The organism is Mycobacterium sp. AT1, assembly GCF_002043095.1.
Lineage (GTDB): Bacteria > Actinomycetota > Actinomycetes > Mycobacteriales > Mycobacteriaceae > Mycobacterium.
In genome coordinates this window covers 56,359-170,259 of record NZ_MVOC01000005.1, presented here as the reverse complement: position 1 = coordinate 170,259, position 113,901 = coordinate 56,359, and the positions used below count along the sequence as shown (strand labels likewise).

The following is a 113,901-nucleotide window of genomic DNA, read 5'->3' as shown; positions in this document are numbered from 1 at the left end:
CTCGCCGTCCGGACCCTCGAAGACGTAGTCCTTGTCCACCTTGACCATTGGCATTCGCCGCCGCTCGGCGTTGACCGCGTCGCGAAGGTGCGTGACCTCGCGCTCGCGGGCCAACAGACGTCGACGGGCGGTCAGCCACTCGGCACGGGAGGCGACCTCTGGGTAGGCGGTGGGAATAGTCGTGGTCATAGGGTGTCGACCCGCCGAGTCGCGAAGACTCATCGCGGCGCGGGTATCGCGCGATACCTTGTCGGCATGCATCTCTGGCTGGCCGATCCGCCGTTCTTCGGCGGCCCGGGCCAAGGCACCCGTCAGATCGTCGAATTGTTCGTGGCCTTCGGCCTGACCGCGCTGATCGGCCTCGAACGTGAGATCCAGGGCAAAGCCGCGGGACTGCGCACGCAGACCATCGTTGGCACCGCCGCGGCACTCATCCTGCTGGTCAGCAAGTACGGCTTCCAGGACGTCCTGGTCGACGGGTTGGTCGTCGTCGACCCGTCGCGCGTCGCGGCTCAAATCGTCTCGGGCATTGGCTTTCTCGGCGCCGGCATCATCATCTTCCGCCGCGGCTCCGTCCACGGGCTGACTACCGCCGCGGCGGTGTGGGAGTCCGCGGCGATCGGCATGGCCGCCGGATCCGGGCTTTTGCTGCTCGCGTGCACCGTCACGGCCATGCACTTCATCATCATCTTGGGGTTCATGCCGGTGGCCAAACGGTTGGCCGCCCGCCTCAGCGGGTCGATCCGCGTGCACGTCACCTACGAGGAGAACCGTGGCGTCATGTCGGCGCTGTTGCAGGCCTGCGAGCGACGCAACTGGCAGCTCGCGGAGCTGGAGTCGGACCCGACCGGTGGAGTGCTTCTGACGCTGTCGGGCAACGGCATCCTCAACGCGCCGAATCTGCTGGCCCGCATCGACGGCGTGACCGCGCTCCGGCAGCTCGACGACGACCGCGACTAGGACGCGACGCGGCCGCGGCTGGCCCGGTACGACGCGACGCACCCGAACGCCGCGAGCAGCGCCATCACCGCGAAGAGCCACCTGGCCGCGGTCGCGTCACCGCGGTCGGTGAGGTTGACCACGACGCCGGCCAGCCCGGCGCCGAACGAACCGCAGATCAGTTGGACGGTGTTGATCGCAGCGGCCGCGGTGCGGCCCTCCGCCGGGTCGTCGCTGCTGCCCATCGCCCACGCGGAGAGGTGCGGCCAGGCGACGCCGATGCCCGCGCCGGTGATCATCAAGGCGACCACCCACACCGCGACCAAGAGGCCGGAGGCATCCTCGAACTGACTCACCGCGGCGATGCCGAGGCCCGCCGCCATCACCAAAGGCGCACCCGCGACGACCGTCACGATGAGCCGGGTCCTGGTCAGCGACGCACTGGTGATCTCGCTGATGGTCCACCCCACGGCCAGCGACACACTGAGGAAGCCTGCGGCCACCGGCACCAGGTGTGCCAGCCGCTGACCGAACAGCGGCACGTACATGTCCGCCATCGTGGCGGCCATCAGCACGCCGAGAGTCAGGTAGATCCACTTCAGCGGACCGGGCCGAAAAGCCATGGGCGGCAGCACCGAAGCGCTAGTCCTGCGGTCCACGACGAGGAACACCAGCACCAGGGCCACGCCGAGTGCGAGGAGGCCACCCGTCAGCGCGAGGTTGCGCGGGATGCCCGCGACGCTGATCGCCAGGGCCGCCGCACCGAGCAACATCAACGACCACACCGGGATGCGGTCGGCGGCGGGGCGGGTGACGCCGTCCGTGCGGCCCGGCAGCGCGAACGGGACCAACGCCGCCATCACCGCGGTCAGCACCGCCAGCAGGCCGAATGCCCAACGCCACGAACCGAACTGAGCGAACAGTCCACCCGCGGCCGGTCCGAGCAAGGTCCCGACGCCCCACATGGCAGACACCAGAGCCGACGCCTTCGTCCACAACGACTGCGGCAGAGCGGAATTGATGACCGCGTAGCCCAGGCCGGCTAGCAGCCCACCCGCGGCGCCCTGCACCACCCGGCCGAGCAGAAGGAACTCCATGCTGGGTGCGACGGCACACAACACGCTTCCGACGCCGAACACGCCGAGGCCGCCGAGGTAGGCCCATCGCGGGCCGACCTTCGTCAGGACCGCACTGACCGTGGTCGCCGCCACCACCGAGGCGACGAGATAGACGGTCGTGACCCAGGCGTACAGCCGTTGACCACCGATCTCGGCGACGGTGCTCGGCAGCAGGCTGATGGTGAGGAACTCGTTGGTGGCGTAGAGCGCCACGCCACCGGCGAGCACCGTCGCCGCGCCAAGATTCTTCGGCCCGAGCAGTTCGCGCCAGCCTGCGGTCGGGGTGTAGCTCTGGGTGTCGTCGGGGTGGGTCACGCGGACAACCGTATGAGCTCAACCAAGGTTGAGATCAAGTGCTCTCGCACGGCGCTACTTCAGGCCTGCGGCATCCATGCCGCGAAGCTCCTTCTTCAAGTCGGCGATCTCGTCGCGGATGCGACCCGCCAGCTCGAACTGCAGGTCCCGCGCCGCCGACATCATCTGAGCGGTCATCTCCTTGATGAGGTCGGCGAGTTCCGCTCGTGGCATGTTCGACGTGTCGCGTCCCTCGACGATCCCCGAGCTGACGGCACGCCCACGTTCACCCTGCGCGCGCCGCCCACGGGATGCGTTGCGTCCCGAACCGCCGACGTCGACCGTCGCGTCGGTGTCGTCCGCCTCGCGGTACACCTGGTCGAGGATGTCGGCGATCTTCTTCCGAAGTGGTTGCGGGTCGACGCCATGGGCCTCGTTGTAGGCGATCTGCTTGGCCCTGCGGCGATCGGTCTCGTCGATCGCCTGCTTCATCGAGTCGGTCATCTTGTCGGCGTACATGTGGACTTCGCCGGACACGTTGCGCGCCGCGCGGCCGATGGTCTGAATCAGGCTGCGGGCCGATCGGAGGAAGCCCTCCTTGTCGGCGTCGAGGATGGACACCAGCGACACCTCGGGCAGGTCCAGCCCCTCGCGGAGCAGGTTGATGCCGACCAGCACGTCGTATTCGCCGAGGCGCAGCTGACGCAGCAGCTCGACGCGCCGCAACGTGTCCACCTCGGAGTGCAGATAGCGCACCCGGATGCCGAGTTCGAGGAGATAGTCGGTGAGATCCTCGGCCATCTTCTTGGTCAGCGTGGTGACGAGTACGCGCTCGTCCAACTCGGTGCGCTTGCGGATCTCGCTGATCAGGTCGTCGATCTGGCCCTTGGTGGGCTTGACCACCACCTTCGGATCGATCAGACCGGTGGGACGGATGACCTGCTCGACGAACTCGCCGCCGGCCTGGCTGAGCTCGTAGGGGCCCGGGGTCGCCGACAGATACACCGTCTGCCCGACCCGGTCGGCGAACTCCTCCCACGTCAACGGCCGATTGTCGACCGCCGACGGCAGCCGGAAGCCGAAGTCGACGAGGTTGCGCTTGCGCGACATGTCACCCTCGTACATGCCACCGATCTGCGGCACCGTGACGTGGGACTCGTCGATCACCATGAGGAAGTCCTCCGGGAAGTAGTCCAGGAGGGTCGCCGGCGCCGTGCCCGGCCCGCGGCCGTCGATGTGCCGCGAGTAGTTCTCGATGCCCGAACAGAAGCCGACCTGCTTCATCATTTCGACGTCGTAGTTGGTGCGCATCCGAAGCCGTTGTGCCTCAAGCAGTTTGCCCTGACCCTCCAGCTCGGCCAGCCGCTCCTCCAGCTCCTTCTCGATGCTGGCGATCGCGATCGCCATCCGCTCGGGGCCCGCCACGTAGTGGGTTGCCGGGAACACTCGCAGTGAGTCGACCTTGCGCACCACGTCACCCGTCAGCGGGTGCATGTAGTACAGCGCCTCGATCTCGTCACCGAAGAACTCGATGCGGAGGGCCAGTTCCTCGTAGCTCGGGATGATCTCCACGGTGTCGCCGCGCACCCGGAACGACCCGCGGGTGAAGGCCATGTCGTTGCGGGTGTACTGCACGTCGACCAGCAGTCGGAGCAGCCCGTCACGCGGAACCTCGTCGCCGACGTTCAACTCGACCGAACGATCAAGGTACGACTGCGGAGTGCCGAGACCGTAGATGCACGACACCGACGCCACCACGACGACGTCGCGGCGGGACAGCAGATTGTGGGTGGCGGAGTGTCGGAGCCGCTCGACGTCGTCGTTGACGGAGCTGTCCTTCTCGATGTAGGTGTCGGTCTGCGCGATGTACGCCTCGGGCTGGTAGTAGTCGTAGTACGACACGAAGTACTCGACGGCGTTGTTGGGCAACATCTCTCGGAGCTCGTTGGCCAACTGGGCGGCCAGCGTCTTGTTGGGCGCCATGATGAGCGTCGGCCGTTGCAGCTTCTCGATCAGCCACGCCGTCGTCGCGGACTTACCCGTGCCCGTGGCACCCAGCAGGACGACGTCCCGCTCCCCCGCGGTGATGCGGCGTTCCAACTCGGCGATCGCCGCGGGCTGGTCGCCGGCCGGCGAGTACTCGCTGACCACCTGGAACTCGCCGCCCACGCGCACGACGTCATCGACGGCCCGGTACTCCGAGACCGCCACGACTGGATATTCGGTAGCGAAAGCCATGTTCACCAGGTTAGAACCAACCACCGACAAGTTCGATTCCCGACTGGTTAGGCTGACGAGATCCATCCCCCCAAACGCGAGACCTTCGACGTCGCGGCCCGCACCAACACCGATCCCAAGGGCATCGTGCGGGACGTCGACGTGTACGACGTGCATCCCTTTGGCCTGTACATGGCCCGGCCGACACCCGGTCGTGCGCAGTTCCACTACCTGGAATCGTGGCTGCTTCCGGCCCTGAGCGTGCGAATTTCGGTCTTCCACTTCAATCCTGGCTACGAACGCGACCAGGACTTCTACCTCGACGTCGGGCCCATCGTCGTCGACGGTCAGGTGTGGCGCACCGAGGATCACTACCTGGATTTGGTCGTCCGGACGGGCTCAGGAGTCGACCTGCTCGACGTCGACGAGCTGTTCGAGGCCGTCAGCGCGGGCCTGGTCACCACGGAGAATGCCACCGCCGCGGTACGGACGGCCGCGTTCGCGATCGACGGTCTCGCCGCTAACGCCTACGACGTTGACGGCTGGCTGGCGGGCCACGAAATGGTCCTCACCTGGAAGGCAGCGTAAAGTCTCTTTTTATGAGCTTGACTAAGCGTGGGCTGGTGGCTGGTGCAGCGGCGGCCGCCCTGCTCATCGGCGCCCAGGTGCTGCCGGCACTCGCCCAGGCAGACCCCGACGCCACCGAACAATCGGCCGACACTCCCGCCCCACCCCCGGACGCCAAGGTCGACCTGGGGCCCGGCCCCTACAACGTGGTCTACCGGGCACGGGTCGACGGCGTGTCTCGCGGAGCCACCATCAGCTACGCAATAGCCGACGACCAGGTGAACACCGCGGCGCCGACCATGGTGCCCGGCCGCACGTTCGAGACCACCGGCGTCGTGACGCAGACGCAGAAGGCCGGCATGCAGGTCGCCATCCAGTGGCCGTACTCGGCGAGCCTGCACTGCGAGATCCTCGTCAACGACCAGATCATCGCCGAAGCCGACCAGTTCGTCGCGCCCCGGCTCACCCCGCAGCACGACGACCCCGGCTACGGGGTCCTCAGCTGCGGCACGGTGGCCAACTTCCCGACGGGCAACACCGCGCCGATGGACGTTCCCGAACCGGCCCCGGCCGAGCCCGCACCGGCGCCCGCCGCCTGACGTCTCAGGGCTGCCAGCCCGTGGCGTCCGCCCACTCCGACGCTCGGCGGTAGGCGTCGACGAGCCATGGTTCCTTCGCCTCGGCGTAGTCACCGACGGTCTCGTGTCCCTCGGCGGCCACGGCGCGCTTGAGGGCCAGATACCCCGCCCGCTCGTCCGCGTTGGCGACGAGCCAGTCGCGGAACAGCAGGGCGAACCGCTGGTTGGGCCACCCGTCCACCCTCAGATGCACGTTGGTGGGCCGACCCGGATCGGCGGACGCATACAAGCGCTTCTGCCACGACACGACGTCGTCGGAATGTGCGACGTCGTCGGTCTGGCCGTCCACCTTGGGGTAACCGCCCGCCAGTAGGGCCTCGGCGAGTTCGTCGGCGACGTCCAACGACGCAACGGTGACCTGAACGTCGACGACGTCCTTAGCGTCCAACCCGGGCACGGCGGTCGACCCGATGTGGTCGACCCGGATCGCCCGATGTCCACAGGCGGTCCGGAGTCGATTGACGATTCGGCGGGCCTGGTCGGGCCACGTCGGGTCGGCAGGAACCAACCGTGGCACTGCGCGCGCGGGAGTCGAGGTCTCGACGTTGTGCGCGAAGGGCGCGATCCGGTCGTGCCACAGCGCCTTGGCTGCCGCGATTAAATCCGCTGCGGTGCCGGAGTTGTCGAGCCACACGTCGGCCACCGCCCGGCGCTGCTCCTCGCTGGCCTGGGCGGCAATGCGGGCGCGGGCGTCGGCCTCGGAGAAGCCGCGGTGTTCGATCAGTCGACGGAGGCGGACCTCCTCGTCGGCGTCGACGACGATCACCAGCGGGAACAACGGCGCCATCTGCGACTCCACCAGAAGTGGAATGTCCTCGACGATCACGGAGTCGTGCGGGGCCGCCTCGATCAGCTCGGCGCGCCGCTTGCCGACCAACGGGTGCATGATCCCGTTCAGCGTCGCCCGCTTCTCGTCGTCGGGGAAGGCGACGGCAGCCAGGGCCGGGCGGTTCAGCGCGCCGTCGGGCAGCAGGATCTCCGACCCGAAGGCTTCCACCAGTGCGGCCAGCCCCTCGGTTCCTGGTTCGACCACCTCGCGGGCGATCACGTCACCGTCGACGACGATGCCGCCGAGCTCGCTGAACGTCGAGGACACCGTCGACTTGCCGGCACCGATTCCACCAGTGAGCCCAATTCTCAGCATGGCGTCAGTCTGTCAGGACGCGAAGTCGCGGCTGACGGCGGCCACGAACGTGAAGTAGTTCGCGTCGAACGCGCGAAAACTCGCGCACGTCTTCACTTTCGGCGCAGACCCCGCAGACCCCGCAGACCCGCAGACGACGAACGCCCCGGCTCTCGTGAGCCGGGGCGTCCTGTCGTGCTACGTGTTACGCGTTGCCCGCGAGCTTCTCGCGAAGCGCGGCCAGCTGAGCATCGCTGGCCAGCGTTCCGCCGGTGGACTCGGGACCCGTGCTGGACGACGTCGAGGACGAGGAGCTGTTGGCGGTGGCGGGCCTGCTGGCCGCCTCCGCGTCGGCTGCCGCGAACTTCTCCATCTGCGCGGTGTGCATCTTGTGGCGACGCTCGGCCTCGGCGTACCGGGCCTCCCACTCGTCACGCTGCTTCTCGAAGCCTTCGAGCCATTCGTTGGTCTCGGAGTCGAAGCCCTCGGGGAAGATGTAGTTGCCCGCGTCGTCGTAGCTGTCGGCCATGCCGTACTTCGACGGGTCGAACTCCTCGGTGTAGTCCTCGTTGGCCTGCTTGAGGCTCAGCGAGATACGACGACGATCGAGATCGATGTCGATGACCTTCACCATGGCGTCGTCGCCAACCTGGACGACCTGGTCCGGCACCTCGACGTGGCGCTCGGAGAGCTCCGAGATGTGCACCAGGCCCTCGATGCCCTCTTCGACGCGGACGAACGCACCGAACGGAACCAGCTTGGTGACCTTGCCGGGCACGATCTGGCCGATCGCGTGGGTGCGCGCGAAGTGGCGCCACGGATCTTCCTGAGTTGCCTTGAGCGACAACGAAACCCGCTCGCGGTCCATGTCGACGTCGAGCACCTCGACGGTGACCTCGTCGCCAACCGTGACGACCTCGGAGGGGTGGTCGATGTGCTTCCAGGACAGCTCGGAGACGTGCACCAGGCCGTCGACGCCACCCAGGTCCACGAAGGCACCGAAGTTGACGATCGAGGAGACGACGCCCTTGCGGACCGCGCCCTTCTGCAGCTGGTTGAGGAACTCGCTGCGCACCTCGGACTGCGTCTGCTCGAGCCACGCGCGGCGCGAGAGCACCACGTTGTTGCGGTTCTTGTCGAGCTCGATGATCTTGGCCTCGATCTCCTTGCCGATGTACGGCTGCAGATCGCGGACACGACGCATCTCCACCAGCGACGCAGGCAGGAAGCCACGAAGCCCGATGTCGAGGATCAGGCCGCCCTTGACGACCTCGATGACGGTGCCCTTGACGGCCTCGTCCTTTTCCTTGAGCTCCTCGATGGTGCCCCAAGCGCGCTCGTACTGAGCACGCTTCTTGGACAGGATCAGGCGACCTTCCTTGTCCTCCTTGGTGAGGACCAACGCTTCGATCTCGTCGCCGACGGACACAACCTCAGAGGGGTCGACGTCGTGCTTGATCGAAAGTTCGCGAGAAGGAATGACGCCTTCAGTCTTGTAACCGATGTCGAGCAAGACTTCGTCGCGATCGACCTTGACGATGGTGCCTTCGACGATGTCGCCGTCGTTGAAGTACTTGATCGTCTTGTCGATTGCGGCCATGAAATCCTCGGCCGAGCCAATGTCGTTGATGGCTACTTGCGGCGAGGTGATGGAGGGGCTTGGCATTTGGTGGGTGGCTCCGGACAGGTTTTATCGTAGGGACAGGATTTGTTGGTGTGTACTGGTGCTACACGCGTCAAGCGCGCACACGGGTACCCGAAGAGACTACTCGACCGGATACACGCTGGACAAACCTGGGTCTGCACCGACCGTTACGCTGCCACCGTGTCACACCCCGCCGTGCCGTCACCGCGTTCGTTCGGTCCCCCGTTGCCCCGCAAGATCCGTGCCGTCGGAGCGCCTCTGGGTGCCATCATCGCGATGGGCATCGTGGCCGGGTTGTCGGTCATCCTGCTGACCGCCGTAAACCCCGTCGGCACGTCGATCGGGTTCGTGCTGGCCACCGTCGCGGTGATCGTGGTGCTGCTGGCCTACCTGTGGCTGGACCGGTGGGAGCCGGAGCCCCCGCGGCTGCTGGTACTGGCCTTCACCTGGGGCGCGTCGGTCGCAATCGTCGTCTCGGTGATCCTGGAGCTCGTCTTCGGATCGCTGCTCGCGACGGGTGACGCGGCCGCCGACGAGTTCGTCACCCTCGCGATCGTGGCGCCGATCGTCGAGGAGGCCGCCAAGGGCGTCTTCCTGCTGATCATGATGACGGGCCGCCGCCGCAACGAGCTCAACTCGCTGACCGACTGCCTGGTGTACGCCGGCATCGTGGCAGCGGGGTTCGCCTGGCTGGAGAACATCGCCTACATCGGTGGCGGGGAATCCCTCGGCGGGTCGCTGGTGACCGCAGGTCTGCGCCTGATCATGGGACCCTTCGCCCACCCGCTGTTCACCACGATGACCGCCATTGGCGTCTACTTCGCCCTGCAGCGCCGCGGACCCCTCGCCAAGGCGGGGTACATCCTGGCCGGGTACGCCGGCGCGGTGGTGATGCACGCGCTGTGGAACGGCTCGTCGTTCTTCGGCATCGAGACGTACTTCCTGGTCTACCTGCTCTGGATGATGCCGGTCTTCGGGCTGGCGATCGTCCTTGCCGTCACCAGCCGGCGCAGGGAGCAGCGGACCGTCGCCGCGAAACTGCCCGGCATGGTCGCCGCCGGCCTGGTGACCCCCAACGAGGCCACCTGGCTCAGCTCGATCCGCGCCAGGAACCTGGCGGTCGGCGAGGTCACCCGCTTCGCAGGCAAACCAGCGGCCAAGGGCGTCAAGAACTTTGCCGCGCAGGTGATCGAGCTGGCCTTCGTCAGGGACCGCATCGACAGGGGCTTCGGCGACCCGAGGGTGCACGCCCTGCTGAACGAGGAGACCTACCGCGTGTACGAGGCGCGGGAGGCCGCTCCGGTGTTGCACTCCTTCGCGGCCTATCGCGGTGGGGCGCTGCACTAGAGTCGGTCGGCATCGGCCCCCCAGGATCGGATGTCACATGCAGGTCATAGCCTTTGGACCATCGCTGAACGCAGTGCAGGAGCAAACCGGCGGGATCACCGCCACCGGTTTCCCGATGACCAGTTGCTACGTGGACGTCTTCCCCGGCCAGATCAGCATCCCGATCGTGCTGGCTGTCACGACCCAAGGCGGCACCGACTACGACGTGCGCCGCTTCGCAGTCGCCACCGCGCCGGACGGTGAACGGGTCGGCGCCCTGGAGTTCGCGTGGCACTGGCCGGACGATCCGCCCCAGCCGGTGAAGTTCAGGGTGTTCGCGCAGCCCCTGCCGATGCAGGTGACTCAGCCCGGTATCTACACCTTGGGCCTCTACGACACCGTCGACGGTACCGACGGCGAAAACCTGTTTCCGCTGTCGATACTCAAGCTCAACCCGCTCGGCCAACTGTCGAGCGGGTAGGCAACACCCTCAGTGCGCCGCCGCGTCCCAGCTGCGGCCGTATCCCACCGACACCTCGAGCGGCACGTCGAGCGGGTACGCCCCGCCCATCTGGTCGCGGACCAACTGGTCGAGCTGGTCGCGCTCGCCGTCGGCGACCTCGAACAGCAGCTCGTCGTGGACCTGCAGGAGCATGCGGGACTTCAGCCCGGCCTCGCGAATCGCGGCGTCGGTGTTGATCATCGCCACCTTGATGATGTCGGCGGCGCTGCCCTGGATCGGGGCGTTCAACGCCGCCCGCTCGGCGGCCTCCCTGACGTTGCGGTTGCTGCTGTCCAACTCGGGCAGGTAGCGCCGCCTGCCGAGGACCGTCGAGGTGTAGCCGTCCTTGCGGGCCTGGTCGACCACTGATTGCAGGTAGTCGCGCACCCCGCCGAAGCGGGAGAAGTACGCGTCCATCTGCACCTTGGCCTCCTCGGTGGAGATCTTCAGCTGCGACGCCAGCCCGTAGGCGCTCAGCCCGTAGGCCAACCCGTAGGACATGGCCTTGACGCGGCGGCGTAGTTCCGCGGTCACTTCGTCGATCGGAACGCCGAATGCCCGGGAGGCGACGAACGAGTGCAGGTCCTCACCGGTGTTGAACGCTTCGATCAGGCCGTCGTCCTTCGAGAGGTGCGCCATGATCCGCATCTCGATCTGGCTGTAGTCGGCCGTCATCAGCTCGGTGTAGCCGGCGCCGACGACGAAGCCGGTGCGGATCTCGCGGCCGGCTTCGGTGCGGATCGGGATGTTCTGCAGGTTGGGTTCGGTCGACGACAGCCGTCCGGTTGCCGCGATGGTCTGGTTGAACGTGGTGTGAATCCGGCCGTCGGAGCCGACGGCGTTCAGTAGGCCGTCGACGGTGACCTTGAGCCTGGTCGCGTCGCGGTGGGCCAGCAGGTGTTGCAGGAACGGGTGGCCCGTCTTGTCGAAGAGGCCCTGCAGTGCGTCGGCGTCGGTGGTGTAGCCGGTCTTGGTCCGCTTGGTCTTCGGCATCTCCAGCTCGTCGAACAGCACGACCTGCAGCTGCTTGGGCGAGCCGAGGTTGATCTGCTTGCCGATCACCTCGTAGGCGGCCTCGGCGGCGTTGCGGATCAGGTCGGCGAACTGACTCTGCAATTGCCCCAGCAGGTCCGTGTCGATGGCGATGCCGGTGGCCTCCAACTGGGAGAGCACGCGCTGCACGGGAAGCTCCATGTCGCCCAGCAGCGCCGAGGAGTCGATCCTGGCCAACTCCTCGTCCAACGCGTTGGCGAGATCGGCTACGGCAGACGCGCGCAGGAGCAGTGTCTGAACGGCCTGGTCGTCGACCCCGTCCTCGTCGTCGAGAAGCGAGAGTTGTTGCTGCTCGGGGTTATCGGCACGAAGTTCACGCTTGAGGTACCGCACGGCGAGGTCGTCGAGGGCGAAGCTGCGCTGCCCTGGTCGCACCAGGTAGGCCGCCAGGGCGGTGTCGGAGGTGACGCCCTTGAGCTCCCAGCCGCGGCCGGTGAGGTCGTGCATCGCGAGTTTGGCCTCGTGCAGCGACTTGGGTATCGCCGGGTCGGCGAGCCAGGCGGCCAACGCCGTCTCGTCGGCAGGGTCCATGGCGGCGGTGTCGAGGTAGACGCCCTCGCCGTCGGCGGAGACGATCGCCAGTGCGGTCGCGTCGGAGTCGAACGCCAGGTGGTTGCCCACCACGGCGAGGCCGAATCGCTGACCGGTGCCGTGCTCGGCGAGCCAGGTCGCCAACGTGCCGCGCTCCAAGGCTCCACCGCGGACGTCGAACCCCTGCTCGACCTCGGGGTCGGACGAGGCGAGCGTGTCGAACAACCGGTCGCGCAGGACGCGGAACTCCAGGTCGTCGAAGAGTCGATGGATTAGGTCGCGGTCCCACGGCATCATCCGCAGCGTGTCGGGCGTGTGCGGCAGCGGGACGTCCTTGACCAGCTCGGTCAGGTCGCGGTTGAGGATGACGTGAGAGAGGTTGGCGCGCAACGACTCTCCGACCTTCCCCTTCACGGTGTCGACCTTGTCGACGAGCGCCTGGAGTGAGCCGTATTCGACGATCCACTTGGACGCCGTCTTCTCCCCCACGCCGGGAATGCCGGGGAGGTTGTCGCTCGGGTCGCCACGCAGTGCCGCGAAGTCCGGGTACTGGGTGGGCGTCAGGCCGTACTTCTCGACGACGGCCTCCGGGGTGAACCGGGTCAGCTCGGAGACGCCCTTGCGTGGGTAGAGCACCGTGACGTCGTCGCTGACGAGTTGCAGCGCGTCCCGGTCGCCGGTGACGACCAGGACGCGGTAACCCTCGGCCTCGGCCTGGGTGGCCAGCGTTGCGATGATGTCGTCGGCCTCGAAACCCGGCTCGGCCAGGGCGGTGATGCCGAGCGCCAGCAGAACTTCCTTGGTGATGTCGATCTGACCGCGGAACTCGTCGGGAGTCGCCGAACGGCCCGCCTTGTACTCCGGGTACTTCTCGGAGCGGAACGTCTGACGGGAGACGTCGAAGGCCGCCGCGATGTGGGTGGGTTGCTCGTCGCGAAGCAGGTTGATCAGCATGGCCGTGAAGCCGTACACCGCGTTGGTGGTGAGCCCGCTTTGCGTCTTGAAGTTCTCTGCGGGCAACGCGAAGAACGCCCGGAACGCCAGCGAATTGCCGTCCAAAAGCATCAAAGTGGGCTTGGTGTCGGTCTTGGCGGGGCTCACGCCCTCACTCTATTCATCCCCGGTGACACGGATCGACGCCGTGCCCTGGCCCGATAAAACTGCAACACGTTGCAGTTTGGGGCTCGGCATCCATTAGTCTGACCGCGTGCCAGGATCTACCGACGCCCAAGCGCAACTACCGGCCATCGACGGGTGGTTCACCGTCGACGACGACGGGGTGGCCCATCTGATCGCCGGCAAGTGCACGCAGTGCGCCACCTACGTGTTCCCCCCGCGGGAGAACAACTGCCCCAATCCGGCGTGCAGTGGCGAGGATCTCGAGCAGGTGCCGCTGTCCCGGCGAGGAACGCTGTGGAGCTACACCGAGAATCGCTATCCCCCGCCGGCGCCCTATCCGGCCGCGGACCCGTTCGTGCCGTTCGCGATCGCCGCGGTCGAGCTCGCCGCCGAGGGTTTGATCATCCTCGGCAAGGTCGTCGACGGCACCCTGGCCGCCGACCTCGAGGTCGGCATGGAGATGGAGCTGACCACGATGCCGCTCTACACCGACGACGACGGCTTCGTCCGCACCGTGCACGCCTGGAGGATCGCCTCGTGACCACCCCGGATCCGCTCTACATCCTCGGCGCCGGCATGCACCCGTGGGGCAAGTGGGGCCGAGACTTCACCGAGTACGGCGTCGTGGCCGCCCGCGCCGCGCTCGCCGAGGCAGGCCTCGACTGGCAGCAGATTCAGCTCGTCGCCGGCGCCGACACGATTCGCAACGGCTACCCCGGCTTCATCGCCGGGTCGACGTTCGCGCAGAAGCTCGGCTGGAACGGCGTCCCCGTCAGCTCCAGCTACGCCGCCTGCGCGTCGGGCTCGCAAGCCCTGCAGAGCGCACGCGCCCACATCCTGGCCGGCTTCTGCGACGTCGCGCTGGTCATCGGCGCCGACACCACGCCCAAGGGAGCCTTCGCACCGGTCGGCGGCGAACGCCGCAACGACCCGGACTGGCAGCGCTTCCACCTCATCGGCGCGATGAACCCCGTGTACTTCGCCCTGCTGGCGCGACGCCGGATGGATCTGTACGGCGCCACCTCCGAGGACTTCGCCCAGGTGAAGGTCAAGAACTCCCGCCACGGCCTGCAGAACCCAAATGCGCGCTACCGCAAGGAATCCGCGATCGCCGACGTCCTGGCCAGCCCGGTGGTGTCCGATCCGCTGCGCCAGCTCGACATCTGCGCCACCTCCGACGGCGCCGCGGCGTTGATCGTCGCCTCGAAGTCCTTCGCCGAGAAGCACCTTGGCTCCCTGGATGGCGTGCCGTCGGTGCGGGCCGTCAGCACCGTGACGCCGCGCTACCCCCAGCACCTTCCCGAACTGCCCGACATCGCCACCGACTCCACCGCCGTGGTCGCCGCGCCGGATCGGGTGTTCAAGGACCAGATCCTCGACGCCGCGTACGCAGAGGCAGGCATCGGCCCCGAGGACGTGTCGCTGGCCGAGGTCTACGACTTGTCGACTGCGCTGGAGCTGGACTGGTACGAGCACCTCGGATTGTGCGCGAAGGGTGAGGCCGAAGAGTTGCTGCGAAGCGGCGCCACCACCATCGGCGGCCGCGTCCCGGTCAATGCGTCGGGCGGACTGGCGTGCTTCGGCGAGGCCATCCCGGCCCAGGCGATCGCGCAGGTCTGCGAGCTCACCTGGCAGCTGAAGGGTCAGGCCATCGGCCGTCAGGTCGAAGGGGCCACCGTCGGCGTCACCGCCAACCAGGGGCTCTTCGGTCACGGCTCGTCGGTGATCGTCGCGCGCTGAGCGTGGCCACGGACACGACCGTCGTCTCGGTCCGCGTCAAACCGGGCAGCCGCAAAGGACCCCTGGTCGAGGTCGGCGACGACGGGGAGCTGACGGTCTACGTGCCGGAGCGGGCAGTCGACGGCAAGGCCAACGACGCCGTCACGCGGCTGTTGGCCAAGCATCTCGGCGTTCCGCGCAGCCAGGTGTCCCTCGTCGGCGGTGCGACGGCGCGGATCAAGCGCTTCCGCGTCGGCTGAGCCGCGCGGTCGGGCTTACGCGACGCCGAGGTAGGCGGCGCGAATGCTGTCGTCGTCCAACAGGTCCCTGGCGACGCCGGCCCTGGTGACCGAACCCGTCTCGAGGATGTAGGCGCGGTCGGACCGGCTCAGCGCCTGCTGCGCGTTCTGCTCGACCAGCAGCACCGTGGTGCCCTGCTTGTTGATCTCGGAGATGATCTTGAATATCTGCGAGATGATCATCGGCGCCAGGCCCATGGACGGTTCGTCGAGAAGCAAGACCTTGGGCCGCGCCATCAACGCACGCCCGATGGCGAGCATCTGTTGCTCACCGCCGGACAGGGTGCCCCCGACCTGACTGCGGCGTTCGGCCAGCCGCGGGAACGTCTCCATCACCCAGTCGAAGCGCTCCTTGTGCTCTGCCTTCGAGGGGAACTTGCGCCCATAACAACCCATTTCGAGGTTGTCGACCACCGTCATGCCGGGGAACACCCCGCGACCCTCCGGAGCCTGGATGAGCCCGTCGGTGACGCGGCGGTGCGCCTTGACCTTCGTGATGTCCTGACCGTCGAACCACACCGAGCCCGACGTCAGCGGCCGGAGACCGGAAATCGCCCTCATCATCGTGGTCTTGCCGGCACCGTTGGAGCCGAGCAACGTGACGAGCTCGCCCTGGTGCACTGTCAGCGAAACACCGTGCAGCGCTTGGATTCTGCCGTAGTGCACGACGGCGTCGCGCACCTCGAGCAGCACCGGACGCGGATCGGCGTCGGTCGTGTCGTTCGTGTCAGCCGAGCTCGTCATCGGGAACCCCCAGGTAAGCGGCGACGACCTTGGGGTCCTCGCGAATGTCGGCAGGCAGACCGTCGGCGATCTTGCGCCCGAACTCGAGCACCACGATCCGGTCGGTGACGCCCATGACCAGCCGCATGTCGTGTTCGATGAGCAACACCGTGTATCCGTCTTCGCGGATGGCTTGGATCAACTCGATCAGAGCAGACTTCTCGCTCGGGTTGAAGCCGGCCGCCGGCTCGTCCAGGCACAGCAGCTTGGGCTCGGTCGCCAACGCCCGCGCGATCTCCAGACGGCGCTGATCGCCGTAAGGAAGGTTCTTGGCCTTCTCGTCGGCGCGTTGGGAGATGCCGACGAATTGCAGCAGCGCGGCGGCCTTTTCGATCGCCGACTTCTCCTCCCGTCGGTGCCGGGGAGTGCGGATCAGGGCGCCGGGGACCGACGTCTTGTGCCGGGCATCAGTGCCCACGACGACGTTTTCCAGCGCCGTCATCTCGCCCCACAGTCGGATGTTCTGGAACGTTCTTGCGATGCCGCGCCGGGTGATCTCGTGCCGCTTGATCTTGCCAAGCGGTGCTCCGTCGAACATCACCGTGCCCGAGGTCGGCCGGTACACGCCGGTGATGGCGTTGAAGCAGGTCGTCTTACCGGCGCCGTTGGGCCCGATGAGACCGAGGATCTCACCTCGCTTGATGTCGAAGTTCACCGCGTCCAGGGCGGTCAACCCACCGAACTTCACCGTCAAATCAGTTGTCTGGAGCAGGGTTTCGCCCTCGGCGACCTTCACCTCGCGGTGAAGTGCCGCCAGTTCCTCGTCTACCACGGGCTCGCTGTTGGTCATGCCGCCGCCTTCGAGTCGTCGGCCTTGCTCAACAGCTTCTTCGCCGACGAGGCGTAGGCAAGGAGTTGTTGACGCACCGGGAACAGGCCCTGCGGCCGGAAGATCATCATTACCACCAACGCGAGACCGAAGAACAGGTACTTCAGGTCACCGAGGTTGACGCCGAACGCCTCAACGCCGAGCAACCGGTTGGGCAGGTAGACGACGATGAACGCACCGAAGATGACGCCCAACTTGTTGCCTTGGCCGCCGAGCACCACCGCGACGAGGAACAGCATCGAGTTGATGATGTTGAAGTTGGTCGGGGCGACGTACTGCACTTGACCGGCGTACAGCGCTCCGGAGAGGCCACCAATTCCGGCGCCGATCACGAAGGCCCACAGCTTGAACCGGAAGGTGTTGACGCCCATCACCTCCGCCGCGTCCTCGTCCTCCCTGATCGCCACCCAGGCGCGGCCGACGCGGCTTCGCTCCAGATTGCCGACCAGCAGCAGGATTCCGATCATCAGCAGCAGACCGAGCCAGAACCACCACGTGCCGTAGTTGGCGTCGCCGGTCGAGTTGCCTGCGGAGAACACGCCGTTGGGGAGTCGCTCGCTCTCCCCCACCCGCGGGTACGCGATCTGGTTGAGACCGCGCGAGCCGTTGGTGACGTCGGAGAGATTGTCGGCGAGCAGCCGGATGATCTCGCCGAATCCGAGTGTGACGATGGCGAGGTAGTCACCGCGCAGTCGCAGGGTCGGCGTTCCGAGGATCAGTCCCGCGAGCGCCGTGACCGCCATGGCAATGGGTACACACGACAGCCACGCCCAGTCCTTGCTGAAGAATCCGGTGGCGCCCATCTTGTTCCAGGGACTATCGGGGCTGGTGAGCAGCGCCACCGTGTACGCGCCGACGGCGTAGAAGCCGACGTACCCGAGGTCGAGCAGACCGGCCTGACCGACCACCACGTTGAGTCCGATCGCGATGATTGCGATCATCACGAACTGAGCCATGGTGCCGCCGAGACTGATTCCCGTCGTGGCGACCCACGGCGGCGGGAACAGCGGCAGCAGTGCCAGCAGGCCGAAGCCCACGATGCCGAACAGCCACTTTTGCGGCCGTGCGAGGCCGTCCCACCACTGCCTCAGGCCATCGCCCGGGGCCAGAAGCCGCTTTGCCGCAGTGCTCTTCGTCGTTTCCGATCCCGCCTGATGGCTCATGCGCGCGCCTTCCCGAGGCTCTCACCGAGGATGCCGGTCGGACGGATGAGCAGGACGAGCACCAACAGCACGAAGGCGACCACGTCCCGCCACTGGGTTCCGAACAACGCCTGACCGTAGTTCTCCATCACGCCGAGAATGAGACCGCCCAACAATGCGCCGCGAAGGTTTCCGATGCCGCCGAGGACCGCCGCCGAGAACGCCTTGATGCCGAGCAGGAATCCGCCCGAATAGATGATGCCCTGGGGCACCTTCAGTGTGTAGAGCAGTGCGGCCGCACCGGCCAGCAGACCACCGATGAGGAAGGTCGTCATGATGATGCGCTCCCGCGAGACACCCATGAGCGTCGCGGTCGTCGAATCCTGAGCGACCGCGCGGATGCCGCGGCCAAACTTGGTGCGGTTGATCGCGATGTCGGTGGCGAGGGCGAGCACCAGCGCCGAGACGACGATGACAAGCGTCACGTTGGAGACCGTCGCTCCGAAGATGGTGAACTGAGTCTTGGGCTGCACCAAGAGGATTGGCTGTTGTGCGTTGGAGCCGCCGTAGCCCTTGATGAGCTGCGGCAGGATGAAGTGCACGAACTCCTGCAACACGAACGACATACCGATGGCGGTGATGAGGAACGTCAGGGGCCGGGCGTTGCGGCGGCGAAGCGGCCGGTAGGCGATGAACTCCAAACCGACTGCCGCCGAACCGGATACCAGCATCGCGAAGACCATCGCGATTGCCAGGTACACGATCGTGAGCAGGACGCCCTTGTTGTAGGCGTTACCGCTCGGCGTGAAGCCAAGGATGATGTCCAGGCAGAAGTAGGTGCCGAACATGCCGAACATGAAGATCTCGGAGTGGGCGAAGTTGATCAGCCGCAGAACGCCGAACACCAGCGTGTAGCCCACGGCCACTAGCGCGTAGATGGCACCCCAGGACAGACCGTCGATGGTCAACTGCCAGAAGCCGTTTATGAGGCCGTCGACGTTGAAGTTGATGTTGGCAGCCATTAACACCGGCGGCGGCTCCTTGCAGGTAAATGGATACGAGGCGCGCCCGGGCCCGTTGGCCTCGGACGCGCCTCGCGTCGACGACTACTGAACCTTGAAGATCCAGATCAGGTTGGTGGTCAACTCACCAGTCGGCGACCACTGGTAGTTACGCGCCACGCCCTGACCGTTGTAGTTCTTGACGAAGTCCAGCAGCGCCGGCCGGGTGATGGCACCCGAGTCGATGCCCTTCAGCATGATCGTTCCGAGGTCGTAGCCCTCGGTGCTGTAGGTGCCGGGTTCCTGCCCGAACTTCTTCGTGTACTCCTCGGCGAACGTTCCGGTGGCCGGGCCGCACGGGCAGGACAGGATCGAGCCCTTCGAGGACTCACCCGCCTGCTTCACGAACTCCGGATCCTTGGTGCCGTCGGCACTGACGAACGTCGCCTCGACCCCGCCGTCCTTCAACTGCTGGACGAACGGCGCCGCCTCGGAGTAGTAGCCGCTGTAGAAGACGGCGTCCGGGCTGACTCCCTTGATCTGCGTGACCGCCGCAGAGAAGTCCTTGTCGCCCTTCTTGACCTGGATGTTGCAGGCCGAGTCGGCGACGGGCCCGAGGGTCTCGCGCACCGGGATGGCCAAGCCGAGGCCGTAGTCGGTGCTGTCGTCGACCACGCAGATCTTCTTGTAGCCCAGCGTGTTCTTCAGGTAGTTGGCCACTGAGGGCCCCTGCACGCCGTCGTTGGCCAGGCCGCGGAAGAAGGTCTTCCAGCCGTTCTCGCTCAACGTCGGGTTGGTCGCCGACGCCGTCACGGCGACGAGGCCGGCCTGGTCGAAGACCGTGCCGGTGGCCTTGGTCTCGCCGGAGAAGGCGGGACCGACCAAGCCGATCGTGTACTGGTCGTCCACGATTTGAGGTGCGATACCGGTGGCCTTCTGCGGATCGCCTTCGGTGTCGAACGGCTTCAACTGCACCTGGCAGCCGGGGTTGGCGGCGTTGTGCTTGTCGATGGCGAGCTGCACGCCGTTCTTGATGTTGATGCCGAGCGCCGCGTCGGGGCCGTTGAGGGCACCGGCCATGGCGATCGACACCGGCGGGCAGGTCGCCTTTCCGTCACCGGTGGGATCGGCGGGCTTGACGTCGCCCGCCGCCTTCACCTCGGCGCCGTTCTCGTCGATCTGAACCTGTTCGACGATCTTCAGGTCAGCTTGGGAATTGCTCTCCTCGGGTGTCGACTGGTTACAGCCGGCAATACCGAACACGAGCAAGCCCGCGCTCCCGAGAGCAAATGCATTACGTGCCATGCGACTGCGCACGTGTCACCTCCGTGTCAACGTTGTCATTGGCACCGACGACGCAGGTCACGTCACCCGGGGCGCCGATGCTTCGGGTAGAACATAGCCAACACTCGGCGCCGGTGCGTGATGTTGACGAACGCGGGCTGGGTGTCGCCTGTGTGACAGGGCGAAACCCGGTTCTATGACACGCAGTTGTTACGTCTCGGGGGTGTCGAGGGTCTCCAGGACGACCTCCGCGACGCGCCTCATGGTGGTGCGCCGATCCATGGCGGCACGCTGAATCCACTTGAACGCCTCGGGCTCCGACATCTTCTGCTTGGCCTGGAGCAAACCCTTGGCCCGCTCGACCAGTTTGCGGGTCTCGAGCCGGTCGGACAGCGTGGCAACCTCCGACTCGAGTGCGGAGATCTCGCCAAAACGGCTGACGGCCAACTCGATCGCCGGAATCAGGTCGGTGATCGAGAACGGCTTCACCAAGTACGCCATCGCCCCGGCGTCACGGGCGCGCTCGACCAGCTCGCGTTGCGAGAAGGCGGTCAGTATCAAGATCGGCGCGATGCGCTTCGCGGCGATCTCGGCGGCCGCGTCGATGCCGTCCCTGCGGGGCATCTTCACGTCCATGATCACGAGGTCGGGTCGGAGGCTCTCGGCGAGCTCTACGGCCTCCTGGCCGTCGCCGGCCTCGCCCACCACCTCATAGCCCTCCTCGCGAAGCATCTCCGCAAGGTCCATCCGAATGAGTGCTTCGTCCTCGGCAATGAGGACACGGTGCGGTTTGGCGGCGTCCGCCGGTGACCCGGTCATGCGGTCATTGTCGCGTGAGTCGCCCGGATCGGCGACCGCGGGGCCATGACGGACCCTCTGACCGATCCTCTATGGTGGGAAGCCGCAACACGATGCCCTCGTATCCCAATTGGCAGAGGAAACGGATTCAAAACCCGTGCAGTGTGAGTTCGAGTCTCACCGAGGGCACCAGAAAGGCCAGTTCGGAGCATCCGATGAAGCGATGTGGCGCATTGATTCTCGGCACGATACCGCTGGGCACCAGGTCGTTACGGAATCGCCCCGGTGCCGCAGACTTGGTCCGTGGACCCTCAACTCAGGCTTGAACAGTGGGAGCGGCGGGCCGAATGGCCGCTCGCCGCGGTGGCGATCGCGTTCTTGGCTGTCTATTCGGTGCAAGTACTTGGTCGACCACACGGTGTGGAAGCCACCGTTCTGGGGGTGACGAGCTGGATCATCTGGAGTGTGTTCGTCGCGGACTACTTCGCGCGGCTCGCTCTGGCAACCGATCGCCGTCGGTGGTTCGTGAGGCACCTCCTCGACCTGGCCGTGGTAGCGCTTCCTCTTTTGCGCCCGTTGCGGCTGCTGCGGCTGGTCATCTTGGTTGGCGCGCTACAGAAAGCCTTGGGCAACGCGATACGCGGACGCATCGTGATCTACACGGTTGGCGGTGTCGCCCTGTTGATTTACGTGGGGTCGTTGGCGGTACTGGAGCAGGAACGTGATCAGCCCAACGCCCTCATCACGTCGTTCGGCAAGGCCCTGTGGTGGTCGATCACCACGGTCACGACCGTCGGATATGGCGACCTGTACCCGATAACCACCACGGGCAGGATCGTCGCAGTGCTCTTGATGTTGGGCGGGATCAGCCTTATCGGCGTGGTTACCGCTTCGCTCGCGTCATGGATCGTGCAACGCGTCGCCGAAGATGACGCTGCTGCGGGCGCGGCAACAGCTGAGCAAGTCGCCGCATTGCAGATGGAGATTCGAAACCTCGCAGATGAACTCCGCATCATGACGGCGCAGGGCGCGATACCTGGAGGGCGCACGTCGCCGCAAACGGACGGCATGTCCGAGATGGCGTGGCCCGGGTCTGGGTCGTCGGCGTCGTCACGGCCCCCTGGTTCATCATCGGCGCCCTGATCGTGCCCGGCTGTCCGGCGGAAGCATGATCACAAGTCGCACAGCATCTTTCGGTGCCTCGAAGTAGACCCAGCCGTCCACGCGACCGGCCCCTGGACTCCAAACAACCCCGCCCTGGACCACTTCAAGGAGGGCCTGTTGGCCCCTTGGTCTACCGGTACCGGTCGGACAACTTCCACCACACCCACGTCCACAGGGCGGACCATGCGGTCAAGAAGGCGGCTATGTCGTTGTCGGCACCCCCGGTCACGAAGACCAGAAGAAAGAACGCTGTAGGTATCGCAGACAGCACCGCCAATACCAAGAAGAGCGGATTCCTCTTCCTCTCAGTCCTTTCTAGCGGACTCAGAAACTTCGTCGGCGAGGACAACGTCGGTTGCCTGCACACAGGGCCAGCGTTCGGTTGTGCGATCTGGTGCGGCGCGCCCTGCGGAGGCGCGAGGCTGGCCGCTTCCACTTTGGTCGCATAGTGGTCGGTCCACTGCACCCCGTCGAAGAATCGCTGCTGTGGAGCACCCAGTGGGTCCGGATACCAACCAGCCTTCGGCGAAGTCATCGCTCGTCCCCCTCATTCTCAAGATCGCTCGCCGATATTGTGCACAGACAGGTGGCTGCGGTCGTGGGAGCGGGGGTCCTAGGCGACGTGGCGGTTGGCTTCGATCGTCCAGCCCTTCACCACTTCGACCAATCGCCGCGGAAGACGTGCACCGATTGGAAGGACTCGCTGAGCAGTGTTGGTAACGGGTCTCATCCGTGGCAATGCAGCAGCAGTCCAGCATTCCCTGAATACAGATTCCGATGTACTGTCGGCTAATGCAGACACTGGTGCAGCGGGATGCCCTGGCGCGCTTCGGCTATGCCCTCTCCGATGTCACCCGCGCGTCGATCCTGCTGAGCCTTCGAGATGGTGGGCGGTATCCGTCCGATCTTGCCGACGAGATGCGGGTGTCTCGTCAGATCGTGTCGAATCACCTTGCGTGCCTTCGTGGATGCGGGCTGGTCGTCGCCGTCCCGGAGGGCCGGCGGAGCCGCTACGAGCTGGCCGACGGCCGCATCGCGCACGCCCTGAACGATCTGGTCGGCCTGGTGCTCGCGGTCGACCCGGCCTGCTGTCCGGTCGGTGACGAGGGGTGCTGCTGATGGCGCCGGACGTCGGGCTGTCGGCCACCCGCAGCCGCGTGCTGTCCCGTCGCATCAGGTACTTCGTCGCCGCCACGATCACCTACAACGTGATCGAGGCCGTCATCGCCCTCGCCGAGGGAACTCGGGTGTCGTCGGCCGCCCTGCTCGGGTTCGGGCTGGATTCGGTCATCGAAGTGTCCTCGGCCGCCGCGGTGGCATGGCAGTTCGCCGGCCGCGATCCCGAAGCCCGCGAGAAGACCGCGCTTCGGATCATCGCGTTCTCGTTCTTCGGCTTGGCCACCTACGTCACGGTGGACTCCGTTCGCGGCCTCCTCGGGCACGGCGAGGCCGAGCCGTCCACCATCGGCATCGCACTCGCTGGTGTGAGCCTGGGCGTCATGCCCGTCCTGTCGTGGGCGCAGCGGCGGGCAGGCAGGGAGCTTGGCTCGTTGTCGGCGGTCGCAGACTCGAAGCAGACGTTGTTGTGCACCTACATGTCTGCCGTGTTGCTCGTGGGGCTGCTGCTCAACTCACTACTGGGGTGGTCTTGGGCAGATCCTTTGGCGGGCTTGGTGATTGCCGCCATCGCCGTTCGCGAAGGCCTCGAAGCGTGGCGTGGCGAACCGTGTTGCGTCGCGGGGGACGGCTCACCGTGTGAATTTCGGGACGCGTCGGAGTAGCGACCCCCAACACCGCAATAGCCGCCGCTAGCAGCGGCTTTCCTGGCCTCACATCATCGGTCTGTGCGTCACCTTGGCAGTCGCGTAGGGTTCCCTGACTCCGCCAGGGTCCTCCACGCAATCGTGGTAAGCACTTCCCAGTCATCGACTACGGAAGGCATATGCAATGGTCAGGATAGTTTCGTTCGCAGGCACGCTACTCGTCGCCGGGGGGTTGGCGGTTGGCTCAATCGGCTTTGCCGGTGTCGCTGCGGCCAAGCCGATTTGCAACGGCGCGGTCCCCACGGCGTCATCACACAAGGCTTTCGCCAACGGCCCAGCGAGTACGGCCGATTGCGAGGATGCCGACGACACGGGCAAGTCGAGCATGGTCAAGATTGCTACCGCGGGTTCCTATGCGGAGGGTAACGCTGCGTTCACGGCCTCCCCACAGAAAACTACTTAGCCAGTTCGAGTAGCGCGTCTAGCTCCGAAGCCGACAACAGGAGTCGATGGTGGTCTCGGCCGATTCCGACGCCAGGATTATCCGCCGCCAAGCGAGGCGTGGCGAATCATGTTGCGCCGCAGGGTGCAACTGACCGGTCACTCCCCCAACAAGTACGAACCGCCGCGACCCTGCGTGTGCAGGAGCCGCGGCGGTTCGCAGTGGTTCGGGCGGACGGTGGCTACCCCTCGTCTCCGCCGCCGCCCGATCCACTGCCGCTCGGTGAATGCGACGCACGCTTGGCGTCGGATCCCTTGTCGGCACCAGCTCCCGCGGAGCTAGTCTTCTTGTCGCCCTTGTCCTTCGAGGACGACGAGTCCTTGGCGTCAGCCTTGCTGGGCTTGACGCTCTTGTCAGGCTTGGCGGCCTTGTCGGGCTTGACGCTCTTGTCGGGCTTGTCCGCCTTCTCAGGCGTCGTCGACGCGTCGGCCTTGTCGGGCTTGGTCGCGGAGTCGGCCTTGTCGGGCTTGGCCGGCGTGTCCGACGCCCCCGAGTCGGCAGGGCTGGACGCCGCCGGCTCCGTGGAGCTCGACGGGGTCGCCTCGGCGGCCTCGGGGCTCTTGGCGTCCTCCGGGGTCTTGGTGTCCTCGGGAGTCTCGGTGGCCACGGGCTCGACGACCGCGTCGGTCACCGCGGGCGTCGTCACGGCCTCCACCACTTCGGGTTTCGGTGTCGTCTCCGTCTCGGTTGCCGTCGACTTCTCGGGCTCGGCGGCGACCTTGGTGCCGTCGGTTCCCTCGGAGCTCTTGGTGGTCGCGCCTGCCTCGCTGACGTCGTCAACCCCTGCACTTGGCGTGTCGGACGTCGGCACCGAGGCGACCTTCAGCGCCAACGCCGTCGACGTGGTCACTGCGGGAGAACCTCCAATGGAGGCGAGTGCCTTGGCGATCGCTTGGACGAACGCGGCGACGGAGGCCTGAACCTGGGCGGCGATCGCCTGGAACTGCTTGGCGAGGGCTTGGACGATCGCAGCCAACGGGTTGGCCACCGGTGTCGGCTGGCCGGGAGTCGTCGGCGTCGTGGCGTTTTGCGGATGATCCTTGAACCACTGCAGCAGGAAGTCGGTGATGACTTCCTTCGGTTGCCCGAGAAGATTCCAGAGCCCGTAGTTGTCGTTCGGGTTGGTGCTGCCCGTTGCGGTGTCTCGACCGGTGTAGAGGAAGATCGGGCCGGCGTTTGCCCCAAAGGATGCCGCCCAGTTGTTGATCAAGTCGGCGATGTACTTCTCCTGCTGATCCTGTGTGATGGTGTGCACGACGCCGTTGGCGTCGGTGTACGTGTAGGTCGGAACGCCGAATTCCGTGATCCACATCTTCTTGGTGGGGAACAGCTTCACCAAGTCCTTCAACTGGTTGAACGCCGTGTCGGACGCCCACCAGCCGGAGTTGGGATTGATGTTGCCCTGCGAAAAGGGAAGGCTCTCGTCGTACGGGTGGTACGACAGGGCGTCGAAGTAATCGCCGATGGTCGGGTCGGCGGCGATCATCGCCTTGACGAACTCCACGGGGTCCATGGTCACGTTGCCGAAGGTGACGACGTGACCCACTGCACCCGCGATGACAGTGGCCGTCGGGTCGAGTGGCTTGATGGCTTGGTAGGCCGCTTTCACCAACGCCGCATACGCAGCCGGATCGATGGGATTGGACGACAGGATGGCATTCGGCTCGTTCCAAATCTCGTAGGCGGAGACCGTCGAGCCGTACTTGGTGACGAACTTCGTCATGAAGGCGGCGAACTTCGCGGGATCGGGGGTGCCGCTGCCCGGGGTTCCAGCGGTGACGGCGCCCGGCGGGGTGCTGTCGACTTCTGCCAGCACGCCCATGTCGTGTTCCTTGGCCGACTGCATGACCATGTCGAGCAAGTCCCATGACGCGCTGCCCGGCTGCGACGGTCCGAAGTAGTCGACGAGCCCCCAGGGGACGAACACGCGGATGTTCTGGACACCCAGCGCCTGCATCTCGCTGAGCTGCTGGTCGATCTGGGCCTTGGTCTGACCGTATAGAGGGGACGCGGCAACGCCGACCGTGTTGGGCGAGACGGTGATCTCGGCGACCTGTTGATATTCGTAGGAGGCCATTCGAGGCGGCACGGGAACGAATAAGTTGCTCGCATAAGCGCTAGCCATGGCGACGGGTATGGCGGCGATGACTCCCCGCGTCGCGATGGCCTTCAAAAGTCCCTGACTTGCCTTCTTCATTCCTGCTCGCTTTCACGATTTGTAATTTTCTTCGCCGTCAACCCCGGTCAATTTAGCTGCCGCAGGGGCAAACCGCATAACGAATGGGATACCTCATCGCAGGGGCTGGCAGGGCGGCAAACCTACAGGTCCGACCGTGCATCACGGTTCAATTAACGCAAACAGCAATACTGGCGAGCAACCGATCGTGACCTGCTGATTACGGCCATTTAGACCTCTTCAGCGATTGTCGATTGGTTTGTGTCAGGTTTCGTACCAAAGGTCTCATTTTGCGACTAAATCTGACGCACTGGAGCACCTACGAATGGTCCGCTCGCGAATCTCTGTCGTTTGCGCGACAAAAGCACCGTGGCGACTCCATTCGCAATGGAGTCGCCACGATGAACGGGTGCCCAACCCTGCTTGAATTACCCCGCTGTAACTTGTCCTCGGGACGGGGCTGGATGCGGCGGTTCTACGCCTCACCCTCACGGCTGTCTTGCTGCGCGAGCAGCCTGGCGTAGCCGGTTCCCATGCCAAGCAGCACCAGGCCCACTGCGATGAAGACGACAACGCGGAAGATCCCGTCCAGCGTCCCGAGGTCGAAGAGGAACAACTTGGCTACCGCGGCGGCCACCAGTGCCATGCCGCCACCGATCGGCAGTGAGCGCTCGGCGCGAGAGACCTTCGCCGCGTACCGAAGCACGGCCGCGGCCAGCATGATCCAACACAGGGTCGCAGCCACGTGGCCGGCGAGGAATCCCTGCTCCTCGCCACCAAGCAGCACCCCGGCCGTCACCGTGAAGGTGGTGGTCGCGTACAGCGCGACGACGGCCGCAGTGGCCCACGACCAGTCCGCAGGCCACGACCACGCGATCGCCACCGCCCACGCCACCAGCAGCAGGCTGGCGATCAGCGTCGAGGCGGCGATCGGCGCGCTCAACTCGGTGGCTTCGATCAAGAACGACGGCGGCGCGTAGGCAAGGTAGAACAGACCACCTGCGACACCGAAACCAATGGCGCACCAACGCGCCACCCCGCTGCGTCGACCCCCGAGCGCCACCACGACAGCCATCGCGAGGAGGACCGGCCCCGCCACCGGACCGTCGAAGGCGACGATCACCGCGATGAGCGCCGACACCGCCGCCAGGGCTGCCCAGATCGACCGCACGCTGGCGGCTCCCCCGGTCGGGCGGTCGCCGACGAGCACGAGTCCCAACACGGCCGCCGACAGCCCGGCCGCCATCAGCGCCGCGACGGCACCGTCGACGGCCAGCGAGGCGGCCAGCACCGGGGTGGTGCCTGCCGCGCTCACCCACGCCATGGTGGCCGGGTGCTTGGTGTGCGGCAGCAGGACGACCGCACTTCCGATCGCCAGAGCGGCTGCGACGGAACCCGCGACGGCGAGCAACGGCGAATGCTCGGAGTCGAAGCTGGTCAGTATCAACGCGAGCAGCAGCGGCAGCGTGGTCACCGCTGTGCGCGCCGCGTGCAGACCGTTCCAATCCTTGCCAAGCTGCACGGGCACCGACGCAGCGCCCAGCGCCAGCATGAAGCCGACCAGAACGACGGTGATGCCGTCGGCCACCACGGGTCCGAGCCCGATCACCGGGACCAGGACCAAGAGGCCGAGATGTTCGGAGTTCCATCGGCGCGACAGCATGAGCCCGGCGACGGCGACCGCCGCGGCGATGGTGAGCCCGACGGGAGCCGACACCCAGTGGTAGATCGTCGTCACCGCGATGACGTCGATGTATGCCGCCGCAATGCCCGTGGCGGCCAACGCAATTGCGCCGATCCGACCGCCGGGCCGGTCGACCAGCCGCCATGCGACTCCCACCAGCCCGGCCGCCAAGGCGGCGCCGGCGAACACCCGGAACCCGGGCCGCAGGATGCCGGCCTGCGCGGCCAGCACCAGCAGGAGGGCGACGCCCACCAAGGTGACCGCGACTCCGGCGACCGCCAGTGCCTTGCCAATCCACCCGTCCGACCGCGGCGGCCTGGGTGTGGGGGGTACGGGCGCGAGTGGCTGGGGCGCGGGCGTGTATGCGGGCGGCGGCCAGTACGTCGGGGCCACGGGCTGCGCGGGTGCCACGGGCCGCTCCGCCACGATGCGTTCGAGCTGGCGCAGGTCGACCGACGCCCGCGCCAGGTATGCAGCCATGGCGGCGAAGTCGGACGACAGCCTGGCGATGACGGCCTGATCTGGTTCGCTCATTCAGCCATCGTGGCAGCCACGCCAGACGACGGGATGAGTATTACTACTCGTCGAGCCCGTGTTCGATCGCGTAGCGCGCCAGTTCGACACGATTGGCCACCTGCAACTTACGGAAGGTGGCCTGCACGTGGTTCTCCACCGTGCGATGGCTCAAGGACAGTTGTTCGGCAATCTGCTTGGCGGTCAACCCCTTCGCGACGTACCGCAGGATCTCCGTCTCCCGCTCGGTCAAGCTGGGCGTGGAGTCGTGCCCTCCTGGCGAGCGCGCGATGCGCCGATATTCGCCGAGCACCAGACCCGCCAGGCCCGGGGTGAACACCGCACGCCCCTCGCCGGTGGCCCGGACCGCTTCTGCGAGTTCGCCCTTCGACGCACTCTTGACGAGATAGCCCGTCGCCCCGGCCTTCACCGCCTCCAACACGTCGTCGCGTTCGTCCGATGCGGAGAGCACCAGGACCCGTGACGACGGGGACACCGTCAGCACCTCGGCGGTGGCGATGGCGCCGTTGCCGTCAGACAGGCGCATGTCCATCACCACCACGTCGGGTTTGACTACTTCTGCGCGACGACGGGCCGAGCCGACGCCGTCCGCAGTGGCGACGACGGTGAAGCCCTCCTCTGCGAGGTCACGGGCGACGGCGTCGCGCCAGATCGGGTGGTCGTCCACGACCATCACCGTGAACGTGGAATGGTCAGTTCCCACTCGGTCCCCCTTCCTGGCCCCGTGCTCAACCGGGCCGTACCACCGAGCCAATTCAGCCGTCCGACAATCGACTTCGACACTCCGACCCGTCCCTCGCCTGCGGCCTCCTCCAGCCGGCCTGCCGGAATGCCTGCTCCGTCGTCACGGATGCTCACCACGACGGAGTCTTCCAGGTCTTCCAAGAGCACGAAGGCGCGGGCGGCTGCGCCGGCATGCGCGACGACGTTGTCCAACGCGTTCGCCACCGCCGCGTCGACTTCACGTGCGACTTCCGCGGACAACATGACCGGTTCCGGTGGAAGGCTGACCGACACCCGGTCGGCGGCGCGGTCGCGCAGCAGCGTGACCAGATCGATCTCGAGCCCCTCCGGCACCGGCGCACCGGCAGCGCTGACCCAGCGGCGCAACGCGCGTTCCTGCTCGCCCGCCAGCACGGCGAGTTCGGTTGTCGGACCGCCTATCTCACGCCCCCGCCGGGCGACCAGCGCCAGCACCTGGATGGCTCCGTCGTGGACCTCCCTCGAGAGCCGTTCTCGTTCCTCGAGAGAGGCCGCCAACCGCGCGGCTCGCTGCAGTTCGGTATGCGCACGCCGGGCGGTCTGGGCGGCCATCCCGATCGCCAGGCCGACGGCGAGTTCGATCACGACGGTGGCGTTGCGTCCGACGTCGACGCTGACGTACCCCTTCAGAACGGCGTTGGATGCCGTCACCAACAGCCCAATCGTCATGCCCGCGACGGGGCCGAGCAGGATGGCTGCCGAAATCGTTGCGTTGGTGGCCCACAACGTCGTCGGCCACGACTGGTTGTCCAGCGCCCACTGATCGGATGCCACGATCTTGGTCGAGAGCATCAGCGCCACGACCACCACGACCTCGGCGCTCACCCACGCGGTCCGCCTGCCGTAACCGTGAAGGTAGGCCGCTGCGCAGGCGACACTCCACGACACCAGGACCGCGAAGAGTGCCCAGCCGATCGCGGGCCGTTCGAGGTCGTCGTTGATCGCAATCTGAAAACCGAGAGCGTAGAGGCAACTGAGCAAGCGAAACACCTGAGCCGCCCGCCAGAGCGGGGTGGCCGGATCGGGCGAAGCTTGCATGCCCGGCGTCTACATCACCTTGGACAGGAACAGCTTCGTGCGGTCTTGCTGCGGGTTGCTGAGAACGTCTCGCGGCTTGCCGCTTTCGACGATGACCCCGGCGTCCATGAACACCAACTGGTCGGCGACTTCACGGGCGAACCCCATCTCGTGGGTCACCACGACCATCGTCATCCCCTCACTGGCCAGCTTCTTCATGACGCCGAGCACTTCGCCGACCAACTCGGGGTCAAGCGCCGAGGTCGGCTCGTCGAACAGCATCAGCTTGGGATCCATCGCCAATGCCCGGGCGATCGCAACGCGCTGTTGCTGACCGCCCGACAGTTGTGCCGGGTAGGCGGTTGCCTTGTCCGACAAGCCAACCTGGCTGAGCAGGTCCTTGCCGCGCTCGATGGCCGCGGCCTTCTTGACGCCCTTGACCTGGATGGGCGCCTCGATGATGTTGGCCAGCGCGGTGCGGTGCGGGAAGAGGTTGAAGTGCTGGAACACCATCCCGATGTCGCGCCGCTGCCGCGCGGCTTCCCGCGGCGGCATCTCGAGCAGCTTGTCGCCCTTCTCGCGGTAGCCGATCAGCTCGCCGTCGACGTAGAGCCGGCCACCGTTGACCTGCTCCAGGTGGTTGATGCAGCGCAAGAACGTCGACTTGCCCGAGCCGGAGGGGCCGACCAGCACCAACACCTGACCTCGGCCGATCTCCAGGGTCACGCCCTTGAGGACCTTGAGCGCGCCGAAGTTCTTGCAGACGTTCTCGGCCTTGACCATCGGTGTGGCCACGGCAGTCGCGGTCATGTGTGCCCAGCCTCTCCAAGTGTCTGCGCCTCGGCCAGTTTGCCGAGTTGTTTGGCGGTGAGCTTGCGGGACGCACCTCGGGAGAAGTAGCGCTCCAGGTAGAACTGGCCCACCATCAGGATGCTGGTGATGAGTAGGTACCACGCCGCCGCGACGAGCAGCAGCGGGATCGGCTGGAAGAGCACGGCCGAGATGTCACGTTGACGCCCGAAGAGGTCGAACGTGAACGGCACCGCCGCCACCAGCGACGTGGTCTTGAGTTGGCCGATGAACTCGTTGCCGGTCGGCGGGATGATGACCCGCATTGCCTGCGGAAGCACCGTGCGGCGCATCGTCATCAGCCACGACATGCCCAGTGCGGTGGAGGCTTCGGACTGACCCTCCGGGACCGAGCTGATGCCGGCCCTGATGATCTCGGCGAGATAGGCGGCCTCGTTGAGCCCAAGGCCGATGACCGCCAACAGGAAGTACAGCGACAGGTTCTGGATGTTGATGGTGAAGAAGGTCGGGCCGAACGGGATGCCCAGCTGAATGTTCTTGTAGATCGTCGGGAACAGACCCCAGAACACCAGCTGCACGTAGACCGGGGTGCCGCGGAAGATCCACAGATACACCCACGACACCGAGCGGAACACCGGGTTCGGCGACAGTCGCATGACCGCCAACAACACCGCCAGCACGATCGCCAGGATCATCGACAAGACGGTCAGCTCGAGCGTGACCACCACGCCGGAGAAGATGCGCTCGTCGAGGATGTACTTGCCGAAGGTGCCCCAGCCGTAGGCCTCGTTCGTCGCCGCGCCGTAGAGGAACAGCGCGACGAGGATGACGATGACGATCGCCGCCACCCACCGCCAGGGGTGCCGCAGTGGGACGGCATCGATGACGGGCGGACTGTCGGGTGGCGTGCGAACGTCAACGCTCATCAGTGAATTCCGACTGTCAGCTGGTCGCGCCGTTGATGACTGGCTTGTCGATCATGCCAGCCTCGACACCCCAGTTCGCGGCGATCGTCTTGTAGTCGCCGGACTCGATCAGGTGCTCGAGGGCCTTCTGCAGCGAGGCCGCCAACGGAGAACCCTTCGCGACGGGCCAGCCGTAGGGCGCCGCGTCGAAGGTCTCGCCGGCCTGCTCGAGCTTGCCGGCGCTCTGCTTGATGGCGTACAGCGTCACCGGGGAGTCCGCCGACATGGCGTCGGCCTGTCCGAGGACGACGGCGTTGGTGGCCTGATCCTGACCGTCGAACTTCACGATGTCGATCGCCGGCTTGCCCGCGTCGGTGCACGCCTTGCTCTTGGCGGGCAGTTCGTCGACTTCCTGTGTCGTCGTGGCCTGCACCGCGACCTTCTTGCCGCACGCGTTGCTTGGGTCGATGTCGGAGCCCTTGGGCTTGGCCCACAGCGAGCCGGCCGAGAAGTAGGTGACGAAGTCGACGGTCTGTTCGCGTTCCTTGGTGTCGGTGAACGACGACATGCCGACGTTGAACGTGCCGCCCTGGATGGACGGGATGATCTTGGAGAAGTCGGCCTCGCGGTACTCGGCCGTCAAGCCGAGGGTGGAGGCGATGGCGTTCATCAAGTCGACGTCGAAGCCGACGATCTTGCCGCTCGAATCCTTGAACTCGTTGGGCGTGTAGGGAACGTTGACGCCCACGATGAGCTTGCCGGACGACTTGATGTCCTCGGGAACCGTGTTCGCGATGTCGTCGACCTTGGCGGCCTTCGCCGCGGTGGTCTCCTTGGTCGGTTCTGCGGTGTCGGTGTTCTTGGTACAGCCCGACAGAATGAGCGATGCCGACACGGCGACGACCGCAGCGCCGCGCCACCAGCGTGAGCTCACTCGACGGTCCTGAATTCCAGATACCACGTTGTCTCTTCTCTCTGCATCGGGGTCGCCTTCATTCCTCGCGGGCGACGACCTCAGGAACACTAGCGGGATGTACGCGCTGTAGTAGGTGAAACTTAACGCCGGTCGACGATCCGCGCTGTCCGAAACGGCAACGCGGTGAATTGGACCGCCCCCGAGGGTTGCCGTGCGACACTGCAGTTCGTGACCACCCCGTCTGCGCCGTCTATGCCAAGTCTGTTGCCGCATCTGTGGAAATCGGCCGTCGTGTCCGGACTGCTGGCCATCGCGATCGGTGTCGCCATCGTCGCGTGGCCGGGCATCTCGATCACGGTGGCCGCCATCTTCTTCGGTGCCGGCTTGCTGCTGACCGGAATTCAGCAGGTCTTCTTCGCCTTCAGCCTCCACGTGTCTGCCGGTGGACGGGTGCTGCTGTTCATCAGCGGTGCGGCATCGCTCATCCTCGCGATCATGGCGTTCCGCCATCTGTACGACGCAGTCTTGTTGCTGGCCATCTGGATCGGGGTGGGCTTCATCTTCCGTGGCGTCGCCACGACCGTGTCGGCAATCAGCGATCCGACGCTGCCGGGCCGGGCCTGGAACGTGTTCGTCGGGCTCATCAGCTTGGTTGCCGGTGTGGTCGTCCTCGCCTCGCCCTTCGACTCGATCGGCACCCTGGCGCTCGTCGTAGGCGTCTGGTTGATCGTCATCGGCGTCATGGAGGTCGTCGCCGCCGTCGCGATCCGCCGCGCGACGAACCAGCTCTCGGGACAGGGTCAGCCAGCTCACTAAAAACGCCCTGGGCTGGGGGAAGGTTGTCTACTACACTTTGTCGTAGGTACTACCGGCAGCCAGGGGACGGTGCACATGAACGCTCTCGACGTTTCGAGATGGCAGTTCGGGATCACGACGGTCTATCACTTCATCTTCGTGCCGCTGACCATTGGGCTGGCTCCGCTGATCGCCGTCATGCAGACCGCGTGGGTGGTCACCGGAAACCCCGCCTGGTACCGGTTGACCAAGTTCTTCGGCAAGCTGTTCCTGATCAACTTCGCCCTCGGCGTCGCCACCGGCATCGTGCAAGAGTTCCAGTTCGGAATGAACTGGAGTGAATACTCCCGATTCGTCGGCGACGTCTTCGGCGCCCCACTGGCGATGGAGGGGCTGATCGCCTTCTTCTTCGAATCCACCTTCATCGGGCTGTGGATCTTCGGCTGGACCCGACTACCCCGACTCGTCCACCTGGCCTGCATCTGGATCGTCGCGATCGCGGTCAACATGTCCGCGTACTTCATCATTGCGGCCAACTCGTTCATGCAGCACCCGGTCGGCACGCACTACAACCCGGCCACCGGCCGCGCCGAACTGACCAGCATCGTCGCGATGCTCACCAACAACACCGCCGTGGCGGCGTTCACCCACGTCATCGCCGGATCGCTGCTCACCGCAGGCGTCTTCGTCGCGGGGATCTGCGCCTGGTGGATGGTGCGTACGCACGACGCCGAGGACGGGGACGGGGACGCCGCGACGCTCTACCGACCGGCGACCATCGCGGGGTGCCTGCTGGCGCTCGCGGCCACGGTGGGTCTTTTCTTCTCCGGCGACACGCAGGGCAAGCTCATGTTCGTCCAACAGCCGATGAAGATGGCCTCGGCGGAATCGCTGTGTACCACCGCCACCGATCCGGACTTCTCCATCCTGACCGTCGGCACCCACAACGACTGCGACAGCGTCACCCACGTCCTGCAGGTTCCCGGCGTGCTGCCCTACCTGGCCGAAGGCCGGTTCACCGGTGTCACCCTACAAGGCGTCCAAGACCTGCAACGTCAGTACGAAATCCGTTATGGGCCAGGCGATTACCGACCCAACCTGTTCGTCACCTACTGGTCGTTCCGAATCATGATCGGACTGTTGGCCATCCCCGTGCTGTTCGCCGTGACCACGCTGTGGTTCACCCGCCGCGGGCGGCTACCCAACCAACGCTGGCTGTCATGGTTTGCGTTGCTGAGCATCCCGATGCCGTTCCTGGCCAACAGTGCCGGCTGGATCTTCACCGAGATGGGCCGTCAGCCCTGGATCGTGGCGCCCAACCCCACCGGCGACCCGATGGTGCGACTGACCGTCGACCACGGCGTCTCCGATCACCCGGCCTGGCTGGTGCTGCTCTCCCTGGTGATCTTCACCCTGCTGTATGCCGCACTCGGGATGGTCTGGTTCTTCCTGATGCGGCGCTACGTGCTCGAGGGTCCGCGCGAGCACGACGCCGAACCGGCGCCGCCAGCACCACCCGACGAGCAGGACGTCGCCCCACTTTCGTTCGCCTACTGAGGAGTTGACATGGGACTGCAACAGTTCTGGTTCGTAACCCTGGGCGTCTTGTTCTGCGGCTTCCTCGTCTTGGAGGGCTTCGACTTCGGTGTGGGCATGCTGATGTCGCCGCTGGGCCGCGCCGCCCACGGCGACCCCGAGGCCCACCGGCGCGCGGTGCTCAACACCATCGGGCCGGTGTGGGACGGCAACGAGGTCTGGCTGATCACCGCGGGCGGCGCCATGTTCGCGGCGTTCCCGAACATGTATGCCACGGTGTTCTCCACCCTGTACCTGCCGCTGTTGGTGATCCTGGTGGCGATGATCGTCCGCATCGTCGCCATCGAGTGGCGCGGCAAGATCGACGACCCCAAGTGGCGAACCTGGGCCGACGTGGGCATCGCAGTGGGCTCCTGGCTGCCCGCCTTTCTGTGGGGGGTGGCGTTCGCCATCCTGGTCCGCGGCCTGCCAGTCGACGGCCAGCACCAGGTCCACCCGTCGGTCTGGGACGTGTTGAACCCCTACACCCTGCTCGGCGGCCTGGCGACCTGCGGATTGTTCCTCATGCACGGTGCGGTCTTCGTCACCCTGAAGACCGCAGGAGCGGTCAGGGACGACGCGCACCGCGTCGCGGTGTCCCTTGCCGTGCCGGTGACCGTGGTGGTCGCCGCCTTCGGGATCTGGACCCAACTGGCCCACGGCAAGGGATGGACGTGGTGGGTGCTGGCACTCGCCGTGGTCGCGCAACTCGCGGCGGTCGTGTTGACCTGGGGTGGCGGCCGCGAGGGCTGGGCGTTCCTGGCCACCGCCCTGGTGGTGGCCGCCGTGGTGGTGCTGCTGTTCGGCTCGCTGTACCCGAATCTGGTGCCATCCACCCTCGATCCCCGGTGGAGCATCACCGTCTACAACGGCTCATCGAGTCCCTACACGTTGAAGGTGATGACGTGGGCCGCCGTCATCTTCGCTCCGCTGGTGATCGCGTACCAGGGCTGGACGTATTGGGTTTTCCGGCAGCGCATTTCGGCCGACGCAATTCCGCAGTCGGTTGGCCTTACGGTGCGTGCGCCCTGAACGCGGCCGCGCCCGTGGAATCCCGCACCTCGATCGAGACGGTGCTGGGCAGGGCCCGCCGCCTACTCCCGCGCCGCGACGACTACGCCGGGCTCAAGCAGTCCTGGCGCCGGGACGCGTTGGCCGGGGTCACGGTCGGCGTGGTCGCCCTCCCCCTCGCGTTGGCCTTCGGCATCAGCTCGGGAGTCGGAGCGGCGGCGGGGCTGATCACCGCGGTCGTCGCGGGGCTGGTGGCAGCGGTCTTCGGTGGATCGCACGTCCAGGTGTCCGGCCCGACGGGGGCGATGGCCGTGGTCCTGGCACCCATCGTCGCCCTGCACGGGCTGGGCAGCATTGCTCTGGTCACCGTGCTGGCCGGGCTCATCGTGGTCGCCGCCGGCGTCTCCGGTCTGGGCCGGGCGGTGACGTTCCTGCCCTGGCCGGTGATCGAGGGGTTCACGCTGGGGATCGCCGCGATCATCTTCCTGCAGCAGATACCGAATGCGATCGGCAGCCCCGCCCCTGCCGGTCGGGGAACCCTGCGGGCGGCCTACGAGGTGGTCGCTCACGTCATCGGCGGCGGCGGCTGGTCGGCGGCCCTGAAAACCGTTGCCGTGGTGGTCTTCGTCGCGGTGGTGATGATCGCGCTCCCCAGGGTGCACCGTGGGCTGCCGGCATCGCTCATCGCCGTCGTGGCGGCCACTGTGATCGTCCACGTATTCCACGTGTCCGTTGCGAGCATTGGCGAGCTGCCGTCTCGGCTTCCAGCACCCGTGTTGCCGAGCATCGACGTCGCCGCACTGCGCACCGTGGTCGGTGCCGCCATCGCGATCGCGGCGCTGTCGGCCATCGAATCGCTGCTGTCGGCGCGCGTGGCGGCCACCATGTCGCCGACCGGTCCGTATGACCCAGACCGGGAACTGGTCGGACAGGGCCTGGCGTCTGTCGCGTCCGGCGCATTCGGCGGCATGCCCGCCACCGGAGCCATCGCCCGCACCGCGGTCAACGTACGGTCGGGGGCTCGAACCCGGGTGTCGGCGATCGTCCACTCGCTGGTGCTACTCGCCGTGGTGTACCTCGCGACCGGCCCGGTTGCGGCGATCCCGTTGTCCGCGTTGGCCGGCGTACTGATGGTGACGTCGTTTCGGATGATCTCGGCCGCCACGGTGGGACAAGTGCTGCGGTCGACGCGGTCGGACGCCCTGATCTTCGTGATGACTGCCGTCGTCACCGTGTGCTTCGACCTGATCGAAGCGGTGGAGATCGGGCTCGTCGTCGCGGCGCTGTTCGCGCTGCGCAGCGTGGCGCGCCGCAGCAGCGTGGTCCGCGAGGAGCTGCCGGGTCCGCATCGGCCCGGCGACGAGCAGATCGCCCTGCTGCGCCTGGACGGGGCGATGTTCTTCGGTGTGGCCGAACGCATCTCGACCGCCATCGTCGACGCCGAGCATCCACACGTCACCGTCGTGATCATCCGGATGTCCCAACTCGGCATGCTCGACGCCACCGGCGCACACACCTTGGCCGAAATCACGACTGAACTCGAGTCCCGGGGCATCACGGTCATCATCAAGGGCGTACAACCCGAACACCTGAGCCTGTTGGCCAATGTCGGGGTGTTCGATTCGCTGCGCCACGACAACCATCTGGTGGGGACTCTCGACGAAGCGATCGCGCACGCACGCTCCCACGTCATGACGGCGTGACCGCACCTGAAGGCTCAAATCGTGACCGTCGCCCGGATACGCCGGGTCGCCGTGATGGCTACTCCCTAGCGCCATGTGCGGCCCGGCGTGTCCGAGGGCGGTCCGTCCCGGTTCTCCTCAGAGAACTCCGGCAAGGAGGAGAACGGCGGCGCCACGGCTGGCAGCGTGAGACGGAACGTCGCTCCGCCGCCGGGGGTTTCGCTGACGTCGACGCCCCCGCGATGCGCCACCGCGATCTCGCGGACCAGCGCCAAGCCGATGCCGTAGCGCTCGCGCCCCGCCGTCGAGGTGTGACCGTGGCCGTGAGCGAACCGGTCGAACAGGGTCGCCATCGCGGCAGGGTCGACGCCCACACCGTCGTCTCGTACCTCGACGACGACGTCCGCCGCGCGCCGCCCGACGTAGACGTCAATCGCCCCGCCGGAGTGCTCGTGGGCGAGGGCGTTGTCGACGAGGGCGGTGATCGCCCGCCGCAGCGCCGCGGCCGATCCGAGAACCGTGACGCCACTCGCCGCGTCGGCGTCCTGGGTCAGCGTCAGACGCACCCCGGCGGACTCGGCGTGTTCGGTCATGCCGTCGACGACTTGGCCGGCGACGGTCGACAGGTCGACCCGCACGCGGGGGATGGCGTCACTTGCCATGGAGGCCGACGCGAGGAGGTCTTCGATGACCTCGCCGAGCACTCGGGTGTCGGCGGCCAGCGCCTCGATCTGCTGCTTGGTCCGCTCGGTGTCTCCGACCTCGAACCGGCGAGCGAGGAGTTGAATCCTGGTGTGCAGCACCGTCAACGGCGCGCGCAGCTCGTGCGACGCGTCCGCCACGAATCGCCGCTGCAGCGCGAGCGCCTGGGTGAGGGGGCGAATGGAACGCCGGGTGAGCAAGACGACCACCGCGACCGAGGCCAGAATGCCAGCCAGCTCGGCGGCGCCCAGCGCGAGCAGCAACCGGCGGCGTCCCTCCTCATAGGAGTCCAACGCCACCAGGGCCACCACCCGGCCCTGCGGTCTGTCTGCGACCAGTACGCGGTGTTCCCGGCCGTCGACGTGTGCGTCGGAGAACCCCGCTGGGCGCGCCAGCAGATCAGCCGACGGCAAGCCCATGGCACTCACCTGCACCCTCCCCGACCGATCTCGCAGCACGAGCTGCATTCCCGGGGGCGGGTCGATCGCGTCGTCGGCCGTTGCGGCGACCGTGGTGAGCTGGTTGGCGATCTGCTGGTTCTGTACGCGCACGTCGACGATGAACACCACCGCACCGACGACCAAGAGGACGGCCGCCAGCGCCGACGACGCTTGCACGGCGGCGATCCGGCCCGCGCGCCGTACCACCGCGAGATCGACGCTCTCCCAGGTCATTCGGCACCGAGGCGGTAGCCGGTTCCGTGCACGGTGCGCACGATCCCCCGACCCAATTTGCGCCGTAGGTAGTGCACGTACGTGTCGACCACGCCGGGGTTGTCCGCACCGTCGAACACGGCGGAGAGCAGTTGATCGCGCGTGTGGACCCGCCCCGGCGCCGTCATCAGCACACTCAACAGGGCCGCTTCCCGCTCGGAGAGCTCCACGTCGGCGCCGATCCGGCGGCCGCTGGCGGTACGCGTCACCCGGTCCAGGCACAGACCCTCGGCCCGAAGCGTCGAGCTACCGGTCGGTCGCCGCACCAGGGCGCGTATTCGAGCCAGCAACTCCGGGACCTCGAACGGTTTGACCAGATAGTCCTGGGCTCCGGCGTCAAGCCCCTCGACGCGGTCGGCGACAGCGCCCCGGGCGGTGAGTACGAGGATCGGCGTCGAGATTCCGCGGGCCCTCAGCACCTCGACGAGTTCCACGCCGTCCATCACCGGCAGCCCACGGTCGACGATGATCGCGGCGAAGTCGCCAAGCAGCCCGCGGTGAAGTCCCCGCTGGGCGTCGTAGGCGACTTCGACTTCGTAGCCCTCGCCGGTGAACAGCTCCGCGAGCATCGCGCTCAACGTCCGATCGTCCTCGACGATGAGCAGACTCGGTGCTGCGTTTTCCCCGGCCACCCCACGAGCCTGCCACGCCACATCTTCGAAGGCTCGAAGAATTGGCTGCCAGCATCGGGGCATGGACACACCCGTTCCGAATTCCCGACACCTGTGCCGGGCCCACATCAACGGAGAAGGAGATGGTTCGTGACGACGCTCAACGGGCTCCCCGCCCATGCCCTGTTCGTGCACTTCATCGTCATCCTCGCACCGTTGACGGCAATTCTGGCGGTGCTCTGCGCCGTCTGGCCGGCGGCCCGAAAGCGCTTGGTGTGGTTGGACCTTGGCCTCGCGACGGCTGTCGTGGTACTCACCCCGCTGACCACCGAGGCGGGTGAATGGCTCGAAGACCAGGTCGGCCGATCGCCGCTGCTACACCAGCACACCGAACTGGGTGACACGATGATCTACTTCTCGATCGCGCTGTTCGTTGCCGCTGCCGTGCTCGCGGCAATACACGTGCGGGAAGCTCGCGGCCGCACACTGCAGCGGACCGCGTCGTGGAGTGTTGCCGCGCTCGTCATCGTCGTCAGCGTCGTCACCTCGGTGCAGGTGTACCGCATCGGAGACACCGGCGCTCGAGCGACGTGGGGCGACACCGTCGGTGCCGCAGAGTCACCCACGCCATAGCCACCGGTGCGCTCAGCTCGCCGGCGCGCGGTCGACCGGGTCGAGACCGAAGGCGAACCGCCGGCCGGTGACCCGTGACGGGCGGATCCGCACGAAGTGGTCCTTGGCGATCACCGTCCACGGCCGCAGCGGCGCGGCTTCGGCCTCGGTGCGGTGATCGGCTTCGAACAGCACCTCGTCGTTGATCGCCGTCGACACTCGTGACGAGTCTGCCCAAGCCGACGCTTGACAGCCAGTCCCAGCACTCGGGCTCCGACATGATCGAAATGGGTTGCGGCACTGTCGTCATGAGACGACGCTACGCGAGCAGTGGGGCTCCACGCGGGTGCCATGGGTCCTCTACTTCGGCAACCACTGGCACCGATCCTGGTGCGCGCTCATCCGCCGTCGGTGACGACCAAAGTCCCTAGCGGGAACCGATACGCGTGGTGCTGAATCGACGGGCACACGCGCGTAACCCTCACTCCGGCTCGAGCCGGACTACACCGTCGCAACGGCGGTCAGCGGTTGGTCAACCCCAGCAGGCCGGGATCGAACGTCGCGCGTGCCGCGACCGATGCCGTTGCCGCCGCGACGATGACCCCCGCAGCCGCCTCCTGGCCCTTCGGAAACACGATCTCGGCACTGTCCGCACCGTCGCGGTGCGCCATCAGCCAGTCATACAGCAGCCAATCCAGCGCACAGGTGACCGACATCGGGTCCGCCTCGGGCGATCCGGCCGCGGCGGTCACCGACCGCAACGCCGCCAGATGCTCGGTGCGCGACGCCTCCTTGTTCACCCCTGAGCTGTCGAAGAGCAGCATCGACAGGGTCAGCGGATAGCGTTGACCCGCTTCTGTTCTGACGACCCACCGGCCACCCTTCCACGGTTTCGCCGGATCGACCTCGGTCATCTCGCCGAAGCCGCCGACGACGCCGATGGAGGGGTCGTCGAGTTCGCCGTCCAACGGTGCCGGCCCGAGGAGCCCGAGCGGCTCGCGCGCCAGGATGGAGAACAGTGTCGCGGTGCCGATGATCTGACCGGATCGCGGATCAGCGGGCAGACCCGTGACCTCGAGGGCGGCCGCGTACTCGAAGCACGACCGGTCCAACGCACGGTGCAGATCCAGCAGGCCGTCACGCTCGTCCGGCGAGGGACGCCTACCGCCGCCGAGGATCTCCCCGAAGCTCCCCGCGGCGACGATCAGCTCGTCGTCGAGGGCCTCCAGGTGCGTGGCGAGCAGCCGATCCGGCTCGTCGTCGCCGGCCACGAGCGCCCGCAGGGACGTCGACGAACCCGCCGGCGTCGCCCAACCGAACCCAGGCTGCCCGTCGCCCTGAACGATCCGCGGTCTCACCTCGGCGTCCGTCTCCAGATGACGACGCGGTTGTTGCCCGAGTCCGCCACCGCCAGCCGGTCTCCGCGCAGCGAGATTCCGTACGGCCAGCACAACGTGTCCCGTTGCACCGAGGTCCACCGGTTCTCGCCGTTGGACCCGAAGTCCGCCTGCGCCAACACATAGTCGGCGGCGCGCCCGTCGTCGGGGACGCCGTCCCACAACAGAATTCGATTGTTGGCGGTGTCGGCGACCGCGAGACGCTCGTCGCCGCCCGTGCCGTCCAAGCCCACGGCGTACGGGAAGCGAAAGCGGTCGCCGGTGTGCGGTCCGTAGGGCCATTCACTGGCGGAGGTGAAGTCGGGCTGCCCGATCACGACGTTGGCGGCCCGGTCGGCGCCCGGCGGCGGTGACCACCCCAGAACGCGGTGGTCACCCGCGTCGGCTACCAGCAGCAGGTCGTCGCGACCGGTGACGTCATGCGGCCAGCGGAAGCTCGCGGCAGTCGCCGCCCCGCCGCGATTCTCGTCGCGCCGGGTGCCGTCGGGCTGTCCGAGCACCACGTCGGCGGGCCGACCGGGGTCCGGAATCCCCCCGTCCCAGCCGAGTACCCGGCGGTTGCCGGTGTCGGCCACCCAGAACCGACCCGCGACGACGGCCATGCCGAACGGCCAGTAGAACGTCGCCGCCGAGCACTCGCCGCCCTGATTTGGCAGCACACCAACCGAATCTGGTTGGCCGAGAACGTGATCAGGTGGCGTGTCGTCGAGCACGGGCACTTCGTCCCAGATCAAGATGCGGTGATGCCAGGCGTCCGCGACGATCAGCCGTCCGTCGTGTACGAGCACCCCGGTGGGCAGGTTCATCCCGCGCTCGGGGCCACGGCCGTTGGCCGCCCTACCTTCGGTGGTGCCGTCGGGTTGGCCGAGGACGACGTCGGCGGGTTGCTCGTCGGCAGTCGGCAGACCATGCCACACCAGCACCCGGTGGTTGCCGGAATCGGCGACGACGAGGTGGTTTTCGCCAAGGAAGACCCCTCGCGGGGAGTACATCCAGGCCATCGTCGGACGCGCGGGCGGCAACGCCAAGCCACCAGGCGAGGGCGCCCCCAACCACAGTTCGGGAGCCCAGCCGCCGCTGAGGTCGACCGTGGGTGCGGCGTCCACTCGGGCCGGTCGTCCGCTGACGTTCATCCGCACGGTGTATCGGCTCACGACGTAATCCGGACCCAGACGTCGCCCGCGTCGACGCGCAGCGGAAGCTGCTCCAGCTGGGCTCCCGGCGCGGTCAGGCACTCACCGGTGGTCGCGTCGTAGCACAGGCCGTGCCACGGACAGGTCAGGGTGCCGCTGGAGACGTCGAGGATCGCATTGTCCAACGGCAGTGCCTGGTGGGCACATTCGTTGCGATAGGCGGTCAGCCGATGGTCGACGCTGACCACGATGATCTCGACCTGCGCACCCGAGGCGGCGGCCAGGGTCGCCGCGGTGACGTCGCCGTCCCCCACCTGGGCGACAGGGCCCATCTTGACCCAGCCCTCGGCGGCCGGATCGCGGCCCATCCGCACCGATTCGAGCGGAATCAGCGTCGGGGACGGCTCATTCGGCAACACCTCGACGGCGCCCACCCCGGGGACGCCGTCGGTCAACGCGCTCTCGACCAGGTTCCGCAGCGTGACCGACGACATCGAGCAGCCGTTGCAGGACCCCTCGAGCCGGACGAACGCTGTACCGTCCTCGATCCGGACGAGCACCACGTCGCCGCCGTGGCTCTGCAGTTGCGGGCGCACCTCGGTCAGCACGCGATTGGCCACCGTCACGGGGTCGGGGCGGACGATCTCGTGAATCGACAGCAACATGTGCACCACGGGGTCGTCGACGAGTTCGAACAACGCCTCCCTGGTGGCCTCGTCGGACTTCAGCCGGCGCACGATGGTCACCAGGCCGGCGCGGTGGATCGCCTCGACCGAGGCCTTGACCTCCTCGGCAATCGCACGCGACATCGGGTCCAAGCCCGCCAGGGCACGCATCGCGTCGTCCACGCGTGTGGCGAGCTTCTCGAATTCCAGCTCGGTCCGTCTCTCGGCAACAGTGGTCATGTCAGCCCTCGTCAATCCGACGTCCGGTTCAAGGTGATCTGCCTGGCGATCTCGTCGAGCACCCCGCGCACGGCCCGCACCGACTCCTCGTCGCCCAATTCCTCGAACAGCGACCGCGCCTCGTAGAGCTTGGCCTTGGCATCCTTGAATGCGCCAAGGTGCGCCAGCACGTTGCCCTGGTTGGCCAACACGCGGGCGCGCCCAAGCGGGTCGGTGTGGCGATCGCGCGTCGCCAGCAAGGCCTCGTACAGTTCGACGGCCTCGACCAGGTTGTCGGCCTGATGCTTGGACGGGGTGTACACCAGCGAATTGGCAAGGTTCAGTTGCGCACTCGCCCACTCCTCGGGGTACTCGTCGCGGGTGTAGACGGTCAGTGCCGACCGCAACGATTGCGAGGCGACACCCAGCCGCAGCTGCCCGGAGGCTTCGACCATTGGCATCGTCAGGTACGCGGTCGCGAGATTGGCGTGCGCGGACGCCCACAGTAGGGGCGCGTCCTCCCGCTGCACAAGTTGGAGCGCCGAGTGGTAGTGCGGAATGGCTTGGGCCATCAGGCCAGGGTTGTCGTGCGTCTGCTCGTGCAGCAGCGCGGCGGCGCTCAGGTGCAGTTCGGCCCGCGCCACACGCAAGCCGTCGGCGCCGTCGAGCAAGCGCAGCGCCTTCTCGATGCGTTCGTGTGCTTCACCGGGATCGTCGGACTCGATGCAGACCGATGCCGAGGCGCCCAGCAGCAGACCGGCCAGCGGACGCGACACGGTGCGCGCGGCATCGACCGCCGCGTCGAGGGTCGCGACGGTTTTCGGCGGATCCTCTGCCAGGGTCTGACTGGCGGTGGCGCCGAGCAGGACCGCGGCGATCTCGTTGTCGGCGTTGCCGATTGCGGGAGGAGAGTCCGTACGCCCCAGGGCAAACGACACCAGATCGACGAGCGGGGCGAACTCACCGAGTACCGATCGAAGGTCGTCGGCGTCCTCGAGGTCGGAGTTCAGCACGAAGCGGTTGTAGCGGGTGATCGGGTCGGTGCCGACGAGCGCTGCCAGGGCTGCGTCTCGGTCACCGGCCAGGGCGAGTTGGTGCGCAACCAGTCGGGGCGGCCATTGCTCGGGTACGCAACCGGCCAGCATCGCCAACCTCGCCGGCTCGGTATCCGGACCGGCGGGAATCAGCAGGTATCCGACGGGAAGCTCGAAGGCGCCCAACGGTTGTGGGCGGGCGGCCAAGACCGGTTGCGTCGACGCCTCGACGATCACGGTGTCGATCACGTCGTCACGTCGAGTGGAACCCGCAGGGCCCCGCGCTCGTCGTCCCAGTACGCGCGCTGCACGCCGACCGGGATGCGGCCGTAGAGCACCTCGTGAACCAGCGCGCTGCGATCACCGGCGGGGTTGCGTTGCTTGAGCAGCAGGCCACCGCTGCGCGGACCGCGCAGCGGGATCAGCAGGAAGTCGTCGTCCTGCACGATCGCGGCCACCGCATCGGAGGCAAACCTGCTGGCGGCCAGCGCCGCGTCAAGGCGAAGGTAGCCGTCCGCGGTGAACTCGACGGTGACCTCCGCAGCCTTCGCCGGGCGAAGCGGAGCCAAGAAGTCACGTTCGACGACGTCGATGACGGTGTTCATGGCCGCCGTCACCGCTTCCGACAGCTCGGCCCCGTAGTCCACACTCTGCACCTCGACGAGGAACACGGTGATGTCGGTCGGGCACGCGTCCCCCAGTGCCCACCGGGCGAACGCGATCGCGTGATCCCACCGGAAGGAATGAGTGTGCAGTCCGTGCAGCGGTGGCAGCTCGGCGAACTCCTCACCCGGCACGCGATAGACCGTGCCAGGGGCAGCCCCCGTCGCCGCGGCGTCGACGATGACCACGCGCTGCGCGCCGCGCATCCGAAAGGCGGTGTCCATCCCGGCGGTACCGCCGTCGACCATCTGTGCCCCGTCCGGCACCCCCAGTTCCCATAGGTGACGCACCAGAACCGGTCCGACGCCGTCGTCGCCGCGGAGCAGGTTGCCGCAGCCGACGACCAGCACCGCACACCCGGGCGGCTCGAGGTCGTCTGACGAGATCGCTTTCGCTGGCTGGAAATTCAAGTTGGGGTCACACCATTCCGTTGACGACGAACTTGGACAGTTCCTTGCCGGTCTTTCCGTCGTAGGCGTGCACGGTGCAGACCAGACACGAGTCGAAACTGCGCGCCACGTGACCGAGTTCGACCGGGTCTTCGGCATCGACGATCGGGGAGCCGACGAGGGCCTGCTCGATGGGGCCGAGCACCTCGGAACCGTCGCGCGGCCCGATGTTCCACGCCGTCGGGGTGACGACCTGGTAGTTCTTGATCTTGGAATTCTCGATGACGATCCAGTCCGCCAGCGCGCCTCGGGCGGCCTCGGTGGCCCCGAAACCCCGTCCCTCGGCATGCTCGGTGGGCTTGGTGTAGAAGCTCTCCTTCAAGTCGATGTCGTCCAGCCACTGCCGCGCCCACTTGTAGTACTTCGGCGCCTCGTGCATGCGGGCCATCTGACGCACGAACACGCTGGGCCCGATCGACCGCATGAGATTCGGAAAGAGCGGGTCGTCGTCCTGATGCGCCGCGGCATGTGGGCCGCCCGCCGCCATGCGCCGAGCCAGCGGGCCCGCCTCGAGCGGCACGTTGCCCAATCCGCCGCCGATGTCGTAGCGCGGCGACTTCGCCCAGCTGTACTTGCCCTGCTTACGACCCGCATCCGGGTCGATCGGGATGGTCTCGCCGTCGAACGGATGCAGGGGCTGGCTGCCTTCGTAGAACGAGTGCGTGACGTCCTCGCGCACCTTGGCCTGGTCGAAGTCGTGCCACGCACCGTTGGCGTAGATCCCGGACCGGCCGATCAGTGCGGCATTGCGTCCGTCGATGGTCGGGTTCTCGTACAGGGTGGGGTCGAAGTAGGTGCCCATGGCGAGGTAGTTGCCGACGCCCTGTCCGTACTGGTCGAGACCGACGTCGCGGCAGTATCGGATGAAGAAGCCGCAGTCGCTGTTGTACTGCGACTCGTTCTCGTCGACCCAGGCGAGCATGTCCTCCCAGGTCTTCACCTCCAGCCAGCGGTCGACGCTGCACCCCAGCCACTGACCTTCCAGCCACGCGTCCTTCCAGTGCTCGAGGATGGCGATTGACCGCGTGACGTCCGACAACGTCGGTGCGCACATCACCCCGCCGGGCACCATGAAGCTCGAGTGCGGCCACTGCCCGCCAAAGATCGCGTACACCTCGACCGGCTTGCCCGAAAGCACCACGCCCGGTTGGTAACTGGTCCCGACATAGGGCGCGAAGCGGCGCACCGCCTCGGCGTACATGGGTGACTTCGCGTACTTCTTGTTGGTGAGGTCGATCGCAAACAACGCGTAGAAGTAGCGCGGAATGGATTGCAGGGTCTCCGCGGCCTGGCAGATGTTGCGGACGAGCGTCGCGTTGGGCGGCATGTGCGTCGCCCACGCCGTGTCGAGCGCGTAGGCGGACTTGTACAGGTGGCTGCCGCCGCAGATGCCGCAGATACGCGGGCACACGACGAGACCCGCTTGAGGATCCTTTCCGCGCAGGATGATCTCGAAGCCACGGAACATTGCGGCCTCGGTCCAGGCGGAGGTGACGATGCCGTCCTCGATCGTGACTCGCACGTCGAGGTCACCCTCGACGCGCCCGAGTGGGCTCACATACAGGTCGAGCGCGGTCATGGAGGTCCTTTCGAAAACCGGGGCTGGTCGCTTCGGGGCGGGTGGTCCGTTCTCAGACGACGAACATGTCTTCCTTCGACCACTGCGGCGCGGCGATCCGGGCCGCCGCCGCGTGGGCCATGTAGGTCAGGTGGTCGCTGCCCTCGGGGACTTCCTTGGGAATCACGCCGGCGACCTTCTGCGTCTTGAAGACGGTCCCTGGGGCCAGGTCGAAGTGGGGAAACTCGGGCTCAGTGCACCCTAGGCAGGGCATGCCTGCCCGGGTCTTGGACGATTGCCTGTTCCACAGGATTCGGTTGCACGGCGAGTGCGTCATGGGGCCTCTGCAACCAAACTCGTAGAACAGGCAGCCCGTGCGGGTGCCTTCGCCGAAGGACATCGTCGACTGCTTGTACTCGAAGAATTGCACTCGGGTGCATCCGGTTTGAGTGAAGGTCTTGAAGAACGTCTCGGGCCGGTGGAGCTCGTCGAGTGTGAGGTCGCCGGCTCGTCCGGTGGCAAGGGCGACGAGGATCTGCGTGATCCAGTCGGGGTGAGCGGGGCAGCCGGGGATGTTGACGACGGGAAGGCCCATCTTCGACTTGAAGTCGGGGCCGAGGAATCCGCCCTTGTTGCGCTTGTGGAACTGCAGTCCGGTGGACCCCGAGGGGTTGGGCTCCATCGCCGGTATGCCACCCCAGCATGCGCAGTCACCGATGGCCACGACGATCTGTGCGGCGCCGGCGAGATCGGTGACCCAGTCCTTCATGGGGCGGTCGGCGAACATGTCGGTCCGGCCGTCATAGGCCTCCATCACGGTGCCTTCGAACACGAAGATGTCAAGGGGCCGTTCGCCACTCGCACAGTCGTAGAACACCTTTTGGGCGTTCTTGCCCAGCTCCAAGCCAAGGGACGGATGCCAGAGCAAATCCAGCCCGAAGTCGACGATCAGGTCGACGACGTTGGGCTCTTCGGCGTTGAGGAACGACATGGTGTTGCCACTGCACGCGCCTCCCTGAAACCACAGAACCGAAGCCATGGAGTATTCCTTCCTCGTGGCGACACCGTTACCCGGACCCTGGTCGACGGCGATTGGAAAACAAAGGGCCGAAAGTCATCTGAGCTGTCTGCCGAACGCCTTGGCGACCTGTAGCAGGAAGCCCAGGCCGCGTATCACGTCGGGATCCTTCGTCGTCTTGAGGATTGCGAAGAGCCCCTTGGGACCGCGTGGGTTTCGGACGGCATCCGACTTCGCCTCCACCAGGGCGTCACCCAGTTGCGTCAGTACTTCGGTGGCCTGCGGGTCGGTCAGGCGGGATCCCAGTAGCGAGTTCAGCGCTGGTGTCGCGACGATGACCTTGTCGGACAACGTTGCGAAGCTCTCGGCGAGACCGGCGAGGTCGACTGATCGCAGCGACTCGAATCCCGGAATGGAGCTGGCCAGCGACGGATCGCCGGCGGCTCCCTTGAATTCCCGAATGGCCGCGGTCAACGAATCGCTGATCTCGTCGCTGCGCCGCATCAAGCCGTCCAGGCCGGACACCAGAATCGCCAGTAGATCAGCGTGATCGAGCAGGTCGTTCAGAGATTCGGCCACCCGGGGATCGTCGAGTTTGGCGCGAACCCTCTCAGAGGGCGAGAGTTCCAGAGCTTGACCACGAGCTGTCACTGCGCCTCCCAAAGTCGGATGTTCGACTTGTCACAAGCTAGCTCGCCAAAGTGGCTGCGCCTATCGCTATTACGCAGCTATTGTCACTATTGCGCAGACTTCAATGCGCTGGCGCGCAGCAGGATTGGGCAAATGACGTGAACGAGTTCGCAACCTTAGGGCAGGCTCGGCTGTCCCGGGCCGGCCGTCGTGGACGACGCCGATGTCACGCCTGACCCGGCTCGGCTTCATCAACGTCCGCCACACCGACGACCCGGTGCGGCGGAAGGTGCGGCCCCGCGGGGTGCCGCCTGCGCTCGCCGCCAACGAGATCTTCTACACCGAGGACCTACGAGAAGCCGCCAAGTTGATGGGACAAGCGCTTTCACCGTTGACCCTGCGCGTCGCCGAGGAGCACCTCGCCGGCTTCGCCGCAGGCATGCATGGCGTACGGCTGCGCAACGTCAGCATGCTCTACTTCGACCTGCACGTCCCCGTCGAGGTCGACATCCCGCGCCTCGGCGCCTACTACGCCGTGCACATGCCGACGAACGGCAGCGCGACGGTGACCTGTCACGGAAACACTTTCGAGGCCAACAGTATTCGCTCGTTCGTCACCAACCCCGACACGTCCCTGACCATGCGTCTTGAGCTGGATTCCCCGCAACTGTTGATCAGGATCGAGGAGCCTGCCATGACGGCATACCTGACCCGCGTCACGGGCCACAGGTTGGCGCACCCGTTGGCGTTCGATCCTGAATTCGACCTCACCACCGAGGCCGCGATGCGATGGCATGCCGCTGTTCAGCTCATCCACGCCGAGGTTCTCCACCCTGGCTCCTTGGTGGGGCGCGGGCAGGGCATCGGACCAGTCGAAGACCTCGTCATGAGCAGTCTGCTACACCTGCAGCCGTCCAATCATCACGCCACCTTCAGCTCACCGGCGCGGCCCGACAAGCGTGGGGCCGTGGTCCAGGCCGCCATGGACTACCTGGACGACCATCTGGCCGAGCACATCACCATGGCTTCGGTGGCGAGCGCCGTCCACATGAGTGTTCGTGCGGTTCAACAGGGTTTCCACGAGCAACTCGGCATGACCCCGATGGCATACGTGCGCGAGCGCCGGCTCGAGCGGGTGCGCGAGGAGCTGATGGACGCCACCACCGCAGATGGCATCACGGTAACCGCCGTCGCCGAACGGTGGGGCTTCCACCACCTTGGCAGCTTCGGCGGCGAGTATCGCAAGCGGTGGGGCGAGTCTCCGTCGCAGACCCTGCGCCGCTAGCCACGTCAGCAGATGCGTGGAAGTTGCTCGCCCAGTTCACGTTCGATCACTCGCGTGGTGCCGAACGGCGTCCTCCCCACCGCCATGCCCGGATGCTCGGGAACCACCCGACCGATGACGACGGCCCTGGCGCCCTCGGGATGGGCGTGCATCGCGGCGAGGACGGCCTCCGTCGCGGCGGGGTCGACGAACGCCACGAGCTTTCCTTCGTTGGCAACCTGCAGCGGATCAAGGCCCAGGAAGCCGCAGGCCGAAGCGACGGCATCCGGGACAGGAATCACGCTCTCCTGCAGGCTGATTCCCACACCAGCCGCCCTGGCGATCTCCACCACCGAGGCGACGAGACCACCTCGGGTGGGATCGCGCAGGGCGTGAATGTGGTGTCCGCCCTCGTCGGCCGCCAGCATCGCGGCGACCAGGCCGTGCAGTGGTGCACTGTCGGTGGTGACCACCGTGCCGAAGTCGATGCCCGTGCGGACGCTCATGATCGCCACGCCGTGCTCGCCGACGTTGCCCGAGACGATCACGTCGTCACCGGGCCGGACCCTTTCGGGCCCGATGTCCACGCCGTCGGGGATCACCCCCACGCCCGCGGTGTTCACGAAGAGCTGGTCGGCACTCCCCCTGCCGACCACCTTGGTGTCGCCCGTGACGATGCCGACGCCGGCGTGGTCGGCCGCCTTGCCCATCGATTGGGCAATGCGTCCGAGAAGCTCCAATTCGAGGCCCTCCTCGAGGATGAATCCGGCGGTCAGGCCCAGCGGTTGGGCCCCGCTCATCGCGAGGTCGTTGATGGTGCCGTTGACTGCCAGGTCCCCGATGTTGCCACCCGGAAAGAACAAGGGCTGCACCACGTATGAATCGGTCGACACCGCGATCCGTCCGGCGGGGACCGTCAACACCGCGGAGTCGCGCGACGGTCCGCCGGCACCGAACGCGGGTAGGAACAGATTTTCGATCAGCTCCTCGGACAGGATCCCGCCGCCGCCGTGGCCCATCACGATGCGCTTGGTCTCCCGCAGCGGAAGGGGGCACACCCAGTCCGCCGGATCGATTGCAGTCACCTCAGACATGGGCAAGATCCAGCCGTCGGAATTGGTAGTAGGCCGCGCACGCTCCCTCGCTGGAGACCATCGTGGCGCCGAGTGGACTGCGCGGCGTACAGGACTTGCCAAACGCCGGGCACTCATTGGGCTTCAGCAGCCCCTGCAGCACCTCGCCGCTGTGGCAGTCGGCGGACTCTTGCACGTGCATGTGGCCGACGCCGAACTTCTTCTCCGCGTCGAATGCCGCCCACCGCGGCGCGAGGGTCCACCCCGACTTCGGAATCACCCCGATGCCGCGCCAGGCTCGATCCGTGACGACGAAGACGTCGTTCAACACTTGCTGGGCGACGACGTTGCCGACGTCGTTCACCGCGCGCGGATAGGCGTTGCGCAGTTCGACCTTGCCGTCTTCGAGCAGGTCGACCAGCTGCCGCACCCCCTCGAGGAGATCAAGGGGCTCGAATCCGGACACCACGATCGGGACCCCGAACTTCTCGACCAGCGGGCCGTACTCGGACGTTCCCATCACGGTGCATACGTGTCCCGCGCCGAGGAAACCCTGTACGCGGTTGGTCGGCGAGGACAGGATCGCCGTCATCGCCGGTGGCACCAGGACGTGAGAGACCAAGAGGAAGAAGTTCTTCAGGCCGAGCCGTTGGGCGTGCACGACGGACATGGCGTTCGCGGGTGCGGTGGTCTCGAAGCCGACCCCGAAGAACACCACGTCCTTGTCGGGGTTGTCGGCGGCGATCTGGGTGGCGTCCAGCGGGGAGTAGACGATGCGGACGTCGCCCCCGCTGGCACGCACGCCGAACAGGTCCTGAGTGCTTCCGGGGACGCGGAGCATGTCCCCGAACGAGCAGAAGATCACGTTGTCGCGCGATGCGATCTCCAGTGCCCGGTCGATCATCTCCAAGGGCGTGACGCAGACCGGGCAGCCGGGTCCGTGGATGAACTCCACGGCATTGCCCAGCAGCTGGTCGATGCCGTTGCGGATGATCGAATGCGTCTGTCCCCCGCAGACTTCCATGATCGTCCAGGGACGGGTGGCCCGCCGCTTGATGTGCTCCACCAGGACGTGGGCGGCGGCGGGATCGCGGAACTCGTCGAGGTACTTCATGCCGGGGTCCGCCGTTCGCCGTCGTGGGGCGCCTGAACCCCTGCGAGTTCCTCTTCGAGGATGCCGAGGTCGGAGAACATCTTCAACGTCTCGTTGGCGGACTCCTCGTCGAGCCGGTTCAAGGCGAAGCCGGCGTGGACGATCGTGTACTCACCGATCTGGAGATCGGGCAGATACGCCAGGCATACCTTCTTGGTGGTACCACCGAAGTCCACGGTGGCCATCCTGGTGCCCGACTCGTCCCAGATCGTGGTCACCCTGCCGGGTATTCCAAGGCACATGAGCCGCTTCCTTCACTAGTGGATCGTTGGAGTGCTGCCGCGATCGCGGCCTGTCCCAGCGCCAGCCCGCCGTCGTTGCACGGCACCACTCGATGGGTGAGCACTTCGAAATCGCGGTCCTGCAGACCGTTTCGAATGCCTTCGAGCAGCAGCCGATTGGCGAAGACGCCGCCCGTCAGCCCGATCGTCGGGATCGCCGCGGCCAGCGCGCATTCGGCGGCAGCCGCGACGGTGGCCCGGACGACCGCGTCGTGGAACGCCACGGCGAGGTCGGCGACGCCCACCCCGGCACGCAGACCCTCGACCATTCCCGCGACCACCGGAGCCGGATCCAGCACGCGGCTGCGGACATCGAAGTCGACGGTCACGACTCCCGATGTGCCCCCGCGCGCCACGTGCTCGAGCTCGATCGCAGCCTGGCCCTCGTAGGTGACCTCCTGACAGACACCAAGGAGGCTGGACACCCCGTCGAACAATCTGCCCATGCTGGTGGTGGTGACGCAGCCGACTCCCCGCGCAATCTGTTGCGCCAGCACGCGCACACCCGCCACCCCGACTGCGGCGACCGGTGCCAGGTCGACGCGCCAGTCGACCCCGGCTCTGGTCATCAGGTCCAGTGCGATCCGCGCGGGTTGCCGCACGGCACCCTCACCGCCGGGCAGACCGAACGGCAGCAGATGACCGACCCGAGTGAATCGCGACGGCTCGACCACCGCGAGGAGTTCGCCGCCCCAGATGGTCCCGTCGGTGCCGTATCCGGTGCCGTCGTAGGTGACCGCGAGTATCGGAGTGCCGAGGCGACCGTGTTCGGCCAGCAGTGAGACCGCGTGCCCGTGGTGGTGCTGAACCTGCACCATCGGTCGACCCCGGCGCTGCGCCCAGTGGGTGCTCGCGTACCCGGGGTGCATGTCGCACACGAGTAGGTCGGGCCGTTGGTCGGTCATCTGCGCCAGGTGATCGAGCGCCTCGGTGAAGCACGACTGCGTCCGCGGATCTGCCATGTCGCCGAGATGCGACGACATATGGGCATGTCCGTCGGGAGCCATCAGGCAAAAGGCGGTCTTGACGTCGCCGCCCGTCGCGAGGATCACCGGGGCGCCGTCACGAGACGTCGGCATCGTCACGGGCAACGGGGCGTACCCCCGGGACCGCCTCAGCGGCAAGGGGTTACCCACGTCGTCGACGGTGAGCACGGAGTCCTCACACGGGACGTGGATTGGCCGGTCGTGGGTGAGCACACCATCGGCGAGGCCGTCGATCCAGCTGAGGTCGCCGTCCCTGAAGACGATCGGCGATCCACCCGCGTTGGCCGAGGTCATGACCAATGCGGCGGTTCCAAGAGCCTCGAAGAGCAGGTGATGAATCGGCGAATAGGCCAACATCACCCCCACATCCCGCAGACCCGGCGAGACGAGCGGAGACAGCGCCCCCGGCACGGCAGGCACCACGACGACCGGGGCCGCCGGCGACGTCAGCAGGGCGGCGGCAGCGTCGCCGATCTCGGCCACGCCCCGGGCCGTCGAGAGATCGGACACCATCACGGCAAACGGTTTGGCGGGCCGCGTCTTTCGTCTGCGCAGTTCGGCGAGAGCGGCGGTGTCGTCCGCCCGACAGGCGAGGTGATATCCGCCAATGCCCTTCACCGCAACGACTCCACCGGTCTCGATGACCGCGGCGGCGGCGGCGATCGGCGCCAATGTGACACCCGGTCCCACCCACCTCAACCTCGGGCCGCAGTCCGGGCAGGCGATCGTCTGCGCGTGGAAACGGCGATTGCCGGGGTCGCCGTATTCGGCCGCGCACCGCGCACACATGGCGAAGTCGCTCATCGTCGTCGCGGGACGGTCGTAGGGCAGGTCGGTGATCACGGTGTAGCGCGGTCCGCAGTTGGTGCAGGTGATGAAGGGATGCCGGTAGCGGCGATCGGCGGGATCGCGCATCTCCCGCAGGCAGTCGGCACACGTGGCGACGTCCGGCGGCACCAGGGTGCGCGCAGTGCCCGACTCCTCGCTCGCGACGATGAGGAACTCCCGATCCCCCCGCGGCAGCACCGACGTCACCCTGACGGCGTCGATGCGCGCCATCGGCGGCGGCGCGTCGCGAATCTCGGCGATCGCCGCCTCGACGTTCGCGGGGGTGCCCTCCAATTCGCAATGGACGCAACCAGAGTCGTTGTAGACCAGACCGGTGAGGTCATGCGCGCTGGCGGCGCGCACGACGGCGGGCCGGAACCCGACACCTTGAACGACGCCAGAGATGTCGAGCCGGTAGCGCACCGCCGTGACGCTCTCATCTCGGACGCGCTTCATGGGCCTCCCGGACAGGGCGCACCAGTCACGTCAATGGGCTGTCGACGCGCTTGGTCACCTCAGGCTAGACCGCCACACTATGGCCGGAATCGCGAATGGACGAGTGACTTTAGTCCTCAATTCTTGAGGCGCCTTCCGCTCTCACGGGGCGCATCCACGGCATAGGGTAGGTCGTCGTCGACGACTAATCCGATCGGAAACCGTTGTGCACGAACTGTCCTTGTGCCAAGCCATCGCCGGCGTCGTGAAACCTCACGCCGCCGGACGACGGGTGGACGTCGTCCGCGTGCGGGTGGGCGCCCTTCGCCAGGTGGTGCCCGATGCACTCGCGTTCTGCTGGACCCTGGTCCGCGACTTCGAGGACATGGAGCATGCCGAGCTCGAACTGGAGCTGATCGCCGCCGCCGTGTCCTGCCGGTCATGCGGTGCCGACACCCCGATCGCTTCCCGATTCTCCGTGGCGTGTCCAGCCTGTGGTGGCGCGGACGTCGAGATAACCCACGGTGAGGAGTTCATGGTGACGTCCATAGAAGTCGCCGACCACACGGCGGTCGAATCCTCGGAAGGTGTTGCTAATGGGTAGGTTTCATCGACACGACGACGGTACCGATCATCACCACGAGCACGATCACGATCACGGGGACCACGGCGGCTACGACACCGGGTCGCAGCGGGTCGACGTGCTCGAGTCGATCTTCGCCGAGAACGACGTCAGAGCCGGTGTCAACCGCACCGCTTTCGAGAGCAACGGCGTGCGCGCCCTGAACCTGATGAGCTCACCGGGATCGGGCAAGACGACGATCCTCGCCGCCACACTGGACGAGCTGCGCGGCGACGTCGCCGTCGGGATCGTCGAGGGCGACATTGCCACCGATCTCGACGCCGCAAAGCTCGAGGGCCGGGGTGCGCAGGTCTCGCTTCTGAACACCAGCAACGGCTTTGGCGGCGAATGTCATCTCGACGCACCAATGGTCAACCGGGCGCTCGGCGGCCTCGACCTGACCACCCTTCAGCTCGTCATCGTCGAAAACGTCGGAAATTTGGTGTGCCCAGCGGAATTCGACGTCGGCGAGCACGCCAAGGTGATGGTGTACTCGATCACCGAGGGTGAGGACAAGCCGCTCAAGTACCCGGTCATGTTCCGCGCGGTGGACGTCGTGTTGGTCAACAAGATTGACCTGGAACCCCATCTCGACGCCGACGTCGCCACCTACGTCGACCGCGTTCGTCAGGTCAACCCGACCGCCCTGGTGCTGCCGGTCAGCGCCAAGACCGGGGCGGGTATGCCGGCCTGGTACACCTGGTTACGGACGTTCACCCGTGCAACCGGCATGTGACTTCGGCGGACCAACGGCCGCAACGAGGGGACCTTCTGCCCTGCCGTCGCCTGGTCGCGCCGCCATAGCGTGTGTGTAGGCAACCACACTGGGAGACAAACGCATGCGAGACAACATTGCAGCGCGACCTTCGGTAGTCGTCGGCATCGACGGTTCCCGCTCCGCCGTGACCGCAGCTCTGTGGGCCGCCGAGGAAGCCGTCGCGCGCCACGTTCCGCTGCGCCTGGTCTCGGTCGTCGACGCGAACGGCGCGTCGCCCGACGTCGCCACCGCCGAGACCAGGGTGCGGCAGGCCGTCACCGCCGTCGAGTCGACGAACGACGCGGTGAAGGTCGAAGTGGAGATCTTGCAGGGCCGGCCGGTCGATCGGCTCCTCGAGGCCGGTCGCGGTGCCGCAATGCTGTGTATCGGCGCCGTCGGAACCACCGGAGCCACCTCGAGGCGCATCGGTTCCACGGCCGTTGAACTCGCCGGCCGAGCGCACTGCCCGGTTGCCATCATCCGCGGAGCCACACCGTCGCCGGATCTGGCCGAATCGATCGTCGTCGAGCTCGACCGCTCCCCCGCCGGCGACGTGGTGCTGCAGCTCGGCGTCGACGAGGCACTGCTGCGCCACGCTCCGATGGTCGTGATCTCCGTGTGGGACCCGCACGTGACCGACGTCCACGACGTCCACGCCGTCGAAAAACAGAACCGGCAGCTCCGGGCCCAGTTGAATCGGCGCCTCGCCTGCACGCTGCGTCGGCATCCCGAGTTGCAGGTGGAGGCGGTCGCCGTGCACGGCAGCCTGCTGAACTACTTGTCACATCACGGCCGGTCGGTGCAACTGGTCCTGGTCGGACGCCGCCGAGCCCACGGCATCGCCGAGATGACCGGACCACGCAGTCATGCCGCGCTGCACGACACCGACTGCTCCATCATCGTCTGCGACCAGCAAGGCGCGCTTTGATGCGCTAACAAGTGGTGTCCGCATGCTGGTGAACCCACTGCGCGACGTCGACGACGACCGCTTCGTCGACGTGTTGCGCCGGTTCGTATTCCCCGGGTCCGGACGGTCCGGAGCCGGAGAAGAACAGGTGGTTGTCCGCGGGGAAGACGCGGATGGTGACGTCGGGATGACCGGCCAGTGAGGTCTGCCAGCCGACGAGATCGTCGACGACGGTCACCTGGTAGTCGCGGCCTCCCTGCACGATGAGCATCGGCTTGCCCAACTGGGCGGCCACCGCGACGGGGTCGTAATCGCGTAGATCGAGCCAGTATGAGACCGGGATGCCCAGTGGCGGCGGATGGTTCGACGCGGGTGAGGAGGGGTCGAGGCTGTCGACCAGGGCGGCTTGTCGGGTGATTTCCTGGATCGTCGGATCGTCGTCGAGGTCTCCCCCCGGGGCGTGAAGGGCTGTGAGGTAACGATATTGGCGCACGACGGTGTGGTGCAGCGGCTGTGTGGCACCGGCCAGGACGACAAGGCCGGCGACGGCAGGTTCCGCCGCCGCGATCCGCGGGGCCAGGGTGCCACCTTGGCTGTGGCCGAGCACGAAAATCCTCGTCGGGTCCACCGCCGGGTGATCCCGCAGTAGTTGAATCGCGGCGACCGCGGGCTTCACGTATTCGTCGACCACCGTGAAGTCGGTGACGTCCGCCAGCGCCTCGCGGTGTGTGTGCGTGACCTTGTCGAAGCGCAGCGCCGCGATTCCCTGGCTCGCCAGACCCCACGTGAGGTCCTTCATGATCTTGTTGCGGCCGATCGTCGCGTCGCGGTCAGCCGGTCCGGAACCGGCGAGCAGGACCACGGCCGGCACCGGTCGCGGCGAGTTCGGCAGGCTCAGCGTGCCCGGTGTGGCCCACGGCTCGGAGTCGACCGTGACTGATTCTTCGGTGAAGCTGGCCGGGTCGACGTAGGACGCCGGCTGCCAGGGGGCCACCGGTTCGGCCGCCTCCGGCGGCGCGAATTGCAGACCCTGCAGACCGCCCGCGTCGTCGAACGCCATCAGCACGGCGAACGCCCCACGCTCACACGTCACGAGAATCTTCACCATCGTGCTGTTGTGACCGGCAGGCTCAGTCGAGCGGGTACCGACCCGAGTGACCGGTCCGTACGTCGTGATCAGTTCTTGCCAGGGGTCACGCAACGCGTCTGCCGAGACCTGATCGCGCAGCGCCGGGACGCGCAGCTCGTCGATCTCGGCGAACCGATCGGCCTCCATCAGGTGCACCACCGCTTCGGCGGTGGAGACGGCATCGTGCTGCATCGCGAAAACCCATGCCTCTCTTCGATTCTCATGGCCCACATCGAAGGCGTTGCGCGGTGACGCTATTCACATGTTAGTCGTCAAATCCAGTCCGTGGTGAGTCGACGTGCGGTGGCACGGCGCCTGTCGAGGAGCTCCCGCTGCCGATGGGAGTTCGGGTACGGGGCTACCTCCCCTTCCCGCTGACTGAGGAATCGCCTGCTCTAGCGTGGCAGACGATCCGACGTGACCCACATCTGGTCGATGGTTCAACTCTGGAGGTAACAGGTGATGGTTCCGGCAACGGCCGATGCGTCGAGGCCCGTCGCGGTGGTGACGGGCGCAGGTAGCCCCACCGGCATCGGATTCGCCTGCGCCCGAGCCTTGGCACCGACTCACACGCTGGTGATCGCCGCGACGTCGTCGCGCATCGACGACCGCGTCGCCGAGCTGACCGCCATCGGGGCGCAGGCCGTCCGCTTCGTCGGCGACCTCAGCGACTCCTCGACCGCTCAGCGACTCGTCCACGACGCCGTCGAACGGTTCGGCCGACTCGACGTCCTCGTGAACAACGCGGGCATGACGGCCACGACGGGCAGCGAAGAACAGACCCCTGCCGAACTGACGTCGGACGATCAGTGGCACGCCGCGATCTCCCGCAACCTGGACACTAACTTCTTCGTCACCCGAGCCGCGTTGGCCCCCATGGCCAAACAGGCGTTCGGGCGGATCGTGAACGTGGGTTCGGTGTCGGGATCGGTGATGGCCTACCGAGGCGACGCCTCATATCACGCGGCAAAGTCAGCCCTGGTCGGGCTAACGCGGTCGATTGCGATCGACAACGCCCGTCATGGCATTACCGCAAATATCGTTGCCCCAGGCTGGATCTCGACGGGTTCGGCCAGCGATCACGAGAACGCGATGGGAGCGGCCACCCCCATGGGGCGCTCCGGCCGGCCCGACGAGGTCGCGGCTCTCGTCGCGTTCCTGGCCTCTGCTGCGGCGTCCTACGTCACCGGCCAGGTCTTCGTCGTCGACGGCGGTAACTCCATCGCCGAGGAACGCGGAGCACGCGAACACACCACGACTTGATGGCGCCGGTGCCTACCTCGGTGCTGCCGCCATGGCTTGTTGCGCCGCGCGGTGAAGGTCGAGGCGTGAGTACACCCCGAAGGCGCTGCCGTTGTCGAGGAAACCGCCGCCCGGCCCCAGGGTCGCCGTCAGGATGGCGTTGGCCTGGCCGAGCGAGAGGTAGGGGTATGCCGCGGTGAGAAGATATCCGGCTTCCGGCGCCACCTTGCCGACGTCCACGGCGGCGTTTACGTTCTGTCCGAATACTGCTGGCAGGCCATAGGTCTGGGTGGTGTCGACGAATCGCGCGTTGTCCTCGGGTCGCGAAAACCGGCTCTGGTCGTCTTTGGCGCACACTGCCACGGCGTTCCCGCACGCACCGGCGAGCGCCCCGGTCACGTCGGATCGCGCCTCGGCCAGCGCTTGCCGGAAGTCGTCGATGCGCACTCCGTCCCGGTCGACACCGACGTAGTCCGGCGTGTTCGCCAACAGGTGCGCCAGGTCGTAGGTGGCCAAGGTCCGACCGCCGAGCACGTCCATGGCGTAGTGCGCGCCGATGATGACGCGGTCGTTGCCGTATTCGGCGGCGCGCACCATCATCTCCGGATAGCGGTCGGGGACCAACAGGGCAAGCACCAGCGATTCGGTGTAGCCGTACGTGGTGTGGCCGCTGGGGTAGGACGGGCTGTCGACCAGGTTCTGCTCCGGCCCACGCAGCCAAGCCACGTTGTCGGATGGAGCCCCGAAGAAGTCGGGCCCGCCGTAGGTCAGCAGATGCGGCTCGGTTTGGAACGGTCGGGAGTCGCCGTAGGCGTCGGCTCCCTCGCTCCCCGCCGGCAGGTTGTAGGCCTTGCCGAAGATGTCGGTGACGCCGCCCGCCTGGTGCAGGATGGCCAGGGCTTCCGCCGAAACCGGTTCCTTTCCGTCGGTGGTCGCATTGGCGAAGAAGTACTTTCCCGCATTGGAGTCGGTCTTGGTGACATTCGACGCGTAGGCGATCAGATTCGCGACCGCCGGTGAGACGTTGGTGTAGTTCTCGTCGCGGGTATAGGACGTCAACCTCTGGTAGGCGTCACCGAGCTTGGTCCCCAGGCCGTCGGCGAGCTGATAGGCGTTGCCGTCGGTGATGAAGGCGTCACGCAGTGCCTGCTGCTGCTGATCGGGGAAGGGTAGAGGGGTCGGCTGATTGGCGGTCCCGTTCTGGATCGCCCCGGTGACCGTGAGGTTCGCCGCAAGGGCAGCCCGCCCGGCGTCGGTGTTGTTCAGGGTGGCGACGGGCGTCAGCCCACGGAGCACGGTCAGGCTCGTCGCGCTCTGGGCCGTGGCGGTGCCGGGGCTCAGCAGCGCACCAGCGCAGACGATCACGACGAGTAGGCAGGCACGCATCTTCATACAAAATCCTCAGGTCACGGGAACAGCTCGATCCTAAGGACTCAAACTGGTCGGCCGCCAAGGTATGCGGCATCGCCCAGTGCGCGGAGATCACCAAGGGACGGGGCCGTGCGCGGAGAAATAGCCGCCGGTGGGACCGTCACCGGGAGTTTGGGCCATCTCGACGATGATGCGGGCTCCTTCCTCGACCGTCTGCGTTCCGGTGTGCCCGTTGAGGTCGGTGTCGGTGTAGCCCGGCTCGACGGCACTGACACGCATGGTCGGGAACTGCTTGGCGAACTGGACGGTGATCATGTTGACCGCCGATTTCGACGCCGGATAGGCGACACCGGGATAGAAGAAGGTCGGGCTCTCCGGCCTTTCGGCGAGGCTCAACGATCCCAGACTGCTGCTGACGTTGACGATCACCGGGGCCGACGACCGCTGCAGCAGCGGCAAGAACGCATGGGTCACCCGAATCTGACCAAAGACGTTGGTGTCGAACACCTCTCGCATCATCGCCGCGGTCACTTCCCCTGCGGTGATGATCGCGTTGCCGTCACCGCGGCCCTCGACACCGGCGTTGTTGACCAGCACGTCGAGTCCGCCCATCTCCTCGACGAGGTGCGCTGCGGCGGACACCGAGTCGTCGTCGGTGACGTCGAGCTGGATGAGCCGCGCATTGAGTCGCTGCGCGGCGTCTTGGCCGCGCTGAGGGTCACGGCACCCGAGATAGACGGTGTGCCCCGCCGCAATCAGCTGCCGAGCAGTTTCGTATCCGAGGCCCTTGTTGGCGCCGGTGATCAGAATGGTGGTCATCTGTTTCTCCTTCGGGTGTGTTGCGCGTTGCCGGGCAATTCAGTCCTCGAGCCAATGGAAGGCTTCGGTGCGCAGCGCTTCTGCCATGGCCGGCTGGTCGTCACCGGGCAGGTCGGGGTCTACGGGATAGCCGCGAATGTCGAAGTAGTACGCGAGCATTCGATAGCTTGCGGGCGGACTCACCATCAAGCATTGGCGGGCTGGCGGCGCCCTGGGTAGGTCCCGCTCATCCTGGGTACCGGGAGTCCCAGTCTTGGCTAGGCTATGGCGATGAGCAGCGGCAATGCGCTCGGCGACTATCTCAAACTGCGTCGCGGCCGAGTCCGGCCGGAGGACGTCGGTCTGGTGGCCGGCCCGCGGCGGCGCGTCGACGGCCTACGCCGAGAAGAACTGGCGGCGCTGGCGGGCATCAGCGCCGACTACTACCTGCGAATCGAGCAGGGCCGCAACCCCCATCCCTCTGCACAGATCCTCGACGCGCTCGCCAGGGCGCTGCGCATGGACGCTGCCGCCAGCGCGCACCTGCACCAACTCGCCCGCGACCGTCGGGTCACGTACTCCGATGTCGAGCGGGTCGGCGACGACATCGCCAGCCTGATCGATCAGCTGCCCCTGCCTGCATTCGTCGCCGGACGGTGCCTGGACTGCCTGGCCTCAAACCAGCTCGCGCGCAACCTCTCCCCCAACTTCGCGCCCGGCCGAAACCTTCTCCGCGCGTTGTTCCTCGACCCAGCCGAGCGTCGACTCCACCTCGACTGGGACGACGCTTCAGCCGGTGTCGTCGGCGGTCTGCGCCAAGTCGCGGACGGTGAAACCCGCGACCCTCGCCTCGACACACTCGTCGACGAACTCTGCGCGAGCAGCGCGTCCTTCGCAGAGCTCTGGGCCAGAGCCGATGTGGGCTATCGACCCGCGGGCACCAGCCGCCTACACCACCCCGAACTCGGCGAGTTGGTGTTTCGCCGCAACCGATTCGCCATTCCAGACTCCGACGGCCAACACCTGCAGATCTACCATCCGGAGCCAGGCACCACCACTGGCGAGAAGCTGGCACTGCTCGTGACGAGTCCCGACTGAGGCGAACCAAGGTGGCGACTCGGTCGTCCCACTCCGATGCTCACGTCGGGGTGGAACCAGCGTGCGCACTGGCCGATGTCGCTGTTGCCCACCATGAACGGTCGATCGCTTCGCGCTGTTGAGTGCTCATGCCGGCCTCCCCCTTGGTATGCCGGCCGGTAATCGAATGTGGTTGTGGCAGAGGACTACTTGTTGTCGGGCACCAGGATCGTCTTGCCGTGCAGGCGGCCGGCATCGGAGTCGGCATGCACCTCGGCGGCCTCGGCGAGCGGGCGACGGTGGGCGACCTCAACCCGCAGCTGCCCGTCGTCGACCCGGCGCACCAACCCAGCCAGCTGCGCGGCGTCACTGCGCACGAACACCCGCTGCGACCGGACCCCGCGCTCGGGCTCCTTCGGCCCGAAGACCATCGTCCCGACGTGGAAACCGCCGTCGGCCACCAGTCCGATCAGCGCGTCGGTCTGCTCGTCAGACGTGGGCACCAAGTTCAGCACCACGTCGAACGGCGCACCCTCGACCACCAGTGGGGACCGGGTGTAGTCGACGTAGTCCACGATGCGGTCCGCGCCGTAGCCGCGCAGCCGATCCGCATCGCGGTCCTTCGCGGTCGCGGTGACCACGGCACCGGCCTGCTTGGCCAACTGAATGGCGTATCCGCCCACCGCACCCGAGGCGCCGTTGACAAGAACCGACTGGCCGTCGGTGAGCCCGGCGATCTCGAAGAGGGACTGCCACGCCGTCAACCCGGCCTCCGGCAGCGCGGCGGCATCGGCCAGCGGAACCGATGTCGGTGCGGCGGCGAGCGATTCGGCCGGGGCGATCGCGTACTCCGCGGCGGCCCCGTCGGCGTCCAGCGGCAGAAACGCGACGACCGCGTCACCGACGCTCCAGCCCGCCACCCCGTCACCGATCTTGGCGATCGTGCCGGCGACGTCGACTCCGGGAGTGTGCGGGAAGCTGACGGTGTACACCTCGGCCAGATAGCCACCGCGGATGCCGGCGTCGACCGGGTTGAACGAGCTGGCGGCCACCTCGATCAGAACCTCTCGCGGGCCGGGAACCGGTCGCGGAGCGTCCTCGTATGCCAGAACGTCGCTGTCGCCGTAACGGTGGTAGCGGACTGCCTTCATGAATCCTCCTCGGTCATGTGCTTCGAATGCGAAGCAGTTACACGTCGTACAAGTCGCTTCGATATCGAAGCGATTCCGCACTCCGCCGTGAGGGTGATCACAATGCTTCGACATCGAACATTGATGGGCGGGCTACCGCCAAGCCACCATTTGAGTGCTCGTCATCGCCGGCGACACCGAAGCCGCCAGAACCCAGTTGCAACAATGCGCAAACTGCCAACGGCGGCGTTCGTCAAAGCGCTCGGCGTGCCCACCGGATCAGCCATGAAGTTTGAGACCGTCGACGATCTTGTCGACGACCTTGCGTTCGGCACGCACCGCCAGCCCGACGACGTCCAGCTCGGCCCGCCGGACCGCTGCCACGGCGGCACGGTTCTCGTCGTCGTGTCCGGTGCCGAACAGCGCAGAGGTGAAGATCGCCGGCGACACCCCACGATCCAGCGCCCGGTTGAGAGTGCGGGTGAGCCGGGACTTGTCGGCGCCGAACACCATCACCGGCTGCCCGAACATCGGCGCGTAGTCGGTGCCGTCGGCGTCGGCGTAGTTCAGGCCGATTGCGTCGACCGCAGTGGCCGCGATGCCGCTGGCCAAGAACGCCGTCACGTTGAGCTTCTGCCACACGGGCAGATCCACGTCGAGGACCACCGCAATCTTGGTGTTCAGGCGGTCCATTTCCTCAGGCGCCCGAAAGGGCATCGCTAGTTCGCTCATGCCGCCCAAAGTAGGCAATCCGTCGTGTCCATTCCAGAGCAGCCGAATTTCATTCGATCAGCGATGTCATTATGGCGTTATGGACGAATTAGATTCTGCGATCGTCGCCGCATTGCAGGCAGATGGTCGGCGCAGCAACCGCGACCTCGCCGCCGCCCTGGGGGTTTCACCGTCCACCACGCTGGAACGCGTGCGCTCCCTGCGGGACCGCGGCGTCCTGGCCGGGGTTCACTACGTGGTCGACCCCGCCCAACTGGGACGGCCCGTGCAGGGGATGATCACCGTCCGACTGCGACCCCAATCACGCGACGTGGTGCTGGGTTTCCGCAACTTCGCGATTCAGCTACCCGAGACCTTGCAGGTGTTCATCACCACCGGCGCCGAGGACATCGTCATGCACGTCGCGGTCCCCTCGACCGAGGCGTTGCGTGACTTCGTGCTCGACTCCCTGACCAAACGGCGCGAAGTCGCCGGTGTCCGCACCGAAGTGGTCTTCGACCACGAACGAAATCCCGTCGTCACCCCTGCTCCACAGCAGGGGTGACGTCGCCGAAAGCTGTTGCGCACGTTCTCAAGTCAGAGTGACGACGACCTTGTCGCTGCTGCTCTCGGCCAATTCGTGCGCCTCCCGAATAGAGGCAAGTGGCAGCACGCGGTCGACGCGGGGCGGTGTACGGGCCGCGCCGGCCGGATCCCCTACGCTTCGGCGGTGCCGCACCTCGATGCCTCCGTCTCAGACGGTCAGCGGCCGGTGGTCAGCATCGTGCGCACCGTCAACGCGACCGCCATGGGCAGCAGCTGCTGCGCGTCGTCCAGGTTGCACCCGGTGAGCCGCTGGATCTGGTCGAGACGGTAATACAGCGACTGGCGCCGGATGTGTAGGCGCCGAGCGGCTTCGAGTTTGTTGCCCGCGCATGCCACCAGCACCTCCAGAGTCTGCAGCAGTTGCCCGCTGCGGCGCTTGTCGGAGTCATCGAGCATGCCAATCTGTTCGTTGACGAACTGGCGCAGCGTCTCCCGGTCGCTGTACCCGTCGAGCAGTCGTTGAAGCGCGAGTTGCTGTACCTCGATGACGGGGTCGGACAGGTGCAGTTCCCGAGCCAGCTCGAGGGTGGCGTGCGCATCCGCCATCGCCCTGGGTACGTCGGAGACGTCCTGGACCCGGCGGCCCACCACAGCGCAGACCCGTTTGTCCCGCCCAAGCTCGCGCTCGGCCACCCGCCGCACGGCGTCGCCGAACGCCGCCCCCTCGACGTCGCGACTGCGGGCTACCACCGCGCACAGCGAACCCATTACGACACCGAAGATTCCGTGCCCGCACTGGCGGATCACCTTGTCGACGAAGTGCTCGGCAGATGGAATTCGGTGCCGGTCCGCGATCAGGCAGACGTACTCGTGACCGTCGACGGCCACCCCGGCTGCCGCCAGCCGGGCCTCGAGCAGTCCGCGCGCCATCGAACGGTTCCCGACGAGTTGTTCGAGCAGGATCTGCTGAGCACGGACCGCGTCGGCGACGTCCTTGTGCTCGCGGATCAGGCACAGCCCCAGCACCGTCGGGGCGCGATCCAGCACCGCTTCGCACTGTAATTCGGGTGCGCCGTCCGTTCCGATCACCAGCCGTCCCCAGGCGGCCCCGTCGACCAGCACCGGGGCGTCGGCGCTCGCGGCATCCGGATCGTGCGGGCCACCGGCCTCCTCCACCAGTCGGCCCGCCCGGTCTCGAAGCTGCGCCCAGGAACCCAGCGTGGCCGCTACCTGTGCGACGAGTTCGCGCAGCGACGCACCGCGGGCCAGCGCCACGGACAGCGCGCGGGACGTCTCGTCGGCATGGCGCAGCCGGATCACCGACCGGTCGATCAACTCGCTGTTCACCGCCTCGGCCACGTCGGTGAACCGCAGCACCGGCTGCATCTGCACGATGGTCAGACCCGCTTCCGTCGCCTCGTCGACCATCTCCTCCGGCACCCCGGCGAAGGTTCGACCAACCTCGAACAGCAGTGCCGCGACACCGATTTCGGCCAAGCTCCGGACGTAGTGCCGCCGTGCCGCTTGGTCGACCCCGACCAGTCCAACACCGTTGGTCAGCAGCACCTCGCCGCCCCGCAGAAGCGGTGCGATGTCGAGCAGATCGGCGGAGTGCACCCAGCGCACCGTGTGGTCGAGGTTGTCGTGGCCGCTCAGGATGACGGGGTCGGCCAACTGCAGCAGCGGGTGGTCGAGCACCTCGCTCAGGATCAGGCTCATACGACAGTATGTCCCATAGGAGGGGCTTGGATTGCTGACACTGCGTCCGTTGCAACGGCGCACGAAGGCGACAATCGTTGGCGGTCACGGCAGACAGGAGCCCGATGACCGCCCAACCGGCAGTGACCCCACATCAGTCCAAGCAGTCATCCCCCGGGTGGCGCAACGGTGCCGCGGCAGTGGCCATGTTGACCTTCGCCGTCGACGGCGTGACACCGGTCCTCGCCGCAGGACGCCGGCACGCCGACAACGCGATGGCGATAACCCACCAGCAGTTCGACGCGCGCCGTGGCACGCCGAGGCTTCTCGACATCCTCGACGAATTCGGGATCAAGGCAACGTTTTTCGTGCCCGGACTGTCAGCCGAGCTCTGGCCCGCGCTGGTGACCGAGATGGCGGAGCGCGGCCACGACGTCGCCCACCACAGCTACTCGCACCGGCCCGCCACTCAGCTGACCACCGCCGAGGAGCGCATCGAGTTCGAGCGAGGCTACGAGGCCCTCGCCAGACTGGGAATCACGCCCAACGGCTACCGCTCCCCCATGTGGGCCGCCACGTGGGGCAGCGCGGGGTTGGCCGTCGAGCACGGGCTGACCTACGACACCAGCCTGATGGACGACGACCGCCCCTACGTCATCGAGACCGACCACGGCCCCCTGGTCGAACTGCCGCCGCACTGGTCGCTGGACGACTGGGAACAGTACGCATACCTGCCCGAGCCACACCTCGGCTACGTCATCGAACCGCCGGAGAAGGCGCTCGCCCTCTGGACCGCCGAACTCGACGGACTGCGCGAATTCGGCGGACTGTTCCAGCTGACCGCTCACTCCTTCCTCTCCGGTCGTGCCGGGCGAGCCAGGAACCTGCGCCGCATGATCGAGATCATCTACGAACGCGGCGACGTCACCTTCATGACCGGCACTCAGCTGCGCGATGCCGTCCTCGCCGATCCCACCGTCGAGCGGCGCCGGCTCGAACCGCTCGAAGTCGACCCCGCCATCTACCCCACCTGGTGATCGGAGATCCACATGAGCACTCTCGTCACGGGCGGACGCGGATTCGTCGGACGGCACCTCGTCGACCAGCTCATCGGGCTCGGCGAGCCGGTGATCAGCTACAACCGCGACTTCGCCGTCGACGACCGTGACGGGCTCGTGCTCGTCCAGGGCGAACTCTTCGACATCCCCCGGCTGGTGCAGACGCTGCGCGACCACGAGGTCACCCGGATCATCCACACCGCCGGACAGAGCCACCCGGGGGTCTCGATCGAGCTGCCGGTGACGACCTTCGCCGCCAACGCCGAGGGCACGTTCTCCGTCCTCGAGTCTGCTCGAATGGCCGGCGTGAAGCGGGTGGTCAACTTCTCGTCGGAGTGCGCTTTGGGCAACATCGCACCGGGAACCGTGGTTGGCGAGGACGTCACCCCGGCCCCCACCACGGTCTACGGCGTCACCAAGGTGACCGGCGAACTGCTCGGCTCGGTCTACACGTCGCTGTACGGCGTTCACGTCGTGTCCCTGCGCATCACCGAGGTGTACGGGCCGGGGCTGTGGATGCCGAGCCTGCTGGGTGACATGATCCGCGCGGCACTGAACGAGGAGCCGTTCCATCTCCCGGAGGGTGGGGACCACCCGTTCCAGTTCGTCCACGTCGAGGACGTCGCCACCGCGGCACGGCTCGCGTCCATCGCCGACGCGCCCGCCCAACCGACGTACAACGTCTCGGGCGGACGGCAGGTCTCGGTCACCGAGACCGCCGCGATGCTCGCAAAGCTGTTGCCGGAGGCGACGTTCGACATCGGCCCAGGTCTGCTACCGGCCTGGGACCACATGGGCGCCTTCGACATCTCCTCGGCCGAACGCGACCTCGGCTATCGCCCGCAGTGGGACCTCGAGCGGGGTCTACGTCACCAGATCGACTGGCTGCGCGCGAACATCTGACCCCCAACGCCACCACGACGAGGAGGAAGCACCCATGACATCGAGCGACAGACGAGTCGCACTGGTCACCGGCGCCGCATCGGGGATCGGGATGGCCACGGCCGCCGCACTCGCCCGCGACGGCGCAGACGTGGCCCTGCTCTCGCGCGCCGAGGACGACTTCGGCGCCGCCGTCGACCTCGTGGAAGGCCATGGCCGCCGGGCCCTTCCGATCGGACTCGACGTCGGCGACCCCCACTCCGTTCGCGACGCCTTCGAGCGCGTCGAGCGTGACCTCGGCCCCATCCACGCAGTGCTCAACAACGCGGGCATCTCGATCGTGGCGCCGCTCGTCGACACCACCGACGAGATGTTCGACCGGCTCGTGCGCACCAATTTGGCAGGCAGCTTCCACACCCTGCGCGAAGCCGCCCGCGTCATGCAGCCCCGCCGCCGTGGCGCGGTCGTCAACACCGCCTCCGAACTCGCGCTGATCGGCCAGCCCGGTTACGTCGCCTACACCGCCACCAAGGGGGCCATCCTGGCGATGACCCGTAGCGCCGCCGCCGAACTGTCCTCGTGGGGCATCCGGGTGAATTCGGTGTGCCCCGGCACCACCAAGACCCCCATGTTCCTCGCCGAGTTCGACGGAGCAGCGGACCCCGAAGCGGAGCTCGCCGACAACGCGGCGAGCGTGGCGATGCAACGCATCGCCGAACCAGCGGAGATCGCCGAGGTCGTCGCGTTCCTGCTCTCCGATCGCGCCAGCTATGTCACCGGCGCCCAGATGGTCGCCGACGGCGGCCGCACCAATTGCGTACCCGTGGGCACCATCGGCGTTGCCGCCCATTAGAACCCGATCCACAACAAGGGAGAGCACGATGACCGAACCAGAACGGGCCCCTACCCCTTCGCGACTCGAGCAGCTGGGCTACACCCAGGATCTGCACCGCCGACTCAACGTGCCGGAAGTGGTCGGGCTGGCCATGGCCGACGTCTCTCCGACGATGGCCGTCCTCTTCCTGTCAGCGGGCGTGTTCGTCGTCGGCGGCACGTTCTCCATCGGCGCAGGACTACTCCTCTCGGTGGTAGTGGTGCTGATCTCGTTGTGCCTGGCCGAACTCGCAGGCATGTTCCCCATCGCCGGCGGCATGTATTCCCTCGTCCAGAAGGTGCTGCCAGGGCCGCTGTCCTGGATCACGATGTTCAACTATCTCATCCAGGGCGTCGTCATCCCCGCCAGCATCGCACTGGGAATCGGCGCCTTCCTGAAGCACTTGATCCCGGGAATCACGTTGTCCGACGGCGTCATTGCGATCATCTTGCTGGCGTTGGCCACGGCGCTCGCGCTGACCACCGTCGAGATCGGCGCCTGGGCCACCGCGGTGATGGTCGTCGTCGAACTCGTCGTGCTGAGCATCATCACCATCGCCGCCTTCGCCAATCCGCATCAGTCCCTGACCGAGGTCACGTTCCACCCCACCGTCCTGAGCAACGGCGAACTCGTCGCCGTGGGCTTCGCGGTGATGCTCGCGACCCTGGCCCCGGCCTTCAACGTCATCAACGGCTACGACGCCGCACTCGGCTTCTCCGAAGAACTCAAGGGTGGTGAGCGCAACATCGGCAAGGCCGTGATCATCTCGGCGGTGCTGGCCTGCGTGTTCATCATGGTTCCGCTCATCGCCGCCGTGGTCGCCGCGCCGGACCTCAAGGAGTTCTTCAGCGCCCCGGCGCCGGTCGTCTACTCGGTGGAGGCGTCGCTGGGCACGAAGGCGGGCGCGATCGTGGACATCGGTGCCATCGTCGCGTTGTTCAACGCGATGCTGTCGCTGCTCATGTACTTCGCCCGCGGCGTCTACACCACGGGTCGCGACGGCGCCTGGCCTCAGCCGGTGAACCGGATGCTCGGCAGCCTGAACCGGTTTCGGGCGCCCGGGGTCGGAGTGCTGGTACTGGCCGTGCCGGCCGCGGTGCTGGTCTTCACCTCTGCGCTGAACTTCCTGATCATCTTCGCGGGCACCGTCATCGCCGCCGTGTACCTCTGCATCGGGCTGGCCGCGCTGCGCAGCCGCCGATCCATGCCCGACGAGCCGCGCCCGTTCAAGATGCCCTTGTGGCCGCTGCCGCCGCTGGTGGTCGTGGCGTTCACCGCGATCGCGCTGGCCACCCAGGACACGCCGTACCTGATCGCCGAGTTCGTCCTGATCGCCCTGGCGCTGCTGGCGTGGGGCGGGTCGAAGGTGTGGTCACCTGCCACACCGACCACCGCCGTCGATACCGCGGACCTGGAGCCGACATCATGACCCCTGACACCAATCCCGTTCGCTATCAACACATGACTTGGCCTGAGATCGCCGACGCGGCCGCGGCCGACGTGCCGGTGGTGATCCCCGTCGGAGCCACCGAGCAGCACGGCCACCACCTCCCGGTCTGCACCGATTGGGTACTGCCGGAGCGGATCTTGGTGGAGGCAGCCCGGCACCGCCGTCTCGTCGTCGGCCCTTTCATCCCCTTCGGATACCGCAGCAGACCGGGTAGCGGTGGCGGACAACACTTTCCGGGCACCCTGTCGCTGCGCGCGACGACGCTGATCAGCGTGCTGGAGGACGTCCTAGACGAACTCGTCCGGAGCGGATTCCGCAACATCGTGTTGTACAACTGGCACTTCGAGAACAGTGGCTTCGTCTACGAGCCGGCCTTCCTCGTCAGCCAGCGGCGTCCCGAGGTCAAGATCGTCGTCATCGAGGACGTCAACCCCGACTACACCCCGCAACGCCGCGAACTCCTTTGGCCCGACGCGTTTCCCGGGCTCGCCCTCGAACATGCCGCGGTCATCGAGACCTCGCTGTGGATGCACCACCAGCCCGACATGGTGCGCACCGAGCTCATCGCACCCGACGAGCCCGAGCGGGTCGTGAACCACGACGTCCTGCCCATCGACACGCGCCTGTCGACCGCGAGCGGGTCACTGTCCTCGCCGGTTCCGGCGAGCGCCGAGAAGGGCCGCATCCTCACCGAGTGGTTCGTCGAGCGGGTGCTCGACGTCCTCGACGAGGAGTTCCCGCGCGAGGGGCCCACCCGGTGAGCGGGGCCGCGCCGATCGGTGCCGTACCCGCCGTCGACGTGCCGCGCTATGCCGGCAAGGGGACCTTCGCGCGGATCGCCGACATCGGCGAGGTGAGCGACTACGACATCGCCATCCTCGGGGTGCCCTTCGACGGCGGCACCTCCTATCGGCCGGGAGCTCGTTTCGGCCCCATGGCGGTCCGTCAGGCCGCCCGTACGCTCCGACCGGGCTACCACGTCGAACTCGGCGTCGCCCCATTGGAGGTCGTACAGGTCGTCGACGCCGGCGACGTCACGGTCACACCGTTCGACGTCGACGAGGCGTGCCGCCAGATTCAGCAGCATGCCGCCGAGATCCTCGGCGACGGTCGCCGCCGGATCGTCTCGATCGGCGGAGACCACACCATTGCACTGCCCAACCTCCGCGCCCTGCACGCGGTGCACGGCCCCGTCGCGCTCGTGCACTTCGACGCTCATCTCGACACCTGGGACACCTACTTCAACGCCCCGGTCACCCACGGCACGATCTTTCGACGGGCCTTCGAGGAGGGCCTGCTGATCGAGGACCACTCGATCCACATCGGCATCCGGGGACCCATCTACGACCAGGCCGACCTCGACGACGACGCCGCCATGGGCTTTCGGATCATCCGAGCCGGAGATCTCGACGTCATGGGGATCGATGCCGCCGTCGACGTCATCCGGCGCCGGGTGGGCGACGAACCGGTCTACCTGTCGGTGGACATCGACGTGCTCGATCCCGCCTTCGCCCCCGGTACCGGCACCCCCGAATCCGGCGGGCTGACGGCACGAGAACTGCTGCGGATGCTGCGGCGACTCACCGGGCTGAATCTGATCGGCGCGGATGTGGTGGAGGTGGCACCGGCCTACGACCATGCAGAGATCACCTCGATCGCCGCGGCGACCGTCGTCTTCGACATGGTGGGACTGATGGTCGCGCGCTGACGCCTCGGTGACGGCGCAAGCCGTCCGATTCCTCCGCCAAGCGCCTGCCCAACTGGTCAAGCGATTGACCTGGCACCAAACCGCCTGAGGTGAAGGGCCACCTCAGAGCGCAGCGAGGAGATCGATTGTGCGCGATTGAGTCTCGGCGTCGCCGACCGGTGTTCCGACGAACTCGGTGACGCCGATGTCGGCGAGGCGGTGCAGCTGCGCCTTCACCGACGCCTCATCGCCGACGATGCTGACGTCGCCGGGTCCGTTGACACCTTCGCGATCGAACATGGCGCGGTAGGCGGGCATCGACCCCGACGCGGCGAAGTCGTCGTCGATCGCGGCGCGGACGGCGTCGGCATCCGTGGTCAGCGCGACGAGAAGGCCCGCGATGACCCGCGGCGCGGGACGACCCGCATCGGCGGCCGCCTTGGTCAGCGAGGGCACGATGTGCTCGTCGAGAGTGCGCGGACCGACCCAGCTGGTGACGGTGCCGTCGGTCCGCGACCCCGCGATGCGCAGCATCCGGGGACCCAGCGCGGCGAGGACGACCGATGGCACGGGCGCCTGCGACACCTCGAGCTGACCGACGGCGGTGAGGAATTCGCCGTGAACGTCGACCGGCTCCCCGGCGAGAGCGGGTAGAAGCGCGGTCAGGTACTCGTTTAGAAATGCAGCGGGCCGGTCGTAGCGGTAGCCGAGTGCCTCCACCACGGCGGGGTGGCTGACGCCAAGCCCCAGGGTCAGCCGTTCCCCGACGGCCGCCGACGTGGTCGCCGCCTGCCGGGCCAGCGTGAAGGGATGCTGCCCGTAGATCACGCTGACCGCGGTGCCGAGTTTCACCTCCGGCGCGAGCTGGCCCACAAGAGCCAGGGCGATCAGCGGGTCCCAGCCCGACAACCCCGGCCCCGCGGGCAGCTGCGGCAGCCAGAGCGAGTGGAACCCCCTGGCGGCGATGTCGCTCAAGCCGTCGAGGACCTGCGGGAGCGGATGCGAAGGATCGGGCATGGGCATGGTGCTGATATGCATGTTTCTCATACCTCGCTAGAATTCGGAGAATGTCTCCGGTAACCATACGGAGAGTGTCTCCGCTTGTCGAGAGAGGTATCCGCGTGACCACTTCACCCGCCCCGTCACGGCCGTTGCGGGCCGATGCCGTCCGCAACCGGCGCGCCCTGCTGGACGCCGCGCTCGCGGCGTTCCAGCGCGCCGGCGTCACCGCATCCCTCGACGACATCGCCAAGGCCGCGGGCGTGGGGGCCGGCACGCTGTACCGGCACTTCCCCAGCCGTGACGATCTGGTGCTGGCGGTCATCGACGACGGCCTGCTGGGCCTCGCCGAACGCGGTGAGGAACTGTTGGATGCCGCAGATCCCGTTGCTGCGCTTGCCGATTGGCTCGACGCCTTCGTCGCCCAGGCAGGTCTTTTCGAAGGCTTGGCACGCACCCTCGTCAATCCGGAGGCTGGTGACGACACCTCGTGCAAGCGCAGCAAGCGCGCCGGGGCGGCTCTCTTGGACCGCGCCGTGACCGCGGGGCGGCTGCGTGATGACGTCTCGAGTGCGGATCTGCTCGACGTCGCCGCTGCGATCGCCTGGCTCGGGGATCAGGGCCGTGACGACGCTCAACGGTCCCGACTGCTGACACTCGTGATCGACGGGATGCGCCGGGCCCCATCCGCCTGACCAGACCGTCGCCGCCCGTGTGATCACCGACCCTAAGTCAGCCGACACCCGCATCGCCGACGACGCTTTCGTGCCATCGGGACGCACATCGGCGTCGCAGCGCGACACCGCAGGGGCGGGAGACATAGTGTGCGGTCGAAGTGCCAACGGTGAAGTTGAACGAGTTGATCGCACCCCGGTGACGGCCGGGTAAGGGGTTTATTCTTCGGGCCACTAGCGCAATTCGGCCTTACCTGGCGACGTACGGACGTTCTCCGCATCCGTGCGCTAGACATGGCGTGGTCAGGGGCGTGCGCTCGAGGACGTCCGACGGCGAGCCGGTGCCGGCTCAGCGCACCGCCGGGGCGGCCAGCCAGGCGACCCGACCCAGCCGCGGCCCCAACCAGGTATCGACGCTCCAAGTTGAGCCCGCTGCGGCGAAGAACAGCGCAAGCGAGGCGAAGACGTAACCCGCCGACGGGCCGAGATCGGTCATGCCGCCGTGGAAGGGCAGGTGAAACCCTTCAGCTCCGGACCAGATGCCGAACGACAGCACCGCCGTTCCGATGAACGCGACGTTGGACAGCACACCGAATACCAGCGCTACGGCAGCAAGAGTCTCGAGGATGGCCATCACGGTCGCGAAGGCGCCGGGGTTGAGCAGCGCGACGGTGTTCCAAAGTTGCAGCCATTGATGGACGACGGGCGTGTGGACCTTGGCGGCTCTGCTGAGCTCGTCGGGGAGCGTCTGTCCTCCGCGGAAGCCCGGCAGCCACTTGAAGCCGGCGTCGAATGCCCAGAGGACCCCGAAGAGGATGCGTACGACTGCAGCGCCATGGAGCCATCGCGTGCCGAAGACACCGGCGTGCGCCGATGTTCGAGTGCTCGTCGCGTCAGTTGGGGTGTGCGAGGACTGGATGATCACGGGGGTCCTTCCGTTCGGGTGACTAGTGTGAACACGACGTGGCCTCGCGATTGGTTCAGCAATCCAGCGAAGTGGTTGCGCCGCAAAGCCTCTGCACGCGCTGCTCACACGATGAGGGCGGTCATCCCGAGTTCACCCAGGGCCGTTTCGACCCGCTCCCGCAGGCGCGCCTTGGAATTCTCCGCTCCCGGCTGATAGCCGACGACGGTCATGCTCACCGTGCCGTCTATCCGGCCGGACACCACCGTCAGCAGACCGTGTCGCTCCTCGAGCACCCGGCGCGTGACGTGCTGGTCCACTCCCCGCACGAGCACCTGCTCGGCAGGGGTTCCATCGAGGCGCGCCACCTCGGCAGGCAGGTCGCCGACGTTGGAACACGACACCGGCTCTGCGGTGAAGCCGAAGGCCAGATCGGCCGCCCCCCGCACCGCGGCCTTCGGGACGAAGGGGGTCAGCGGGAGCAGGGCGAGCGCCTGGTCGGGCTGCGAGCGCGCCACTTGGAGAGCCTCACGAATCGCCGTCCGGGTGGTGCTGAGCTCTTTGGTGACGAGGTTCGTGTCGACGCGGACGTACGCCAGCTTCACGGCGTTGGCCCGGGTGTCCTCCAGGGTGCGGTCGTTGATCGGCACGATGAGACCGACCGTCCCGTCGTCGGCGAGTTCACGTCCTTGGTGCACGGCGAGCCTGGCCGACAGCGCGGCCAGCAGCGCATAACTGTTGCCCCCGAGACTGGCGGCCCGCCCGTCCCACAGGTCGATCGGTACGAGCACCGCTACCGCAGGTGCCACCACCACGGCGTCGAGATCTTGTCCTGCAATTGCTGTCGCCTTCTTCCTGGCCGACGTGGCGGCGTTCGCACGCGCGCGAGCCAGGAACCGCGCCGCCGCGACGAGGGTGCGCGCCAGCTCGGGAAGGTCGTGCGCGGTCTGGCGAAGGTCGCGCACCAGTGCCTGCCGCTTGGTTCGCGACCGAGGCGGTGGATAGTGCAGGTTGCGGCGGGCTCCCAGAACGGCCTCGTACACGGTCAGCAGGGCTCCACCGCCGTCCGCCACACAATGCGACCCGACCAGGCTCACTGCCGTGGAGCCGTCGAGCATGGGGAGCACGCTCATGTGCCAGGACGGTCCGAACTCGGGATCGATTGGGAGCTGGGCACATTCGTCGATCCAGTCACTCAGCTCGGCACGCGGGCGCGGCGACGAAGCCATCCGCAGCGGGGCTGCCGGACCCGTCGACGTCACCCACCGATGCCGTCCGAACGGCAGGATCGACGGCTCGATCAGCCTGCCCGCCATCCCGAAACCCATGTCCTGATGAAACCGCCGGACGCCGTCGAGGTCGATCCCGTGCTCGTAGACCCAGACGATCTGCGTCACCGCCGACTGACCGGTGGCCCGCAAGCCGAGGAAGAGCGCCTGGTCGACGAAGTCCAGGACCTCGTCGCTCACGCGGGCGCTCCCACTACTGTCACTGTTCTTGTCAGCATTCGTCTCCTCGACGGGCTCAGCCGGCACGAGAGCCCTTGCGTCAAAGAGCTCCGAGGATTACCACGTTCTGGGGCCCGCCGAAGTTCACCCGCGGCCGAAGCCGTTCTTCACATGTCGGCATGACGCACGCGGATGAAGCCGTACGAGCCGTAGGCGGCCCGGCCGACCGCGGCGAGCAGCTGCACCTTCGCCACGCCGGCTACCTTCCCGCCGCCTCGACCTTCCCCTCGGCCACGGCGGACGAGGGATCTGACGCCAGCCCCGGTAGCGGAACTCGAGGTACGCCGGGCGTTTCCAGCCTCCCCGCCAGCCAAGGAAGAGCGGAGGCAAAGGCGTTGGCGGCGAATGGCCAGTCGTGCCTTCCCGGCTGCGCGACGACCACGCATCGCATGCCATGCACGCGGCCGAGCATGCACAACGAACGAGCGGCGAGGTCTTGGCCCTCCGGATTGCCCGCCTCTTTCGGCGTCGTCGAGCCGACGCCGCCAGGGTCCCCCGCCACCTCGAACCACCCCGACACCCCGCTGTAGCGCCCGTGTCGAACGATGACCGTCGTCGGATCGAATGCCGCCCACGCGTCGGCGTTGCCGCCGAACAGTCGGTCGATGGTTTGCGCCTTGGTCCCGGCATTCGGGCCGAGATCCCCCGAGACGTCGACGAAGGCACTAAACCTCTCCGGATACCGCGCGACCAGGTTCACTGCACAGGTACCGCCCATCGACCATCCCAGAATGCCCCAGTTGGCCCGGTCGGCACTCACACCGAAGTTCGAGATCATGAAGGGCACAACGTCTTTGGTCAGGTGATCCTCGGCGTTGCCACGGCTGCCGTTGACGCATTCGGTGTCGTTGTCGAACGCCCCGGTCGGATCGACGAACACCAGCACCGGAGCGTAGCCAGCGTGCGCGGCGGCGAAGTCGTCGATCGTGGTCACCGCATTGCCGGCACGCAGCCAGTCCGCAGGGGTGTTCAACTGGGCACCGATCATCATCACCGTGGGCAACCGTGGAGGCGGGTTGCTGGCGAACCATGCCGGCGGCAGGTACACCAGCTCGCGGCGATGGGCGAACCGTGACGCGTCGGCGCTGACGGTCACGGGCACCACGACACCCTTGGTGGGCCGAGCCCCGGTCATCTGCATCGCGGTCACCGCGAGCCGGTCGGTCTCGTCGGGCAGCGGCCCCGCGGTCAACTGATTCCAGGCGGTGTGCACCGAGGGGAAGTATCCAACCCATGCGTTGATCGCCAACGTCGCGCTCAGCGCGCACCCCACCATCGACAGAAGGGCCGGGATCCGACGCCGCCAGGGCGAACGACGCCAGCCCAGTACGAATGCGCCACAAGAGAGTCCGGTCAGCGCAATCCACACCCACAGCCGCCACGGCGCCGGATCTCCGGCCACCCCCACCGAGGCGATGTACCAGTGGGCCCACACCGCCAGGGACACGCCGGCGGCCACCGAGACGGCCAGGCCGCGAGCTCGCCGTCGCGTCGCGGGCGCGGTGACCGCCCCCACCACGAGCAACACCGCAACGAGTTGGGTCAACGTCGGGAGCCAGCCATGGATCAGAGAAAGACGGGCCACGTCATGACGGAAGGTGTCGGCCCACCAGCCAAGGGCAGCGACCTTGGTAGACGGCGGTCCCATGTCGACATCTGATCAACCGAACCTTGAGCATTGCTGTCCGTGACGTCGCGCGAACCGGCGATACGTCCAAGCAATTCACATCGTGGGCTCATCTGGCCTCGAAGTCCGTGCACGACAGTGGACCGCATGGGATCGGAGAACCACCAGACCGGGGACGGTGATGCCCGAAGCCCACGACGCCTGCCGTGGCGGCACCGTGGTCTCGCGTGGAGCGTGGCGGCACTGTCCAGCGCAGTCGCACTGACCGTCGTCACGATGATCGGCGCGAGCGACATCGCGTGCACGGTTGACCATTGGCAGGCGAACTCGCATTCCGTCTTCGCCCGTGGCGGACAGGCAAGTGCCACGTGCGCCGCATGGCCGGCCGCCAAGCGCAGGATTGACGCGACGTCCGCGCTGCCCGCCGGGTGGTACTGGGATGCGGGCTCGGCAAGAGTGACCCTTCATGATCACGCGGCTGCAGTGGACGATGCTCTCGACCGCTTCGGGTTGCATGTCGCGCCAACGGATCCCGTCGGCGTGAAGACAGCTGCCCACTCCTACATCACCGCCAAGCGCGGAGAGCTTAGCGCGCTGGCTGATAGAACATTCGACTACGCCGTTGCCTCGACCGTGATGCTGACACGCGTCGAGCTGAACCGGGCCTGCGGCCTCCCGGACACGGCGGCTGGCCCGGCCTGACTCGCGATCCGCGGTCACGGGAAGGGCGGGTAAGAGCTCGAACCACCGGCGACCGCGAACTCCTCGGGGGCCGTGGCCCTGCTGCTGGACACCGGGTTGAACACGCTCCACCCGATGAGCGTGCCCAACGCGATCGAGAAGATCGCGGCGATGCAGCCGCCGACGATGGGGAGGGCATCGCGTCCGAGAGTGATGGCGTCGCCCAGGGTCTCGAAGCTGACTGCGCTCGGAGCGAGCGCCCAGAAGGCGGCGAGCATCATCACCAGTGCCGGTGGCGCGGTCTTGACGCGGGCAGCCGTCGCGGCGAACGGAACCACCAGAAACGCGCCGACTGCCCCGGCGTGCGTCGCCGACAGGAACAGTCCCCCGACCCTCTGGCCTACGAGAGCCAAGCCGACCGCGGCGATGAGCCAGGCCAGCGAGCCGCGTGGAGCGGACAGGTGAACGTACAGACCGACGGCGATCACGAGTATCGCCACGTTTGCCGCCCAGGAGCCGACGGAGGCACTGACGGCATGCGGGGGCCCTCCGGGGATCAGGTGCAGGCCAAGTGACACCCCGAAAACGATCAACATCAATTGGACGACGCCGTAGACCAGGCGGCTCGCTCCGGCGACGATCGAGGAGCCGGCAAGCTCCATGGCACCGAGCGTCAACGCCATGCCGGGCAGGATGGCGACCAGTGCGGGTCCGATGAGTCGCAGCAGTCCACCATCTCCCCCGGCCGGCGCGATCACGGTGGCGAGAGCGGTGACGATCGTGGCCGCTGCGATCGGGAGCACCGGTGCCAATTGGGGGAACGGTCTGCCCAACAGTTCGACCACGCCGACGACTGCGCCCAGCAGGGCGTAGGCCGCCAGGAGCCGCCACGTGGGTGCGGTCAACATGCCGAACCCGACGGTGGTGACGGCGTAGCCGATGACGACCATCACCGGACCGAACCGCGGCCTCATCGACCGGGCAGCGCGCAACGACGCGATGGCATCGGCGGGAGTGATCGCTCCCGCTGCCGCCAGTTCGGCGATGTCGTCCACCCGACCCGCTACGTCCAGCTGTGCGGTGGACCGCGTCGTCACGTCCACCTCGTAGCCCACCGTGCCCACCTGAATGAACAGCACCCGCGGGAGGACGACCACTCGAACGTCCTCCGCCGTGTAGCGCCGCGCAACAGCCAGCAGTCTGGCGGCCACCATCTGCGTCGGCTGCTCGACTTCCACCAGCGCGATACCGAGCTCACGGAGCATGGCGGCGACGTCGGTCTCCGTGTGGACGTGGTCGTCCACGAGGGCACGATGAGGTTCCTTTCGGCACCCGTCGACGACCTGCCGTACCCGCGTGAACCATTCGTCGGTCATGCTCGCCGATTCTCGGTGCGCACCATGGACGGAAGCTGTGAGGTGAGAACGTGCAAGACCACTGCTGCCGATGCTCTCGCCCTTGCGACACACTGAAAATGCTGTTGGGCATTTGCGCGATGCCACAAATCACGTGAGTTGTGGCGCGGCGTCATATCCAAGGCTCGCGGTCGCGTAGCGCATTGGGACAGTTCCTGCGCTCTCCTTCACGTCGATGCCGGTGGCTGCGAACAATGCGACTCGGCTGGTGCCCACGACCGACCATTCCCGCGCCTGTAGCTCAAATTCGACATCACCGCGGTCGCCCATGAAGTACAGATTCGCGAAGTCGACGTTCAGCCCGAGGCGAGCCCAGTCATCGCCGATAGTTCGCATCATCTCGCTGAGGGCATCAGCCCGGCCAGGAAGATGATCGACCGCCAAACGGCTGCCATGGGCGCTCATGTCGGTGATCTGCTGGATCAACCGCACCTGCGCATCCCCAGACAAGAATCCGATGAACAATCCCTCTGCCACCCACGCAGTGGGCTTGTTGTCGTCGAATCCACTTTGACGCAGAGCCGTAGGCCAATCCTCCCGCAGATCTTTGCCGATCGCCCGAACCGGGGCCAACGGGATCGCCCCCAACGCTGAGAGCGTGGTCTGCTTGAAATCGATTACCTCCGGCCGGTCTATCTCATAGATTGTCGTGTGCGAGGGCCACTCCAGACGATAGGCGCGCGAATCCAGACCGGATGCCAGAATCGCCACCTGCTGGATGTGTTGCTCGGTGGTGACGACGCGAAGGAAGTCATCGAAGAACTTCGTTCTCACCGCCCAGGTGATCGGCATCCAGCCAGTTCGTGCGTTGCCCCCGACGTCGGCGAAGTCTAGTTCGCCGCTTGCCAGCCCGCTAAAGAAGTCGACGCCCACCGCGCGTACGAGTGGTTCAGCATATTCGTCGACGATCAGCGGATTCGGCTGTCGGCTTGCGGCGGCCCTGGCGGCGGCGACTAGCGTCGCTGTCGCTCCCACAGTTGTCGTCAGATCCCACGCATCATCGTGTCCTCGTTTTATGTTCACTCAGTTCAAAACGCCACTGGTGCAACAAACATGTCCCGATGGAACAACGATCAGCGAACTGGCAGTCTGCTACTTCGAAACGCGATGCTTGGGCTCCCCCACTCCCCGATCAGACGCTCGGCTCAACAAACCCAAACCTAGTGACGCCGCGGCGGCGGCCCCTCCAGAGATCAGCGTCCGCGGAACTTGGGCAAGACGTCAGGGCTATCCATCCCACCGACCCATCACTGGTCTTGCCACCCGAACGCCAAAGCTCTACGGCCATACGGTGGTGTGTGGGATCGTGGAACCATGACATTCCATGGCGTCGTGGCCGTGCAACCCCGGGGCATCGTGGCGTTGCCCGCAGACTTGCGACGCCGCCTGCACCTCGACGAGTCAGGCGCGCAAGTCGAAATCACCGAGCGCGAGGACGGTGTAGTCGAGCTGCGGCCGGCCCCACCGGTTCCTGCTGATCAACGGCGACTCCGACAGCAACGGGAGAAGGAGAGCACGTTTCGGCACGGCGATGACTGGGCTTACGAAACAGCTGGCCCATCAGCGACATTCAACGCCAACTCGATGGCGAAGGACAGTACTTCGTAATTCAGGTTCAGTTCACTGCACGTCGCGTCGGCCGTGAAAGCGTCGACGTCGTCGACGTCGAACTCCCCCAGCGTGGTTGTCTTGCCGTAGTGCAGGAGGTCCGCCGTCGAGGCTGTTGGTTTGCATCCGCCAATCGGCGCGCGGTAGCGGATCAGGTTGGTTCGCGTTGCCGACAGTTGCTCGCCCGGAAGAAGATTCGCGGGGCCAAGCCGCCGGCGATCTGCTGTTTGGGTTGGCGCCACGAGAAAACGGTTTCTGACTGAGAGAAATCACGGAGGTCTAGTCTTACCGTTCACCACGCCGTCACCAACGCCGGTGAATGAGACTTAGCCGAGGACGTCGGCAATTGGCGCACCAGCGACAATCTTGCCGCGGGTTTTCATCACCTTCCCCGACATCCCTCCGCCGACCACGCCGACGATCACACCATTTCGCTCGTAATAGGCCAAGAATCTGCGGCCGTCGTCGGCGACCACGTGGACGATGTCGTCCGCCTCCGGCTCGCCGAGGCACTGAATCTTGACATCATATTGGTCGCTCCAGAAGTACGGCACCACCCTGCCGGCGGAACCGCTGCCGGAACCCACCAAGGCGGGCACGAGTACACGTGCTTGCTCGGCGACGTTACTCCAATGCTCAACGCGGACTTGATGTCCGCGCTCATTGCGCCAGGACGCGACGTCGCCGAGCGCCCAGACGTTGGGGGTGTTGGTGCGACCGACACCGTCACAGATGACCCCGTTCTCGACGTCGACCCCACTGCCGCGGAGCCACTCGACGGATGGTTTGGAGCCGATGCCGACGACGACGACGTCGGTTGCGATCTGGACGCCGTCGGAGAGCACCACGTATTCGACGTGCGCAGTGCCCTTGATCTCGCTGACGCCGACCCCGCATCGGACGTCGACGCCTTCGTTGCGGTGCAGCCGGGCAACGAGCTTTCCAATCTCTTCGCCCAGCACCGATGCCAGAGGCGCCGGTTGCGGTTCGATGAGCACCACCTCGACGCCGAGTGCGCGAAGGCTGGCTGCCACCTCGCAGCCAATGAAGCCGGCGCCGATCACGACGGCCCGCCGTGCCGAGCCCGCATGCTCACGCAGTGCCAAGCTCTCGTCTAGTGTGCGCAAAACCCGCACGCCCGCGATGTCGGGACATGACGGAATCTGGTTCGGCGTAAGGCCCGTGGCGATGATCAGCTGGTCGTAGGCGATCACGTCACCATCGAGGAGGGTCACCGTCTTGGCAACGGAATTCAGGCTGGCAGCACCGGAGCCGAGGCGGACGGTGATCTGGTTGTCGGCATAGAACTCGGCGGATTTGAGAGAGACGTCGTCGGTCTCGGCACGCAGCACGCCTTTGGACAGGGGTGGCCGGTCGTACGGCAGGTGGACTTCGTCGCTGACGATGGTGATGGCCATCGAATCGTTGGCGCGGCGCAATTGTTCGGCGGCGCGAACGGCGGCCAGTCCGCCGCCGACGATGACGACGCCATGATCGCCGGTCACGCTGACCCGCCCCGGTGGAGCGTGGATGACGGCGTAATTGGCGTACCGAAATCGGGCACGGCGTCGACGCCATTCTTGCGGGCGGCCGCGGCGCTGCGGTCGAGCAGCGCTGCCAGCACTCCGATGGAGGCGTAATCGGTGATCATTGCAGTGATGAGGCGGTTGTGCACGAAGCTAAAGGCGGTCTTCGTGGCCGGATTGGCCCACCCGATGCATCCACCGACGCCGGCGTGCCCAAATCCAGGCATTACCCCCGGAACCGGCGAGGCGTGGTAGCCAAGGTGAAAAGACATGGGTACGACGACATTTCGGTCAGGGCGTCGCGACAGCCTTCCGGTCAATCCGGCGACCGTTTGAGCTGACAGGAACTGGGTCCCACCGATGTGGCCGCCGTTCGCCATGGCACCGTACATCTTGGCCAGGGAGCGAGCCGTCATGACACCATTGGCCGACGGGATTTCGCTGTCGAGGAACGGCATGTCACCTTGCAGAAGGGATTTCAGGCCCGGGACGTAAAACGCGCCGAGGCCACCGGACAACGGCGACGCGGCCAGCCGTGGAAACAGCAATCCGAGCAAACCGCTGTTCGTCACACCCTGAGGCATCAGGATCTCTGCGACCTGGACCGGTGAGCCCGCCGGCGGACGTCCGAGGTACAGGCCCTCGGTGCACAGTGGCCCCGCCAGCTCTGAGCGGAAGAGCTCGCGCATGGATAGGCCGGTCGTCGCTCGCGCTAGCCCCGAGACCAGCCAGCCGTAGGTCAGCGCGTGGTAGGCGGACTTGCCCAGCAACCGGTCGGACGGCGCAGCCGCCAACCGCTCCTCCATCAGACGTTCGTCCAACAGATCGGCCGAGCCGACCCCGCCGAGTAGGGACAACCCCGCGCGGTGTGCCATGACGTCGCGGACGGTGATCGCCGACTTGCCACGGGCACCGAACTCCGGCCAGAACCGGGCGACCGGAGCGTCGTAGCTCAACAGGTCGCGTTCGACCAACCGGTGAATGACCGTCGATGCCGCGCCTTTCGTGGCGGAGAACGCCATGGCTGCGGTGTCGGCCGTCCAGTGCGCTTCCCCGCGCCGATCAGCCCATCCGGTCCACACGTCCACGACTGGACGGCCGTCTTGGTACACGGCGAGCGCCCCACCCCCATACCGGGGTCCAGGAAACAGGGTGGCGAAGAAACGCACGGCACTGGCGAAATGCGGATCCGCGGCACCCTGGATGCCGTGCGGCAGGCTCCCAACGTCGCGGGTTGCGCCACTTTCACTTGACCCGAGTGCGCGGCGAATGGCCCGAGAAGCCCCCTTCCGAAACATGAGAACCACATTATCAGGGAGTTGGGGTGTTGTTGCCCCACTCAAAGGTCAGCGCCTGCGGTGCACGACGTCAGGTCCAGCGAGGCCGTCTCAACCCAGCAGCGGGAAGCGGCGCTGGCGACTCAGTCGGTCGAGCGCTGCCTGCATGACTGACCGCACGTAGCAATCGACCTCGTCGATGTCGGGGTCGTCACCAAACCGGTCGGCGACGTCGATCGGCTCCAAGACCTCCATGATGATCTTGCTGGGCAGTGGAAGATTGGGCGGCAGAACGGTAGTGAGCCCAAAGGGCAGACCGAAGGTGAGCGGCAGCGCCTTCAACCGGATGCGGTTTAGCCCCAGACGCTTGGCCAACGCGTCTCCACGGGCCAGGAATAGCTGAGTTTGCTGACCACCGATGGACACCATTGGGACAATCGGCGCACCAGTCAAGATGGCCGTCCGGACGTAACCCATCCGACCTTGAAAGTCGATGGTGTTCGCCGCCCGGGTCGGCCTGAAGGCGTCATAGTCCCCGCCGGGGAACACCAGCACCACCCCTCCTGAGCGCAGCGCTTTGGCCGCATTTTCCCGAGAAGCCTCGATACCGCCGGCACGGGAGAAGATTGACCCCAGTGGGCCCAGCAGAACGCCATAATGCGCCAAGATGAACAGCGGTCGGTCGTATCCGAAGGCGTCGTAGAAGGCCGGCGCAAAGATCAGCACGTCAGGGGTCAAGACACCGCCCGAGTGATTGGAAACCACCAAGGCACCGCCGGTGGCGGGCAACGAATCTAGACCGTTGACGTTGGCACGAAAATAACTCCTGACGATCGGTCCGACGGCATTCTTGAAGTGCCGTGTAAACACGGGATCCCAGTTGGCGGTATCTGCGTGCTCGGTGCCGTCCACTGCGCCCCCAACGTCGATTCGACACATGCGGTGTCGCCGACCGATCTCACAGCCGCGAGCGGACTTCGATGTCGGTGTCGGCTTGCCGCAGGGGACGAATAAGCCCCTCCTGCGTGAAGGATGCGATGAGCTGCCCCGCCTCGGTGTGCACGGCTCCGCGAACATAGGACATCCCGGCGCCAACCTGGGTGCTCTCATGGGTGTACAGCAGCCAACCATCCCAGGACACCGGCTCGTGGAAGCTGACGGCGACCGTCATCGGCGCCGTGGACACCGTGTGATGGGCCTGGGCCGTTCCGATTCCCGCATGGGCCCGCATCGTGGTCGAAATGCCCAAATGACCGGTGAAATAGGCCAACAACGCCTTCGCCAACGCGTCACCGGTGGGAACTGGGTCGTAGTGCACCCACGCATGGAGTTCCGGTGGCCCGACCTCGTCGGGACTGTTGACGTCCACTACGTCGACCAGGCGCAGTTGCCGCCCCTCCATCGGCATGTCCCCCTCGTTGGCGTCGGCAGGCGTACCCACCTCGGGACGCGCCAGCTGATGGCGGATCACGTCGGCCGACGGGACGTCGGCAAGCACCGTCATCGTGATCGCACGCCGGCCGTGCTGCCGTGCGGACACGATTGCAGTCGCCGTTGACCTGCCCTCGGCCACCACGTCGATCACCAACTCCACCGGCGAGCCGACCTGAATTGCCCGACTGAACACGGCGTGCACCGAACGGATCGACTTGTCCTCGAACCGCTTTCCGACGGCCACTATCGCCTGGGCCACCACCTGGGTACCCTCGACCACCTGCCGGTCGTCGGCGCCGGCCAGACCCGTTTCCCCGACGAACCGGTCGGGTCCGTCGGCTGCCACCTCGAACAAGTCCAGCAGGTCGCCGAGCGACCAGAGCACCGCATTCGATTCCGTCGTCATGTCGACCTCCACCTTCGTCATCTCCTCGGTCACTTCGTCACCGGCGAGTAACTGGGTCGGCCGAGTCCAAGCACGTTCTGGGCGATCATGTTTCGGAACACCTCGAGGGTGCCTCCGTAGATGCCCGTGGGGACGGCCAACCGGAACAGGTGTTCCACCGCACCGTCGTCGACGGACCCGGGGGTGTCTGCGGGCAGGCTCGACGCCGACCCCGCGACGTCCATGAGCTCCGGGGCGATGTCGCGCATGGTCTGCGCGAGCGCTACGCGCCCGAACATCCCGGAAGCGCTCAGTGCCGCCTCCATCCGGGCGACGATCCGTCCGAAGCGGAACCCGACCGACCCGTCGTCGACCAGGCGACGACCGTCGGCCTTCACGTCCCCGATCATCGCCCCGACGCCGTCGACCGCCTGGGCCATGAGAGTCCCGTGGTGGGACATGGTCGAAAGCGCTTGCAGGCCTTGGTCGTCGCGCTCCCGAATGCCGTGTTCGACCTTCAACGCCTCGCGCATCACACTCCAGCCGTCGTTCACGTCACCGATGCGGTACCTGTCGTCGACGCGTACGCCGTCGTAGAAGACGACGTTGGTGCGGTCCCCGTCGACGGTGCGGATGCCCTGGATCTCGATGCCCGTGGTGTCGAGCGGGACCAGGAACATCGTGAGACTGCGGTGTTTTGGCGCAGTCGGGTCGGTGTTGGTGAGCAGGAAGACATACCGGCTGTGGTGTGCGTTCGAGGTGTACATCTTGGAGCCGTCGACGACCCAGACGTCGCCGTCGCGCACCGCCCTGGTCTTGCACGTGGCGACGTCAGAACCACCGTCGGGCTCGGTGAATCCCAGACACATCCGGATCTGGCCAGAGAGCACCCCCGGCAGGACCTCGTCCGCCAGTTCCGGCGACCCCAGCGCTCGCACGATCCGGCCGACCATCGCGGTGGTGCCCCAGTGGAACCACGGCGTGCGCGCCCGTCCGACCTCCAGCTCCCAGATGCGCCGTTGCACGGGGCTGAACCCACCGTCCGACTCCACGAGGAAGTCGCCGGCCAGGAAGCCTTGTTCGCCGAGCGCGACGTGTACCGACTCGTCGAAGTTCTCGCCGGTCTCCCGGTCGCGTCGGATGACGTCGTCGGTAACGCACGCCTGCAACGAGGTTCGGACCCGGCCGACGAAGGCCAGGTCGTCGTCGGACAACGGCACCCGTGAGAAGTCCACTGCTACGCCGTTGCGCCGGCGCGCCTCTCGCGCGCCACGACGACCTCCGCGATCCGCGCGGCAGCGGTGCCGACGTCGCCACCCGCCAACGGCCATCCCCTGGCCCGCACCAGATACGCCGACGCCGCCGCCTCGACCGAGACGCCGAGACCGCCCTGCACGTGAACGGCCGTCGTCGCGGCCTTGGCTGCTTCCTCGGTCATGAACACGTAGGCCGACGCCGCCAACTCGGACCGCTCACCGGGTTCGTGGTCGAGGAACCACGCCGCCCGCCGGGCCAAGTTACGGCCGCTCTGGACGACGATGGCAATATTGGCCAACGGATGCGAGATGGCCTGCAACGTCGAGATCGGCACGCCGAGAGTGTGCCGGTTCTTCGCGAATTCGATTGCGCCGTCAAGAGTCTTCTCCACCAGTCCGACGAGCGCTGCCGCGGTAAGAAGCCGCCATTCGTCGACTGCCAGCTGATACCGAGCGACTGCGGCAGGCCCCGTGCCCACCACCGTTCGGACGTCGGCCCTGGCCGGGTCGACCCAGGCCATCGGAAGGTGGCCGAGGTTCTCGACTTTGGGGCACGGAATGTCGAAGGTCAGCCGCACGACGTCCTCACCGTCGCAGATCAGGACGTGGTCGGCGACCGAACCCGGGCCGATCAACCGGGCACCGCCCGCGCCGTCGACCCGTGGGTCCATGCCCACGAGGGACCTCCCGTTGACGACATCTCTGGTGACGTCGTCATCGGAGTCGAGCACGCCCAATCGGGCAAGCAGGCGGGTGGCGACCACGTGGTCGATCCACGGCACCGGCGCGATCGAGCGGCCGATCTCCTCGGACACCAGCGTCAGGTCGACCAAGGTGGCGTCGTCGCCACCACACGACTCGGGCAACGCCATCGTCGTCGCACCCGTGGCGCACAATCGGTCCCACAGCCCTTCGTCGAACCCGGACGCTTCGGCGGCGCGGACCACCTCGATCGGACAGTGGGTCTCGAAGAACTTTCGGTACGCAATCTGCAGGTCGACGTGATCGTCGGTGAGGCTGTAGTCGAGCCTGCGTAATTCGTAGCGGTCCATCGTGAGCCCTCCCGGGTCTAGCTGTCGGCCACGTCTGTGCCGGGCTTCCGCGAGAGGCCTGGCCCACGACGCGCATTCCGAATCACTGTGTCTCACTTCGTGGTCGTCAGATTCCTCTGTGCATAGAGTTCCGACCATTCCTTGCGGGACCGAATGGACACGTCCACGTCAGTGGCCTTGGCGCGCAAGGCCCCGACGGTCGCCTCACCCTTGGGCGTCCTCGTGAAGGGATCCCAGCCGAAGAATCGGCACGAATTCTCCCAGGTGATCTTGTTGATGTCCCCGTCGTCGGCACCCGCCCCGTTCAACTCGGCCAACACCTGCTCGGGCGCGTCCGGCCAGAAGCAGTCCGAGTGCGGGTAGTCGCACTCCCAGGCGATGATGTCGATGCCGATTTCGTGGCGCAGTCTCAGCGACGTCTTGTCGGTGACGTAGCAAGCAAGGGAGTGCTCGCGGAACACGTCGCTCGGCAACTTGTCACCGAAGTCGCGGCGCAGCCACTTCTGATTGGTGTAGTGCCGGTCGCTGCGGTCGAGATAGAAGGGGATCCAACCGATTCCACCTTCGGAGAAGGCGAACTTCAACTCGGGGTAGTTGCGCATCGCGGGTCCCCACAGCAGGTCCTGGGCGCACATCGCGGAGACCTGGGTGGCCAGGATGATGAGGTTGTCGATGGGCGCGTTCGGCGCCATGCTGATGGCCCCAAATCCCGTGCCGATATGCAGGCACATCACCACGTTCTCCTCGGACAGCGTGCGGAAGACCGGGCCCCAGTAGTCGTCGTCGTGGTAGCTCGGCAGGCCCTCCAGGTGCGGGAGTTCGGGCATCGTCACCGCGTGACAGCCCTTGGCGGCCACTCGGCGGATCTCGGCGCACATCGCCTCGGGGTTCCACGTGGGCATCACCGCAATGGGAATGAAGCGATCCGGGTAGCTGCCCGCCCATTCGTCGATGTGCCAGTCGTTGTACGCCGACACCATGACCAGGGTGACGTCCTCGCGGAACTGGTTGAGGTGGCGGGCGGAGAACCCGGTGAACGTGGGGAAGCACATCGACGCGAGGATGCCGTTGCGGTTCATGTCGCGGACGCGCTCGTGCACGTCGTAGACACCCGGCCGCATCTCGGCAAACCCGGCGGGATCGCGGCCCCACTCCTCGGGCGGCCACGACACCACGGCGTTCAGCCCGCTCACGCCCTGCGGCTTGCCCTGATACATCCATTGGTCGACGCCCTTGTCGTCGGTCACCACGATCGGCGCGTCCGCCTTGTACTTCGCGGGCACGTGGTTGAGGAACATGTCCGGTGGCTCGACGACGTGATCGTCGATGCTCACCAGGATTAGATCGTCGACGTTCAAGATGTTTCCTCCGATGTGGCTGCCGCTTCGAGAGGCGGCCTTTCTCTCAAGATGGCAGATCTGGCGCGCTTTGTAAAGAGGTCATACTCGTGAAATCTATTGTCGGACAACCACTTTGATCGCGGCGCGAGCAAGCGCGCCCCAGCGTGGTCGCCCGCCTGGGCTCCGGGTTACTCGCCGTGATGCCGCCGTCTACACGGGGTCGAATGACGAGATGAGCCAGTTGCCACCAACATCGGTGAGACCCACCTTCACCGAGCTCGCGGTGAAGGAACCGGCTGGATTCTCCTTGCTGGTGGTCGTCTGATTCAGGAACAGCAGGACGACTGCCGAGTCTGGCTTCAGCTCCGAGACGGCCGACTGCACAACCGTCGCAGAGGTTTTCACCGACTTCTGCTGGACCGCGGGAGTCACTATGTCGTGGGTGAACTGGGTGTAATAGTTGAGGAAGTCTCCGGTCAGGTGCGACTTGGCGGCCGCAAAGTCCTTGTCCATCGACTCGGGCGCATACGACAGCATGGCGATGGAGCCGTCACTCGCTGCCTTGACGACATCGCCTGCCACCACGGCGTTCGTCTCCCGGTCCGGTTGGAACTGGTTCAGGTAGACCCAAGAGGCGAAGCCGGCGGAACCGATCAACAAGGCTGCGAGCACGATTGGCACCACGAGGCGCCTGTTCCCGCCCCGTCCTGGCGCTACCTCTTCCGAGGCAGGGGCGCCGTCGACGTCATCGGTCGCGTCGTCCTGGGCTGCCTCGACATCGAGGTCCTCGACGTCCACTTCGTCAGAAGTCATGGCACGAACTCCACTTTCGCCAGCTTGAGTTGACCGCCGTCTCGGGCCATGTCGACCCGGAGCCGCCAGGAACGCGGCTGCTGCTCCTTGCTGGCGGCATTGGAGACCTGCGTGGTGACCGCGACGAGCACGGTCGCGGTGTCCTTGGTCATCGACTGGACGCCCGTCGCGCTAACCGTTGCCTCAGTGATGACCTTGGAAGCCTGTGCCACGGAAGCGAATTGCTCGGACTGGGATTCGAAGTCCTTCTTGAAGTCGCCAGTGGTGTTGTCGATGATCCGCTTGACGTCGTCCTTCGCGTTGTTGAAGTTCAACGACATCAAGGTCACGACGCCCTGGCGGGCAGCGGCGGCGAACTCCGCCGAGCGCTGCTGCTCCGCCACGACCTGGCGATGGTGCCACATCATGTATCCGGAGCCTCCGAGGAAGCCCAGAGTGCACAGGACGACGAGCGCGGCCGCCACCCACGTGACTCGAAATCGGGGCGCCCGCAGGCGGAAGCGACGACGATCCGACCTCGTGTCGTCGGAGGCGTCGAACCCTTCCGGGGATTCCGATGCTTCGAGGGTTTCGGGCGCGTCCGCGGCCACCTCGTCGACGTCCGTGGTTTCCGGGGTCGGCACTTCTCGAGTGGTCGCCCCGGTCTCGAAGACGGCGCCGAGCGAGTCGGGCGGGGGCGCTTCTACCGACGCTGCGGTCGTCGTGGTCGTGTTCGCCCGTCGACGCAGCTTCACGGCCCGGGCGCGTGCACGAGCAGCCGCAGCGGCCGCCTCGGCCGCCAGCGCCTCGGCTTCCGCTTCGTCGGCAAGCGCCGCGAGATCTTCTGCGCCAGAGGTTGGGTCGTCATCGTGCGGCGTCATGATCGCGTGCTCGGCAGACTTGCCGTTGAGCACTGTTGAGGCTCGCTTCGGGGTCGGCATCCGACCTCCTGTCTCGACTTCCACGGTGACTGCCATACGAGAATGACATTATCAATTTTGCCTACTAGATCTACAGTACCCGAGTTTTTCACGTCGAGAATGCCCTTTTTGCAGCGATAACGTTGTTCTCCAAGCTGTGCTCGCGCCTAGCGGAGACGATCCTTGACCACCTTGCCGGCGGCGTTGGTGGGTAACTCGTCGAGGAACTGTACATACCGAGGGACTTTGTAGCCGGCCATTCGCTGGCGGCTCCAGCACCGCAGGCCTTCGACCGTCGGCGGTTCGCCACCCGAGCGCAGCACGACGAAGGCCTTGCCCACGTGACCCAGCCGGTCGTCGGGGACTCCGACGACGGCCGCCTGGGCGATGGCCGGATGCTCGGCGAGAATGCCCTCGATCTCAGCCGGGTAGGCGTTGAAACCCCCGACGATGAACATGTCCTTCTTGCGCCCGACGATGCGCAGCCGACCCGACTCGGTGAACTCCCCCACGTCACCGGTGCGCAACCAGCCGTGGGCGTCGATCGCCTCGGCGGTCGCCACGGGGTCGTCGAGGTAGCCCTGCATGACGCCGTAACCGCGGACCAGCACCTCGCCGTCCTCGCCCAGTCGCACGTCGACTCCGTCGCAGGCCACCCCAGCCGTCGTGGCGACGTCAGCGAAGGAGTCGCCGGGCCGCGACAGCGTCACGTTGCCCGCCTCGGTGAGGCCGTATCCCGTCATGATGGTCTCGAAGGGAAGCTCGGCGTGCACGCGGCGGATCAGCTCGACGGGAATGTCGGACGCTCCGGTGACCCCGGCTCGCAGCGAGGCCAGTTTGGTCTTGTCGGCCACTGCGAGCAGCGAGTGATAGACCGTCGGCGGACCGGGCAGCATCGTGACGCGTTCGCGTTCGATGAGATCGACCACCTCTGCGAGGTCGAACACTGCCACGGGCAGCATCGTCGCTCCGCGCAGGAACGACGCCACCAGGCCGGCCTTCAGCCCAAAGGTGTGAAAGTAGGGGTTGATCATGAGGTACCGGTCGCCCTCGCGCAGGTCCGCGAGCGTGGCCCATTCCTCGTACATCCGGAGCGTCTGACGGTGATTCATCATGGCGCCCTTGGGCTTACCGGTGGTCCCGGACGTGTAGACGACGTCGGCGATGTCAGCGCCGTCCACCGGGCACCAGTAGGGCACGCCCGAAGCCAGGACGTCCGATTCGACGTCGAGCGCCGGAATCCCCGAAGGGACGTCGAAGTCGCGGCCCAGGAAGCCCCTTCGCACCAGGACGGCCTTGGCCCCGCTGCGCGTGATGACGTCGGCCGCCTCGCCGTCGGTGAAACGCGTGTTGACGGGGACGAGGACGCCACCGGCCGCCGTCACGCCGAAGGCGGCCACGATCCAGTGCACGGAGTTCGGCGCCCACAGCGCGACGCGGTCACCCGGGCGGATGCCAAGTTCGGCGAGAGCGCCCGACGCGCGGGCGATCCGGTCGACGAGCTCGACGAAGGTGAGGCGAAGCGGACCGTCGACGACGGCTTCGGCATCGCCGAAACGGTCCGCTGCGCTCGCGACCATCTCTGGGATGGTATTCCAGCTGTGGGCTTCGATCACGCAGTGATGAGGCGGGACAGGTTGCCGCCCATGATCTTTGCCTGATCGTCGACCGAGAGGTGATCCAGGGCGGTGACGTAGTGGGTGGGCTCGGCCAGGCCCTCGGGGTGCGGCCAGTCCGACCCGTAGAGCACCTGGTCGACGCCAATCAGGTTGATCAGTTCGTCGATGCCCTCCTCGTAGAACGGGCTGACGTAGATGCGGTTCTTGATCTCCTCCATCGGGTTGCCCAGGAAGGCCTCGGGAGCCTTCTTGTAGACCTCCGACATCGAATCGAGAAGCGGGAACATCCACTTCGAGCCGGCCTCGACGATGCCCACCTTCAACGTTGGGAACCGAAACAGCGCGCCGTGAATCACCCAGGACGCCACGGCATCCTGAATCGGCCGCCATTCGTTGAGGATCGACATCGCGTTGGTCTGGAACGGCAGCATCTCCTGCGCGCCGCCGTCCCACTCGGAGGTGTAGCGGGAGTAACCGCTGTCGCTGGAGTGCATCCCGACGAAGACGTCGTACTCGACGCACTTCTGCCAGAACGGGTCGAACTCGGGCAGCGCGAACGATCGAGGGCCACGGAAGCCGGGTACCGGGGCCGGCCGGATCAGAATCGCCCGGGCTCCGCGCTTGACCGCCCACTCGAGCTCCTCGATGGCCTTCTCGACGATCGGCAGGGTGATGACCGGGGTGGTGTAGATGCGGTTCTGGTAGTTGAAGCCCCACACCTCGTGCAGCCATTCGTTCAGCGCGTGCACGATGACGTGGATGGCGACGGGGTCGTCAGCCAGACGTTCCTCGATGAGGCTTGCCAGTGTGGGGAACATCAGCGAACGGTCGAGCCCCAGCTCGTTCATCTTCTCCAGACGGGGGGCAGGCTCGAAGAACGCCGGGATGGCCTTCATCGGCTCACCGAAGAGTTCGCGCTTGCTCTTGCCGTCGGGATTGCCGAACTTGAAGTACTCCTCCCAGGCGCCGGGCTTGGCGACGACCGAAAAGGTGGGATTGGGGATGTAGTTGCTGATCTGGCCTCGCAGCGCGATCTTGGTGCGGCCGTTGATCTCGACGTACTGGACGACGTCCTTGTATTCCTTCGGCAGGTACTTGGTTAGCGCCTCGGGCGGCTCGTACAGGTGGTTGTCCGCGTCGAACAGCGGAAAAGGAATGTCGACCCGGTGCGAAAGCTGACCCATTCGGAATTCTCCTTATCGTTTGTGAGAATCATATTCTCATAGCGGCAGCCTGGCAATGGTCGGCCGGGTCATACACGAGGCCGCAGCGACTCCCGAACCCGGAACTTCTGCACCTTGCCGCTCGCCGTTCGGGGGAAGTCGTCCGCTTCGTGCAGTTCCTCAGGCCACTTCTGCCGGGCCGCACCGGCGCCCTCGAATTGGGCGCGGACCTCCGCCAGCGTTGGCATGACCGCACCGGCCCGGATCCTCAGTACCGCCGCGACGCGCTCGCCGAACCGATCGTCGGGGGCTGCCACCACTACCGCCTCAACCACCTCGGGCATGCCGAGCAGCACCTCCTCGACCTCAAGGGCACTGATGTTCTCCCCGCCGCGGATGATCACGTCGGCCACGCGGTCGGTGATCGTCAGGTAGCCGTCGGCGTCCAGCACGCCAATGTCCCCGGTGTGATACCAGCCGTCGTCGTCGAAGGCCCTTGCCGTGAGTTCGACGTCGGTGTAGCCCAGGCAGAGGTCAGGCCCGCGGCTGAGGATCTCGCCGTCGTCGGCCAGCCTGACCTCGACCCCAGGACGCGCATTGCCGTCGGTGTAGAGCCGCTTGTCCTCCGGCGCGCCGGCACCCGAGCCCGTAATCGACGGATGCTCGGTGCTGCCGTATGAGCGGAACACGAAGAAGCCGAGGTCCGCCAGGCGTCGGGTGAGCGCAGCGGGCACGGTCGACCCGCCGAGCCCGACGGTGGTGAAGAGCCGCCGATGTTCGTCGGTGCAGTCCGGGTGGTCCAGCAGGCTGGTGACGAAATATGGCGGACCACCACCTATCGACAACCCGTCGGACTCCATCAGGGCCAACACCTTCGCCGGGTCCCAGACGTCGACCAGGTCGACCGGAGCCCCCTCGATGACCGGGATCAAGAAGGCGCCGACCATGCCGATGAAGTGGCCAACCGGCGTCGCGGTAATCTGCCTGCCGCGGTCGGGCGGGTACGAGGCCAGCAGTTGGCGGGTCTCGCAGCTCAGGGTCTGATGGCTGTGGACGACACCCTTCGGGTCGCGGGTGGTGCCGGAGGTGAACGCAATCAGCGCGGGGGCACCCGGGTCGGTCGCTACGACTCCGTCCAGCGGATCCTCGGCGAGCAATGCGTCGAAGCTGCGTTCGCCGTCGGCGCCGACCAGCGCGACGATCGGCACGTCGCGGCACAGGTCGGGCGAGAACGTCATCCGACCGAAGCGCTCGGTGGTGACGAAGGCCCGGGGCGCGGAGGTCCGCAGGATGTGTCCAACCTCCTTGGGGCCGTAGAAGTGCACGATCGGCACGACGACCGCCCCCAGCAGCGCCGTTGCCCAGAAAGTTGCGGCGGCCTCCATCCAGTTCGGCAACTGCATGGCCACCACGTCACCGGGCCCGACTCCACGCGCGCGCAACCCGGCGGCCAGCCTGCGGGCCACCGCTTCGACGTCGCCGAAGGTGCCCGACCAGGGGCGCTCGGCCGAGTGCACGTGAAAACCCACGTCGGGGTTCGCCGCCAAACCGGCCGCCAGCATGTGGCCGAGGGTCTCCCGCCGCCACCAGCCCTGGTCCTCGTATCGTTTGACCAGTTCGGACGGGACGACTCGCAACGGGTGGGCGACCACGTGGAGATGTTATTCTCCCTGACTGAGAATGCCAATATCATCAACGGAGAACGGTGGACGAACACCATGGTCGACCTGGACGTCGACGACGGTTTGGCCGTCGTCACCATCGACCGTCCGCACGCGCGCAACGCCATCTCGCTGGAGACGATGGATCAGCTCGACAACGTCTTGGACCAAGCCCTGGACCCCGCCGCGGGCGTCCGCGCGCTGGTGATCAGGGGCGCAGGCGACAAGGCGTTCGTGTCCGGCGGCGACCTGAAGGAGCTCAGTGCGCTGCGCACCGAGGCTGATGCGGCGGCGATGGCGCGGCGCATGCGTGGGGTCTGCGATCGCATCGCCACGTTTCCCGGGCCGGTCCTGGCGGCGCTGAACGGGCACGCCCTCGGCGGCGGTGCCGAGGTGGCGGTCGCGGCCGACATCCGGTTGGCCGCCGACGACGTCAAGATCGGCTTCAACCAGGTGTCGCTGGCGATCATGCCGGCTTGGGGTGGCGCCGAGCGCCTCGCCGCCCTCGTCGGTAAGGGCCGGGCCCTGCTGCTGGCAGGAACCGGAAGGATTCTCGACGCCGACGAGGCCCACCGGGTGGGTCTCGTGGACGTCGTGGTCTCCCGCGCCTCCTTCGAAGACGAGTGGCGCGCCGTGGCTCGCCAGCTCACGGCGGCACCGGTCACCGCCATCAAGAGCGTAATCGCGGGGGTCACGGTCGAGGAGGCCATCGAATCGTTCGCCCGGCTATGGGTGTCCGACGACCACTGGGCCGCCGCCGACCGCGTGATGAGCCGCGCGAAACGGCCGACCTGACTAGCTGGGCGTCGCGGTCACGCGCACCGGGATGTTGCCTTGACGCGGCATGCCCGTGATCGGGTCGTAGTCGGTCTCGGTGGGCACCAGCCGCCCGACGTTGCTTCCCCGGTCGCGTACCTCGTGATCCTCGGTCACCAGTCCCCCGAAGGCGTGGTGCATCGCGACGACGTCGTGACGCAGCGTGTCGTCGGCCTCAAGAACGCTCGGGATGTGGTCGTGCGGCGAGGTGACCGTCACCAGGGACCCACCTTCGATGCCGAGGGCGGCCATCGCATCTGGATGCATGTAGACCGGGTTGTACGCCTTGCCCCGATTCAACGCGCCGAGCGCCGTCCCCGACGAGTTCATGAAACTGCCGTGGCGCCGCGGAATCAACCGGAACGGGAAGCTGGGCTCACTGCGCGCTGCCCTGAAGTCATCGGTCAACATGGCCTCCAGCTCGGCCAGCAGATACGCGTTGCCGACGTCCAGGCGGGCCGTGCAGTCGGTGTCCTTCTCCCCGACGACGGCGTCGACGTCGAAGATCTTGCCGTGCGGATGAGCGGCCACCTCCGCCAACGGAATTCGCGAGTTCGCACACATCTGCTCGAACAGCTCCTCTGTCGTCATCTCGGTATCCCCGTTGACGTTCAGCACGACCGGTGGTGACTCCATGAACCGTCCGCCGCCACCACCGAAGAAGTTGACGAACCACATGTCGAGTGTCATGCGTTTGGCCAGTCCGACGAAGAACTCCCACTCCTCGGTCAGATCCGAGCCGGCGGGTGGGTCGACCAGCCGCGGCGCGTACTGGCCGTAGGCGGCCGGAATGCCCGTGCCGCTGGCGTAGAACTTGATCAGCTCGCTGCCCTGGGTCATCGCCGGGGTCTCCATCTGCATCTTCGGCGCAATGACGTAGTCGGCGAGGCGCGAGGTCAGCGACATCTCGGTGTCGAGCGTGACCAGCAGGTCCAGGCTCTCCAGCGCTCGTTGCGTCTTGCGCTGATCGGGCCACGCCGCCATCGGGTTTCCGCCGACGCAGATCAGCGCCTTCACCTGACCGTCGCCCTCGAGCAGAATCTCGTCGGCCAGTGCGGCCGTTGGCATTCCGCACACCGCGTCGGTCAGACCGCGCACCCGCAGCCGTTCTCCGTAACCCCAACCCTCATAGGGCGGATGGGCCTGGGCCTTCGCGGCGAACGCGGGCATCAACGTGTTGGGCCTCGTCACCCGCCGCCCCTCCCGTTGCCACCGCCCGCAGACGGTCGTGAGACAGAGGCACAGATACTCCAGCAGGTTGCCGTGCATGGCGAAGTTGGCGCCGGTCCCTGCGTTCACCATCCCGCGGTGGTCACCGTAGGTGGCGAAGAGTCGGGCCGCCTCGACCAACTGCTGCTCGGGGACGTCGGCGCGTTCGGCGACGTAGTCGGGGGTGAACCCGGAGACCGCTCGGGCCAACTCTGCGAAGCCGTCGACGTTCTCGGCAAGGAAGGCGCTGTCGCACAATCCCTCTGAGATGATCACGTTGAGCATTGCCGCCACGATGGCTGCGTCTTCACCCGGCCTGGGTTGTAGGTGCACCGCAGCGCGCGCAGCGGTCTGCGACCGGCGGGGGTCGACGACGATCAGCTTCATCCCCCGGGCGAGTGCGGCCTTCAGGTTCTGCGCCGGATTCTGGCCAGGAATGCCAATCGCCTTGGACACCAACGGGTTGGTACCGATCAACATCCAGCTGTCGGCCTCGTGAAAGTCGACGTCGCCGCCGAGCCAGTGACCATGGGCAGCCAGCGCGATTTGCTTGCCCGGCTGGTCGATGGTGTTGGCGGTGAAGAACATCGGCGTCTCGAGCGCCCTGGTGAAGGCGTTGGCCATCAGTGCCGACGCCGGATACGGCAGGCCGTTGGTGCCAAGGTAGAGAGCGACGCAGCGGGGCCCGTGCTCGGCGATCAATTCGCCGATTTTGGTGGCGATCTCGTCCATCGCTTGCTCTGCTGCGACACGCTCGTACGAGCCGTCCGCGCACCGCCGCTGACTGTGCAGCAGACGGTGTGGGTTGTTGTGTATCTCGGGCAGCGCGCGGCCCTTGGCGCAGGTGTAGCCCTTGAACATCGGGTTGTCGGGGTCGCCGGTGACCTTGGTGAGTCTGCCGTCGGTGACGGTGGCGAGCACCCCGCAGTGAGCCGAGCAGATGCGGCAGATACCGGGGCGCGTGACACCGTGGTCGGTCTCCTCGGTCATGACGCGCAGACGGTGGTGCGATTTCTCGAGATTGTGCTGTGCACTCGCTTAGCATAGGCGACGTCGACGGGCCGGGAGGCACATTGGCGAGCATGACGGTTTAACCCGCGGCGCTTTGCGCACCACCGTGCCGCTCGCCCTAGACGCCCTGGCACAGTACGACTCCGGGTGCTATCACTCGATCTGGCTGCCTGACCACATGGTCAGCTTTCTGGCCGGACGCCAATCGGGCCGTGTTGCGCACCCGCCTGGTGTCGCCTTCTGCAGTACTCGACGACCTGCCGCCGGACACCACACTCCTCGACGCTGCAGGGCGAGCCCGCCAACTGAACGCCCGCTACCACGGCGTGAAGCTGCGCTACGGCATCTGAGAGGACCCGATCACCGTCGCACCGAACTCCTCGACGGACTCGAGTCTCGCGCCATCGGCGAACCACACATAGAAGCGTTGCACGCCGCGTAGGGCGAGCCCGGTGAAGTACTCGACCAACTCGTCGGCGTCGCCACAGACCAGCCCAGGACCCAGACGACCCCACCGCTTCTCACTCGCCTCCCGCACCGTCGCCGGATCGCTACCAGCACCTGCGAAGCCCACCATTTGCTGCACAGACGGGCGAGCGGTGCCGACCGATCCCGCCAGCTCGCCGAGCCGGTCGACCTTGTCGGCGGGCAGGTTCCACCAGTCGGCGTGCGCGCGAACGACCTCCAGCATGCGCGGACCCGTGCCGCCGACCACGATCGGAATGGGCTGCGTCGGAGTAGGAGCCTGCGCCAGGTGGACCCGTTCACCGAGGCCCCAATAACCGCGGATAGCGGTCAGATCTCGGTCGAGTCGACGGGTTCGAGCCAGACCGTCACCGCCGTCGAGACCGAACTTGGCAAGCTCGTCGGGCATCGAGCCGGAACCCAGACCCAGCTCGAACCTGCCCTCGGACGCCTCGGCCAGCGTCACCGCCTGCTTGGCCAGCACGGCGGGGTGACGGAACGCGTCGCACAGCACCAGGTGCCCGACGCGCAGCGTGGTAGTCCTCGCGGCCACCCAGGTGGCGATGCCCATCGCCTCCCACACTGGAAACCCAGGCGCACCAGGGGTTTCCAGGTGGTCGAAGAACGCCACGCCGTCGAAACCGCTGGCCTCGGCCGCCTGCGCCCGTGCCACGAAGTCGGGTATCGCCAGCCGGTACTGCGACATGTACAGGAACCACTCGGTCATGTCCAGTCTCCTCGGATCACACTGCGGCCGAAAGGAAGTGCGCGGCGCGGTCGATCAACCGCGGCAGGGCGGGCGCCATGGCCTCGAGTTCGGGGTCCGGGTCGACCCGACGGCGGTTGTTCTTGACGAGCAACGACCAGGTGGCGGCCGACTTGAAACAGGCCAGCGCCTGGAACCAGTCAAGGTCGGCGACCTCGGCACCCAGCGCGTCGGCGTAGACATCCGTCAGTTCGGCGGGCGAGGGCGTCGAACCGAGGTGCGGCGTGACGCGGCGGTAGGTGTCGGGATCGGCGTTGACCAGAAACCAGCCCACGTCCACCCGCGGGTCGCCCGCCGACCAGATCTCCCAGTCGACGACGGCGTTGATGCGCGCACCGTCGGCCAGCAGATTCCCCAGCCGAAAGTCGCCGTGCACCAACGACGTTGGCAGCGCGGTGGGCGTCGTCGCTCGCAGCTCGTCGGCCACGCTCGGCCACCCGGGGGCCACACCCGGGTCGACCGTCTCCAGCGCCCGGCACCACCGGTCGACCTCGGCACCGGGTCCGACGACGGGTTCGTCGCCCAGCCCCACCGCCGCGACGTCGACGCCATGCAGTTCGGCCATCACGCGAGCGGCGTTACGCATCCGTTGGGCCACCGTGGCGTGAGCGGGACCCGCGTCGAAGAGCGGCTCGGCCGCTTCGCCGTCGAGGAAGGTCATCACGAACAGGGGTGGATCACCCGCGTCCTCCCACAACACCTCGGGTACGGGCACCGACGTGCCTCCCAGTGCGCGGATGATCCGGGCCTGGCGCAACACGTCGCGGTGCCGGGTTGGAGGCAGTCCCGGCGGCGCCATCTTGACCACCACTCGCTGCCCGCCGACCGCGCCCACGTAGGTCAGGCTCGACGCGCCGCCGGCCAGCGGCCGCACGTCGGTCACACGACGGCCGGCCAACCGCGAGCGCACCAGGTCCAGCGACTGCGAATTAGTCCCGGGCATCGGACTGCCGAAGGAAGTCCTGGGTATGAGCGATGCACCCGGTCCGTGTCCGCGGGTCCGCAGTGCACAGGCGGAACACGGTCTCGACGATGAGCCCGATGTCCTCGGTGTCGACCTTGGCCAGGTCCAGGGCCCCCGCGCCGGGCGTGGCAACGGGTTTGGTTGGCGCGGCGGCGTTGACGGCGATGCCGTCGTCGTACAGTTCGGCGGCCAAGCTCTTGGTCATCCGGTTCATGGCCGCCTTCACGGTGCCGTACATGCCGAACCCGGCAGCGCGGTCGAAGTCGTCGAACGGCGGACCGGGCGGGAGCTCACCGCCCACGGAGGTGAGGTTGAGGATCCAGCCCCGTCCTCGGTCGCGCATCCCGGGGATGGCCAGCTGGGCCAGGTGCAGCGGCGCGATGACGTGCATCTCGACCATCAGCCGGGCGCGCTTCTCCGGAAAGCCCTCCAGCGGCCGCAGGAACGTGACCGCGGCGTTGTTGACCAGAATATCCGGCGCTCCAACGAGATTCACGACCTCGTCGAACATCCTGGTGCGGTCCCCGGAGTCCGAGAGGTCGGCCGCCACGGCCAGCGCCGTGCCGCCCTCGGCGAGGATCTCGTCGCGGGTCTGCCCCAGCGAGCCGTCGTACTTGGGATCGGGGTTCATCGTGCGTGCGGTGATCGCGACCGTCGCACCCTCGGCCGCGAAGCGCTGCGCGATCGCCTTGCCCAGCCCGCGGCTCGCGCCCGTGACCAGTGCCACCTTGCCTGCACACCCGGCGCTCATCCGACCCTCGCCACGTCGCCGCGCGGGATGCCAGCCAGTCGGTCGGCGAACTTCACCATGGCCGCCTCCCGTAGTCGCAGCAGGTGTTCGGAGGGAAAGCCGTCGGGCGCAGGCGTGACGTCCTTGAGCAGTTGCCGCGCCAGCGTCACCTTGTGGACCTCGGTGGGACCGTCCGCCAGGCCCAGGACGAACGACTCGGTCAGGTATTGCACGAAGGGCATCTCGTTGGAGGTGCCCAACGAGCCGTGGATCTGCAGGGCGCGGGCCGACACGTCGTGCAGCACCTTCTGCATCATGGCCTTGACTGCGGAGATGTCACCGCGGACAGCCTGGTAATCGTTGAACTTGTCGATCTTCCATGCGGTTTGGAGCGTGAGCAAACGGAACGCCTCGATCTCCATCCACGAGTCGGCGATCATCTCCTGCACCATCTGCTTGTTCGCCAGCACCTCGCCCTGGGTGTAGCGCGACACCGCCCGCTCGCAGATCATGTCGTAGATCCGCCGCACCAGTCCCACCGTGCGCATGGCGTGGTGAATTCGCCCGCCGCCCAGCCGAGTCTGCGCCACGACGAAGGCGCCGCCCCGTGGGCCGAGCATGTGATCGTCGGGCACGCGGACGTTCTCGTAGCGGACGTATCCCTCGCGGCCCCCGCCGCCCAGCGGTTGGTAACCCAAGCCCACGTCACGCAGCACGTTGATGCCAGGCGTGTCACCAGGGAGCACGAACATCGAATACCGTTGATATGGCGACGCTTCGGGGTCGGTCAGGGCCATCACGATGATGAACGACGCCATCGAGGCGAACGACGAGTACCACTTCTCCCCGTTGATGACCCAGTGGTCACCGTCCTGAACCGCGTTGGTGGTGAACACCTTCGGATCGGCCCCGCCCTGCGGCTCAGTCATCGAGAAGCACGAGACGATGCGATTGTCGAGCAGCGGCTCCAGGTATCGTCGTTTCAGCTCAGGGGTGCCGTAGTGAGCGAGGATCTCGCTGTTGCCCGAATCGGGTGCCTGCGAACCGAACACGATGGGTGCGCATTCCGAGCGGCCCAGAATCTCGTTGAGCAGTGCCAGCTTCATCTGGCCATGGCCGGGCCCGCCCAGGTGCCGTCCCAGATGGGTGGCCCACAGCCCGCGGTCCTTGACCATCTGCTGCAGCGGCGGGATGAGCGCCTGACGAACGGGATCGTTGAGGTCGTGGGACTCGGTGATGACGTAGTCGACCGGCTCACACTCGTTGCGGACGAAGTCCTCGACCCACGCCAGTTGCTCGGCCCACTCGGGGTCGGTGGTGAAGTCCCACGCCATCTTCGTTCCCTTCAGTCGTCGCCACGTCCCGACCACGCTTGCCTGCGGGCGGCGGCGTCGTCGGTGGCGTGGGTGAGAACCTGGTTGCGGTTCTCGAGTTCGAGCGACGCATCCAGGGGCGCGTCGACGTTGGCCTGTAGCGCTCGCTTGGTGAGTTCGACACCAAGCGGGGCAAGGCCTGCGATGAGGGCGGCCAGCTCCAGCGCACGATCCACCAGCCGATCGGGTTCGAGGATCTCGCTGACCAACCCGCGGCGATCGGCTTCCTCGGCGGACACCGTCCGACCGGTGAGCGTCCAGTCGGCGGCGACACTGGTGCCGACGATGCGCGGCAGGTGGTAGCTGGTGCCCATCTCCGCGCCGGACAGGCCCAGGAGGATCGCGGCGTTGCCGAATGTGGCTGCAGTGGAGCAGATCCGGATGTCTGAGGCGAGGCACAGGGCTAGTCCGGCGCCGACGCACGGCCCGTTGACGGCGGCAATGACCGGTTGCGGGAGCGCGCGGAGCGCAGTCGGCAGTGCCGCCATCGCCTCTTGGAATCGCATCCGGTCGACGGTGGGGGCGCTGGCGTCGAGCATGGCCGGCCCGAAGTCCCGTACGTCCAAACCCGAGCAGAAGCCGCGGCCCGCACCGGTGAGCACGACGACCCGCACCGAGCGATCGGTCGCCAGTGCGGCCAGCACGCAGGTCAGCTCGTCACGCATCGCCTGGTCGACCGCGTTGAGGCGCGACGGCCGGTTCAGCCGAAGTACGGCGACACCGTCGGCGGCCGCCTCGACGTCCAGGGTGGTGGGCATGGCTACACCCGTTCGACGACGGTCGCGGTGCCCATGCCGCCGCCGGTGCACATCGTCACCAGGCCGACGGTCAGATCGCGTCGCTCCAACTCGTCGAGGACCGTGCCGATGAGCATCGCACCGGTGGCGCCGATGGGGTGTCCGAGCGCAATGGCGCCGCCGTTGACGTTCACGCGGTCGGGGTCGAGGTCGAGGTCGCGAATGGTCTTGAGCGGCACGGCGGCGAACGCCTCGTTGACCTCCCAAAGGTCGACGTCGCCGAGGGTCATACCGGCCTTGTCCAGACAGCGTCGGGCGGCCGGACCGGGAGCAGTCAGCATGATGACCGGTTCGGAACCGACGGCCGCGGTGGCGCGGATGCGGGCGCGCGGCGCGACGCCGTGTTGACGGACCCAGCGGTCCGACGCGATGACCGCCGCTGCCGCACCGTCGACGACACCGGAGGAGTTGCCTGCGTGGTGCACGTGCTCCACGCGGCCCACACCGGGATACCGCTCGAGGCAGATCTCGTCGAAGGTACGGCTCTCCCCCTCGAAACGGGTACCGCCGAGAGCTTCGAAGGCGGCCCGGAGCCGGGCCAGCCCCTCGGTCGTCGTTCCCCCGCGAGGATGCTCGTCACGGTCGAGCAGCACCTCGCCGTCTGGACCGCGGATGGTGAGCAGCGAGCCTGCAAAGTAGCCGTTGGCGGTCGCCACCGCGGCGCGCCGCTGACTCTCGGCGGCATATTCGTCGACGTCGTCGCGGGTGAAGCCCTCGACGGAGGCGATCAGGTCGGCCGAGACACCCTGCGGCACCGTCGGATACCGCTGACGCAGTGCGGCATTCGTGCCGTCGATGGTCGTGGCACCGGCGGCGACGCCCCACCGCGACATCGATTCCACCCCGCCTGCCACCACGAGGTCTTGTGCTCCGCTGCCCACGCCCATGGCGGCGACGGTGATCGCCTGCTGGCCGGAGCCGCAGAAGCGGTTGAGCGTCATGCCCGGCACCGACTCGGGCCAGCCCGCGAGTAGCACGGCGAGGCGGGCGATGTCGTCGCCGTGGTCTCCAGCGAGGATCCCGTTGCCTGCGACGACGTCCTCGACATCACCGGGGTCGAACCCGACGCGGTGGGCGAGGCCCTGCAGACACAGTGCAAAGAGCTCCTGGGGATGGATCCCGTGAAGCGCCCCGTCGGGCCGTCCCCTGCCCCTTGGCGTGCGGACCGCGTCGACGATCCAGGCGTCGACGGGCATGTGCACTCCTGAAGTCAAGAACGTCATTCTCATCTCGAGCATACGAGCCGATCGGGTAGATGCACAGCAATATCCGATGAAGCCCCGTGATGAATTGGGCCGTTACCGGCCCGCCGAGGAAATCAAGTTCTAAAATACGAAAATGCGCTTTCCGCGACGTCGCCGGCGACCTCGGCAACTCACCGGCCGCGTGGCGCTGGTGCCACTGCTGCTGACGACGGGACTGGTGCTCGGCGCCGGGACTGCCGTCCCCGTCGCACTAGCCGATGACGAACCCACTCCCGGACCACCCTTGCACGCGGTGAAGTACACCGTGTTCTCCGAGACGCCGTTCCGCAACGCCGAAATCTACTATCACGCAGTCGATCCGCCGAACTTCGCCGACTACAGCCACGACCCCTACGCATTCACGCCCAACGTCGAGGCCGACCTCGGCCCGAATCAGCAGTGGACCATGGACGTCATGCTGGCCAACCCCGACGACTGGGCGATGGTCACGGTCACCAGCCTGGATTCGCCGAGTCGGCCCAACTTTCACTGCGTGCTCGCCGTGGACGGCAAGGTGGTGGTCGCCAAGCAGGGACCGGTCGGCGCGCTGTGCTCGATACGGAATTACTAGTGTTCGACCGAGGCGCCAACCCCACGCGTCGCGTCGGCGTCGACCATGCGCTCACCCTCCATCCGGTGCAACCACGATTCGCAGAACGCAAGCATCTCCGCGTGGCCGCTCGACATTCCCAGCGCCTGCTCCATGACCAGTACGCGCGTCACGCTCGTCGCGAAGACCGCCCAGACCACCGGTGGTACGTCCGACACGTCGTAGCCGTAGCGGCGCAACGCCGTGGCGATCGCGTCCACCTGTTGCCTGCGGAATTGCTCGGCGTAGGCGCCGATCTCGGCCCGCAGCGCCTTCCGGTGGTTGGCCAGCCCCATGAATTCCATGGTGAGTTGCGTGCCGGCGGGATCGATGCCGAACTCCCACAGGGCCCACAACGGCTGCGGCGAGTCGAGTGCGCGCGCCTGCACCTCGAGCCCCTGGACCGCCCGGCGACGGAAGATCTCGACGAACATGTCGTCCATCGTGCGGAAGTAGTAGTGCACCAGTTGGGGCTTCAGGCCGGCACGCTCGGCGACGCGCCGCGACGTCACCGCCGCATACCCGTCCTCCAGCATCAGCTGTTCGGCCGCGTCGAGCAGCACGGCACGGTTCTTGGCCTCGGGTCCCGCGACCCTCCGATCCGATGCCATGCCGTCACCTCCCTCTCGTGTGAATGGCAGCGCCCCCCAAGCGAATGGTAGGCGCGGCGCGCTCAGATCCCCTTGACCGGGCCATCACGCAATGCTAAGCATGTGCTCAGCATCTACGGCAACCCACGTGGTGCAACCACGAATCACGCCTCGCCCAACCTCATCCGTCGCCCGTCAGGGAACTGGAAGGACATTCTCGACCATGACCGCAGACTTCGACACCGTCGACTACTTCACCGATCAGTCGTTGGTGCCGGATCCGCACCCGTACTTCGACCACCTGCGCAGCAAGTGCCCGGTCGTCCGCGAACCCAACTACGGGGTCCTCGCCATCACCGGGTACGAGGAGGCCAACACGGTCCTGAAGGACACCGACACCTACTCGTCGTGCATTGCGGTGGCCGGGCCCTTCCCGCCACTGCCGTTCACCCCCGAGGGCGACGACATCACCGCGCAGATCTCCGAACACCGGCAGCTCATGCCGATGTTCGAGCACATGGTCACCATGGACCCGCCCGACCACACCAACGCCCGCTCGTTGCTCAACCGGCTGCTGACCCCGAGTCGACTGAAGGAGAACGAGACCTTCATGTGGCGGCTGGCAGACGAGTGCCTCGACGACATCGTCGCCGACGGAAAGTGCGAATTCCTCTCTGCGTATGCAAAGCCGTTCTCGCTGTTGGTGATCGCCGACCTCCTTGGCGTGCCGCACGAGGACCACGACGAATTCCGAACCGTCCTCGGCGCACCCAGGCCCGGTGCGACGGTGGGATCGCTCCAGGGTGAGCTGGTGGCGACCAATCCCCTGGCATGGCTCGACGACAAGTTCGTCGCCTACCTCGAGGACCGCCGCGAGAACCCCAGGGACGACGTCCTGACCGCGTTGGCAACGGCGAAGTTCCCCGACGGGTCGACACCGCCCGTCATCGAGGTTGCCCGCTCGGCCACGTTCCTCTTCGCGGCAGGCCAGGAGACCACCACCAAGTTGCTGTCGGCGTCGATCAAGGTCCTCGGCGACCGTCCCGACATCCAGGACGCCCTGCGCAAGGACCGTAGCCGCATACCGATATTCGTCGAGGAGGCGCTGCGCATGGACGCGCCCGTCAAGAGCCAGTTCCGGCTCGCCAAGAAGAACACGGTCCTCAACGGCACCGACGTTCCCGCCGGCACCACCATGATGGTCTGCCCGGGCGCGGTCAACCGCGACCCGGTGCGCTTCGAGAACCCCCACGAGTTCAGCCTCGACCGCAAGAACGTGCGCGAGCACATCGCCTTCGGACGGGGTGTGCACTCCTGTCCCGGCGGCCCATTGGCCCGCGTCGAGGGCCGAGTGTCGATGGAGCGAATCCTCGACCGGATGGGCGACATTCGCATCGACGAGGAGAAGCACGGTCCGGCTGGCGATCGCAGCTACAACTACGAGCCCACGTTCATCCTGCGGGGGCTTACCGAGATCAACATCGAGTTCACGCCGGTGGTGTCGAGCTGACCGGTTCCCGTTGGCGGCGCCCAGCACCCCTGCTGGGCGTGCTAATGGCTGCGGCGGCGACCATGTCGGCGCCCGTCGCCAGCGCCGCGCCACACATGCGGATAGGGAACTACGAGGTCCTCAACGACCGGTGGAACGACCATTCGTGGATCTGGTCGGTGACGCACTCGTGCAACGACGATCCCGATTGCGGCACGTACTACGACGATCCCGTGTTGGCGCCACACACCGACAACCTCAACGTCATCGCCATTCCGCGGCCCCTGAAGAGTCAACGATTCCAGAACATTGCGTTCTATGCCGACGGCCGATACACGCTGACCGTGGACGTAATCGACGGAGTGCGCTGTGTGGGGTACAACCTGCCCTCGCACGACGTCTACTCGTGGGACGCCGCGACGCTGGCCGGAACGATCAACTCGACCTATGACGCCGGGTGCTACGGAGCCCCCGGGGGCGTCAGCACGTATACCTTTGCCCTGCAACCGTACTGAGCCCGTCGCCGGGCGATGGGATCGAACCTCAAAGGTCGCCGCGCGTCCACGTGCTCGCTCCGTTGCGTGCGTCGCAGGACAGGAACAGCCCGTCAGGCGCTTGGGCCATCTCGCCGTCGCGGCCCGAGCAGTTGCCGCCTTCGAGCTTGACGCCACGCAGTTCGGTGGATCGAAACCACCGCGGAGCGTAGCGGCGCGGCGACCCGCAGAACACCACCCGGCCCCAATCCGTCACTCCGAAGACGTAATACGTCGTCTGATCGCACGGTGCGCCGAGAACCGCCCCCGGCCGAATCCCCGGCACACAGGCCGGTTCGTTGCACGACGTCGGATCGTCGGCGGGTGCCGGATCGGCGGGATCCGCGGCCGCCGAGGGCGCCACGGTCAGACCGGCAATCAAGAATCCGGCTGCAACGCCCCTGGCAATACGCACTCCACGATTCTGTCATGCAGGACGCCGGATTTCGCCGCATCTGGCGCACTCGCCGACACCGATTCGCCGTACCAGGTACTGCGCCCCGAACGCTGCCGCCAGCGCGGTGAAAGATGTTATCGTCAGTGGCAGAACGCCATTGCCGTGACGGCGCCCGTCGACGCCGACTGGGTAACGCATCGAGGGGTGGTCATGGAACTAGCCAAGTCCCTCGCCGGAGTGATGCTGATCGCCGGTGCCTCCGTCGTGCTGGCGCCGCCGGCCACTGCGGAATATGAGCAGTACGCCATGAACGGCACGTACTCCGTGGTCTCCAACGGAGAGTGGGCCAGGATGAACGACCGCTTCCAGGACGAGCCGACGGTGCGCAGCACCTGGACCGTCACCTCCACCTGCACCACGGCGCTGACCTGCGCGGGCAAGGTGACCAGTTCGCTGGGGTGGACCGAGGACATCTACACGACCTCGGGAGCAAACTGGTTCGTCAAACACGCTGTGCCCGAATGGATTCCATGCCCGGACGGGGGCACAGCCCCCGGGCTGCAGGTGTACCACATCTACCCCGCGACCGACGAGGGCCTCGTTCAAAACGTCTCCGACACGTGGTTGGGCGATGACGTGACGACCGGGATCAGCGGCAACTGCGGCAGAAGCAAGTCCCTCGTGCTGAGCCTGCCGGTCAAGATCCTCAAGATTTCTTGACCGGACCGGTGTCGAACCGTCCCTAGTGTGGCAGCAGATCTTGCCATGTCGTCGCGAGCGGGGTCGCCAGCGCCAGATTGGTCACCTTGTACACCTTGCCGTCAGAGCCGACGTACTCGCCCGTGCGCGGATTGTATTGCGTCACTGCGACCTTCGGCTTCGATCCGGGCGCACCGGTGGTGAAGGCGCTGGGCGCTACGGGAGCCGCGCCACCGTCGTCGACCGGCGCCGGGGGGCCCTGCGGCGTCGTCTCAACCGGCTCGGATGCACCCGGCGGCGGGGTGTCGACGGGCGGGATCGGCTGGCCGTTCAGTGAATTGCCGTCCGGTGGGGGCGGCGCAACGGGTACTTCGAGCGGTGACACGGGGGCTCCACTCGGCGGGGTACCGGACGGCACGGCCCCGGGCGGAAGCGGCGTGCCCTGCACCGGCGCGTGAATGTCGTCGGTCAGTGTCGCCCGATCGTCGATGGGAATGCCCTGGGCGATCAAGCTGGGGTCGAGTGGGACTGGCCCCAACACGTGCTGTCGCATCGCCAGTGGCACGTACGGCTGATCGCTGTTGCAGATCGCGATGGTCGGCGCGCGCTTGCCGGGCTTTCTGATGCAGGGGAAGTTGCGGGCGCCACGAACCGCGATGGGCGAATCCTGGGGCAACTTGCAGTACAGCCCGTCGGGGGTGTCGACGTCGGACAAGTCGTCGGGTGAACGCCACGACGACGGCGGCAGGAAGCCGACGGTGCACGCCGGCGGGTCGTTGACCGTGATGGCGAAGTCACCGCGAGCACCGCCGGTGGAGTCAGACGTACTCGAATAGCTCTGCTGCTGAGCGATGTACGGCGGAAGCAGGACCAGGAGCTGCTCGAGTGACGCGTTGTAGGTCATCAGGATTTCACCGACCGTGCTCAGGTTGCCGAGCAGAACGGGCAGCGTGGGCTTGAGCTCGTTCAACAATCCCGATACCTCGTCACTGAAGCCGGGAAAGGTCTGCAGCACCGTGCGCAGTTGGGGGTCGTTCTTGGCCAACTGACCAGTGACACCGGCGACGCTGCGTGCCCACGTCCTAATCGAATCGGCCCCCTGGGCTTGGCCTTCGAGCAGTGGTCGTGCGTCGTCGGCAAGTGCCCGGGTTTGGCCGGCCGCACCGTTGAGGTCGGCGCTCAGGGCCGCACCGGAATCGAGGAGCGAGCCAAAGTCCTCGCCGGCACCGTTGAGTCCCTTGTAGGTCTCGTCCAACAGGTCGGCCAGACGATCCTTGGGGAAGGTGCCGACGAGGGTGCTGACCTTGTCCAACACCGGTCCGATGGGCGTAGGAATGATCGCGTTCTGCCTGGTGATCACGGCGTGATCCTGCAGATAGGGCCCGGAGTCGGTGCGCGGCATCAGGTCGACGTACTGCTCACCGACTGCCGACACGCTCTTGACGCGCGCCTCCAGATCGGCGGGAATCTTGGGCGACGTGGCAATCGACATCGTCGCGTCCGCGCCGTCCGGAGTCAACTGGATATCGGTGACCTTGCCGATTTCCACACCGCGGTAGGTGACGTTGCTGAATTCGTAAAGGCCACCGCTGCTCGGCAATTCGAGCGTCACGGTAAGCCTTCCAATGCCCAAGAGAGTCGGCGCCTGCAGGTAGGAGATGCCCATTACCAGCATGCCGACGACCGACACGACGGCGAAGATCGCCAACTGAATCTTGATGAACCGGGTCAGCATCAGCGACCGCCCTGCTGCCCGGGTGCGGGTGGCGCGGGGGGTGGGCCGTCGCCACCGGGGGGTGGCGGGCCGTCGGTCACTGCGGGATCGGCAGGCGTCGCGGGTGAAGGTGCCTGCGCCGGGATGGATCCCGGCCCGGGCAGACTCTTGTCGGCCCCGGGCGGGTCGGCCTGCAGACCGGCCGTTGGCGGATTGCCTGGAAGGGGCCCGAGCGGACCGCCGGGTGGTGGTGGTGCGAGCGGTCGACCCATTGGATCGAGTGTGTAGCGCTGGAAGAGGGGTTCGCCGGGCAGCGGCACCAGGTCGCGTCCCTCCTGCCCGGCTCGCGAACCCAGGAACAGCGACTTGCGCAGCCGAGGTCCGGAGATGTCGACGGTTACGAAGATGTTGATGAAGTCACCTCTGATACCGCGGTCGATGACACCCTGTCCGAACGGGAAGACCGTGCCGTAGGCCAGGGCGGCGTCCAGATCGGGTCCGACGTCGGCAAGGGCCTTGATCGTCGGCGCCAGGTTCGTCAGATTTGCTACCAGGTCGGCCTGGGTGTCGTTGACCAGTCGGTTGGCCGTGTCGCTGAACTGTCCGAGCTTGGTCAGGGCGGTCGTCAGCCGCGGCCGTTCACGGTCCAGCACTTCCAGGGCCCGCGGAATGCGTTGCAGCGCCTGGTCAATGGTGTCCTTGCGATCGGCGAAGGTCGACGCCACCCGGTTCAGCGCGTCGATGGTGGCGACGATGCTCTGACGCTGCTGATCCAGGGTTCCGACGAAGGTGTCGAGTTGGGTGAGCAGATCCCGGAAGTCACCCTCACGTCCGGACAACGCCGTGTTGAAGGTGTGCACCACGTCGCCGATCTGGCCCAGCCCGCCGGCGTTGACCACCACCGACAGCGACGACAGGGTCTGCTCGGTCGTGGGATAGGTGGAGGACTCGTTGAGCCCGATCGTGGAGCCCGACGGCAGCCGTCCGGTGGGCTGCTGTCCGACGGGCGGATTCAATGCCAGGTGCATCGAACCGAGCAGGCTGGTCTGGCCGACGCTTGCGACGACGTTGTCGGGGACGACGACACC

General features: G+C 66.7%; 109 protein-coding genes, 1 tRNA gene and 2 pseudogenes (2 of these 112 cut by a window edge). 39 read left to right on the top strand and 73 right to left on the bottom strand.

The features are described from left to right. Window positions 1-189, bottom strand: partial view of a DUF899 family protein gene (locus B1790_RS02865; RefSeq protein WP_079921652.1) — the beginning only. Its footprint begins 540 nt before the window's first position; the window shows 189 of its 729 coding nt (coding positions 1-189); the start codon lies at window positions 187-189; its stop codon lies off the left edge, out of view. A gap of 66 nt (window positions 190-255) precedes the next feature. On the opposite strand from B1790_RS02865, the gene B1790_RS02860 reads away from it, so the two are divergent. Beyond that, window positions 256-960 (top strand): MgtC/SapB family protein, encoded by a 705-nt coding sequence (locus tag B1790_RS02860; protein WP_079921650.1) that lies wholly within the window; start codon window positions 256-258, stop codon window positions 958-960. Here the strand turns inward: B1790_RS02860 and B1790_RS02855 are convergent. Together B1790_RS02855 and uvrB are read right to left on the bottom strand one after the other, a co-directional pair. Beyond that, window positions 957-2,372, bottom strand: coding sequence for an MFS transporter (locus B1790_RS02855; protein ID WP_079921649.1), 1,416 nt, complete (start codon window positions 2,370-2,372; stop codon window positions 957-959). The two genes, B1790_RS02860 and B1790_RS02855, sit on opposite strands and share 4 nt — an antisense overlap. A 54-nt stretch (window positions 2,373-2,426) precedes the next feature. Continuing rightward, window positions 2,427-4,589, bottom strand: coding sequence for an excinuclease ABC subunit UvrB (gene uvrB / locus B1790_RS02850; protein ID WP_079921729.1), 2,163 nt, complete (start codon window positions 4,587-4,589; stop codon window positions 2,427-2,429). 60 nt (window positions 4,590-4,649) lie between these two features. Here uvrB and B1790_RS02845 point away from each other — a divergent pair, with 60 nt between their 5' ends. Then, a complete protein-coding gene (locus B1790_RS02845; protein ID WP_079921648.1) occupies window positions 4,650-5,156 on the top strand; it encodes a DUF402 domain-containing protein in 507 nt (168 codons plus the stop codon). A gap of 11 nt (window positions 5,157-5,167) precedes the next feature. Next, window positions 5,168-5,734: a hypothetical protein gene (locus tag B1790_RS02840; RefSeq protein ID WP_079921647.1), complete on the top strand. Its 567-nt coding sequence runs from the start codon at window positions 5,168-5,170 to the stop codon at window positions 5,732-5,734. Between the two features lie 4 nt (window positions 5,735-5,738). Here B1790_RS02840 and coaE read toward each other — a convergent pair whose 3' ends face one another. Next, on the bottom strand, window positions 5,739-6,917 hold the full coding sequence (gene coaE / locus B1790_RS02835; protein WP_079921646.1) for a dephospho-CoA kinase: 1,179 nt from the start codon (window positions 6,915-6,917) through the stop codon (window positions 5,739-5,741). Window positions 6,918-7,101: 184 nt separating this feature from the next. Beyond that, a complete protein-coding gene (rpsA, locus tag B1790_RS02830; protein WP_079921644.1) occupies window positions 7,102-8,562 on the bottom strand; it encodes a 30S ribosomal protein S1 in 1,461 nt (486 codons plus the stop codon). A 159-nt stretch (window positions 8,563-8,721) separates the two neighbouring features. On the opposite strand from rpsA, the gene B1790_RS02825 reads away from it, so the two are divergent. Continuing rightward, window positions 8,722-9,888, top strand: coding sequence for a PrsW family intramembrane metalloprotease (locus B1790_RS02825; protein WP_233164903.1), 1,167 nt, complete (start codon window positions 8,722-8,724; stop codon window positions 9,886-9,888). A 37-nt stretch (window positions 9,889-9,925) separates the two neighbouring features. Next, window positions 9,926-10,348: a hypothetical protein gene (locus B1790_RS02820; RefSeq protein ID WP_079921642.1), complete on the top strand. Its 423-nt coding sequence runs from the start codon at window positions 9,926-9,928 to the stop codon at window positions 10,346-10,348. 9 nt (window positions 10,349-10,357) lie between these two features. Here the strand turns inward: B1790_RS02820 and polA are convergent, their stop codons facing one another. Continuing rightward, window positions 10,358-13,018, bottom strand: a complete 2,661-nt coding sequence (gene polA, locus B1790_RS02815) for a DNA polymerase I (protein ID WP_079921724.1) — start codon at window positions 13,016-13,018, stop codon at window positions 10,358-10,360. Window positions 13,019-13,160: 142 nt separating this feature from the next. On the opposite strand from polA, the gene B1790_RS02810 reads away from it, so the two are divergent. Genes B1790_RS02810 through B1790_RS02800 form a run of 3 tightly spaced genes read left to right on the top strand, consistent with a single transcriptional unit; the run spans window position 13,161 to window position 15,051 of the window. Then, complete coding sequence (locus tag B1790_RS02810) at window positions 13,161-13,613, top strand: Zn-ribbon domain-containing OB-fold protein (RefSeq protein ID WP_079921641.1); 453 nt, start codon at window positions 13,161-13,163, stop codon at window positions 13,611-13,613. Continuing rightward, the gene (locus B1790_RS02805; protein WP_079921640.1) at window positions 13,610-14,812 is read left to right on the top strand and encodes a lipid-transfer protein; all 1,203 of its coding nucleotides are present in this window, start codon (window positions 13,610-13,612) and stop codon (window positions 14,810-14,812) included. The genes B1790_RS02810 and B1790_RS02805 overlap by 4 nt, the downstream gene beginning before the upstream one ends. Before the next feature lie 2 nt (window positions 14,813-14,814). Further along, the gene (locus tag B1790_RS02800; RefSeq protein WP_079921639.1) at window positions 14,815-15,051 is read left to right on the top strand and encodes a DUF167 domain-containing protein; all 237 of its coding nucleotides are present in this window, start codon (window positions 14,815-14,817) and stop codon (window positions 15,049-15,051) included. A 15-nt stretch (window positions 15,052-15,066) separates the two neighbouring features. On the opposite strand, the gene B1790_RS02795 is transcribed toward B1790_RS02800, so the two are convergent. The 6 genes from B1790_RS02795 to B1790_RS02770 form a co-directional block, all read right to left on the bottom strand. Next, window positions 15,067-15,834 carry an ABC transporter ATP-binding protein gene (locus B1790_RS02795; RefSeq protein WP_079921637.1) on the bottom strand — a complete coding sequence of 256 codons (768 nt, stop codon included), beginning with the start codon at window positions 15,832-15,834 and terminating at the stop codon, window positions 15,067-15,069. Beyond that, complete coding sequence (locus tag B1790_RS02790; protein ID WP_079921635.1) at window positions 15,818-16,663, bottom strand: ABC transporter ATP-binding protein; 846 nt, start codon at window positions 16,661-16,663, stop codon at window positions 15,818-15,820. The genes B1790_RS02795 and B1790_RS02790 overlap by 17 nt, the downstream gene beginning before the upstream one ends. Beyond that, a complete protein-coding gene (locus B1790_RS02785) occupies window positions 16,660-17,865 on the bottom strand; it encodes a branched-chain amino acid ABC transporter permease (protein WP_079921634.1) in 1,206 nt (401 codons plus the stop codon). Before B1790_RS02785 ends, B1790_RS02790 begins: the two co-directional genes overlap by 4 nt. Continuing rightward, window positions 17,862-18,866, bottom strand: coding sequence for a branched-chain amino acid ABC transporter permease (locus tag B1790_RS02780; protein ID WP_079921632.1), 1,005 nt, complete (start codon window positions 18,864-18,866; stop codon window positions 17,862-17,864). Before B1790_RS02780 ends, B1790_RS02785 begins: the two co-directional genes overlap by 4 nt. 84 nt (window positions 18,867-18,950) lie before the next feature. Beyond that, window positions 18,951-20,162: a branched-chain amino acid ABC transporter substrate-binding protein gene (locus B1790_RS02775; protein ID WP_079921631.1), complete on the bottom strand. Its 1,212-nt coding sequence runs from the start codon at window positions 20,160-20,162 to the stop codon at window positions 18,951-18,953. Between the two features lie 177 nt (window positions 20,163-20,339). Next, entirely contained in the window at window positions 20,340-20,948 is a 609-nt protein-coding gene (locus B1790_RS02770; protein WP_079921630.1) for an ANTAR domain-containing response regulator, read from the bottom strand. 94 nt (window positions 20,949-21,042) lie between these two features. Between B1790_RS02770 and B1790_RS02765 the strand changes: the two genes are divergently transcribed. Further along, window positions 21,043-21,119 (top strand) — tRNA-Leu (locus tag B1790_RS02765). Window positions 21,120-21,230: 111 nt separating this feature from the next. Further along, the gene (locus B1790_RS02760) at window positions 21,231-22,070 is read left to right on the top strand and encodes a potassium channel family protein (RefSeq protein WP_079921629.1); all 840 of its coding nucleotides are present in this window, start codon (window positions 21,231-21,233) and stop codon (window positions 22,068-22,070) included. 151 nt (window positions 22,071-22,221) lie between these two features. On the opposite strand, the gene B1790_RS34065 is transcribed toward B1790_RS02760, so the two are convergent. After that, on the bottom strand, window positions 22,222-22,626 hold the full coding sequence (locus tag B1790_RS34065; protein WP_142270980.1) for a DUF2510 domain-containing protein: 405 nt from the start codon (window positions 22,624-22,626) through the stop codon (window positions 22,222-22,224). 257 nt (window positions 22,627-22,883) lie between these two features. On the opposite strand from B1790_RS34065, the gene B1790_RS02745 reads away from it, so the two are divergent. Then, window positions 22,884-23,210: a helix-turn-helix transcriptional regulator gene (locus tag B1790_RS02745; RefSeq protein WP_079921628.1), complete on the top strand. Its 327-nt coding sequence runs from the start codon at window positions 22,884-22,886 to the stop codon at window positions 23,208-23,210. Continuing rightward, on the top strand, window positions 23,210-23,872 hold the full coding sequence (locus tag B1790_RS02740) for a cation transporter (RefSeq protein ID WP_079921719.1): 663 nt from the start codon (window positions 23,210-23,212) through the stop codon (window positions 23,870-23,872). Before B1790_RS02745 ends, B1790_RS02740 begins: the two co-directional genes overlap by 1 nt. Before the next feature lie 665 nt (window positions 23,873-24,537). Here the strand turns inward: B1790_RS02740 and B1790_RS02730 are convergent. The 7 genes from B1790_RS02730 to B1790_RS02700 form a co-directional block, all read right to left on the bottom strand. After that, entirely contained in the window at window positions 24,538-26,433 is a 1,896-nt protein-coding gene (locus B1790_RS02730) for a cellulase family glycosylhydrolase (protein WP_158083738.1), read from the bottom strand. A gap of 574 nt (window positions 26,434-27,007) precedes the next feature. Then, window positions 27,008-28,750: a DUF2339 domain-containing protein gene (locus B1790_RS02725; protein WP_079921624.1), complete on the bottom strand. Its 1,743-nt coding sequence runs from the start codon at window positions 28,748-28,750 to the stop codon at window positions 27,008-27,010. A gap of 43 nt (window positions 28,751-28,793) precedes the next feature. Next, window positions 28,794-29,423 carry a response regulator transcription factor gene (locus B1790_RS02720; protein WP_079921623.1) on the bottom strand — a complete coding sequence of 210 codons (630 nt, stop codon included), beginning with the start codon at window positions 29,421-29,423 and terminating at the stop codon, window positions 28,794-28,796. After that, on the bottom strand, window positions 29,423-30,550 hold the full coding sequence (macS, locus tag B1790_RS02715) for a MacS family sensor histidine kinase (protein WP_079921622.1): 1,128 nt from the start codon (window positions 30,548-30,550) through the stop codon (window positions 29,423-29,425). The genes B1790_RS02720 and macS overlap by 1 nt, the downstream gene beginning before the upstream one ends. Window positions 30,551-30,559: 9 nt before the next feature. Continuing rightward, a complete protein-coding gene (locus B1790_RS02710) occupies window positions 30,560-31,312 on the bottom strand; it encodes an amino acid ABC transporter ATP-binding protein (protein ID WP_079921717.1) in 753 nt (250 codons plus the stop codon). Window positions 31,313-31,335: 23 nt separating this feature from the next. Beyond that, complete coding sequence (locus B1790_RS02705; RefSeq protein ID WP_079921620.1) at window positions 31,336-32,265, bottom strand: amino acid ABC transporter permease; 930 nt, start codon at window positions 32,263-32,265, stop codon at window positions 31,336-31,338. A 16-nt stretch (window positions 32,266-32,281) separates the two neighbouring features. After that, window positions 32,282-33,205 (bottom strand): ABC transporter substrate-binding protein, encoded by a 924-nt coding sequence (locus B1790_RS02700; protein ID WP_079921618.1) that lies wholly within the window; start codon window positions 33,203-33,205, stop codon window positions 32,282-32,284. A 207-nt stretch (window positions 33,206-33,412) separates the two neighbouring features. Here B1790_RS02700 and B1790_RS02695 point away from each other — a divergent pair, with 207 nt between their 5' ends. From B1790_RS02695 to B1790_RS02680, 4 genes are all read left to right on the top strand, one after another. After that, window positions 33,413-33,976, top strand: coding sequence for an HdeD family acid-resistance protein (locus tag B1790_RS02695; protein WP_079921616.1), 564 nt, complete (start codon window positions 33,413-33,415; stop codon window positions 33,974-33,976). 75 nt (window positions 33,977-34,051) lie between these two features. Continuing rightward, window positions 34,052-35,512 carry a cytochrome ubiquinol oxidase subunit I gene (locus tag B1790_RS02690; RefSeq protein WP_079921615.1) on the top strand — a complete coding sequence of 487 codons (1,461 nt, stop codon included), beginning with the start codon at window positions 34,052-34,054 and terminating at the stop codon, window positions 35,510-35,512. Between the two features lie 9 nt (window positions 35,513-35,521). Continuing rightward, entirely contained in the window at window positions 35,522-36,562 is a 1,041-nt protein-coding gene (gene cydB / locus B1790_RS02685) for a cytochrome d ubiquinol oxidase subunit II (protein ID WP_079921614.1), read from the top strand. Window positions 36,563-36,576: 14 nt separating this feature from the next. After that, the gene (locus tag B1790_RS02680; protein ID WP_233164902.1) at window positions 36,577-38,244 is read left to right on the top strand and encodes a SulP family inorganic anion transporter; all 1,668 of its coding nucleotides are present in this window, start codon (window positions 36,577-36,579) and stop codon (window positions 38,242-38,244) included. A gap of 65 nt (window positions 38,245-38,309) precedes the next feature. Here B1790_RS02680 and B1790_RS02675 read toward each other — a convergent pair whose 3' ends face one another. Beyond that, window positions 38,310-39,599, bottom strand: coding sequence for a sensor histidine kinase KdpD (locus B1790_RS02675; RefSeq protein ID WP_079921613.1), 1,290 nt, complete (start codon window positions 39,597-39,599; stop codon window positions 38,310-38,312). Next, window positions 39,596-40,270, bottom strand: coding sequence for a response regulator transcription factor (locus B1790_RS02670; protein ID WP_233164901.1), 675 nt, complete (start codon window positions 40,268-40,270; stop codon window positions 39,596-39,598). The genes B1790_RS02675 and B1790_RS02670 overlap by 4 nt, the downstream gene beginning before the upstream one ends. Before the next feature lie 129 nt (window positions 40,271-40,399). Here B1790_RS02670 and B1790_RS02665 point away from each other — a divergent pair, with 129 nt between their 5' ends. Beyond that, entirely contained in the window at window positions 40,400-40,882 is a 483-nt protein-coding gene (locus B1790_RS02665) for a DUF2231 domain-containing protein (protein ID WP_079921611.1), read from the top strand. A gap of 12 nt (window positions 40,883-40,894) precedes the next feature. On the opposite strand, the gene B1790_RS02660 is transcribed toward B1790_RS02665, so the two are convergent. The 9 genes from B1790_RS02660 to B1790_RS02620 all read right to left on the bottom strand — a co-directional run bounded on the left by B1790_RS02660 (window position 40,895) and on the right by B1790_RS02620 (window position 49,576). Further along, a complete protein-coding gene (locus B1790_RS02660) occupies window positions 40,895-41,080 on the bottom strand; it encodes a hypothetical protein (protein ID WP_369832273.1) in 186 nt (61 codons plus the stop codon). 302 nt (window positions 41,081-41,382) lie between these two features. Then, window positions 41,383-42,219 carry a hypothetical protein gene (locus tag B1790_RS02655; protein ID WP_079921610.1) on the bottom strand — a complete coding sequence of 279 codons (837 nt, stop codon included), beginning with the start codon at window positions 42,217-42,219 and terminating at the stop codon, window positions 41,383-41,385. After that, window positions 42,216-43,412 (bottom strand): NHL repeat-containing protein, encoded by a 1,197-nt coding sequence (locus B1790_RS02650; protein WP_079921609.1) that lies wholly within the window; start codon window positions 43,410-43,412, stop codon window positions 42,216-42,218. The genes B1790_RS02655 and B1790_RS02650 overlap by 4 nt, the downstream gene beginning before the upstream one ends. Continuing rightward, entirely contained in the window at window positions 43,409-44,296 is an 888-nt protein-coding gene (locus B1790_RS02645) for a NifU family protein (RefSeq protein ID WP_079921607.1), read from the bottom strand. Before B1790_RS02645 ends, B1790_RS02650 begins: the two co-directional genes overlap by 4 nt. Before the next feature lie 11 nt (window positions 44,297-44,307). Beyond that, a complete protein-coding gene (locus B1790_RS02640; RefSeq protein ID WP_079921605.1) occupies window positions 44,308-45,558 on the bottom strand; it encodes a hypothetical protein in 1,251 nt (416 codons plus the stop codon). After that, window positions 45,555-46,358 carry a hydrogenase maturation protease gene (locus B1790_RS02635; protein WP_233164906.1) on the bottom strand — a complete coding sequence of 268 codons (804 nt, stop codon included), beginning with the start codon at window positions 46,356-46,358 and terminating at the stop codon, window positions 45,555-45,557. The genes B1790_RS02640 and B1790_RS02635 overlap by 4 nt, the downstream gene beginning before the upstream one ends. A 31-nt stretch (window positions 46,359-46,389) precedes the next feature. Further along, window positions 46,390-48,000, bottom strand: coding sequence for a nickel-dependent hydrogenase large subunit (locus tag B1790_RS02630; RefSeq protein ID WP_079921602.1), 1,611 nt, complete (start codon window positions 47,998-48,000; stop codon window positions 46,390-46,392). A 52-nt stretch (window positions 48,001-48,052) separates the two neighbouring features. Continuing rightward, on the bottom strand, window positions 48,053-49,018 hold the full coding sequence (locus B1790_RS02625; protein WP_079921600.1) for a hydrogenase: 966 nt from the start codon (window positions 49,016-49,018) through the stop codon (window positions 48,053-48,055). A gap of 75 nt (window positions 49,019-49,093) precedes the next feature. Next, entirely contained in the window at window positions 49,094-49,576 is a 483-nt protein-coding gene (locus B1790_RS02620) for a DUF1641 domain-containing protein (RefSeq protein WP_233164900.1), read from the bottom strand. Window positions 49,577-49,850: 274 nt separating this feature from the next. On the opposite strand from B1790_RS02620, the gene B1790_RS02615 reads away from it, so the two are divergent. Further along, on the top strand, window positions 49,851-50,912 hold the full coding sequence (locus B1790_RS02615) for an AraC family transcriptional regulator (RefSeq protein WP_079921595.1): 1,062 nt from the start codon (window positions 49,851-49,853) through the stop codon (window positions 50,910-50,912). Between the two features lie 5 nt (window positions 50,913-50,917). Here B1790_RS02615 and hypE read toward each other — a convergent pair whose 3' ends face one another. Genes hypE through hypF form a run of 4 tightly spaced genes read right to left on the bottom strand, consistent with a single transcriptional unit; the run spans window position 50,918 to window position 55,668 of the window. After that, entirely contained in the window at window positions 50,918-51,985 is a 1,068-nt protein-coding gene (gene hypE / locus B1790_RS02610) for a hydrogenase expression/formation protein HypE (protein WP_079921593.1), read from the bottom strand. Continuing rightward, window positions 51,978-53,078, bottom strand: a complete 1,101-nt coding sequence (hypD, locus tag B1790_RS02605) for a hydrogenase formation protein HypD (protein WP_079921591.1) — start codon at window positions 53,076-53,078, stop codon at window positions 51,978-51,980. Before hypD ends, hypE begins: the two co-directional genes overlap by 8 nt. Beyond that, window positions 53,075-53,359, bottom strand: coding sequence for a HypC/HybG/HupF family hydrogenase formation chaperone (locus B1790_RS02600; RefSeq protein WP_079921589.1), 285 nt, complete (start codon window positions 53,357-53,359; stop codon window positions 53,075-53,077). Before B1790_RS02600 ends, hypD begins: the two co-directional genes overlap by 4 nt. Further along, a complete protein-coding gene (gene hypF / locus B1790_RS02595) occupies window positions 53,332-55,668 on the bottom strand; it encodes a carbamoyltransferase HypF (RefSeq protein WP_079921587.1) in 2,337 nt (778 codons plus the stop codon). The genes B1790_RS02600 and hypF overlap by 28 nt, the downstream gene beginning before the upstream one ends. Before the next feature lie 205 nt (window positions 55,669-55,873). Between hypF and B1790_RS02590 the strand changes: the two genes are divergently transcribed. The 3 genes from B1790_RS02590 to B1790_RS02580 all read left to right on the top strand — a co-directional run bounded on the left by B1790_RS02590 (window position 55,874) and on the right by B1790_RS02580 (window position 57,954). Further along, the gene (locus B1790_RS02590) at window positions 55,874-56,251 is read left to right on the top strand and encodes a hydrogenase maturation nickel metallochaperone HypA (RefSeq protein WP_079921585.1); all 378 of its coding nucleotides are present in this window, start codon (window positions 55,874-55,876) and stop codon (window positions 56,249-56,251) included. Then, complete coding sequence (gene hypB / locus B1790_RS02585) at window positions 56,244-57,005, top strand: hydrogenase nickel incorporation protein HypB (protein ID WP_079921583.1); 762 nt, start codon at window positions 56,244-56,246, stop codon at window positions 57,003-57,005. The genes B1790_RS02590 and hypB overlap by 8 nt, the downstream gene beginning before the upstream one ends. Before the next feature lie 103 nt (window positions 57,006-57,108). After that, complete coding sequence (locus B1790_RS02580; RefSeq protein WP_079921581.1) at window positions 57,109-57,954, top strand: universal stress protein; 846 nt, start codon at window positions 57,109-57,111, stop codon at window positions 57,952-57,954. A 4-nt stretch (window positions 57,955-57,958) separates the two neighbouring features. Here the strand turns inward: B1790_RS02580 and B1790_RS02575 are convergent, their stop codons facing one another. Further along, the gene (locus tag B1790_RS02575; protein ID WP_079921579.1) at window positions 57,959-59,254 is read right to left on the bottom strand and encodes a serine aminopeptidase domain-containing protein; all 1,296 of its coding nucleotides are present in this window, start codon (window positions 59,252-59,254) and stop codon (window positions 57,959-57,961) included. 270 nt (window positions 59,255-59,524) lie between these two features. Here B1790_RS02575 and B1790_RS02570 point away from each other — a divergent pair, with 270 nt between their 5' ends. Then, window positions 59,525-60,325: an SDR family NAD(P)-dependent oxidoreductase gene (locus B1790_RS02570; protein WP_079921577.1), complete on the top strand. Its 801-nt coding sequence runs from the start codon at window positions 59,525-59,527 to the stop codon at window positions 60,323-60,325. A 12-nt stretch (window positions 60,326-60,337) separates the two neighbouring features. On the opposite strand, the gene B1790_RS02565 is transcribed toward B1790_RS02570, so the two are convergent. From B1790_RS02565 to B1790_RS34565, 3 genes are all read right to left on the bottom strand, one after another. Further along, window positions 60,338-61,696, bottom strand: coding sequence for a phosphatase PAP2 family protein (locus tag B1790_RS02565; protein WP_198951891.1), 1,359 nt, complete (start codon window positions 61,694-61,696; stop codon window positions 60,338-60,340). Between the two features lie 90 nt (window positions 61,697-61,786). Further along, window positions 61,787-62,494 carry an SDR family NAD(P)-dependent oxidoreductase gene (locus B1790_RS02560; protein ID WP_079921576.1) on the bottom strand — a complete coding sequence of 236 codons (708 nt, stop codon included), beginning with the start codon at window positions 62,492-62,494 and terminating at the stop codon, window positions 61,787-61,789. A 39-nt stretch (window positions 62,495-62,533) separates the two neighbouring features. Continuing rightward, window positions 62,534-62,677, bottom strand: coding sequence for a hypothetical protein (locus tag B1790_RS34565; protein WP_158083737.1), 144 nt, complete (start codon window positions 62,675-62,677; stop codon window positions 62,534-62,536). Between the two features lie 87 nt (window positions 62,678-62,764). Between B1790_RS34565 and B1790_RS02555 the strand changes: the two genes are divergently transcribed. After that, a complete protein-coding gene (locus B1790_RS02555) occupies window positions 62,765-63,571 on the top strand; it encodes a helix-turn-helix transcriptional regulator (protein ID WP_079921711.1) in 807 nt (268 codons plus the stop codon). 185 nt (window positions 63,572-63,756) lie between these two features. On the opposite strand, the gene B1790_RS02550 is transcribed toward B1790_RS02555, so the two are convergent. Beyond that, window positions 63,757-64,701 (bottom strand): NADP-dependent oxidoreductase, encoded by a 945-nt coding sequence (locus B1790_RS02550; RefSeq protein ID WP_079921574.1) that lies wholly within the window; start codon window positions 64,699-64,701, stop codon window positions 63,757-63,759. 258 nt (window positions 64,702-64,959) lie between these two features. Next, window positions 64,960-65,412 carry a DUF2000 domain-containing protein gene (locus B1790_RS02545; RefSeq protein WP_233164899.1) on the bottom strand — a complete coding sequence of 151 codons (453 nt, stop codon included), beginning with the start codon at window positions 65,410-65,412 and terminating at the stop codon, window positions 64,960-64,962. A 79-nt stretch (window positions 65,413-65,491) separates the two neighbouring features. On the opposite strand from B1790_RS02545, the gene B1790_RS02540 reads away from it, so the two are divergent. After that, on the top strand, window positions 65,492-65,956 hold the full coding sequence (locus tag B1790_RS02540) for an Lrp/AsnC family transcriptional regulator (RefSeq protein WP_079921570.1): 465 nt from the start codon (window positions 65,492-65,494) through the stop codon (window positions 65,954-65,956). Window positions 65,957-66,153: 197 nt separating this feature from the next. Here the strand turns inward: B1790_RS02540 and B1790_RS02535 are convergent, their stop codons facing one another. Then, window positions 66,154-67,656 carry a PucR family transcriptional regulator gene (locus B1790_RS02535; RefSeq protein ID WP_079921568.1) on the bottom strand — a complete coding sequence of 501 codons (1,503 nt, stop codon included), beginning with the start codon at window positions 67,654-67,656 and terminating at the stop codon, window positions 66,154-66,156. A 104-nt stretch (window positions 67,657-67,760) separates the two neighbouring features. On the opposite strand from B1790_RS02535, the gene B1790_RS02530 reads away from it, so the two are divergent. From B1790_RS02530 to speB, 6 genes are read left to right on the top strand one after another with little or no spacing between them, the layout of a single operon-like run. Continuing rightward, window positions 67,761-68,672, top strand: coding sequence for a polysaccharide deacetylase family protein (locus tag B1790_RS02530; RefSeq protein ID WP_079921566.1), 912 nt, complete (start codon window positions 67,761-67,763; stop codon window positions 68,670-68,672). 12 nt (window positions 68,673-68,684) lie between these two features. Next, entirely contained in the window at window positions 68,685-69,596 is a 912-nt protein-coding gene (locus tag B1790_RS02525; RefSeq protein WP_079921564.1) for an NAD(P)-dependent oxidoreductase, read from the top strand. A gap of 34 nt (window positions 69,597-69,630) precedes the next feature. After that, a complete protein-coding gene (locus B1790_RS02520; RefSeq protein WP_079921562.1) occupies window positions 69,631-70,428 on the top strand; it encodes an SDR family NAD(P)-dependent oxidoreductase in 798 nt (265 codons plus the stop codon). Between the two features lie 28 nt (window positions 70,429-70,456). Further along, window positions 70,457-71,878: an APC family permease gene (locus B1790_RS02515; RefSeq protein ID WP_079921560.1), complete on the top strand. Its 1,422-nt coding sequence runs from the start codon at window positions 70,457-70,459 to the stop codon at window positions 71,876-71,878. 32 nt (window positions 71,879-71,910) lie between these two features. Then, the gene (locus tag B1790_RS02510; RefSeq protein ID WP_233164898.1) at window positions 71,911-72,660 is read left to right on the top strand and encodes a creatininase; all 750 of its coding nucleotides are present in this window, start codon (window positions 71,911-71,913) and stop codon (window positions 72,658-72,660) included. After that, complete coding sequence (speB, locus tag B1790_RS02505) at window positions 72,657-73,607, top strand: agmatinase (RefSeq protein WP_079921556.1); 951 nt, start codon at window positions 72,657-72,659, stop codon at window positions 73,605-73,607. The genes B1790_RS02510 and speB overlap by 4 nt, the downstream gene beginning before the upstream one ends. A 102-nt stretch (window positions 73,608-73,709) precedes the next feature. On the opposite strand, the gene B1790_RS02500 is transcribed toward speB, so the two are convergent. Then, complete coding sequence (locus tag B1790_RS02500; RefSeq protein ID WP_158083736.1) at window positions 73,710-74,603, bottom strand: TIGR03564 family F420-dependent LLM class oxidoreductase; 894 nt, start codon at window positions 74,601-74,603, stop codon at window positions 73,710-73,712. A gap of 104 nt (window positions 74,604-74,707) precedes the next feature. Here B1790_RS02500 and B1790_RS02495 point away from each other — a divergent pair, with 104 nt between their 5' ends. Further along, window positions 74,708-75,280 (top strand): TetR/AcrR family transcriptional regulator, encoded by a 573-nt coding sequence (locus B1790_RS02495; protein ID WP_198951890.1) that lies wholly within the window; start codon window positions 74,708-74,710, stop codon window positions 75,278-75,280. Window positions 75,281-75,608: 328 nt separating this feature from the next. On the opposite strand, the gene B1790_RS02490 is transcribed toward B1790_RS02495, so the two are convergent. The 3 genes from B1790_RS02490 to B1790_RS02480 form a co-directional block, all read right to left on the bottom strand. Then, window positions 75,609-76,184, bottom strand: coding sequence for a hypothetical protein (locus B1790_RS02490; RefSeq protein ID WP_079921551.1), 576 nt, complete (start codon window positions 76,182-76,184; stop codon window positions 75,609-75,611). 104 nt (window positions 76,185-76,288) lie between these two features. After that, window positions 76,289-77,632, bottom strand: coding sequence for a hypothetical protein (locus tag B1790_RS02485; RefSeq protein WP_142270977.1), 1,344 nt, complete (start codon window positions 77,630-77,632; stop codon window positions 76,289-76,291). A 238-nt stretch (window positions 77,633-77,870) separates the two neighbouring features. Beyond that, window positions 77,871-79,319, bottom strand: a complete 1,449-nt coding sequence (locus tag B1790_RS02480) for an alpha/beta hydrolase family protein (protein WP_079921550.1) — start codon at window positions 79,317-79,319, stop codon at window positions 77,871-77,873. 126 nt (window positions 79,320-79,445) lie between these two features. Between B1790_RS02480 and B1790_RS02475 the strand changes: the two genes are divergently transcribed. Then, window positions 79,446-80,000 carry a hypothetical protein gene (locus B1790_RS02475; RefSeq protein WP_142270976.1) on the top strand — a complete coding sequence of 185 codons (555 nt, stop codon included), beginning with the start codon at window positions 79,446-79,448 and terminating at the stop codon, window positions 79,998-80,000. Between the two features lie 14 nt (window positions 80,001-80,014). Here B1790_RS02475 and B1790_RS02470 read toward each other — a convergent pair whose 3' ends face one another. Together B1790_RS02470 and B1790_RS02465 are read right to left on the bottom strand one after the other, a co-directional pair. Beyond that, on the bottom strand, window positions 80,015-81,355 hold the full coding sequence (locus B1790_RS02470) for a threonine/serine exporter family protein (RefSeq protein ID WP_079921548.1): 1,341 nt from the start codon (window positions 81,353-81,355) through the stop codon (window positions 80,015-80,017). Between the two features lie 129 nt (window positions 81,356-81,484). Then, the gene (locus B1790_RS02465) at window positions 81,485-82,417 is read right to left on the bottom strand and encodes a class I SAM-dependent methyltransferase (protein ID WP_142270975.1); all 933 of its coding nucleotides are present in this window, start codon (window positions 82,415-82,417) and stop codon (window positions 81,485-81,487) included. 291 nt (window positions 82,418-82,708) lie between these two features. Here B1790_RS02465 and B1790_RS35160 point away from each other — a divergent pair. Continuing rightward, window positions 82,709-82,795, top strand: a pseudogene (locus tag B1790_RS35160) (AbrB family transcriptional regulator); the annotation flags it as partial. Here the strand turns inward: B1790_RS35160 and B1790_RS35595 are convergent. The 14 genes from B1790_RS35595 to B1790_RS02400 all read right to left on the bottom strand — a co-directional run bounded on the left by B1790_RS35595 (window position 82,796) and on the right by B1790_RS02400 (window position 97,403). Next, window positions 82,796-82,921: a hypothetical protein gene (locus tag B1790_RS35595; RefSeq protein WP_255407241.1), complete on the bottom strand. Its 126-nt coding sequence runs from the start codon at window positions 82,919-82,921 to the stop codon at window positions 82,796-82,798. 14 nt (window positions 82,922-82,935) lie between these two features. Then, window positions 82,936-83,244 (bottom strand): hypothetical protein, encoded by a 309-nt coding sequence (locus B1790_RS34945; RefSeq protein ID WP_198951894.1) that lies wholly within the window; start codon window positions 83,242-83,244, stop codon window positions 82,936-82,938. Between the two features lie 84 nt (window positions 83,245-83,328). After that, window positions 83,329-84,507: an NAD(P)/FAD-dependent oxidoreductase gene (locus B1790_RS02455; RefSeq protein WP_079921546.1), complete on the bottom strand. Its 1,179-nt coding sequence runs from the start codon at window positions 84,505-84,507 to the stop codon at window positions 83,329-83,331. Further along, entirely contained in the window at window positions 84,504-85,826 is a 1,323-nt protein-coding gene (locus B1790_RS02450; RefSeq protein ID WP_079921707.1) for a serine hydrolase domain-containing protein, read from the bottom strand. Before B1790_RS02450 ends, B1790_RS02455 begins: the two co-directional genes overlap by 4 nt. A gap of 90 nt (window positions 85,827-85,916) precedes the next feature. Further along, window positions 85,917-86,744, bottom strand: a complete 828-nt coding sequence (locus B1790_RS02445; RefSeq protein WP_079921545.1) for a lysophospholipid acyltransferase family protein — start codon at window positions 86,742-86,744, stop codon at window positions 85,917-85,919. Between the two features lie 19 nt (window positions 86,745-86,763). Continuing rightward, window positions 86,764-87,645: an acyl-CoA thioesterase II gene (locus B1790_RS02440; RefSeq protein WP_142270995.1), complete on the bottom strand. Its 882-nt coding sequence runs from the start codon at window positions 87,643-87,645 to the stop codon at window positions 86,764-86,766. A 29-nt stretch (window positions 87,646-87,674) separates the two neighbouring features. Continuing rightward, window positions 87,675-88,859 (bottom strand): acyl-CoA dehydrogenase family protein, encoded by a 1,185-nt coding sequence (locus B1790_RS02435; protein WP_079921544.1) that lies wholly within the window; start codon window positions 88,857-88,859, stop codon window positions 87,675-87,677. Between the two features lie 2 nt (window positions 88,860-88,861). Next, complete coding sequence (locus tag B1790_RS02430) at window positions 88,862-89,932, bottom strand: acyl-CoA dehydrogenase family protein (protein WP_079921543.1); 1,071 nt, start codon at window positions 89,930-89,932, stop codon at window positions 88,862-88,864. A gap of 92 nt (window positions 89,933-90,024) precedes the next feature. After that, window positions 90,025-91,290, bottom strand: a complete 1,266-nt coding sequence (locus B1790_RS02425; RefSeq protein ID WP_142270974.1) for an amidohydrolase family protein — start codon at window positions 91,288-91,290, stop codon at window positions 90,025-90,027. 192 nt (window positions 91,291-91,482) lie between these two features. After that, on the bottom strand, window positions 91,483-92,085 hold the full coding sequence (locus B1790_RS02420; RefSeq protein WP_079921542.1) for a twin-arginine translocation pathway signal: 603 nt from the start codon (window positions 92,083-92,085) through the stop codon (window positions 91,483-91,485). Further along, entirely contained in the window at window positions 92,082-93,005 is a 924-nt protein-coding gene (locus tag B1790_RS02415) for a hypothetical protein (protein ID WP_079921701.1), read from the bottom strand. Before B1790_RS02415 ends, B1790_RS02420 begins: the two co-directional genes overlap by 4 nt. Before the next feature lie 146 nt (window positions 93,006-93,151). Next, on the bottom strand, window positions 93,152-94,600 hold the full coding sequence (locus B1790_RS02410; protein WP_369832272.1) for a FadD3 family acyl-CoA ligase: 1,449 nt from the start codon (window positions 94,598-94,600) through the stop codon (window positions 93,152-93,154). Continuing rightward, complete coding sequence (locus B1790_RS02405; protein WP_079921541.1) at window positions 94,597-95,787, bottom strand: amidohydrolase family protein; 1,191 nt, start codon at window positions 95,785-95,787, stop codon at window positions 94,597-94,599. Before B1790_RS02405 ends, B1790_RS02410 begins: the two co-directional genes overlap by 4 nt. Window positions 95,788-95,855: 68 nt before the next feature. Continuing rightward, entirely contained in the window at window positions 95,856-97,403 is a 1,548-nt protein-coding gene (locus tag B1790_RS02400; protein ID WP_079921698.1) for an AMP-binding protein, read from the bottom strand. A gap of 81 nt (window positions 97,404-97,484) precedes the next feature. Here B1790_RS02400 and B1790_RS02395 point away from each other — a divergent pair, with 81 nt between their 5' ends. Next, window positions 97,485-98,222 (top strand): enoyl-CoA hydratase/isomerase family protein, encoded by a 738-nt coding sequence (locus B1790_RS02395; protein WP_079921695.1) that lies wholly within the window; start codon window positions 97,485-97,487, stop codon window positions 98,220-98,222. Here the strand turns inward: B1790_RS02395 and B1790_RS02390 are convergent, their stop codons facing one another. Next, complete coding sequence (locus B1790_RS02390; protein ID WP_079921540.1) at window positions 98,223-100,442, bottom strand: molybdopterin-dependent oxidoreductase; 2,220 nt, start codon at window positions 100,440-100,442, stop codon at window positions 98,223-98,225. 115 nt (window positions 100,443-100,557) lie between these two features. On the opposite strand from B1790_RS02390, the pseudogene B1790_RS35755 reads away from it, so the two are divergent. Beyond that, a pseudogene (locus B1790_RS35755) lies at window positions 100,558-100,723 on the top strand (LLM class flavin-dependent oxidoreductase); the annotation flags it as partial. A gap of 77 nt (window positions 100,724-100,800) precedes the next feature. Here B1790_RS35755 and B1790_RS02385 read toward each other — a convergent pair. Genes B1790_RS02385 through B1790_RS02360 form a run of 6 tightly spaced genes read right to left on the bottom strand, consistent with a single transcriptional unit; the run spans window position 100,801 to window position 106,754 of the window. After that, on the bottom strand, window positions 100,801-101,655 hold the full coding sequence (locus B1790_RS02385; RefSeq protein WP_079921539.1) for an LLM class flavin-dependent oxidoreductase: 855 nt from the start codon (window positions 101,653-101,655) through the stop codon (window positions 100,801-100,803). 16 nt (window positions 101,656-101,671) lie between these two features. Then, a complete protein-coding gene (locus B1790_RS02380) occupies window positions 101,672-102,637 on the bottom strand; it encodes a phosphotransferase family protein (RefSeq protein WP_079921538.1) in 966 nt (321 codons plus the stop codon). After that, window positions 102,624-103,409 carry an SDR family NAD(P)-dependent oxidoreductase gene (locus B1790_RS02375; protein WP_079921537.1) on the bottom strand — a complete coding sequence of 262 codons (786 nt, stop codon included), beginning with the start codon at window positions 103,407-103,409 and terminating at the stop codon, window positions 102,624-102,626. The genes B1790_RS02380 and B1790_RS02375 overlap by 14 nt, the downstream gene beginning before the upstream one ends. Further along, on the bottom strand, window positions 103,406-104,722 hold the full coding sequence (locus B1790_RS02370; protein WP_079921693.1) for an acyl-CoA dehydrogenase family protein: 1,317 nt from the start codon (window positions 104,720-104,722) through the stop codon (window positions 103,406-103,408). The genes B1790_RS02375 and B1790_RS02370 overlap by 4 nt, the downstream gene beginning before the upstream one ends. A gap of 11 nt (window positions 104,723-104,733) precedes the next feature. Continuing rightward, window positions 104,734-105,519: an enoyl-CoA hydratase/isomerase family protein gene (locus B1790_RS02365; RefSeq protein ID WP_079921536.1), complete on the bottom strand. Its 786-nt coding sequence runs from the start codon at window positions 105,517-105,519 to the stop codon at window positions 104,734-104,736. Between the two features lie 2 nt (window positions 105,520-105,521). Beyond that, a complete protein-coding gene (locus B1790_RS02360; RefSeq protein WP_079921692.1) occupies window positions 105,522-106,754 on the bottom strand; it encodes an acetyl-CoA C-acetyltransferase in 1,233 nt (410 codons plus the stop codon). A 142-nt stretch (window positions 106,755-106,896) separates the two neighbouring features. Here B1790_RS02360 and B1790_RS02355 point away from each other — a divergent pair, with 142 nt between their 5' ends. Beyond that, complete coding sequence (locus B1790_RS02355) at window positions 106,897-107,373, top strand: hypothetical protein (protein ID WP_142270973.1); 477 nt, start codon at window positions 106,897-106,899, stop codon at window positions 107,371-107,373. Here the strand turns inward: B1790_RS02355 and B1790_RS02350 are convergent. Further along, window positions 107,370-108,002, bottom strand: a complete 633-nt coding sequence (locus B1790_RS02350) for a TetR/AcrR family transcriptional regulator (protein ID WP_079921534.1) — start codon at window positions 108,000-108,002, stop codon at window positions 107,370-107,372. The genes B1790_RS02355 and B1790_RS02350 overlap by 4 nt on opposite strands. A 202-nt stretch (window positions 108,003-108,204) precedes the next feature. Here B1790_RS02350 and B1790_RS02345 point away from each other — a divergent pair, with 202 nt between their 5' ends. After that, window positions 108,205-109,491 (top strand): cytochrome P450, encoded by a 1,287-nt coding sequence (locus B1790_RS02345; RefSeq protein ID WP_079921533.1) that lies wholly within the window; start codon window positions 108,205-108,207, stop codon window positions 109,489-109,491. A gap of 44 nt (window positions 109,492-109,535) precedes the next feature. Then, entirely contained in the window at window positions 109,536-109,985 is a 450-nt protein-coding gene (locus B1790_RS02340) for a hypothetical protein (protein WP_079921532.1), read from the top strand. Window positions 109,986-110,013: 28 nt separating this feature from the next. Here the strand turns inward: B1790_RS02340 and B1790_RS02335 are convergent, their stop codons facing one another. Then, entirely contained in the window at window positions 110,014-110,418 is a 405-nt protein-coding gene (locus tag B1790_RS02335; protein WP_079921531.1) for a hypothetical protein, read from the bottom strand. Between the two features lie 192 nt (window positions 110,419-110,610). On the opposite strand from B1790_RS02335, the gene B1790_RS02330 reads away from it, so the two are divergent. Beyond that, window positions 110,611-111,120, top strand: a complete 510-nt coding sequence (locus tag B1790_RS02330) for a hypothetical protein (RefSeq protein ID WP_142270972.1) — start codon at window positions 110,611-110,613, stop codon at window positions 111,118-111,120. 22 nt (window positions 111,121-111,142) lie between these two features. On the opposite strand, the gene B1790_RS02325 is transcribed toward B1790_RS02330, so the two are convergent. Together B1790_RS02325 and B1790_RS02320 are read right to left on the bottom strand one after the other, a co-directional pair. After that, window positions 111,143-112,834: an MCE family protein gene (locus tag B1790_RS02325; protein WP_079921529.1), complete on the bottom strand. Its 1,692-nt coding sequence runs from the start codon at window positions 112,832-112,834 to the stop codon at window positions 111,143-111,145. Further along, window positions 112,834-113,901: the 3' portion of an MCE family protein gene (locus tag B1790_RS02320; protein ID WP_369832271.1), read on the bottom strand. Its footprint extends 258 nt past the window's final position; only the last 1,068 of its 1,326 coding nucleotides appear in the window; the start codon falls outside the window, past its right edge — the gene reads right to left on this strand; it ends in the stop codon at window positions 112,834-112,836. Before B1790_RS02320 ends, B1790_RS02325 begins: the two co-directional genes overlap by 1 nt.

Excerpts from the sequence above, each read along its gene's own strand:
- B1790_RS02860 (WP_079921650.1), top strand. The coding sequence starts at position 256 with ATGCATCTCTGGCTGGCCGATCCGCCGTTCTTCGGCGGCCCGGGCCAA.
- uvrB (WP_079921729.1), bottom strand. The coding sequence starts at position 4,589 with ATGGCTTTCGCTACCGAATATCCAGTCGTGGCGGTCTCGGAGTACCGG.
- B1790_RS02840 (WP_079921647.1), top strand. The coding sequence starts at position 5,168 with ATGAGCTTGACTAAGCGTGGGCTGGTGGCTGGTGCAGCGGCGGCCGCC.
- coaE (WP_079921646.1), bottom strand. The coding sequence starts at position 6,917 with ATGCTGAGAATTGGGCTCACTGGTGGAATCGGTGCCGGCAAGTCGACG.
- rpsA (WP_079921644.1), bottom strand. The coding sequence starts at position 8,562 with ATGCCAAGCCCCTCCATCACCTCGCCGCAAGTAGCCATCAACGACATT.
- B1790_RS02820 (WP_079921642.1), top strand. The coding sequence starts at position 9,926 with ATGCAGGTCATAGCCTTTGGACCATCGCTGAACGCAGTGCAGGAGCAA.
- polA (WP_079921724.1), bottom strand. The coding sequence starts at position 13,018 with ATGCTTTTGGACGGCAATTCGCTGGCGTTCCGGGCGTTCTTCGCGTTG.
- B1790_RS02795 (WP_079921637.1), bottom strand. The coding sequence starts at position 15,834 with ATGACGAGCTCGGCTGACACGAACGACACGACCGACGCCGATCCGCGT.
- B1790_RS02790 (WP_079921635.1), bottom strand. The coding sequence starts at position 16,663 with ATGACCAACAGCGAGCCCGTGGTAGACGAGGAACTGGCGGCACTTCAC.
- B1790_RS02785 (WP_079921634.1), bottom strand. The coding sequence starts at position 17,865 with ATGAGCCATCAGGCGGGATCGGAAACGACGAAGAGCACTGCGGCAAAG.
- B1790_RS02780 (WP_079921632.1), bottom strand. The coding sequence starts at position 18,866 with ATGGCTGCCAACATCAACTTCAACGTCGACGGCCTCATAAACGGCTTC.
- B1790_RS02770 (WP_079921630.1), bottom strand. The coding sequence starts at position 20,948 with ATGACCGGGTCACCGGCGGACGCCGCCAAACCGCACCGTGTCCTCATT.
- B1790_RS34065 (WP_142270980.1), bottom strand. The coding sequence starts at position 22,626 with ATGACTTCGCCGAAGGCTGGTTGGTATCCGGACCCACTGGGTGCTCCA.
- B1790_RS02745 (WP_079921628.1), top strand. The coding sequence starts at position 22,884 with ATGCAGACACTGGTGCAGCGGGATGCCCTGGCGCGCTTCGGCTATGCC.
- B1790_RS02740 (WP_079921719.1), top strand. The coding sequence starts at position 23,210 with ATGGCGCCGGACGTCGGGCTGTCGGCCACCCGCAGCCGCGTGCTGTCC.
- B1790_RS02730 (WP_158083738.1), bottom strand. The coding sequence starts at position 26,433 with ATGGCCTCCTACGAATATCAACAGGTCGCCGAGATCACCGTCTCGCCC.
- B1790_RS02725 (WP_079921624.1), bottom strand. The coding sequence starts at position 28,750 with ATGAGCGAACCAGATCAGGCCGTCATCGCCAGGCTGTCGTCCGACTTC.
- B1790_RS02720 (WP_079921623.1), bottom strand. The coding sequence starts at position 29,423 with ATGGTCGTGGACGACCACCCGATCTGGCGCGACGCCGTCGCCCGTGAC.
- macS (WP_079921622.1), bottom strand. The coding sequence starts at position 30,550 with ATGCAAGCTTCGCCCGATCCGGCCACCCCGCTCTGGCGGGCGGCTCAG.
- B1790_RS02710 (WP_079921717.1), bottom strand. The coding sequence starts at position 31,312 with ATGGTCAAGGCCGAGAACGTCTGCAAGAACTTCGGCGCGCTCAAGGTC.
- B1790_RS02705 (WP_079921620.1), bottom strand. The coding sequence starts at position 32,265 with ATGAGCGTTGACGTTCGCACGCCACCCGACAGTCCGCCCGTCATCGAT.
- B1790_RS02695 (WP_079921616.1), top strand. The coding sequence starts at position 33,413 with ATGCCAAGTCTGTTGCCGCATCTGTGGAAATCGGCCGTCGTGTCCGGA.
- B1790_RS02690 (WP_079921615.1), top strand. The coding sequence starts at position 34,052 with ATGAACGCTCTCGACGTTTCGAGATGGCAGTTCGGGATCACGACGGTC.
- cydB (WP_079921614.1), top strand. The coding sequence starts at position 35,522 with ATGGGACTGCAACAGTTCTGGTTCGTAACCCTGGGCGTCTTGTTCTGC.
- B1790_RS02675 (WP_079921613.1), bottom strand. The coding sequence starts at position 39,599 with ATGACCTGGGAGAGCGTCGATCTCGCGGTGGTACGGCGCGCGGGCCGG.
- B1790_RS02645 (WP_079921607.1), bottom strand. The coding sequence starts at position 44,296 with ATGACCACTGTTGCCGAGAGACGGACCGAGCTGGAATTCGAGAAGCTC.
- B1790_RS02630 (WP_079921602.1), bottom strand. The coding sequence starts at position 48,000 with ATGACCGCGCTCGACCTGTATGTGAGCCCACTCGGGCGCGTCGAGGGT.
- B1790_RS02625 (WP_079921600.1), bottom strand. The coding sequence starts at position 49,018 with ATGGCTTCGGTTCTGTGGTTTCAGGGAGGCGCGTGCAGTGGCAACACC.
- B1790_RS02615 (WP_079921595.1), top strand. The coding sequence starts at position 49,851 with ATGTCACGCCTGACCCGGCTCGGCTTCATCAACGTCCGCCACACCGAC.
- hypE (WP_079921593.1), bottom strand. The coding sequence starts at position 51,985 with ATGTCTGAGGTGACTGCAATCGATCCGGCGGACTGGGTGTGCCCCCTT.
- hypD (WP_079921591.1), bottom strand. The coding sequence starts at position 53,078 with ATGAAGTACCTCGACGAGTTCCGCGATCCCGCCGCCGCCCACGTCCTG.
- B1790_RS02600 (WP_079921589.1), bottom strand. The coding sequence starts at position 53,359 with ATGTGCCTTGGAATACCCGGCAGGGTGACCACGATCTGGGACGAGTCG.
- hypF (WP_079921587.1), bottom strand. The coding sequence starts at position 55,668 with ATGAAGCGCGTCCGAGATGAGAGCGTCACGGCGGTGCGCTACCGGCTC.
- hypB (WP_079921583.1), top strand. The coding sequence starts at position 56,244 with ATGGGTAGGTTTCATCGACACGACGACGGTACCGATCATCACCACGAG.
- B1790_RS02580 (WP_079921581.1), top strand. The coding sequence starts at position 57,109 with ATGCGAGACAACATTGCAGCGCGACCTTCGGTAGTCGTCGGCATCGAC.
- B1790_RS02575 (WP_079921579.1), bottom strand. The coding sequence starts at position 59,254 with ATGCAGCACGATGCCGTCTCCACCGCCGAAGCGGTGGTGCACCTGATG.
- B1790_RS02570 (WP_079921577.1), top strand. The coding sequence starts at position 59,525 with ATGGTTCCGGCAACGGCCGATGCGTCGAGGCCCGTCGCGGTGGTGACG.
- B1790_RS02565 (WP_198951891.1), bottom strand. The coding sequence starts at position 61,696 with ATGAAGATGCGTGCCTGCCTACTCGTCGTGATCGTCTGCGCTGGTGCG.
- B1790_RS02560 (WP_079921576.1), bottom strand. The coding sequence starts at position 62,494 with ATGACCACCATTCTGATCACCGGCGCCAACAAGGGCCTCGGATACGAA.
- B1790_RS02555 (WP_079921711.1), top strand. The coding sequence starts at position 62,765 with ATGAGCAGCGGCAATGCGCTCGGCGACTATCTCAAACTGCGTCGCGGC.
- B1790_RS02550 (WP_079921574.1), bottom strand. The coding sequence starts at position 64,701 with ATGAAGGCAGTCCGCTACCACCGTTACGGCGACAGCGACGTTCTGGCA.
- B1790_RS02545 (WP_233164899.1), bottom strand. The coding sequence starts at position 65,412 with ATGAGCGAACTAGCGATGCCCTTTCGGGCGCCTGAGGAAATGGACCGC.
- B1790_RS02540 (WP_079921570.1), top strand. The coding sequence starts at position 65,492 with ATGGACGAATTAGATTCTGCGATCGTCGCCGCATTGCAGGCAGATGGT.
- B1790_RS02535 (WP_079921568.1), bottom strand. The coding sequence starts at position 67,656 with ATGAGCCTGATCCTGAGCGAGGTGCTCGACCACCCGCTGCTGCAGTTG.
- B1790_RS02530 (WP_079921566.1), top strand. The coding sequence starts at position 67,761 with ATGACCGCCCAACCGGCAGTGACCCCACATCAGTCCAAGCAGTCATCC.
- B1790_RS02525 (WP_079921564.1), top strand. The coding sequence starts at position 68,685 with ATGAGCACTCTCGTCACGGGCGGACGCGGATTCGTCGGACGGCACCTC.
- B1790_RS02520 (WP_079921562.1), top strand. The coding sequence starts at position 69,631 with ATGACATCGAGCGACAGACGAGTCGCACTGGTCACCGGCGCCGCATCG.
- B1790_RS02515 (WP_079921560.1), top strand. The coding sequence starts at position 70,457 with ATGACCGAACCAGAACGGGCCCCTACCCCTTCGCGACTCGAGCAGCTG.
- B1790_RS02510 (WP_233164898.1), top strand. The coding sequence starts at position 71,911 with ATGACTTGGCCTGAGATCGCCGACGCGGCCGCGGCCGACGTGCCGGTG.
- B1790_RS02500 (WP_158083736.1), bottom strand. The coding sequence starts at position 74,603 with ATGCCCGATCCTTCGCATCCGCTCCCGCAGGTCCTCGACGGCTTGAGC.
- B1790_RS02480 (WP_079921550.1), bottom strand. The coding sequence starts at position 79,319 with ATGGGACCGCCGTCTACCAAGGTCGCTGCCCTTGGCTGGTGGGCCGAC.
- B1790_RS02475 (WP_142270976.1), top strand. The coding sequence starts at position 79,446 with ATGGGATCGGAGAACCACCAGACCGGGGACGGTGATGCCCGAAGCCCA.
- B1790_RS02470 (WP_079921548.1), bottom strand. The coding sequence starts at position 81,355 with ATGACCGACGAATGGTTCACGCGGGTACGGCAGGTCGTCGACGGGTGC.
- B1790_RS02450 (WP_079921707.1), bottom strand. The coding sequence starts at position 85,826 with ATGTTTCGGAAGGGGGCTTCTCGGGCCATTCGCCGCGCACTCGGGTCA.
- B1790_RS02445 (WP_079921545.1), bottom strand. The coding sequence starts at position 86,744 with ATGTGTCGAATCGACGTTGGGGGCGCAGTGGACGGCACCGAGCACGCA.
- B1790_RS02440 (WP_142270995.1), bottom strand. The coding sequence starts at position 87,645 with ATGACGACGGAATCGAATGCGGTGCTCTGGTCGCTCGGCGACCTGCTG.
- B1790_RS02430 (WP_079921543.1), bottom strand. The coding sequence starts at position 89,932 with ATGGACCGCTACGAATTACGCAGGCTCGACTACAGCCTCACCGACGAT.
- B1790_RS02420 (WP_079921542.1), bottom strand. The coding sequence starts at position 92,085 with ATGACTTCTGACGAAGTGGACGTCGAGGACCTCGATGTCGAGGCAGCC.
- B1790_RS02415 (WP_079921701.1), bottom strand. The coding sequence starts at position 93,005 with ATGCCGACCCCGAAGCGAGCCTCAACAGTGCTCAACGGCAAGTCTGCC.
- B1790_RS02405 (WP_079921541.1), bottom strand. The coding sequence starts at position 95,787 with ATGGGTCAGCTTTCGCACCGGGTCGACATTCCTTTTCCGCTGTTCGAC.
- B1790_RS02395 (WP_079921695.1), top strand. The coding sequence starts at position 97,485 with ATGGTCGACCTGGACGTCGACGACGGTTTGGCCGTCGTCACCATCGAC.
- B1790_RS02390 (WP_079921540.1), bottom strand. The coding sequence starts at position 100,442 with ATGACCGAGGAGACCGACCACGGTGTCACGCGCCCCGGTATCTGCCGC.
- B1790_RS02385 (WP_079921539.1), bottom strand. The coding sequence starts at position 101,655 with ATGACCGAGTGGTTCCTGTACATGTCGCAGTACCGGCTGGCGATACCC.
- B1790_RS02380 (WP_079921538.1), bottom strand. The coding sequence starts at position 102,637 with ATGCCCGGGACTAATTCGCAGTCGCTGGACCTGGTGCGCTCGCGGTTG.
- B1790_RS02375 (WP_079921537.1), bottom strand. The coding sequence starts at position 103,409 with ATGAGCGCCGGGTGTGCAGGCAAGGTGGCACTGGTCACGGGCGCGAGC.
- B1790_RS02370 (WP_079921693.1), bottom strand. The coding sequence starts at position 104,722 with ATGGCGTGGGACTTCACCACCGACCCCGAGTGGGCCGAGCAACTGGCG.
- B1790_RS02365 (WP_079921536.1), bottom strand. The coding sequence starts at position 105,519 with ATGCCCACCACCCTGGACGTCGAGGCGGCCGCCGACGGTGTCGCCGTA.
- B1790_RS02360 (WP_079921692.1), bottom strand. The coding sequence starts at position 106,754 with ATGCCCGTCGACGCCTGGATCGTCGACGCGGTCCGCACGCCAAGGGGC.
- B1790_RS02355 (WP_142270973.1), top strand. The coding sequence starts at position 106,897 with ATGCGCTTTCCGCGACGTCGCCGGCGACCTCGGCAACTCACCGGCCGC.
- B1790_RS02350 (WP_079921534.1), bottom strand. The coding sequence starts at position 108,002 with ATGGCATCGGATCGGAGGGTCGCGGGACCCGAGGCCAAGAACCGTGCC.
- B1790_RS02345 (WP_079921533.1), top strand. The coding sequence starts at position 108,205 with ATGACCGCAGACTTCGACACCGTCGACTACTTCACCGATCAGTCGTTG.
- B1790_RS02340 (WP_079921532.1), top strand. The coding sequence starts at position 109,536 with ATGGCTGCGGCGGCGACCATGTCGGCGCCCGTCGCCAGCGCCGCGCCA.
- B1790_RS02330 (WP_142270972.1), top strand. The coding sequence starts at position 110,611 with ATGGAACTAGCCAAGTCCCTCGCCGGAGTGATGCTGATCGCCGGTGCC.
- B1790_RS02325 (WP_079921529.1), bottom strand. The coding sequence starts at position 112,834 with ATGCTGACCCGGTTCATCAAGATTCAGTTGGCGATCTTCGCCGTCGTG.